The organism is Yoonia sp. MH D7, from assembly GCF_054439475.1.
Window position 1 is genome coordinate 57,672 of record NZ_JBTJCF010000002.1, and the last position, 102,810, is coordinate 160,481.

A 102,810-nucleotide genomic window follows, 5' to 3' on the forward strand; every position below is an offset into this window, starting at 1 on the left:
CACATTCTTCGGACAAAGCGACATTGAGACCCGTACTCAAATGCAATTACATCGGCATGCATTTGAGCACAGTTTGTCAGGTCAATCTTTGTTTGCATTGAAAAATGCCACGGTTGCACCAATTAGGGAATCGAGGGTTTCAGTCTCTGCGAAAACATTGAACGAGTGATCCATCTCAGCGGACCAAAGTTGTTCTGGGCCTTCATGTGCAGCAATAAATGCCGCAGCTACCGCAGGCACAACCGTGGTGTCGGCCATTCCTTGAGACACGAAAAGCGGCCCTGAATAGGCTGCAATTTCAACCATTGGATCAAAAGTTTCGATTCCATCAAAGAACGCCCCATTCAGCATTACTTCTGCACCCCATGGCAACGTTGTGGTGACTGTCTGATCCGGCGCAGCGGCTTTGCCCGCGTTTAGCGTTTCAGCACTCAATAGCCCGCCATAAGTGGCATCGGCGTCGCCAACAGCCTGCCAAAGCGCGACGGCGTCGAGATTGCCGCTTCGACCTGCAACAGCCGAAGCTACAAGCCCACCCTGACTCCAGCCGATCACATGGATATCGTCCCCATTGACCTTGTCCGACGCCATAAGGTGTGCCGCAGCCGTCATGGCATCAGCGACTTGGCCCTCAAAGGTTGTCGCTTCATATGTGAAATCTGATGTACTCTCACCTGAGCCACGAAAATCAATACGCAAGCTTGCATAGCCATTTGTCGCAAGGCTGTTGGCTGTGTGAACAAACACTCCCTGCTCAGTGCTTGGAATGGTCAATTCGTCCCTTGATCCGGTGAACCCGTGAAGAAGCAATACAACCGGTGCCGGATCGCCGCTGGGGAGCATCAATGTGCCAACGAAATCTTGCCCTTCAGATTGCAATGTGACGACTTCTTGCGCGTGTTGTGCAGCAGCTATAGCTGGCAGAGTCGCTGCAAACAAAGATATAGAAATATATTTTCGCATGTTATGATGTCTCCGTTGTTTGAGTTATCAGGATATTAGGTCGAAAAATTCTTGGAACAACGAAAGAATTTCAGATTTCGGACAAATATCGTAACACCGATACTCGAGCTTCCCATCTGATCTGCAGTTCGTTGATGTTGGGCACTATGAGCTCGCAACCGCCGTTAGATCTATCGCAGCATTTCGCCCGTCAACTTCCGCAGCCGCAGTAGGGATGGCCCTTTGCGGACATTAACCGGTGATCTTGATTGCTGCGGCGCGGCCCGTGAGACCGGACATTCGCTGCGCTTGCAAAATCGAGGGGGCGGGATCCGACCTGCTGATCGTACACGGTCACGATGTGCTTTGAGCCTTATTGAACGGGAAGAAGTTTCCCGAGGGCTTGTCGCCGAACAGTCATTTCGTTCAATCGCGCAACACCTGAACCGGTCGCCTTCGACAATCAGCCGAGAGGTTCGCAGAAATGGCGGACGCCTAGCCTATCGCGCGACCCACTCAGACCAGCGCGCTTGGGACTGCGCAACACGGCCCAAGTTGTGTAAGCTCTCATTCAACGATCCTTTGTGCCAGTTGATAGCGCGCAAGCTGCGACGGAAATTGTCACCGCAGCCAAATCGCAGGCTGGCTCAAACGAAGATACCCTGATGAAGAGCAAAATCGCGTGTCACACGAAACGATATATCGCAGCCTTTATGTTCAAACCCGAGGGTTTTTGAAGCAAGAATTGCAGGAATGCTTGCGCAGTCGACGTGCGATACGACGCTCCAGGCATGCCACCCAAAAGGGCCTTGAATTACGTAAAATCAAGAATGCTGTTTTGATCAGCGAACGTCCAGCTGAGGTCGAAAATCGTGCCATTCCGGGCCATTGGGAGGGCGATTTGATTGCGGGCTCGAACAACAGTTACATCGCCACGCTGGTTGAGCGTCATTCCCGTTTTGTGATGCTGGCGAAAGTTGCGAACAAAGACACCCAGAGTGTGACCACAGCCCTGATCAAACAGGCACGAAAGCTTCCCAAGGAGCTCTACAAATCCCTGACGTGGGACCGCGGGTCTGAAATGTCGGGGCATCAAAAGTTCACCATAGCCACAAATATCGATGTCTACTTCTGTGACCCACAATCTCCGTGGCAACGTGGGAGCAATGAAAACACCAACCGCCTTCTCAGGCAGTACTTTCCAAAAGGCACTGATATATCAGGGTTCAGTCAAGCCAAATTTAGCGCAGTCGCACGCCAGCTAAACGAGCTGCCAAGAAAAACCTTGCGATACCAGACACCAGCAGAGAAATTTGAAGCCTGTGTTGCAGCGACCCGTTGAAACCGCACCTCAAACCACACTTTCCCTGCGCAATTTAACAACAATAAAGTCGCGGGCCAAATCGACCTTGGATGTTCCACCTCGCTCACGCGGTATAATTTTGCGCCTGTGGAGACCACTTCGCTGTACTTTGGTCGAAGCAGCAATCCGCGGATGGCATACAAATAGCTGTGTTCGGAGGCACGACAATTCAGATTGATTGCCGTTCTGCGTTTTTTTGTAAAAATTAGTAATTATTTAAATCAAAATTAACGCTTTTTTAGCAATCTTGATCAATACAATTTACAAATATTGACATATATGCCGTTATCAGGTTACTGAAGGTTCAATAACTTGGAGGGTTATATTGGGTATATTCGGAAGGTCTGAGATTGGCGTGGTATCGCTGCGACGGGCTGGAGGAGAGATTTACAAAGCATACCTTCATCCAAGACTGCAAAACGCAAAACCATAGGAAAAAATGATGAACGAATATATCCTGTCCGACGAGACGCGCGACAAATTGCGCAAGGTGTCCACGGCATCTGTGGCCACTGCTCTTTACAAAAGAGGATTGCGCAACCAGTTCGTGCAAGGTGTTACGCCGGTCGAGCGCAAGGCTGTGATCATGGTCGGTCAAGCCTATACACTGCGTTATATTCCGGCGCGCGAAGATCGCAACCCGATCACCGTCTTCCGCAACCGCGATCACAAACAGCGCGTCGCTGTCGAGTCCTGCCCCAAGGGTCACGTTTTGGTGATGGACGCGCGCAAAGACTGCCGAGCCGCAACAGCCGGATCGATCCTTATTACCCGGCTGCAAGAGCGCGGTGTGGAAGGTGTGGTCTCCGATGGCGGTGTAAGAGACGCTGCGGGCATTGGCGCGCTTGACATGCCTGCCTATTTCGCACGTCCATCTGCCCTTACGAACCTGACCTTGCACGAGGCAATCGACATTAATGTGCCGATTTCCTGCGGCGATGCGGCGGTGTTTCCCGGCGATGTCATGCTGGGCGATGGCGATGGCGTTATGGTCATTCCGGCACATCTTGCGGACGAGATCGCGGGGGAGTGCTTGGAAATGGAAGTCTATGAGGACTTCGTGCTCGAGCAGGTCAAAGATGGCGCGGGAATTATTGGTCTCTACCCGGGAACAGATGATGAAAGTATCGTGAAATTCAATACATGGCGCGAAAAGACAGGACGTTAAACATGACTTATACCCCACACGGCGCACATCTGATTGCTGGCAAGCGCGTGAGTGCCGATGCAAAGTTTACTTCTTCTCCTGCTAGCGGGACCGCCTTTGAGTTCTCAGCTGGTTCGCCTGATTTGGTTTCCCAAGCATGCGCCGCAGCGCATGCAGCATTCCCTCGCTTTGCAGCCTCCTCGCGCGAAGAACGCGCGGTGCTGTTGGAAACCATCGCTGATGAGCTCGACGCTCGTGGCGACCAGATCACCGAAATTGGTACATCTGAGACTGGTCTGCCCGGAGCGCGACTTCAGGGCGAGCGTGGCCGTACGACAGGTCAGTTGCGTCTTTTTGCAACACATATTCGTGAGGGAGCTTATCTTGATCGCCGCCACGATACTGCGTTGCCCGACCGCATGCCTTTGCCGCGCCCCGATCTTCGGACGATGCAGCGACCCGTCGGTCCGGTTGCAGTGTTTGGTGCTTCGAACTTCCCGCTCGCCTTTTCCACCGCTGGTGGCGACACTGCCGCGGCGCTCGCGGCTGGCTGTCCGGTTGTGGTCAAAGGTCACGGCGCACACCCTGGCACGGGTGAAATTGTCGGCGATGCCATCGTTGCGTCGCTAGATAAGCTAGGCATGGATGGCGGTATTTTCAGCCTCGTGCAAGGCGGCACCCGTCAGGTCGGCGAAGCGCTCGTCACCGATTCCCGCATCAAGGCGGTCGGCTTCACCGGCAGTCTTGGCGGCGGTCGGGCGCTGTTTGACCTTTGCGCCAAGCGCCCAGAGCCGATCCCGTTCTTTGGCGAACTTGGGAGTGTAAACCCGATGTTCATACTGCCAGAAGCCGCCGCTGCGCGCAGCGCTGATCTTGGCGCAGGTTGGGCCGGAAGCCTGACCATGGGCGTTGGTCAATTCTGCACCAACCCCGGGATCGCCATTATCGTGGACGGGCCCGAGGCAGATGCATTTGTGAATGCCGCCAGCGAAGGTCTTAAAGCGGTTGCCGCACAGACCATGTTGACCGATGGTATGGCTGACGCTTACCGAGACGGTGCGCGACGCGTTTCAGAGGGCGCAGGCGTGAAGTCGTTACTGACCAGCACTTGCGAAGGTCGCTCTGCTGCGCCGTATCTGTTTGACGTTTCCGCCAAGGACTGGATGGCAAACGAAGAGCTGGCGGAGGAAGTATTTGGTCCACTGGGTCTGGTCGTCCGTGTTAAAGACGCAGAGCAGTTGCAGGCCGTTGCTGCAAACTTCAAAGGTCAGTTGACCGCGACGTTACATATGGACGATGGCGACATCGATCTTGCGCGCGCACTTTTGCCCACCCTTGAGCAGATGGCCGGACGTGTATTGGCCAATGGCTTCCCCACCGGTGTCGAAGTGGCTGACACGATGGTCCATGGTGGGCCTTATCCGGCATCGACTAACTTCGGTGCTACGTCGGTCGGAACTCTATCCATTCGGCGGTTCCTGCGACCTGTCTGCTATCAGAACTTGCCCGAGGCGCTGTTGCCTGCCGATCTTCGAGCAAGTTAACGGTTCTATTGCCAAAACAGCCTGCCGTCTCTGAGATGGCGGGCTGATCGTGCCAGTTTCAGGCCGTTAGGTTCACCACTATTGCGGAGCGCGCCGACGGCGCGGCGGCATAACCGCTTTTCTCAAGATGTGTATTATTTAATTACAAATAGTGAGTTTCCCGAGAGATTAAATCATCTTATTAGCTATATTTGAGCTGATTTATAAAATTATTCTGCCTAATGTGATTGAACCTGCATAGACCTTGCCGCGACTGGTCAGCGCCCGTGACGCAATATTTGAGGCGGGAGATGAAGGCCGTATCAGATGCGGCGAAGGCACAACTTACCGCGATTTCAAGCGCAAGGCAGAGCTGGGGTTAGGTGCATATCGCGTACACAACCATTGGTACCTGCGACGAACATGCATCACCAAGCCTGTCTTGGCTGATGGTGCAACCTACCTACGATAACGCGACCAACAATCACAACGTCGAGCCGATAAAATACCACTTTTCGGAATCACTCGGCAAACGGTGGACGCCAGACCTGTCTGGCATACGGCATCTGTATAGGAGGAACAGAAACTATGTTTTATACAAAATTGAACTCCACACTTGGCCTTGCACTTTGCGCGGCTGTCCTTGGGACATCTGTTATCGCGGAGGATTTCCCAACTCGTGACATTCGCCTGATCGTGCCTTGGTTCGCTGGTGGCGGCGCGGACGCAATCTCACGCAAAATCAGCAATATCGCAGAACAAGACCTGCCAAAGTCCATCTATGTGGAAAATATTGCCGGTGCGGTCACCGCGACTGGGCTGATGCAGATATCCAGCGCGCGTCCCGATGGGCACACAGTCGGCGTGCTGACCTATGACAGCGTTATCACCCAAGATGATGCCTGGCTATTCGCTCGACAACATGAAGCTGATAGCGCGCATCACGTCTGAGGCCGATGCGATTGTTGTCTCCAAGATTTCTTGCATCGAAAGCTTCGAAGAGCTGATTGCACTTGCCAAAGAAAACCCGGGTCAAGTACGTGTCGGCGTGGCACCCAAGGGCTCTGGTCCCTACCTGTCCGTGTTGCAGTTGGAAACGCTTCTAGACGTGGCCTTCAACGTCATCACCTACGCGGGCTCGTCTAACGCCGAAGCCGAAGCGCTGCTTTCAGGCGAATTGGATGCGGCAATCTCAAGCCTTGGTGACTTCAGCGGCATTCTGGCCTCGGGCGATGCCAAGGGCGTAGTCGAACTGACCTTTGTACAAAATGCTACCTACACTGACGTCCCTACTTTGCGAACTAAAGGTCACGACCTGCAGACAGGCAGCTTCATCGTGCTCGCGGCTCCGGTCGACACGCCAGACGATGTGGTCGCTACACTAGAGGCCACATTCAAAACGGCTTACGATAGCGCCGAGTTCCAAGACTGGTTAGCCCAAATCGGTGTGACCGCTGATTGGCTCGGGTCTGGTGACGTGGTCGCATGGACCGATGAATTGCAAACCAAGACGTTTGCACTGATGGATGAACTGGACCTGTAATCCGGTTCACATCCGCAATGACTTCGGTCTAAGGCGCCAGCGGCGCAACTCCCGGCGCCGCTGGACTACTACCGGTTTTACGCGATGTATGGTTCAATACGCGGTCATCCGCTGCAACCGACCGCCGCAATTCGTAGCCGCGCCCGATCGCACTCATTCGGCTCAGGAGAAGAAGATGCTCTTAAAATGACAAGTGGTATTTCTGTATGTCACCCTTGCGGTGTCTGGTGGTTATTTAATCACTGCCCTAAATTTGGGTCCCCCGATTGTCGAGAACGGGCTGACGCCAGCCTTCTTTCCAATCCTTGTAGGTGGTGCGGCGATTGTCTTTTGCAGCATCTTGATTGTGCAAGCGCTGCGAGCCCAGCCAAAGGTCGCGCCAGTGGACGAGGGGCGAAGCTATACTCATGTATGGGTGGTGGTTGCGATCTTCGTTTACATCGCAGCATTTAATACGCTGGGCTATTTCCTGTCGTCCGGCCTATTCGTCTTTGTGTTGATTTTGCTGTTTTCAAGGTTCGAAAATCTGGTTCTCAAGGCGATCATCTCGGTCACAATCGTTGAGGTTACCTTCGTCATGTTTCAACAATTGTTCGGGTTCCGACTACCGACGCTGTGGGGTTAAGTCTTGGATTTCATCATCCTCGTTTTAGCAGTTTTTCGCTGCTAGCCGATCCGGTCAACTTCACTTATGTGATCCTCGGGTTCGTGAGAGGCACGCTTTTTGCCGCCATTCCGGGCCTGACTGCGACCTTGGCAATGGCGCTACTTTTACCGCTGACATACTTACTTAGCGTCGAAACCGCGCTGATGGCCTGTGCAAGCATCTATATGGCCGGCATGTGTGGCGGGTCAATCACGGCCACAATGATCAACATTCCTGGCGCACCATCTTCTATGATGACCGCGCTTGAGCTGCAAGGCAAGGGCGCACAGGCGCTTGGTCATGCGGCGATTGACTCTATGTTCGGCGGTGCGTTGGGCGCGCTACTGTTGATTGCGGTCGCATTCCGCAGGCTGGACTTGCCGCCTGTAATGGACTGATGCTGGCCACTATCGGGCTTGACGCAATGGAGCCCATTACTCGCTTCACTTATGGTTATGCCAGCCTGACCGCTGGGATCGACCTGATGCCGGTTATCATCGGCACCTTTGCTATTGCCGAAGTACTGACGCAAGCAAGCACACGCATAGATATTTGCGCCGTTGCCGCTGCTGCCAACAAGGTCAAAATTCGCCGCCGCGACTTCCTGCCGCCGTTGTCTGATATGCGCAAAATCGGCTTTGGCGATTATTTCAAGTCCTGCCTGATCGGCTATTTTGTCGGCACATTGCCGGGCGCGGGCGGCTCGATGGGGTCGTTCCTAGCTTATACTGAAACGGTGCGCACTTCGGACGAGCCCGAAACCTTCGGTAAGGGCAACCCCAAAGGCATCGCCGCTTCTGAAAGTGCCAACAATGCGGTCTGTGGTGGGGCCATGGTCCCAATGCTGACCTTTGGTATTCCCGGAGATCCGATCACCGCGATTATGCTGTGATCGCGCTTTTAGCGGTCGTGGGGAGCTACGTTGCAACCTATTCTACTTTCCAAATGTTCATGACGTTAAGGATGGGAGTTTTTGCCTTCTACTTGCGACGCAACGGCTTTCCCCTGATTACTATGTTGCTAGGCTATATACTTGGGCCAAATCTGGAAGAGTTTATGCGGCGTTCTCTCGCATTGTCGAACGGAGATCCAATGACCTTTTTCACCAATCCCGATAGCCTGTTCTTTGTTGCGCTGAAGCTTGTGTTCGTCTACTTTTTGGTTATCCCCAAACCAGTAAAGACGCCTGTAGCTATCAAAACTAAATAGGTCGCAGCTCTCTGGCCATCCCTTCCTAAAGGGGCGGTTGTACATATTGTAAGCACGCGCGCAACGGCCCTGTCTTTTATTGCCGAATAGGGTCTATAAGGACTTTTACGCGCCCGCTCAGCTCACAAGCAAGGAGATCACATTGTCAGAGACAAAGCGGCCCTTACTGGCAGATCAGGTATACGATCAGCTCCTGACCAAGATCCTTGAAGAAGAATATCCAGTACACAGCCGATTGCCCACTGAAGAAGTTTTGGCTGACAGCTTTGGCGTCTCGCGGCCGATCGTTCGTGGGGCACTTTCGCGGTTACGTAACGATGGCATTGTGCAATCTCGCCAAGGCTCAGGTAGCTATGTGCTACGCCGGCCCGACCGTCAATTGATCAGTTTCGTACCCATTGAATCTGTCTCGGATGTACAGCGTTGCTACGAGTTTCGCGTAGATGTCGAAGGCGCGGCAGCGGCTTGGGCGGCAATGAGGCGCGATGACAACGACCTGGCCGAGATGGATGCAGCCTATCAGTTGATGGAGCAGACTTATCAACAAAACGCCCTTGGGGTCGACGCCGATCAGCGCCTGCACCTGACCGTGGCTCGCGCGGCAAAGAATCCGCTTTTCTCATCGGTGCTAGAATCCCTAAGTACGCAAATTGCCTATGGCGTTAAACTATCGCGCTCGCTGACCCTACTTGATGTGCCCGACCGACAAGAGCTGGTGCTGGCAGAGCACCGCGCTGTGTTGGATGCGATCCGCCAGAAACAACCCGAGGTGGCACAAGCGACGATGCGCCACCATATTACGGCGGCGAAGGACCGGATGTTCTTAGGTACGCAGGATGACTGACGCCAGTGCGCATCGCCTGGTCAATGCAAAAGTGACATTAGTTTTTTGCCAGGCGGATAAAAAATTCACTGCTGATCTTTCGAATGAGTGCTTTCTTAGATGCCGCACAGCACACACAGTTGCGCAGCGGCGGCAACTTTTATGCTGCGAGCGCTCGTAGCACAAAAATCAAATTCACATCTGAGGATGCTTCCATTAATGCAAGTTACTTTTGAATGTTATAGAAATGTGCACGGATGCAGTCATCTGTCAGGCCTGTTGATGTGGCGTTTCAGATGCCGCTGGTAGGTATGGAGATACGCGGTTCAGTTCCAAATAAGAGTGGCGGATTGATTATCCCGCTGTGAATTTCTATTTTTACCAATCCCGATCTTTCCGATCATTTATCCTTAAAGTCAAAGACTTCCTTTTGAGCATTCTTTGGAGCCACGATCCTTCCGAGGCACTGACCTGAGCCCCAAGTCCCCTCCAGCTTTGCGCGGAATCCTTGGGAATACGGACAGTCATATAATGATAACCAGTTCTCGGGTGGTTTGACTCAAACACTGATCGACCGTTCTCTGTGTTGGTGCCGCTTGGGTCACCACTTTGACCGAGGCGGGCGTCAAAATATTGATGGACGGCAGGGCGCACTACTTGGACAACATCTTCATCGAACTGCTGTGGTGGTCACTGAAGCAGGAGGCCGTTTACCTGCATGAAATTAACGATGGTTTCCAAGCAAAACGGATCATTGATAACTGGATCGAGTTCTACAACTCAGAGTGCCCTCACACGGCCCTTGATAAGCGCACGCCCGACACGGCATACTTCACCCAAGCGGACATACGAAAAGCGGCATGAACACAAACCAGATGCATCTTAGCCAAGCCGCAAAACTGTCTTAAAAAGCAGGACCGCTTCAGTATCGCCAGCACGAGATATTTGCGCGTATGGGGGCCGACATTCCCGAAAGCACGCTGGTCGGCTGTTGCAGAAGCGCGATGAGGGCCCTGTTGCCACTTATCGAGCGGATCGAGATCGACGTCACGGCAAGTGATCGACTCCATGCAGATGACACGCCGATCCGGGTGCTGGACCGCTCAAGGCGCGATAAGGGACTTGGCAAGGGGGTCAAGCAAGGCCGGATCTGGGCCTATGTGCGTGATCAGCGGCCCTGGGGGGGCAGCACCACCAGGTGCTGTCTATCGGTTTGCGCCAGACTGGAAGGAGGAGCATGTCCTGAGCCATTTGGCCAATGCTCGTGGCATCCTTCAGGCGGATGGATACAAAGGCTATGCCAACACTATTAGCCTGAACCGGGTGGCGTGCAGCGTTTGCGCGAAGCCGCCTGTTGGGCGCATCTGCGGCGCGACTTCCACGACTTCTGGGCATCAACCAATTCCGAGATCGCCCGCGAGGCGCTCGACGGGATCGGCAAGCTTTACGACATTGAGCACGACATCAATGGTCACCCCCGCTGATGTCCGCCATGCCGCGCGTCAAAAGCTGAGCCAGTCAAAGGTCGAGGCCTTCTTTGTCTGGCCCGAACAGCAGCTGTCGCCATCGACAACAGTCCAGCCGAGCGCGCCTTGCGCCCGATCGGCATCGGAAAAAAACTGGCTGTTTGCTGAGGCGGACACCGGTGCGGACACACTTGCACGCGTCATGACGATCATTGAAACTGCCAAGCTGAACGACCTCGATCCCCAGGCCTATCTCGCTGACATCCTCGACCGCATCCATGACCACAAGATCAACCGCTTGGACGAATTGCTGCCGTGGAATTGGGTACCGATAGTTGCTGCTCACTCAGCGGCTGCCGGATGTCCGCAGTCATCCAAGTCTGCACCATCGACTACGTTGCCAAAATGTTGAATGAGGGTTTCAAGCTTCTCGATGCCATCGTCTACAATAAAGACAACATGTCATACGGAAGCATTATAAGCGTTTACGTCGACCCCGACGAAACGATCACGGCCCTGACCGTCGACGGCATCGAAGAACTAACTGATCTGATCAAAGCCGCCCGCCTCACCACCAATACTTGGCATGAATTCCTTGATAACTTCGTGGACGACACCGAGCTCGCGCTGCGGATCAAGGCGAAATTACCGCGGTAACAATGGAGCGGTTACGTTCTGCCAGCAGCTTCTTCAGCTTTCCATTCTCGTCTTCATGCGCCCGCAATGCGCTTCGCATCAGACGGCTCCATGCCGCCATACTTAGATTTGTATTTGTAGAATGTCGCCGAACCCCCTCTCGGGCATTGCTGCGCAATACCCTGCCGGTCAATGGGTCCCGTGCCGCCGACATACATATGCAGTCTTCTCGCCAGCTTCCTGTTCCTTGATCATCGCTATAATCTGTTCGTCCGTAAATCGTGCCTTCATTTGTCCGTACTTTTGTTGGCAGACTTTACACAAATTTGGAGGAGTTTTAGGGGCTCAGGTCAGTCGTGTCATTTTTGAGTTTATCACCCGTTATTGGAAAGACTCTGGCATGAGCAATTGAGGCAACCACAGAGCGATTTGGGGAAATACAATGATCAGCAACAAGATGAGCAACATCGGCAACAAAATGATCGCCACGTCGCGCATAACCTGCACCACATTCATACCACCTATCGACGCAGATATTAGTAAACATAATCCGTAGGGCGGCGTGACCAATCCGAAAGCCAATGAGACGATCCCAATGATCGCAAACGCGATCGGGTGGATATCTGCCGCTTCCGCAACAGGCATCAAGACCGTGCCCAAAATGATGATTGTCGGAATTGCATCAATGAACAAACCAAAAAACAAGAACAGCCCCGCGATAACCAACGCCGTTCCAAATGGGCCGAACTCCATCGCAGTCATAAAGTCCACGATCAGGCGCGGCACGCTGTAGAAGGCCAACAACCAGCCAAATGCAGTCGCTGTGCCGATGGCAAAAAGCGATATAGATGCAAAACGACCGGTTTCATAAAAGATACTGCCAAGATCACGCACACTCACTGTGCGATAGACAAACATCCCTAAGATAAGCGAATAGAGCGCGGCGATAATAGCACTTTCTGTTGGTGTTACGATGCCCCCAACGATCCCGCCCACCACAAGCACAGGTGTCAGCATTGCAAGTGCGGATCCTTTGAATGCTACCAGCACTTCGCGAAAAGTCGGTGTGCCGATGATCGGATAGTTATACACTTTGGCATAGCCGTAAACTGTCGCCATCAATGCAAGACCGATCATGATGCCGGGGATTGCGCCCGCAAGGAACAACGCGCCCACGGATGTTTGCATCACCCCCCCCCAGACAACCATCAAAATGCTCGGCGGGATAATTACGCCCATAACCGACGAACATGCGGTGATGGCAATGGCGAAACGTCTATCATACCCTTCGTTCACCATAGCGGGGATAAGGATTTTGCCGCAACCTGCCGCGTCTGCCGTCGAAGAACCAGAAATACCGGCGAACAACATGGAAACGGCCACGTTCACATGGCCCAACCCACCGGGCATCCACCCGGTCAGTACCCGCGCGAGGTCAATTAGCTTATCTGTGATTTTACCTGAGTTCATCAGGTTCGCAGCCAGCAAGAAGAACGGCACAGCCAGAAGAATGAACGAGCTATATGACTGGAACATCCGGTCCAGAACGATAAAGGGTGTAAGCCGTAATTCAAGCATCACGAGTGGAATGGTCGCAAGGCCAAGCGCGAAAGCCACAGGCACGCGCAGTATAACAAGTAGGATGAAGCCACCAACGAGGATAGCACAGGCAAGGCCAGTTGTTACAATCATCTCAAAGCACTCCGGGCTGATTGGTATACGACAAAGTCTTCATAAAACCGATAGCCGGAAAACAAGGCCCAGAAGGCTCCGGCGATGGGTACAGAGATAAATGTGACGAGCATGTTGGCACGCATCATCATCGAATTCTGGATGGTGCCGAATTCAGCGTACTCCAGCCCGTACCAAAAGAAGATCAGGCCGAAGCCAAGGATCAGAACATGGACAAGGCCGCTTTGTAGCAAGCGCAAAAGCGGGCTTTGAGCGTCTGGAATGACGCGCACATCGAAATGTTCACCGTCCCAAACCGCCACCATCGAACCGATCATGACAACCCAAACAAAAATAAATCCGGCAAGTTCTTCGGTCCAGAGGTAACCGGGGATAATGCCAGTGTACCGGGCAATAACCTGCATAGTAACAGGTATTGTAAGCGCAGCCACAAGGCAGGCAAGAAGCACCCGGAAAACATTACATATTAAATCTAAAATTCGTTTTACCATTGTCGGCCTCCCAACCCGATGATCCAACCCCGCCGCCATCACTTAACCGCGGCGGAATTGACATTCGCACGCGATCACTTAGCGCGGATCGCCTCAAGAAGTTCAACTGCACCAATTTCGGCTGCATAGGCATCCTGAACCGGAACAACGAGTTCGAGCAACATATCGCGATCTACAAACTCAACGAGGTTGATCTGACCTACATCAGCCATTTGCTTTAGTATGACGCTATCTTGGCTGCTTTCCAGATCACGTCCGAAGGCTGCTGCTTCCTCGCCGGCCTTGAGAACCGCCGCCTGCAAATCTTCAGGTAGATTGCGGAATGTTTTTCCACTCATCACGATAGGACGTACCGTAATTGTATGCTGTGTCAAAGACACATACGGTGCCACTTCGTAAAACTTGAGATTTTCAACACCTGCCGCTTCGTTCTCAAGACCGGAAATCACACCAGTCTGAATAGCATTGTACACTTCGTTATAGGCGATTGCAGCTGGTGACGCTTTAAAAGCAGAAAAGACCTGTGCTTGAATAGGAGCACCCATTACGCGCATTTTGTGGCCTTCAAGATCTGACATGTTCGCGATTGGTTTATCTGATACCAAATTACGTACACCACCACCCGTATAGCCAATAATCTTAATGTCGGCACGTTCCATCAGCTCGTCTTCGAGGGAAGTAAGCGTGTCGCTAGATAGCACCGCGTTCCAGTGATCTAGGTCGCGAAACAGGAATGGCATGTCCATTATTGGTATAGAAGGTGCCATAATTGCCATATTGGAGGGCGCCAGTATTGTATAATCGATCGCTACACCTTGCTGCAAGAATGTAACATAATCCTTCTCGACGCCAAGTTCGCCGTTCAAACGTAAGTCAAAAACAACATCGCCGTCGTAGTATTCTTCAACAAGGCCCTCAAATTCACGAAAGGTTTTGGTGAACGTGTGGTTCTCGTCAAACATGCTCGCGCCACGCAGGGTGATTGTGTCCGCGGCCACCGCACCAATTGTCAGAGATGTCGCACAGATCGCGCCCAAAACCAGTTTGGTTGTCATTGTATAAAATGTCATTTCATTCCTCCCGTGATGGCCCTTACGTATTCAATCTGAATTGCGAAGAGCCGTTTTGATAAAAGATACAACCCATAACAATTCATTTGCTATGCGCTTTCGTTGAAAATTTAGCCCCTAGCTAAAATGTTCAACTAAAAATCCACCACCGTCATAAACGTGATTTCCCGCGTAGATTAAGCTGCAGTGACCGCGGAAAACCTCCCCTCCCCGATCACCCCCTGAGGCCCAGGCGTTAACTAAATAGCATCCCACCGTTTATGTCGAAATTTGCTCCTGTGACGAACGAAGATTGATCGCTTGCAAGAAACCAAACCATGTTAGCCACATCCACAGGTAAGCCCTGCCGCTTAACAGGAGATGCAAACTCTACGTTTTTGCGCACTTCAGGTTTCGTAAAAATATTATGAAAATCTGTATCAATCATACCTGGACATAGCGCATTGACGCGAATATTTGGCCCTAATTCTTTAGCTAATCCTCGTGTCATCGTGATGATCGCACCCTTGGCAGTGGCATAAGCAACAGCACCCGGTCCACCACCATCTCGCCCCGCCTGACTTGCAACGTTCACAATTGCCCCCGATTTCATGTGCTCAAGAACGGCCTTAGTCATCATAAAGGTGCTGGTAACGTTCAGATCCATGACCTCAAGCCAATGTTCAACCTGCATTTCAGAAATAGTTTTGCGTGCAATCAAACCGCCTGAGTTGTTCACAAGAATATCAATTCCACCGAACGCTTTGACCGTGGCCGAAACCAATGCGTCGACGCCCTCGGCGTTGCAAAGATCGCCCTGCACTGCAATTGCTTTACCGCCCGCATTTGAGATCTCGTCAACCGTCGCCTTGGCGCTGTCTGCACTGGCAAAATAGTTTATCGCGACATTCGCTCCCTCACCTGCCAAACGTATGGCACATGCGCGCCCAATGTCTCTTCCACCGCCCGTAACGATTGCTGTTTTGCCTTGTAAATTCAATTGATGTCCCTCCAATTAATCACATGCGCCAATAAAAGGGGGCACATGCTTTTTGATGCTGTTTGCATGTCTACTCCGATCTAGTATACTAGTTTAATATCTGGGATGCTAGATAAATATTTACTGTATAATGAGGAGCTATGACTGAATCTGGTGTTTGGGCGGTTTGAAGGTTGGCGGCGTATCTGGTTGATTTGTTGTTGCGAGGGGCTTTGTTGCACAAATCGGTTGAAGGGATTCACTGTACGAATCCAGCGTGATAGCTGAAGGCATGAGTAGTTGGGCCCCTACGAAGTACAAGACCAAGAATTGGTCGTCTTACAATAACAGCTTGAAGCGGCGCGGATCGTTGTCGATCTGGTTTGATCCAGAGATGGTTTGGACACCGCCACCGAATGGCAAGCGGGGTCGCCAGCGGCAATTCAGTGACGCTGCCATTCAGACGTGTCTGACATTGAAGGTCTTGTTCGGCATGCCGCTTCGCCAGACAACCGGGTTCGTTCAGAGCCTGTTGCAGCTGGTTGGCCTGGACTGGTCTGCCCCGGATTTCAGCACCTTATGTCGGCGTCAGAAAACACTGAACGTGGGCCTGCCTTATCGTGGATCCAAGGGACCACTGAACCTTCTAATAGACAGCACGGGGATCAAAGCCGAAGGTGAAGGCGAGTGGAATGCCCGCAAGCATGGCGGTTCAAAACGCCGTATTTGGCGTAAGATACATTTAGGAATCGACGAGGAAACGCTGGAGGTACGGGCCGTCGAGGTAACCGGCAGCAACATCGGGGATGCTCCCGTGTTGCCAGAGCTTCTGAACCAAATCCCTATTGATCAAGACATCGGTAGTGTCACCGCAGACGGGGCATATGATACGCGTAAATGCTACGAGGCGATTGCCGCCAGAGATGCCCATGCGGTGATCCCGCCACGCAAGAATGCAAAGCCTTGGAAGCCGACGAGCGCCGGAGCAATTGCCCGCAACGATGCCGTCAATGCGCAACGATATCTGGGCCGCACCCTGTGGCGACGGTGGAGCGGATATCACCGCCGAAGCCGCGTCGAAACGAAGATGCATTGTATGAAACTGCTTGGCCAATCGTTGATGGCGAGGGACTTTGAAAGGCAGGTTGCCGAGATCCAAATCCGTATCGCTGTCCTCAACCGCTACACGGCTCTTGGCATACCTATCACTGAGCCCGTAGGATAAGTGCGTCTGGGGTAAAGCGGGAGAACGTCCTACACCCGATTTGTGCAACAAAGCCCCGCGAAGAACTCATGGCATTCTTCGACTTCCCCGCCCAACATTGGCACAGTATCCGCACCAGAAAACCAATTGAACCGGCCTTCGCCACGATCCGACATCGCACCAAGCGCTCAAAGGGCTGCCTGTCGCGCGATGGCATGCTGCACATGATGTTCAAGCTGGGACAATGCGCTGAACAAAACTGGAGGAAGCTACGCGGCTTTGATTACCTGGCCAAAGTCATCACAGGCGTCACGTTCAAAGACGGAATAGAAACCACCAACCACAGCCAGATCGCCGCATGACCGACAACCCTCAAACACATGGTGTGAGTGCGGCGACCGCACTCCAATGGCGGACGAGATCTTGTATATTGACCTTATAGTGTAGCATGAGGAGAACGACCATGAAATATTATGCAGGCCTTGACATGTCTCTGAGAGAGATTTCCGTGTGTGTTATCGACGGTGATGGAAAGATCAAAGCCAAGGGCACCACACCCGCGGATCCCATGGCAGTGGAAAGTTGGTTCAAAAACCGCTCGCTCAAACCAGAAACCATCGTGCACGAAAGCGGTCAGATGTCCATTTGGCTGCAACGTGGCTTTCTCGAACTCGGCCTTCCAGCTGTTTGCATTGATGCCCGACGGGCTCATAAAAGCCTGTCAGCCCGGCTCAATAAGTCAGATGCATCTGATGCCGAAGGGTTGGCTCAACTTGCTCGAACCGGATGGTTCACTCCAGTTTTTGTCCGCAGTGTAGAAGCGGACCGGTTGCGGGCGCTGGTGGGTGCAAGGGAACGAATGATACGATTGCGCAAGGATCTCGAGGGGCACATTCGAGGTGTTTTAAAGACGTTTGGCATTCGCATGACCGGAGTGACCCAGGGGAAGTTGCGCCAACAATTCCGCGATCAGTTGGCCGCTGTGGAAGAAACTGATCCTGTGTTGCGTATCATGGCCGACGCCTTCATCGAGATCCATGTAATGCTTTGTAAAGCTGCCGCTGACCTCGGAAAGGCTCTGAAAACTATGGCCGAAACGCATCCGGTCGCCAAACGACTGATGTCGATCCCAGGCGTTGGTCCCATTGTATCGCTCAGTTTTATTGCCTTGATCGAAGATCCCAACAGGTTCACGAAACCCTCCGATGTGGGTGCCTACCTTGGCCTGACTCCCAAGCGATACCAATCAGGAGAAATTGACTGGTCAGGGCGTATCTCAAAGCGGGGTGATAAGGCCATGCGGTCGTTGCTCGTCGAGTCTGCGTCCACTTTAATCCGAAACGTCAAAAGATTTTCTGCCCTCAAATCGTGGGCAATCCGATTGGCTGGTCGAAAAGGTTTCCGTAAAGCAGCCATCGCGACCGCAAGGAAGATCGCCGTTTTGATGCTCACACTTTGGAAGACTGAAGTGGTCCTGCTTTTTAGGACAGGTTTGGGGTTGAGCTAAGATGTAATCGGGTTGGTGTCATGCGGCTTTTCTTATTTCCGCTTGGGTGAAGTATGCTGTGTCCGGCGTGCGCTTATCAAGGGCGGTGTGAGGGCGCTCGGAGTTGTAGAACCCGATCCAGTTATCGATGATCCGTTTGGCTTGGAACCCGTCCTGTAATTCGTGCAGATAAACGGCCTCCTGTTTGAGTGACCGCCACAACCGTTCGATGAAGATGTTATCGAGATAACGACCTCGACCATCCATTGAGATTTTGACATCTGCCTCGGTCAAGGTGGTGATCCAGGCTGCACCCGTGAACTGCGATCCTTGGACCCCCTTCTAAGTGTCAAGCGGCGATCTGAGCCTGATTGATCTGTTTGTGGCGGCGCGCGATGATGTTAAAGACCTCACGCGCAATGTATCGTTTGACACATCGGATTGCCTCCAGTTTGGAATGCCCCTCTGCTATACGCCGCGCCACATATTCCTGGGTCTTCGGATCAAGGCGCAACCTTCCGATTGCGATGATGTGGAGCGCGCTGTTGGCCGCGCGGTCGCCACCTCTGTTCAATCGGTGGCGCGTTGTTTTGCCTGATGAGGCTGGCACTGGACTAACACCGCATAGGGCAGCAAAACTGGCTTCAGATCTGAGGCGCTCTGGATTATCGCCTGCAGTGAGCAACAACTGTGCGGCGCTGTTCAGGCCCACGCCGTTACGTGCAATCAACTCCGGAGCCAAGTCTGTGACGATAGCTTCGATCATATCATCAAGGTCAGCGACTTCATCATGCAGTTCGAGATAACGACGTGCCAATGATTTGAGCGCAATCTTGTAGGCTTCTTCCACATCCCGATAGCCCGTTAAATCGGGCCGCCAAGCTGCCAAGGTTCGTATCAACTTCATGCGGGTCATGTTGCGCAAAAGGTCACGCAGCCGGTCAGGGGCACAAACAATTGTCGTCTGAATGATCTGCAATGCAATCCTTCGGGCCTGAACGGCAGTTTTGCGGCAAACCTTTAATACACGCAAGGATTCCACCATTCCATCTCGGCTGCGCGGGGTGACCGTGCGCCGCCTCGTAAAGGCAGCATGGGCAGCACTTTGTGCATCGAAGTCATCGTTTTTGCCGCGACGTCTTCTATCCTGCTTGTCCGGCGCGATCACTTCAAGGATCTCTACATTAGCGACCTGCATATATCGCAAAAGACCTGCGCCATAGCTGCCGGTGCATTCAACCCCAATCCGCTGCAAGTCTCTGAATGAGCGCATCCATATCAGCATCAGCTTGTAACCTTGCCGCGTTGTGGCAAAGCTCTGCGTTCCCAGCACCTGATCGTTGTCGTCCACGATTGCGGCTACGTGAAGGTCTTTGTGTGTATCAACCCCGCCAACAACTGGGGTGGTTTGTTTTGATTTGGCCATAGGATCATCCTTTCCGGCAGTGTCAAACTTGCTTTGTCGACAAAAATGCACGGACAGGACAGTCATGAGACCAAATGGTCAGGCCCTTCTTGGGTCACGCGGCATCTTCGAGACAAAGCCTCACCGCAAGGCGTTCCCGGGCGGTCGACAGGTCCAGGGAAAGACACGTGTCAGGTCGATCGGAATGTGGGTCAAACCAAACCGGAAAGCCAAGCGGCACCAACCCAGAGAACGGTCGATCAGTGTTTGAGTCAAACCACCCGAGAACTGGTTACCATTATATGACTGTCCGTATTCATGATCTCGGGCTTGCCGTATTTTGCGATGGCCTCGTTCAAGGCTTCGACACAAAAACTGGCATCCAGCGTGTTCGATAACCGCCACGCCAAGACCTTGCGGGTCGCCCAATCCATGATGGCGACCAGATACAAGAACCCACGCCGCACAGGGATGTAGGTGATGTCACTGCACCAAACGTGGTTCGGTCGCGTGATTGGTAGCTTCCTCAGTAGGTATGGGTAAATCCGGTGCTGTGGGTGCTTCTTGCTGGTGTTTGGGCCTTTGTAGATGGCCTGGAGTCCCATCAAACCCATCAACCTGCGCACACGGTGGCGACCGGCACGAAAACCATTTCTCGGCAAGTAGGCCGCGATCTGGCGGCTGCCGAAGAACGGATACTTCGTGAACACACGGTCGATCTCGTTCATCAATTCCAGCGTCTCAGCATTCACACCAACCGACGTATAATACAGCGACGACCGGCTGATCTTCAGCAGTTTGCATTGGCTGGTCAGGCTCAGATCCGTATGATCCCGATTGATCATCGCTTTGCGTTCGTTCGGGCTCATCGCTTCAGCCCTTGTGACAAAAAATTATTTTCAACCGCCAGTTTGCCAATCTTCGCATGAAGCTCTTTGACTTCGGCTTCGTTATCTTCAGCCTTCCTGACCTTGTCGGAGAACACGCCCGTCAGGCCATCAATTGCCTGCCGTTTCCATGTCGTCACCTGCGTCGGGTGGATCTTGTGTTTGGCTGCAATCTCTTGCGCCGTCTTGTCTCCGCGAAGCGCCTCAAGCGCTACCGTGGCCTTAAACTTATCTGAAAAACTGCGTCTCTTCGTCATTTCTGTATCCTGTCTTCAAGGTTGGATACATGTGTGGATGCCCCGTTTTACGCAAGGAATTTTTGAACACTTCGGAAGGTATGATCGGGTGCAGTCATGTGTTCGGCCTCAGATTGCAGCCTTACATTTGCTGCGGGCCTTTATGGAGATACGCGGGTCAGGTCCAAATCATCTTAACGGGCTTTTTGCGCCGCGTATCCAACTGGTTTTCCTGAGCCTCTCTCGTCGATCGTGTTTCCGTAATGTCTTCTGAACTCCTCACATACCCGTCGTCATCCAAGTCTTGATGGTATTACGCCACCAGGATTGGAATTTCATAGACCTCTTTCTTAACGCACATCGCCCAGAGACGCCGAGCCATTTTGTTCGCTAAGGCTACGGCAACCACCATTGTGGGCTTGCTCTCCAGTAGACCCATAAGCCAAGAGTCTCGGCTCCCCTTTCGGCTGGCCCAGTTTACGATGGACATGGCTCCGATGATCAGAATCCTGCGAATGTCGCGCTGTCCCATTTTGGAAATGCGCCCTAACCGGTCCTTGCCTCCACTCGAGCGTTGGCGCGGAACCAAGCCCAGCCATGCCGCAAAGTCCCGACCACGGGCAAAGTTTTCCAGCGGTGGTGCAAATGCCTGAATGACTGCGGCACTGATCGGACCGATCCCAGGCATGGTTTGCAAGAGTGTTGCCTGACCATCACGGGCGGTCTCACGCCTTAGTGCTATTTTCAACTCAGTAACCTTCTCTGTCAACGCTGCTATTTGCTCAAAATACACCCCACTGATCGACAGAACGGTCTTGGGAAGCCTTGTGCCATGATCAAGAAGCGCTTGTTGAAAAACCTTTACGTTTCTAACCCCGATGGCGACGACAATTCCATATTCGGCCAAATGCCCGCGCAAAGCATTAATTAATTGAGTTCTTTGGCGCACAAAAAGCTCTCATGTGCGAAACAGTAGCCCGAGGGATTGCTGATCGGCACTCTTCACTTCGACAAACCGCATGGTTGGCCGTAGTGCCGCTTCCACAATCGCTTCCGCGTCAGCAGCATCATTCTTTTGCCGCTTAACAAAAGGTTTGACATAAATCGGTGGAATAAGGCGCACCTCATGGCCAGATCCGAGCGCCTCCCGTCCCCAATAATGGGCCGTCGCACAAGCCTCCATTGCAATCAGGCAAGGTGGTTGTTCTGCAAGAAACTTCATAAACTGCGAGCGGGATAATTTCTTGCGAAAGGCGACGTTGCCATCTGGCAACGCGCCATGAACTTGAAAAACCCGCTTTGCAAGGTCTACCCCTATAATGCTAACTTCGGACATGGATGCTTTCTCCTTGTTGTGGCTTTGAACAAAACCACTGTGGCACATTACGATGCCGACAGGAGGGGCATCCAACCCATCATCTTAGCACGTTGTCCGAATTTGCCGGACCACTTCAGACCGAGACCGACTTCCAATGGACCACGGAGGCAAAAGCTTAACCCGAATTTCACTCGTAAAAGAGCGGAAAGCCAAGTCCCAACAGGACGGAGGTTGATTGATCTCGTAAATCTGGTTGAGGCCAAAACCTCGCCAAACACATCTGGTGACGATCTGCCCCCGAAAGCCATCATGAAGCGTCCATGCGACGACTTCGGAGAGAACCATGACCCCGGACGGACACCCAACTTACCCACTTGACACAAGGCGCACTCAGAGAACCAGATTTGACAATAACTCTATAATGAGGTAGCGGATCTGCATCTCGAAGGGCTTAGATGCGGGGTAAATTGCTATTTTAGACAGAAATGTTTAGAGGAAATTACGGAAAGCCAGTCAGTTTACCTTGTTCAGCGCAACCCAGTTTTCAGAAGTGACCCAAGTGCAGAACGCAGCAACAGTTTTTATTCGCTTATTGGCTTTTGGAAGAACGAGGTAAAAACCGGCGATATCCGCATGGGGCATGTCGCTTAAGGCATCCCTGCCGAGCGGTGCAACCAGCCTACCGGATTTGAGATCTTCAATCGCATCGATGCGCGAGATAAGACCAATCCCCAGCCTTGAGATTGTTGCACGCCGCAGTGTCGCGGCATCCTGAAACGCGATTTCGCCTTTGATCTCACCGGACGAGGCACCCAGATGGGAAAGCACACGTTGCCAATGAACGCGGCCTAACACCGGATGAAGCAGGGTATGTTTGGTCAGGTCTTCCGGCCTTTTAACCGTTTCAGCAAGTTCAGGAGCACAGCAGATAACTTTCGGATCCTGCACAAGAAGGGTGACATCTAGGTTTTTCCACTCACCAAATCCCCACTGAATCGAAACATCCACCTCGTCATTGTCAAAATCCGGCAGTTTTACCATCGTCGTCAAACGCAAATCAGCGGTCGGTTCCCGTTCGCGGAAACTTTCCAACCTTTCCATCAAATACCGGGTCGCAAAATATGGGCTGACGTTAATATTGATGCGATTTCGGTACGTGGTATTCGCGACGTGTCGAACGCCGTTCGTGAACTCGTCAAAACCCGCCTGCACAAAATGCGAAAGCAGGATCGCCGATTCCGTCGGTTCGATCATACGACCCTTGCGCAAAAATAGGTCAACCTGAAGCATGTCTTCCAAAAGCTTTATTTGCTGGCTAACTGCTTGCGGTGTCACCAGAAGAACTTCGGAAGCCGCTCGAAAACTTCCGTGTTTCATTACCTCGGAAAACACCCGTAGCGAGTTTAAAGGCGGAAGGCGTATTGAAGGAGTTCTCATAGGGCCGCGTCCTTTACAGATCGTATGTCTAAAACTTTAAACCAATACACAAATTTACAGACGCCTCGCTTTGAAGTTAAACCGTCAGGCGAGTGCATCATCAGGTCCCTCCAAGAGCCGACCTATTTCCGTTTCCCGATCAGGCGGGGAGCTCGTCCTCAACTTCGAAAAAATGCGCATTTCGTGTTTTGATCAGCTCAATGGTGGAATCGAGCCGACTAAGGTGAAGCATCCCTTCAGTAACCGCATTCTCGGCATCGCCAGCCTTGACCAAAGCAGCAATGCGCTCATGATCCTTGATAAGCTCGGGCATCCGGTCCTCTTTGGACAAACTCAAAGCGCAGAGCCGGTCAACCTTTGCCTTCTCACTAGAGATAACTTCAAACGCATAATCGACCCTTCCGATGTTGCACAGTAGTTGGTGAAATTCGTAATCAAGTGGACCGAAATCGCCTGGAGTATGGGTTGTCAGAAGTGCGCGTTGCCGATTCATGCTAGCATCCAGCGCCTCCGCACCCTCATTGTCGCAATGTTCAGCGGCTCTGCGCAGAACTTCCGTCTCGACAGCCATGCGCACAAAACGTGCCTTCTCAATCGCTCTCGCCGAAAACCGCTTTACCTCGGTTGCCTTCTGAGGCCTTATTACCAACAGGTCCAAATTTGAAAGTCGGCTGAATGCTTCGCGTACCGGCTGCCGCGAAACCCCAAAACGCGCTGCAATTTCTACTTCCGACATTTTAGTGCCAGGAAGCAAGCGCAACGAAATTATGTCGTCGTAGAGGCTGTTTGCAACTTCATCGACGCCGGTTCGCCCGTACCACTTTGGTGTAGTTTCTTTCGTATTCATATGTCGAACCCAAATATTTTCAGATCAGCCACCCCCTAAAATGATTAGACGGCATCCAGTGGTAAACAGTATTGATGCAGGTTTCGCGCGAGCTTCGCGTGGCTACGTTTCGGTCAAACAAACGTTTTTTGCAAGCTTTCGCTGAAACGTTATGTTCGATTACCTGCTGATTTATACACTAAATCTAAGTTAATTATGGACATGAAGAATAAAAATGGGAAGCAATATTGCATATCACCGCATGGATGGCAGAAACGTCCAAGCCATTTGGTGGCCTTGCTATCCTTACCAGCAAGCTCCCATAAATCAATTGGTTGGAGGGCAAATGGCGCGAGTTTAAAATTTACATTTCAGAAAATGCACATGGCCAAAACAGGGAGAATTGCACCAACGCAATACATATGAACGTGCGCGTCAATGTCCAGATCGCTAGTATCATTTTGGCAAGATGAAATATCCATCTCATTCTAGCATCCACGATTTCGAAACGTTATATAATACTCAGCACAAAATAATAGCATACATTCCCAAAAATGTCGTGGAATTTGGGTACTCTTTGTATTGGGAGGATTGATGCCACCCCGATACATTATAAAGCTTCTGACTATTTAGCTTTAAGCCACTCATCAAATTTTTTTGGCTTTCGTCTTTGGTGCAAGGATACAGCCCAATGATCGGCGATCCTGCGAGTACCTCCTCCAGAACAAATGCTTCAAACTCTTCCATTCCCGAGCAGACTTCGGCAATTTCTTCAGCCAGATGGGCGGGGATCACCATCATCCCCTGAATTGGTATCAGCGGTGATTTCAGTAAAGACACGACGCACGCGCCGTATCCTTAAAGCCACCCCCGAGCGGGGCAATAGTAAGTTAAAATGTAGATTATTTTGCGACTTCGTCATCTGGATGACCAAGATTAACAAACCAGCCGCCGATGCGATGACTAGCCGGATCCTTGGGGTCCACCGGGTCGCTTTTCGTCTCAAGTGCCGCACGGTAAGGTTCGGAACTGTCCTGCGGGTGAAAGCCGATATGGCTACCATTGCTCATGTTAACCGGCTTGACCTTATTATCGGATATGCCTGCCGTAATCGTAAACCCGAGATGTGGAGCGGTTAAACTTGCAGTGACAAGTCTAATACAATCATCAAATGACAGCCACGACCAAAGCATCCGCCTGTCTGCTGGTTCGGGGAAGGAAGAAAATATGCGCAAACATGCGGACTCAATTCCGAACTTATCCCAATAAAGGCTCGCAAGTCCCTCAACAAAGCATTTTGAGACGCCGTAAAGGCTGTCAGGTCTAGGTTTTGCGTCACAATCGATGCCGTCATTAATGCCGTGATACCCGATGGCGTGAACTGAAGAAGAATAGACCACGCGTTTGACGCCATGTTTTCGCGCGCCTTCATAGATATGATAGGATCCGCGGATGCTGCTATTGAGAATATCCTCCCAAGGGCTTTCTTGGGGGGAACCACCGAGGTGAACGATGGCATCGCAGCCTTTCGTCGCGGCAATGGTCGCAGCCTCGTCAGAGAGATCAAAGATCAGCTGTTCTTCGTACGTGGCCACATTTATGCAGCCAACGCGGTCCGCCAAGACCAGCTTGTCCGCCAAAGGCAAAAGCCCACGACGCATTTCGGTTCCAAGACGTCCGGCTGCGCCGGTAATGAGGATTCTTTTGAATGGTTTTTTCATGCTGTTTCCTTGTCTCAGCGTTTAAGTTTTGCCACTGCGTGGCTAATGCGTGTCACTGCTTCGGTCAGTTCTTCTTCCGACGTGGCCGTCGAGATACGGAAATAGGGCGACGCGCCATAAGCCGAGCCCGGCACTGCCGCAACGTGACCTTCATTCAGTAGATAATTTGCAATTGCAACATCATCATCCAGCCGTACTCCAGCTGGAGTTTCGGCCCCAATCAAGTCCGCGCAACTGATATAAGCATAAAACGCGCCTTCGGGTGCATCAAGGGTCAGACCGTCGACCTTGCGAATGCCATCGACAACAAGGTCACGGCGTTTTTCATAGGCTGCGCAGAAGAGCGGAATGTTGTCCTGAGGCCCTTCGAGAGCAGCCAGTGCAGCATGCTGTGCCGGTGCGCTGACGGACGTGCAGGATTGACTCTGCACGGTGCCCATCGCCTTAATCAGGTTACGCGGCCCTGCGGCGAAACCAACGCGCCAGCCGGTCATAGCGTAGGCTTTGGAAACACCATTTACGATTAGCATGCGCTCTCTAAGCTGCGGGCAGGCTGCCCCAAATGAGATAAATTCCCGTCCGTCAAATATGATATGTTCATAGACTTCATCCGACAGGATCATCACATGCGGGTGGCGATCCAGCACGCCACCTAGTTCTTCAAGTTGTGCGCGGGTGTAAAGTGTACCGGAAGGATTGCCCGGCATGTTCAGGAATAGCCAGCGGGTTTTTGCGGTGATTGCCGCCTCCAGCATTTCGGGCGTCAAACGAAAGGCTGATTCAACCGAGCCTTCCGGTGTTACCGGCACGCCGCCAAATAGCTTTGCCATCTCTGGATAGGAGACGAAATAAGGCGCGGGAAAGATCAGTTCGTCTCCTTGTTCGACCGTCGCAAGCAGCGCATTAAAAATGATCTGCTTGGCACCGTTACCTACCGCGATTTCATCAATTTCGTAATCCAAACCGTTCTCGCGTTTAAACTTTGCACGGATCGCTTCGCGTAATTCCGGCGTGCCCAACGGTGCAGTATAAAGCATCCGCTTGGCGCTCGCCGCTGCAAACGCGGCATCAGTAATATGCGCGGGTGTCGCAAAGTCAGGTTCGCCCTGTCCCAGATCAATTACATCAACACCGGTCGCGGCAAGCTTCTTTGCTGCCTGGCTCGCCAGCATCGATGCCGAGGCTTTTACAGCAGCCATGCGGTTAGCAATATGTGTCATTTCAAACCTCCCGTAACATAACCTTTGAGTTCATCAACCTTGCGCGCTTCAGCTTCGCGGGCTTCTGGTGGACCAAAGCCACCACCGCCCGGCAATTCGAGAATAAGCCTTTTGCCTGCTGGAACATGCTGCCAGCCTTTTGGCCGGAGTTTCGTACCATCGTCCAACATTACAGAACCCAATGCCCCGTCGTTGCCACCGTCACGGCCACGCGCCGCCTGTGTAATACGGTCAAACATCGCGGAAAAGTCAAACTCATGCCCTTCAAGTACGCTGACCTCCATAACTTGGCCAAGGCCTCCGCGGTACTGTCCGTCACCGCCCGATCCGGGGCGCAATTCCTTGCGCCATATAACAACAGGACCAGTGTGCTCTGTCGCTTCAATCGGCATTGTATGCACCCCCGAAGGGAAAGCCGTAGCGGCAAGGCCGTCAAGTCCAGGCCGTGCGCCCATGCCGCCAGAGTTAAACATCAATACTTCTGCGTGTTGACCATCGTGCCCCTTCAGCGGACGGGCGGATATATGGATATTCCAGAGCGCCCCTGCGCCTTCCGCAAGGATCTTTCCCGGCATTGCCTTGGCTAGAGCCCCAAATACTAGATCGGGAATCATATGCCCGATGATGTGGCGTAAAGACACTGGCGCCGGTCGTTCAGCATTCACGATATTGCTAGGCGAAGACACGTCAAAAGCCGCAAGCGATGCTGCGTTGTTTGGAATGTCCGGCGCCACAACACATTTCAGGGCGTATGACGCATAGGCGCGTGTATAAGTCAGCGGTACGTTGATGCCCCACGGACTCATCGCGTCGGTACCGGTAAAATCAACGTTTACTTTGCCTTCTGTAATCTGGACCTCTGCGACCAATTTGATCGGGGAGTCATACCCGTCCGTCAACATATCGTTAGACCAGCTGCCATTTGGGAGGTCCGCAACCCGTGCCATCATCGCATTATGCGTTCGCGACAGGATAAATTCACCCAAAACGTCTAGATTGTCATATCCGGCCTCGTCCATCATCTCCATCAGGCGCATGTGACCCACGTCATTACACGCGGCAAGCGAATAGAAATCACCGATCACCTGATTTGGTTCGCGCACGTTGGCACGGATCAACGCAACCAAAGCCCGGTCCACCTCGCCGCGTTCGGCAAACTTCATGATCGGAATCTGGATGCCTTCTTCGTAAATTGATTTACCATCAGCGCCAAAACCACGTCCGCCAACATCAACCACATGTGCGGTACAGGCGAAAAACCCGACCAATTCATCTCCTTTAAACGAGGGTGAAACCATGGTGATGTCATGCAGATGGCCAGTGCCTTTCCATGGGTCGTTGGTGACATAAGTGTCGCCTGGATACATCTGGTCACGCGGAATTTCATTTGCGAAGTGCTTTACCGCTTCGGCCATGCTGTTCACGTGACCTGGAGTACCAGTTACAGCCTGTGCAAGCATCCGGCATTGTGGATCAAACACACCAGCGGACAAATCCCCGGCCTCGCGAACCGAAGTCGAAAACGCAGTGCGCAACAACGTCAGCGCCTGTTCTTCCACGATCGAAATGAGGCGATTCCATGCAACCTGCATGCGAATTTCAACAATCTGGCTCATGATAATTTTCCTTTTCTCACGAGGAGGATTGTTCCGTCCCCTTGGATTACGGCGTCGAAAGGTGATGTCACGATCGTCGACGTTTCGGGTTCAGAAATCACCACGGGACCAACAACGCGATCCCCTGGTGCCAAATCATCCCGCGCAACCATTCCTGTCACCAGATCCGTTCCGGTGGTCGGATCAAAAACATGGCGGGTTGTTGCAATGTCACGCACCACACCATCAGTTTGAAGATTGACACCTTCGGGTGCTTCCATGACGTCCTGCGCCTTGACCGAGAATGTCACAAATTCAATTTCCGGACCGACAACAGCGCGACCAAAAAAGTGCGAATATCGCTCTTTGAATGTCGCTTCTATTTCGTTTCGGTCCGCGTTTGTAAAATCACGGTCAGGTAGGATAACCGGAATTTCCCATCCCTGTCCTGCATAACGCATAAAGGCAGTCACCTCGCGCTCCATTTTGTTTTTGGTTCCGGCACGGACAAAGCTTTCGGCGGTATGTTTCAGGTCACCCAACAAAGCGTTGAGCGTGGCGTGGTCAAATTTCCTAAGCGGCATAATTTTTGATGCAAGCGCCTCATAGCCGAACGGAGCCCTGAGAAAGCCGATAGCAGAGCCAACCCCTGCTCCTCTCGGGATCAGACACTGTTGCACACCCAGCTTTTCGCAAAGGCGTGCGGCATGCAGCGGTGCAGCACCGCCAAACGCGATCATCACATTGTTATTAATGTTCTTCCCGTTCTCCACTGCATGCACGCGTGCGGCATTCGCCATGTTCTCGTCGACAACTTCTACAACGCCAAACGCCGCAGCTTGTGCGTCAATCTTGAGCTTATCTCCCACATCACGTGCAATCGCCGCGACGGCGTTGTCGATAGATAGTTTGATCTTGCCGTTCGCGAAATTATCCGGATCTAATTTGCCCAATACAAGGTCGGCATCCGTAACTGTAGGTCGTGTGCCGCCGTTTTGATAACATGCCGGTCCCGGCTCTGAACCGGCGCTTTCGGGTCCCGTTTCGATACGACCCATCGCGTCCACCCATGCAATTGAGCCCCCGCCCGCTCCAATCTCAATCATCTCGATCACGGGGATCGAGATCGGCATACCTGAACCTTTGGAAAAACGGTAGGTGCGTGCTACCTCAAAGCTGCGCGCGGTCTGTGGCTGATAGTCATCAATCAAACAAATTTTAGCGGTAGTGCCGCCCATGTCATAACTTATCACGTGTTCAAGGTTAAACCGTTTTGCGACATCCGCCGCAAATATCGCACCGCCAGCAGGGCCGGATTCAATCAGACGCACTGGAAACTCAGCCGCTGTCTCGACAGAAATCAAACCACCGCCGGAATGGATAATAAACACAGAGCAGGTCACGCCTAAATCTCGCAAGCGACCCTCAAGGCGGCTCAAATAATTCGACATTTGCGGACGGACATAAGCGTTTGCGCATACCGTATTGAAGCGCTCGAACTCGCGCATCTGGGGCGAAACCTCGGCAGAAATCGATATCGGCACATCCAGCTTGCGCGAAATGATTTCCCGCGCCCGTTCTTCATGTGACGGATTCAGGTAGGAATGAATAAAGCCGATCGCTACCGCCTCAAAACCTTTGTCCACCAGCGTGTCCGCTAGGGCTTCCAATGCTTGTTCATCGAGCGGTTGCAACTCCTCGCCTTTAGCGCTTATGCGCCCTTTGACGGTATAGCGGTCTTCTCGCGGAATTAGCGGCAATGGAAGTTTCAGGTTGAGATCATATTGTTCGAACCGGTTTTCTGTTCGCATCTCAATGACGTCACGAAACCCGTCAGTTGTTACCAGCGCTGTGCGCGCACCGCGCCGTTCGATCAAGGCGTTGGTAGCAAGCGTGGTGCCATGAATAACAATGCCAATTTCGCTTACGTCAATCCCGGCGTCTTTGGCCACAATTTTCATCCCGTCGAGAATGGATTGCTCTGGATTGGTATAATTCGTCAACAACTTGGTTGAATAAATGGTCTTGCCGACCTCCAGCGCAATGTCGGTAAAAGTACCACCAATGTCGGCGCCGAGGCGAATATCGGATCTAGTCATGTGGGTTTCCTCCCAGCGAATAATGCAGCGTCAAATGTGTACTTACCGGTACTTCGTTTGATCTGATGTAGACTGTTTTCATCGTCAGTTCCCTTTTTCCCGTTAACAGTCAACCTGAACGCTGAATGGTCATAAAGAAATCAAGAAAATGTGAATAATAGCAAGTTTTACTTGTCTACTGAAGTCTAGAAGTTTCAAATCAAGAATGTAACAATGACACAGAAACCCCCTTATATTTTCCAATGGAGCAGACTTATGAAACTATATTACGCCAACACAACCGTAGCAATATCCGTCGTTATTGCTTTAAAAGAGACAGATTTACTTTACGATCTCATCAACATCGACTTTGGCTTAAATATGCAAACAACACCCGAATATATGGAAATAAATCCAAAAGGTAGGGTGCCTGCGTTGGTAACTGACCAAGGTATTCTTACTGAAACAGGTGCGCTACTGGATTACATTCACGCGCTTGCGCCCGAGGCAAGCCTCGTGCCGGACGATCCGTTTGAGGCCGGAAAAATGCGCGAAATGATGTATTATCTTGCTTCCACTTGGCATGTGAACCACGCACATAAAGTACATGGTGAACGCTGGGCAAACAATAAGGATAGCCATAAGGATATGCGCCTCAAAGCTCCAGAAACTATGAAAGCATGTTGCACCTACATTGAGGCCAACCTCCTTAAGGGGCCGTTCTTATTGGGTGAAAGTTTTAGTCTGGCGGATGCGTATCTTTATGTCGTGAGCGGATGGCTGAAAGGTGACGGCGTTGATGTTTCCAATTATCCAAAGCTGTCTGAATTCCGACGTTGCATGGAAAAACGACCTTCGGTTCAGGCCGTCCTTGATGCTGGTATGATGTAGAATAAATCGCGCGCATGAGGGCGATCCTCCATGCGCGCGACGTGGTCAGGCGAGAGCGGCAGGCAAAATATTTGCGGGAGAACTCTGATAACAGACCGGCCACAAAAAATGCCTGATCGAGATCGTGCCAATAGAGGTTGCACCGAAATTTGTTGAGGCAGAGTAAGGGCCACCTTGGATCATGATGTCCGCACCCTCAACCCCTGTAGGGAATCGATTGACCAAAAGACGCACAGCCTTACGCTTCAAGATCGACGGCAAGCGGCGCGCCTGTTCACTATCATTTTCGTCCACGTGGATAGCAGAGGTCAGTTCAACCTTTGAATCCATTCACCAGTACTTCCATCTCATTTTCGCTCTCGACTTAGACGATCATCCCGATAAGACCTTTACCAAAACCATGATCCTGTAGGTAATTCGCTGCGACCGTCGCACTAGATTAGGGGACGCCGCGCGAGCTTCATCAGTATTCGGCAACAGTGGCCGAACGGCATTGCGTCCATTAAAGTGGGCCTTGCCATCATGATAGGCGATTGCGGTCCAGTGGCCGCCAGACCTTCTTTGGTCGCTTCAACAAAGGCATCGCCTTCCGGTCCTCCTGCAACGACCGCAATAGCGGGTGGGCTCAACAGGTCGACGCAACACTTTAATCTTTAGTAAAAGATGGAGTGTTAAAAATGAAGTATCGCCGCCGCATTTACTATTCATCCGAACAGCGTGCTGAGATTTGGGATCGTTGGCAACGCGGAGAATCGATGGGTTCGATTGGTCGAGTGTTTGAGCGACAATCGTCCTCATGGAAACAAGCCGTGAGGAGAACGACCATGACTTATTATGCAGGATTAGACGTTTCGCTCAAAGAAGTTTCGATTTGTGTCATCGATGACGATGGGCAGGTTGTGACGCAGGGCACCGCACCAGCCGATCCCGAAGGGGCCGCTGGCTGGTTCATGAACAGATCTTTGACCCCAAAGCGGATAGTGCATGAAAGCGGGCAGCTTTCGATCTGGTTGCAACGCGGAATGGTCCAACTGGGTTTACCTGCGATCTGCATTGATGCCCGTAAGGCCCATAAAAGCCTGTCTGCGCGGTTGAACAAATCCGATAGCGCCGACGCAGAAGGTCTGGCCCAGCTCGCACGGATGAACTGGTTCACCCCGGTTCACATCCGCAGCGAAGAGTCGGATCGGTTGCGAGTATTGGTCGGAGGGAGAGAGCGTATGATCCGTTTGCGCAAGGATCTGGAAGGCCACATTCGTGGCGTTCTGAAGGCCTTTGGTATCCGCATGACGGGGGTAGGTCAGGCGCAGCAAAGGCAAGGGTTCCGTGGTCAACTGGCCGCAGCTGGCTAGACCGATCCAGTGCTGCGCACTATCGCAGACGGGTTCATCGCCGCCCACATCACGCTGTGTAAGGCGACCGCCGACTTTGATGCCGCATTGAGAGCGAAGTCGAAACGCAATCCCATCACGCGCCGGTTGATGACCATTCCTGGTGTTGGGCCCATCGTCTCACTCAGTTTTGTCGCACTTGTCGATGATCCAAATCGGTTCAGTAAAACCTCGGACGTGGGTGCGTTTCTCGGTATGACGCCGAGGCGGCACCAATCGGGTGAAATGGATTGGTCAGGTCGTGTCTCAAAGTGTGGGGATGCTGCAATGCGCGGGCTTCTATTTGAAGCGGCGTCCTGCGTCATCAGGCAAGTGAAGCGCTTCTCGGCGTTGAAGTCTTGGGCCGTTCGACTAGCTGGGCGACGAGGCTTCCGCAAGGCTGCAGTTGCCACCGCGCGTAAGATTGCGGTGTTGATGCTGACCCTCTGGAAATCAGGAGCCGACTATCAATGGACACAGGAAGACCGCCTAAACTGAATTCTCGCCCGACGGGCGGGAAGCGAAGTCCCGACGGGACGGAGGTTGATCGATCTCGTAAAAACGGTTGGAACGCGGCAAATGCCACGGAATCCGCAAACGACATTGGAGACGATCCACCACCGAAAACCATCATAAGGCGCATCGCGACCTCGGAGAGAACCATGACCCCGGATGGACATATCGCTAACCCGCTTGACAAGGCCGCAAACAGAGAACCAGATTTGACAATAACTCGTCACAATCGGCCGTAGTGATACCGCTTTAGGAGCATTCTATCGACGTTTAGCTGCAAGGGCAGGTAAAGCAAAAGCTGTCACAGCCACCGCCCGTAAGATCGCCGTCTTGTTCTACAACACCTTACGATATGGCATGACCTACAAGGACCCCGGCGCGTCACACTATGAGGAACGATATCGCAACCGCGTCCTCGGTAATCTCAAGCGCCGCGCCAAGTCACTGGGCTATGATTTACAAGAGCTGCCTACGGAGGCCGACATGGCTGTTTCTTAGGAAGCGCACTAATGTCCCTGCTCCGGGTAAAAAGCCATGGAAGGAAACCGGACACACCGCCCGAACTGACTTCTGATTATATCAAGTTCACGTGACAAGCGCCGTGAACACCTCTATATTGACGGTATTCTGTTTGTGGTATTAATAAAATTTAAGGTTAATTTATGATCGAGAGCTGGCGTTGGTACGGAAACCTTGACCCCATAAGCTTGTCAGATATTGCCCAGACTGGGGCGTCTGGAATCGTTACTGCGCTACACGATATTCCCTATGGCGAAATTTGGTCGCCCGATGCTATCACCACGCGAAAGGCACAGGTTTCATCGGCAGGGTTTTCTTGGGTAGCAGTCGAAAGCCTGCCTGTTCACGAGCGCATCAAGAAAGCTGAAGGTGACCTGTCGGAGTTGTTTGCCAATTATCGGCAATCGATGGCCAATCTGGCAGAGCAGGGCATCACCACAATCTGTTACAATTTCATGCCGTTGCTGGACTGGACTCGTACTGATCTTACTGCCCCCGTGATGGGCGGCGCCACGTGTTTACGATTCGAAGCCGTGCGAATGGCCGCGTTTGAAATTCACATGCTCGGCCGACAAGCAGCGGAAGATGACTACCCCGAAGTAGTCATCCAAAAAGCTGCCGCGTGGTTTCAACAAGCGAGCGAGACTGATCGTGACGCCCTTTTTGCTGCAGTTATGGCAGGTATGCCCGGGGCTTTTGACCGCTATGACATGGATGGTCTGCGCGTTGCTTTGAAGGGATACGAGGACATTCACCGCAATGAGTTGCGTGCCAATTATAAACGGTTTCTGGACGAAGTCGTCCCTACCGCCGAGGATCTTGGTGTTCGGCTTTGTGTGCATCCGGATGATCCGCCGCGTGATATTTTAGGTCTACCTCGCATTGTTTCGTCGGGCAGTGACTTGGCTTGGCTGCTGGCTGCGCATGACAGTTCGGCCAACGGGGTTACTTTTTGTTCCGGCTCGTTAGGAGCAAATCCGACCAATGACGTACCCGCAATCGCCGCGCAAGTTGCTGACCGCATCCACTTTGCTCATTTGCGCAATGTTAGAAAAGACCCCGATGGGTCATTTGAAGAAGCGCCGCATCTGGAGGGTGACACCGACATGGTGGCGATCATTCGCGTTTTGTTGAATGAAGAGAACCGTCGCCTCGAGACAGGTCGGGTTGATCATACGATCCCGTTCCGCCCTGATCACGGGCACCATATGCTTTCTGATCTCGGGCGCGAACTGATTCCCGGCTATCCATTGATCGGGCGTCTCAGGGGCTTGGCCGAACTCCGTGGCGTAATCCGCGGTGTTTCTCATATCAGCCCCTAGGATTAATTAAGGTCAATCAGCGCGCCACGGCCTGCAATCACCTTTCCTGCAACTCGGTTTCCGCTAACGATGGCCGCGTCAATATCATCTCCGTTCTGCCATGCCGTCAGGAAACCCGCATTAAAGCTGTCGCCTGCAGCAGTTGAATCAATCACCTGAACTGCCGGTGGCGCAGGCACTTCGCTCATTTTTCCGTTATGAGCCCAGTATACTTTACCACCACTGTTTTTGATCACGACTGTCCGCACGCCAGCGGCCAGATACCGGTCGCGCGTCGCATGTGGCGACGTGTCGCCAAAATACGCCGCTTCGTCATCATACGAAGGCAACACCACGTCAGCCACCGCTGCCGCAGCCATTACTCCAGCGCGCATCGCTTCAATATCGGCCCAAAGACGAGGACGCAAATTGGTGTCAAAGACGATTTTGTGGCCAATAGCACGCGCGCGCGCAAGAGCATCCAGCAGGATTTGCTTCCCATCACCCTCCAGAATGGCCAATGTAATTGCGGAAAAGTAGATCATTTTGGCCTCTTTCATGCCTGCGTCTAATAGCATGCGGTCTTGCGCCAGTTGCCTTGCCGCAGACTCGCCGCGCCAATAACTGAAATGTCTTTCGCCATCGATCAGGTCAATCAGATACAGCCCCACCGACCTTTGTGCGTCACGCGCCACATGCGCAGTGCCGATCCCCGCGTCATCTATAAACGCAAGCATTCGATCCGATACCGCGTCCTGTCCGATCCGCGTCATATAATCGACCCGCCAGTCAGGGCGCATCTTGCGAACATACCAAGCGGTATTCAGGGTATCACCTGCGAATGCCATTTGAAGTGTTCCAGTCTGCGCCAGCGGGGCCAGTTCAACCATACATTCACCAATGGCAAGGAAATCGGATGTCATTCTATGTTTATCTCCTGCATTCCGCCCCTCAGTTTGAGGGTACTTGAACTGGCATACTAGATTTATAAAGCACTGCAAGGGCCACGCCAATGACAAAGCGCAATCAGGTTGAAGTATCATAGGACTTTAGTGCAAACTAAACTAACAAAAACACACTAGAGGACGCCATGACCGAATTTCCAATTGTTGATGCTGGGCCCAACATAACCCGACAAGTGCTGGCGGATCACCCTGAATTAATGGTCGTCAAGGTCGATTTTACTAAGGCCGGAGCATTTGGTACGCTACACAGTCACCTACATGTACAGTCTATTTTGGTGCAATCGGGTCGATTTAAATTCAGCGTTGACGGGCAAGCAAAAGAGGTCGGACAAGGCGACTGCTTTGTCGTTCCTTCGAATACTGAACATGGTTGTATCTGTCTTGAGGCGGGAACTTTAATTGATGTCTTCACCCCCCGCCGTGACGATTTTCTTTAAGGAGGACGCTTTGCGATGAATCCATTTTCTTTGAATGGCAAAACAGCGTTGGTGACAGGTGCCAATACCGGTATTGGGCAAGCGATTGCCGTGGCGTTGGGCTACGCAGGGGCACATGTAATTTGTGCCGGACGGTCCAACTGTGACGCAACAGTGGACATGATTGCCAGCGCCGAGAGTTTTGCTCTCGATTTCGCCGATCCAGTAGCCGCGCGGGACGTCTTCGCTGACAGATCGGTTGATATTCTGGTGAATAACGCCGGAATCATCCGACGTTCCGATAGTGTGGAATTTTCGGAGACTGATTGGAATGACGTGATCGACGTCAATCTCAAGGCCGTATTCTTTACCTGTCAGGCCTTTGGCCGTGCCGTGTTTGAACGCAAGGCGCTTGGGCGTATCGTCAACATTGCATCGCTGCTTTCGCATCAGGGTGGTGTGCGCGTGCCTGCTTATACAGCGTCTAAACACGGGGTTGCCGGTTTGACCAAATCGCTGGCAAACGAATGGGCCGCCAAGGGAATTAACGTCAACGCTATCGCGCCGGGCTATATCAGAACGAACAACACCGAAGCGCTGCGCGCTGATCCCGACCGCTGCCGCGCGATCATGGAGCGGATACCGGCTGGACGCTGGGGCGAGCCAGGCGACATAGCACAAGCAGCGGTGTTTCTGTCGGCACCTGCGTCGGGTTATATTCATGGCACGGTTCTGGATGTCGATGGTGGTTGGCTGGCGCGCTAGGTCGGTGTAAAAACGGCACGGATTGCCGCTGACAGCTTGGCCGACCACCGAGCATGGGCCAATGCCTTGCAATATTGATTTAGAATTCGTGGCGATCCGTTAGTGTGGAGTCCCCCATCGGGTGGTCCAGTTTGAATGTTAATGCATTGTCGGCATCTGGTCTATCGGCATCATGCTTTCTGGCGCGAGCGGACGATAGCGCAGCGCGCTATGCGGTCTGACTGTGTTGAAGTGACACCACCAACGCTCGATAAGGATCTGAGCTTCGAGCAACGTAATAGAGAGGTGGTCCTAGTATTTCGACCAGTCTGCAGCCAACTTAAGGTGGATCAGGGTTTGATTTAGGCTGCTGATCTCATTGGTTCCATTTTCCAATCATAGGCTTCATCTGTAGTCACTATTCCGTGCGTGGAATGTGGCCGTTCTGCGTTGTAGTAGGTCATCCATTTTCCAATCCCAGCGCGTTTTTCTGAACCGGTTTCAAATGCATTGAGGTAGATGCATTCATATTTCAGGGAGCGCAAAGTCGTTCGATCATCCGGTTGTTGATCCAGCGACCTTTACCGTCCATGGATATCTTTACGTCCGCATCCTTCAGCGCATTTATCCACTCAAAGCCAGTGAACTGACTGCCCTGACCGCTGTTCATTATCGCTGGTTTCCCATATTTTACTATGGCTTCAATGCAAAAGCCAGCCTCATTCGACCATTGTCCTCGGACCAATGGCGGACAAGGTCTCATTGTTTGACAAACGCCAACTGAGAACTTTACGACTGTACCAATCCATGATCGCGACCAGATGCAAAAATCCGCGCCGCATAGGGATGTAGGTAATATCAACGCACCAGACCTGATTTGGCCGATCAATCGTCAGTCCCCCGAGCAGGTAAGGGTAAATCTTATGCAGGGAGTGTTTCTTGCTCATGTTTGGCGTCTGGTAAATAGGAACCAAACGCATAAGACGCATTCGGCGGCGAATACGATGGCGACCGCATTTGTGACCATGACGCTGCATGTGTCGTGCCATTTGCCGAGATCCATACCATGGTGCTTCCAAGAACTGCGTATTGATCAATTCCATGAACCGCAGGTTCTCGGCACTCTCGCCTTTTGGAGCGTAATACAAATTTGAACGTGCCAGCGACAACATCTGGCATTGCCGCCGCACGCTGACCTTCGGATGGTTCCGTTCAATGCACGTCTGCCTGCGATCCTTGCTCAATGATCCCAGGCGCGTTTAAAAAAATCGCGCTCCACCCCAGCTGACCGATCTTGGAATGAAGCTTGTCTATTGTAGCATCGTCGACCTGTGCAGGATCGCTGCCTCGCTTGGAAAATCCTGCGGCCATATTCTTAATTGCGGATCGTTTCCAAGTCCCAATCTGCGTGGGATGCACGCCATACTTCTTCGATAACTCCGCCAGTGTCATTTCTTCACGGATCGCTTCAAACGCAACTTTGGCCTTGAAATCAGGCGAATGGTTCTTTCGTTTCGTCATTTTGGATCATCTCTCTCGCAAGTTGATCCACCTTAACTACTGGTCCGAATCCCGCGACCAACTCTGCGGCGTCAGGCTCATCACACATGGACGCCTCGGAGAGGCTTGCGTGATGCAAAGGCCTGACAAAAAATAACATTTTTGAAGAAATATCAATCTCGCCAAAGCATCTGATCTTTTCGGGCATAGGAGCTATGCGCCTGTATGCCTTGTTAGTGTTACCATGATATCCTATCTCCGCACTGCAGCGGCAAAGAAGGAGCGATTATGATCGCATACAGACAAACCGAAGCGTCAATACTCATTTGGACAGTAGTTTTGTCTAGTTCCACCAAAATTTTGACGAGGCGAAACACACTTTGATCCGAGGCAATAATTATCACAAGAAGTTTGACGAAATATAACCAACTATATTCTAGATGATTTGGGCATTTCGCAAATAATATTAACATATTGGCACTGGAGACTACTCATGGCTACTAATATTCAAACCCGAATAACTGGCGACAAAAATACGGTCGGTGTTCCAGAATGGATCGTTGCATCAGCGAAATTCCTGCAACGTACTGGCTCCAGCTTTATGCGCGGATTGAGCCGCTACATTTATGCTGTTCAGGTCTCTCAGACGCAAAGGGCACTATCCCGGATGAGTGACGCCCAACTGACAACGATTGGTATCAAACGGTACGCCATACCCCGGCACGCCGCGTCTTTGATTGTGGATGACGCTCAGGTGAACGCATAAGACCAACTGGCCAAAGCTGCTTAATTTTATGACCGAGCGTTTGTTCGACTGAGTTTGTGAAGATTCATTTTCCCCCGAAGGATTCCGTGTGCGTGGCGCCGACAGGCCTTCGGGGGTATACGCAACGGGTGCTCTACTTCACCCTCGCTCATTTTCTAAAAGTGCGATCCAAACTAATAAACCTGTTCGCCAGCAACCATGAACTGTCTCAGCGTTTAGAAACACCCGAGGTGGTTCTGAGAGGGTCTTGCTGATTTTACCGTTTTACACTTATGGAGCTTTGAACTTAAAGGGAATTCTCATTTGATTTTACGCTGAAGTGGACCGGCGCCAAGCTGGTACGCTTTATCTTTTTGGCGCAAAGTAAATCAACCCAGCGGTGGTAAAAACTCCAGTAATGAGAGCCAATATGAATGATAGAGCCGGTCCAAACGGCTCCAACAGAACAGCAAGCACAAACGTGAAAGCAACTGGGCTAATCACCCCTAGAATGACACTCCGCAAAGTCATTATTACCATATCCGCACCCGAGCGTTGATGTATCGTCATCGAAATCACGGTAAGACCTATTGGATATGAAATAAGCAACCCTGCCCAGACAGGTCCCAGCTTCCACGAGGCTGCAGTGACCCCTGCTACCAACAGACCTGCGGCCAAGCCTCGTATAATCAGCAAGACTAAAGTCCCTGTTGCGCGGCCTGGCGCAAAGGGTCTTACGAAACGTTGCGAACAGATATGGACAGCAATCATTGTTGGTAAGAAAATCAACAATCCGGTCCACGGAGACGGCGGAACCCATGAAAGAATCCAGGCGCACATCACCCAAGCCAGAGTAGCTGTTATAATTGCCCCCCGCGACTTTGCTGCGAAAGCTATATATCCAAATAGAAATGCCTGTGTCGCAGTAAGAGATATCAGGGAGGCGGCAGCTGTATTGGCACTGAATACGACACTCTGATCTCGCACTATAAAGAAAAAAGCAGGCCCGATGACGATGGGCAAGCCTGCCAGTGCGCCGCCGATTTTCGGACCAAGTCGCTCAACCGCCAGCGTTACGCCTATAACGATACCAGCTGTCGAAAGAACACGAACCAAAAGTTCGATGGCTAGGTCAGAAGACATTTTGTCAAATCCTCGTTGGGAAGCGTGGGGCTTGTCACATTCTAGAAACTTTAGTTGCGGACAAACTCTTTGGCCGGCAGTAGAATCATCTTCGGACCCACACTTAGATTTTCTTTGCTCAAACGAGATATCGACCACCTCAGCTCAAGTCTCTGGTTAATCGGTCTCATTAAGATAGCGATCATTGTTTGTCGTGCCAGGCTAAGGTCCATCATCGATTGCTCTAACCTTATTTCGTGACTGACTGACAATAATTATAATACCGGCCGAGATTAACAACCCAGCACCGTAGTAGGTGCGAACCGCTGGATAATCGCCGAAAAGTAGAATGCCGATGATGCTCGCCCATATCATTTGTGAATAAAGAAAGGGTGAAACCATAGATGCTTCCGCGAAGCGCATCGCCATGATCAGCGAAAAATGACCCGCCGCACCCAATGTACCAAGTGCGACAAAAAGCCAAATGTCTCTTATCTCGATCGGCGCCCAGAAAAAAGGCAAAAGCAATGTACTGACGACTGCGCCTACGGAAGCACTATATAACAGCGAGGTCAACGCTGGATCATTGCGTCCATAGTGTCTCGTGGCGATCTGATACATTGCAAAACAAACCGCCATGCCTGCGGGCAGAAGTAGAGCAGAATCCGACGCAATTTGTTGCGGCCCTAGGGCGATCAATACGCCGGTAAAGCCGATGCAAATGGCTAATGCCCGTGTGCCGCTAATTCTTTCTCCAAGCAATGGTATTGCAAGTAGCGTAACAATAAGTGGTGAGGTGAAATTGATGACGTAGACCTGCACAAGCGGCAATTTAGTCACTGCAAAATAGCCAAAAATGGTACTTAAGAATAGTAACAACCCCCGCAAGATTTGCCCAAATGGTGCGCTGCTTACCAGGTATAATCGCCCCGCCTTTCCCATCGCAGCGACATACGTCAATATGAGGAGCATATGCACACCATAACGTGCCCACACCAGCTGCGGCACGGCATAGGTCTCTCCGAGAAACTTGGCTAAGGAGTCCATGGCGACAAATAAGAATGCGGCGAGGAGCATACAGCAGATACCCGCGATCGGCCAATCGACGGCGGCATTCCCGGTTTTTTCGGCCGCATTCACACCGTTGTCTCGTGGGTCAGGTATTGCCCAAAGACACTCCCAAATCGACGTCGCAAAAAGGATTTACCCGAAAGCGAGATTTTGCACTGCGATGGCCGCAGTAGACCAGATTTAAGAGCGCTAAATACGGTTACTTCCAAAATGAACTCCAACGTCAGTTATCTAATAGTTGCCATTTACGTTTCAGAAAGTTGTTTAAGTTCCACAAGAAGTTCTTTTGAGATTAAAAGACCATCTTTGTTCGAACGCTGTTTTGCTGTACGCCTACGTTGCGATGGCAAGCGAGCACCTTGGGCAACGATCTCTTGGAAAAGGCCCTCGGCGGCTTCAAAAGAGACTCCGAAGTGGTCAGGATCAATGGCGATAATCAGTTCGCCATGGACGATACCCTTATTTTCGGTGTTGTTCACTGGTCCTGTTTGATAGCTTAATAGATCACCGATCAGAGGACCGGCCAGTAGTTCTACCATGATCGAAATCGCCGACCCCTTGTGTTTACCGAACGGTAGCAACGCCCCTGACATGGCAATTTCGGCATCTGTTGTCGGCTGACCTTCATTGTCGATTGCCCATTCGGATGGCAGGATCTCTCCTCTTCGGCGCCGGATTTCGACTTCGCCGCGAGCCGCGGCGCTGGTGGCAAAATCGAAGGTATAAGGATCATTGCCTGGACGCGGCCATGCGAAGGCTATCGGATTGGTGCCCAGCAACGGTTTGGTGCCGCCGTAAGGCGCAACGAAAGGCATCGTTGGGGACATTGCTATCGCGACCAAACCCAATTTCGAAATCAGTTCAACCTCCCACCAAAGCGCCGAATAATGAAAGGTGTTATTTATCGCGAGTGCTGCAATGCCAGTTGCTTTGGCTTTTTGCGAAAGCAACTGCAACCCATTTTTAAGGGCCAGCAGGGAGTTTCCCCCGCACGCATCAACTTTGACCACACTCGCAGCATGATCTGTCACGATTGGGTCCGCGGTAAGGTTAACCATGCCAGCGTTCGCGACGTTTGTACAATCAATCAGGCGATACAGGCCGTGAGAGTGGCACTCCTGGGCCTGTGCTTCGACCATATTTTCTATCATGCTTGAGGCGTGTGCAGCGGAGTATCCGGCCTTGGCCAGAATTTTGGTCGCTAACTTTACACCGCGCGCGTGCGAGATGCGCTCATAACTTTTCTCTTCCATTAAATGGCCCTCTAATTTTATCATATTTTGCGATCCAGGCTTTCATTTCATGCACCCGGAACGCGTCAGTCGTGTCATTTTTGAGTTTATCACCCGTTATTGGAAAGACTCTGGCATGAGCAATTGAGGCAACCACAGAGCGATTTGGGGAAATACAATGATCAGCAACAAGATGAGCAACATCGGCAACAAAATGATCGCCACGTCGCGCATAACCTGCACCACATTCATACCACCTATCGACGCAGATATTAGTAAACATAATCCGTAGGGCGGCGTGACCAATCCGAAAGCCAATGAGACGATCCCAATGATCGCAAACGCGATCGGGTGGATATCTGCCGCTTCCGCAACAGGCATCAAGACCGTGCCCAAAATGATGATTGTCGGAATTGCATCAATGAACAAACCAAAAAACAAGAACAGCCCCGCGATAACCAACGCCGTTCCAAATGGGCCGAACTCCATCGCAGTCATAAAGTCCACGATCAGGCGCGGCACGCTGTAGAAGGCCAACAACCAGCCAAATGCAGTCGCTGTGCCGATGGCAAAAAGCGATATAGATGCAAAACGACCGGTTTCATAAAAGATACTGCCAAGATCACGCACACTCACTGTGCGATAGACAAACATCCCTAAGATAAGCGAATAGAGCGCGGCGATAATAGCACTTTCTGTTGGTGTTACGATGCCCCCAACGATCCCGCCCACCACAAGCACAGGTGTCAGCATTGCAAGTGCGGATCCTTTGAATGCTACCAGCACTTCGCGAAAAGTCGGTGTGCCGATGATCGGATAGTTATACACTTTGGCATAGCCGTAAACTGTCGCCATCAATGCAAGACCGATCATGATGCCGGGGATTGCGCCCGCAAGGAACAACGCGCCCACGGATGTTTGCATCACCCCCCCCCAGACAACCATCAAAATGCTCGGCGGGATAATTACGCCCATAACCGACGAACATGCGGTGATGGCAATGGCGAAACGTCTATCATACCCTTCGTTCACCATAGCGGGGATAAGGATTTTGCCGCAACCTGCCGCGTCTGCCGTCGAAGAACCAGAAATACCGGCGAACAACATGGAAACGGCCACGTTCACATGGCCCAACCCACCGGGCATCCACCCGGTCAGTACCCGCGCGAGGTCAATTAGCTTATCTGTGATTTTACCTGAGTTCATCAGGTTCGCAGCCAGCAAGAAGAACGGCACAGCCAGAAGAATGAACGAGCTATATGACTGGAACATCCGGTCCAGAACGATAAAGGGTGTAAGCCGTAATTCAAGCATCACGAGTGGAATGGTCGCAAGGCCAAGCGCGAAAGCCACAGGCACGCGCAGTATAACAAGTAGGATGAAGCCACCAACGAGGATAGCACAGGCAAGGCCAGTTGTTACAATCATCTCAAAGCACTCCGGGCTGATTGGTATACGACAAAGTCTTCATAAAACCGATAGCCGGAAAACAAGGCCCAGAAGGCTCCGGCGATGGGTACAGAGATAAATGTGACGAGCATGTTGGCACGCATCATCATCGAATTCTGGATGGTGCCGAATTCAGCGTACTCCAGCCCGTACCAAAAGAAGATCAGGCCGAAGCCAAGGATCAGAACATGGACAAGGCCGCTTTGTAGCAAGCGCAAAAGCGGGCTTTGAGCGTCTGGAATGACGCGCACATCGAAATGTTCACCGTCCCAAACCGCCACCATCGAACCGATCATGACAACCCAAACAAAAATAAATCCGGCAAGTTCTTCGGTCCAGAGGTAACCGGGGATAATGCCAGTGTACCGGGCAATAACCTGCATAGTAACAGGTATTGTAAGCGCAGCCACAAGGCAGGCAAGAAGCACCCGGAAAACATTACATATTAAATCTAAAATTCGTTTTACCATTGTCGGCCTCCCAACCCGATGATCCAACCCCGCCGCCATCACTTAACCGCGGCGGAATTGACATTCGCACGCGATCACTTAGCGCGGATCGCCTCAAGAAGTTCAACTGCACCAATTTCGGCTGCATAGGCATCCTGAACCGGAACAACGAGTTCGAGCAACATATCGCGATCTACAAACTCAACGAGGTTGATCTGACCTACATCAGCCATTTGCTTTAGTATGACGCTATCTTGGCTGCTTTCCAGATCACGTCCGAAGGCTGCTGCTTCCTCGCCGGCCTTGAGAACCGCCGCCTGCAAATCTTCAGGTAGATTGCGGAATGTTTTTCCACTCATCACGATAGGACGTACCGTAATTGTATGCTGTGTCAAAGACACATACGGTGCCACTTCGTAAAACTTGAGATTTTCAACACCTGCCGCTTCGTTCTCAAGACCGGAAATCACACCAGTCTGAATAGCATTGTACACTTCGTTATAGGCGATTGCAGCTGGTGACGCTTTAAAAGCAGAAAAGACCTGTGCTTGAATAGGAGCACCCATTACGCGCATTTTGTGGCCTTCAAGATCTGACATGTTCGCGATTGGTTTATCTGATACCAAATTACGTACACCACCACCCGTATAGCCAATAATCTTAATGTCGGCACGTTCCATCAGCTCGTCTTCGAGGGAAGTAAGCGTGTCGCTAGATAGCACCGCGTTCCAGTGATCTAGGTCGCGAAACAGGAATGGCATGTCCATTATTGGTATAGAAGGTGCCATAATTGCCATATTGGAGGGCGCCAGTATTGTATAATCGATCGCTACACCTTGCTGCAAGAATGTAACATAATCCTTCTCGACGCCAAGTTCGCCGTTCAAACGTAAGTCAAAAACAACATCGCCGTCGTAGTATTCTTCAACAAGGCCCTCAAATTCACGAAAGGTTTTGGTGAACGTGTGGTTCTCGTCAAACATGCTCGCGCCACGCAGGGTGATTGTGTCCGCGGCCACCGCACCAATTGTCAGAGATGTCGCACAGATCGCGCCCAAAACCAGTTTGGTTGTCATTGTATAAAATGTCATTTCATTCCTCCCGTGATGGCCCTTACGTATTCAATCTGAATTGCGAAGAGCCGTTTTGATAAAAGATACAACCCATAACAATTCATTTGCTATGCGCTTTCGTTGAAAATTTAGCCCCTAGCTAAAATGTTCAACTAAAAATCCACCACCGTCATAAACGTGATTTCCCGCGTAGATTAAGCTGCAGTGACCGCGGAAAACCTCCCCTCCCCGATCACCCCCTGAGGCCCAGGCGTTAACTAAATAGCATCCCACCGTTTATGTCGAAATTTGCTCCTGTGACGAACGAAGATTGATCGCTTGCAAGAAACCAAACCATGTTAGCCACATCCACAGGTAAGCCCTGCCGCTTAACAGGAGATGCAAACTCTACGTTTTTTATGTTCTTTCTATTTTCTACAGAATTCACCCGTGCGGCGTTGGTCATATTTTCATTAATCGTTTCCACAACGCCGAACGCAGAAGCCTGCTCCTCGGCGTAATTTTTTGGCATCAGCATATGCCATCAGACCCGCAACTCCCTGTTAAAATCAGAATGTACTTGGCATGGGAGTAAGAAAATCAACAAATTATGAATATAGGTAAGTTTTACTTGTCATTCATCATGTGATTCTCAACTGATAGACAGAGTTGGTCGCGGGACTTCGGACCAGTAATTGAGGTGGATCAACTTGCGAGAGAGATGATCCAAAATGACGAAACGAAAGAACCATTCGCCTGATTTCAAGGCCAAAGTTGCGCTTGAAGCGATCCGTGAAGAAATGACACTGGCGGAGTTATCGAAGAAGTATGGCGTGCATCCCACGCAGATTGGGACTTGGAAACGATCCGCAATTAAGAATATGGCCGCAGGATTTTCCAAGCGAGGCAGCGATCCTGCACAGGTCGACGAATAACCTCAACAAAAGTGGGGCCACCACATTTGGCAACCGTTTTATTGACCCATTTAGAAACCAGCGATTGATTTGCTCTTATTTCGTGCGCGATATCCGTAGCTTTTCGACCTGCAGCTATTTCCTCGAGCGCTTTTACCTTGATCGCTTCTGGCCATCTATTTCGGCCTGATGGAGAGGTTGGGATGGGTATTCCTCAAACCTCAATCGGTTTATATCTGTGTTCATTCGGCATTATCATCTCCTCATTTCTGGTGATGTCAATATCGCAAATCCCTTGTTTTATTGAAACATGGGGTCTTTGCAACGCTTACAATGCATCTATCTCAATGCATTTGAAACCGGTTCAGAAATACGCGCTGGGATTGGAAAATGGAACCAATGAGATCAGCAACCTAAATCAAACCCTGATCTACCTTAAGTTGGCTGCAGACTGGTCGAAATACTAGGACCACCTCTATGGCCGTTCGCATTGATGGTTTGATCCACATTTATTTTAATTTGGCCCAAAACGATGTTTTACGATCATGAGCCTTGCGAAGCGTTTCAAAATAGTCGGCGTGGGATTGGAATGTGCCATAGTCCTGGATGGCATCTTCAAGGGATGAACAGTCCATCAGATGATCCGCCGCATGACCGTAGCGTGACGAACGTCCCTCACCTAAGGCATAGTCGATCATCGCACGCCACAACAGAACCGCAGATAGCGGGTGGCGTTCTCGCAGAGCTTCGGCAGCAGGCGTCAATATATCATAGCGATTACCGTCTATCTCATCCGATCGGCTTTCAATCAGTTGGGCAGCAGACAGTAGGTCGGGCCATTCTAGAAAAAAGGACAATGCTGTGGAAAAACTCGAATAGCCCAGAACGTGTGCTGTTGCCTTTTCTTCTGCCTCAACATCCTCAAAGTCGGGAAGACCTTTAATATAGATACGCAAATGAAGTTGATCGAGCGTCTTTATAAAGCAAGACCAGCGGTATGCTTGCGCATCTTTGGTACGCCCCAATGCTTCGAGAGTGGCGAGGTAACTGTGGTTCCACGCCTCTTGCAAGAAGTCCCGCCCGTCTTGTTCCACATCACCCAAAAGCGCCAATGCGTCATCAGTGCGGCCCTCTTTAATAAATAGCAGTGCGACCTCGGCAGCGATATCTTTGCGTTTTAAATCCTCTGGCGTGTATTGCGCGACGTAGGCGTGCGTATCGCCTGCCGCCGCTGCGATTTCCTGAAGGCAGGATTGAACGAACCGTTCTTTACGCTCAGCGGAATAATCAGTATGCCCCCGCGCAACTCCCGCAAGAACAAGATTGAATCGTGCTGTTCCGCTTCAACATCAATTGGCCGAGCCGCGAAATCTTCGACGTGCTGCCTTAGCTGATCTAAGCCGCTTACCCCAAGCGTGTCCGAGAGAATCCCAATGATCCCGTCCCACTCCCCGTACCCGTTGTCTTGGATGACATTCCAAACCTTCGCAGCCAGAGCATCAACGCTCAACAACGCCAAAGGGGCGATAGCTTCAAAATGCAAGATAGCGGATTGAAAAACATCGCCAACATCGCCCCGGCTATCATCGACGCGCTCATAGATAGATGGGGCAATCTCGATAAATTGCCAAAGCAACTCAAACGCAGAGGACGGGTCCTCTGGCGCAATTTTTCCTACGATCATTATGACTTGTGTATCAATATCTTTGATCAGAGCTTTACGTTTGCGCCAGCCTACAAAACTGTTCGATTTTCGCAATGTCACAAGGCGTTTCCGAATTGCATGTACAAGCTCTGACGCACCCAGATTGTGGCTTAATTCTAATCGCAGACGACGTTTGATGTCCGCACTACCAGTGCTCACCTCAATCAAGAGGTCCGCCAATTTTTTCGCACCAAGAGCTTCAAGGTTATCTGTGTTCAAAGTCTTTTTTGACATGGTTTGAACTTGGCAGTTTGAGTGAGCGAAAGAAAGTACCCTTCAGAACGTTTTAATGGTCACGTTACTTTGCAGACGCGGCGAAAGTCTGGTCTAACGGGACGCACCGCAGCATGCCCAACGACTGGACTTGTCACAGTTTAGTTCCGGTCTCTTTCGAGCAATGTTTGCTATGAAGGAGATAGAGAATGGCAAAGAGATACACAGACGAGTTTCGGCGTGATGCGGTGCGCATGGCGATGAGCAGTGGCCTAACGCGGCCTCAACTTTCATCGGATTTAGGGGTTGGGCTTTCGACGCTGAACAAATGGGTTCAGCAACATCAGCATGACGATCTGATGTCAGGACCGCATGAAGACGTCGAAAAGGAGAACACGCGGCTTCGCAAAGAAGTCCGCCTACTGCGTGAGGAGAGGGAAGTGCTAAAAAAGGCGGCAATCTTCTTTGCAGGCCAAAGCCGGTGAGATTTGCTTTCATCGACGCCTGGAAAGAAGTTTGGTCCGTGGAATTTCTCTGCCGTATCATGCAGGTCACATCGCGTGGGTTCCGTGCTTGGCGGGTGCGTCCGATGAGCCAGAGCCAGCGGGATGATATGGTATTTCTGGCCCATATCCGCGAACAACATCGGTTAAGCCTAGAAAGCTATGGGCGACCCCGCATGACTGAAGAATTGCAGGAGCTAGGGCTGAAGATCGGACACCGGCGCGTAGGGCGTTTGATGCGTGAGAATGGCATCAAGATCATAAGAACCCAGAAATACAAGGCGACGACGGACAGTAACCACACGTTCAACATCGCACCCAATCTGTTGGGTCAAGATTTCTCAGCGACTGGCCCCAACCAAAAATGGGCAGGTGACATCAGTTACATATGGACCAGTGAAGGGTGGCTGTATCTCGCCGTCATCCTTTATCTGTATTCTCGCCGTGTCATCGGTTGGGCTGTCAGCAACCGCATGAAGAAGGATCTAGCGATCCGGGCGTTAGATATGGCCGTTGCTTTGCGACAACCGCCGAAAGACTGCATTCACCATACGGATCGCGTGTCGCAATATTGTTCAAACGAGTATCAGAGGCGCCTGAAGCTGCACGGCTTCAAGGTCTCAATGAGCAGCAAAGGTAACTGCTACGACAATTCCATGGTTGAAACGTTCTTCAAATCCATCAAGGCTGAGCTGATCTGGCGCAACAAATGGGACACACGCCGTCAGGCAGAAGGTGCGATCTTCCAGTATATCAATGGTTTTTACAATCCACGCCGCCGTCACTCATCGCTGGGTGGCAAAAGCCCCTTGGCCTTCGAACGAAAGGCTGCATAAATGAGTTAGGAGACCGGAACGTAAGCGGGACAAGACCAGATGCTGACATGCCATCGTTCGGTCCGTCCAAACGGTTGGATATTGAGCTGGAATTGGGCGCAATCGTCGGCACATCGTCCGAACTCGGCGCGCCAATCACCGTGGATCAGGCCGATGCGATGATTTTTGGTTATGTGTTGCTTAACGACTGGTCCGCGCGCGATATTCAGGGCTGGGAATATCAGCCGCTTGGCCCATTTCAAGGTAAGGCATTCGGCACATCGATTTCCCCATGGATCGTCACCACGGCAGCGTTGGAACCTTTCCGCACAGCCACACCTGTGCGCGAAAAGGAATTGCTGCTGTATCTCGACAGCACAGTTGAAGGGTTGTTCGACATCCAACTCGAGGTGTTGATGCAACCCGAGGGCGCGGCCAAGGCCACGTCACTTTCCAAAACGAATTACAGTCGCATGTATTATTCCGCCGGCGAACAGCTGTGCCATCACGCGAGCGGTGGCTGCGGCATGAACTCTGGTGATTTGCTTGGGTCAGGGACGATTTCAGGACCAAACAAATCCGAATATGGCTCCCTAATGGAGCTGAGCTGGGCAGGGCGCGAACCCTTCACGCTCGACACTGGTGAAACCCGCACATTTATCGAAGACGGCGACACGCTGATCCTGCGCGGCGCAGCTGTTGGCGACGGTTATCAAATCGGGTTTGGAACGTGTGTTGGCACCATCCTTCCCGCAGTGAAGTTCCCAGTATGAAGGACCAAGACATGGCATATAGTCTGGCAGACTATACGCGTATTCCTGAAATATGAGCCTTTGCGCAGCCAAACCCGACGTAAGCCCAATCCACTCACTTGGCAGAACGACTATCGCTATCAACCAATGGTCGTTCTACCCAGATGTCGCGGTCAATTTCCCTTAGAACATACCATTAGAATTCCCGGCGGGAATATTGGGAGCCATCCATGCTGCCGCGTCTTCGCTACCCCCAACGATTTGCAAAGCATCCCAGTGTTCAATCGGGGTGCCGTCTTCTGCAATTCTAAAGATGTCTACACCGGCGATACCTGCATCATCTGGGTCATTGTTGAGCATGTTAATGAAATTGACGTGCATCCAGACGTAATCATCAAAGGCGATGACGCGGTGAACGACGACACGAAAATCTTTTTGCTGGGTCGTAATCGCATCAAATGTAAGGCCGAGCGCAATCGCGCCGTCAGGAATTGCGGGGCTGTGCTGAATATAATCTGACGTTAGATACCTATTGGTCGCTTCAATTGCGTCTTTTTGGTTGATCATCATTTCATAAAGACCAAGCACATTGTTGATATTGCGTACAATCTGGCTGTCTGTTGTATCGGCAATCACAACCATAGGATCGGAGGGATCATTGGTCGAAAGAGCCTCAATCTTTAGATTGGTGTCCGTGCTCTCAGCCTGTGCCGCGAGAGCAATAAAGCCTGTCGCAACTGCTGCAAGTGTGGTGTTCGCAATTTTTCCAATTACATAGTTCATAGCGTTTTCCTTTAGATGGAAGATGTTTTCTCTACCGTTAATGTCGATTTTTGACGTGTTAGCCCCGAGCAACTTTTGTCGCATTGGCCCACCAAACGATATCGTCCAGAAGCGCAGTTGCGCCGTTTTTCAGGTGATCTTCGATGGTCGCCATCTCGCCGTTTGACCCCAACGGATGAACCGCCATAAAATCGCCACCGGCGATATGCACTGCGCCATGCACAGGCACCATTTTCAGCTCTACCGCGATGTTGCGCAGGTGTTCGACTGCACGTGCAGCGCCAACTCCGCCATAACCGATGGCACCCATCGGCTTGCGGTTCCACTCGTTGTACGCTTGATCCAGCGCATTTTTTAGTGCGCCGGTGATAGAGTGGTTGTATTCCGCCGTCACGAAAATATACCCGTCAAATTCGCCGATCTTTTCTTGCCATGCTACAGCTTTAGGGTCGCTTGACGGCATCCACATGTTCGACGCCGGTTCATCAAACAACGGCAAATCGAAATCGCGCAAATCGACCAGCTCGACAGACATGTCATCGCGCGCTTTGGCTTGCTCTAGCATCCATTGGGCTGGTTTGTCGGCAAAACGGGTTGCGCGTGTTGATCCGATGATAATTGCGATTTTTGGCTTGTTGGACATGATATCTCTCCTGAGAATTTAAGTATTGTTTGTTGAGGTTTAGCTTAATTTTAGTTTCGAAAACTACGCGCTTTCCGTATGGTGGATCGCACCGAACTTACCGCTGCGAAAATCACGCATCGCATCTTTGATTTCGGCTTCTGTGTTCATCACGAATGGCCCTTTTGTCACCACTGGCTCATCGATTGGAACGCCGCTCAGAACCAACAGTTTCGCGTCAGCTTGGGCTTTGACACTCACGCCGCCGCCTTCGCGACCAAGTAAAACCGTTTGCGCTGCGCGGGCGACCTCTTGTCCGTTCACTTCAACCGTACCCGACAGCACCAGCACCGAAAGTGTATGCCCTTCGGGAACATCGAGGTTCACGGTTTTGTTTTGCGTAATTCGCACATCCCAGATGTTCATCGGAGTGAACGTGCGCGCAGGGCCACTGTCATTGCCGAATTCACCTGCAATGATCCGCACAGAGCCAGCGCCATTTGGCAAAGCGACTTCAGGGATGTCCGCATCGTGAAGTTTCTGGTAACCGGGCCTAGCGAATTTATCTTTTGCGGGAAGATTCACCCAGAGTTGCACCATCTCGAACTCACCGCCTTTGGCGGCAAATTCGTGCGAGTGATACTCCTCATGCAGAATGCCCGATGCAGCGGTCATCCATTGCACGTCGCCGGGGCCGATCACGCCACCCGCTCCGGTCGAGTCACGATGTTCCACTTCGCCTTTATAAACGATCGTTACGGTCTCGAACCCTTTGTGTGGGTGCACGCCAACACCGCGACGCTTATCAGTTGGCGTAAAACGTCTGGGGCCAGCGTGATCAAGCAAAATGAACGGGCTAACATGCTGCCCCTGATCGTGGTGCGACAACATCGTGCGAACGGGAAATCCATCGCCAACCCACTTTTGATCAGGCGCGCTGTAAATTCCGAGTATCTGTCTCATTGCGTTGACTCCTTTGGAGGACCAGTCGTTCCAATCCTGTTGCAACCGAAGATATCAACGATACAATAAAGCGGTAGGCGGCAAATATTGTTCACTCCGTCCTATATATGGGACGATGGAATATGCAGGACCTCAACGATCTCTATTACTTTGTGCAGGTGGTGGACCACGGCAGCTATGCGGAAGCGGCGCGCTCGCTTGGCATTCCAAAGTCCAAGCTAAGCCGCCGCGTTATCGCTTTGGAAGAACGCCTTGGTGTGAGGTTGATGCAGCGTTCCACACGGAAGCTGACGATAACCGAAATCGGTCAAAAATATTATCATCATTGCGTTGCGATGTTGGTAGAAGCCAGATCTGCACAGGAAGCCATCGATCTGACGCGATCCGAGCCACAGGGTCTGATCCGGATCAGCGCGCCGCCTGCTCTCGTATGTTATGAGGTTGGGCCGATGATCGCGCGTTACATGATGGCCAATCCACTGGTAACGGTTGAACTCGACTCAACAGCCCGCCGCGTTGACGTCATCGGCGAAGGCATCGATGTGGCCCTGCGCGTGCGCTTTCCGCCACTCGAAGATTCTGATCTTGCCCTGCGCGTTCTGGGCGACCGCGAACAACGCATTGTCGCAAGTCCGGGTTTGATCGAAAATATATCGCGCCCGATTAGCCCCGCAGATCTATCTGTTCTGCCAAGCCTCGATATGGGGCCCGCAAGCAAAGGGCATTTTTGGGATTTGATCGGACCCGGCGAGGGCAATGTGCGTATCCCGCATAACCCGCGCCTTGTAACAGATGACATGTCGCAGTTGCTTCACGCAGCAATCGAGGGCGTCGGCGTAGTACAGCTACCAAGCATGGTTGTTGATGACATGCTGTCTGCCGGAAAGATTGTGGATTTGCTCCCCAGATGGACTGCTGCAGCTGGACAGGTCCACGCGATCTTTGCGTCGCGACGCGGCCTTCTGCCGTCCGTCCGCAGCTTTATCGATTTTATGGTCGCAGAGTACCAAGCAGAACAATCGGCTTCGAAAATTTTGCGCGGACAGACGTGATCAAATCAAGGTACTTTTCTTCCCATTACATCACCGATGACTAATTGCTGAACTTCAATCGCGCCGCCTAGTAACTATCGATCACTCCAACGAGTCACCATACCTGTCGCGGTTTGGTTCTGCTCCTTTGAAAGCAAAATATGCCGAGAATTCTGCTTATCCAAACAATAACCTCCTGGACGCTTTAGCTAATGCCAGCCAAGCGATGATATCAGGTCCACTAGCATGTGCATTGGTATCAGATTAGCGGTGGCTTGCCAAAGCAGCTGTTGCGCTGTGGCAGCGACCCGTTGAAACCGCAACTTTAATCAGTTGAAGATGATACTGGCAAATACCCTCGCGTGCGGCGTCGGCACCGTGCTTAAGCTTGCGCCCTGAGCCCCCCCTACCCTGTTTTCCCTGTGGCCTGATGCGTTGAAATCCGTCTCTATGAGCCAAATTGAAACGCGGTCACATGGTCTATCAGGGCAGCGCGCCTTCGCCCTACGGGTAACAGTCACTTTTGCAATTGGGTCAGTTGATGACGCAAAGGTCAAAGTCGTGTGACGTGGCACACATAGGAAGGCGTCAGCTATCGGCAGTTGCTTTTGCCTTCCAGACCCCTACTTCGCCCTCGAACAAAGGGACTTCTGGCAGGTGAATGCCCAAATCAATTGCTAGTGCAGTCAAACCCACGATTGTCGATATGGTCTTTTGTTCAAGAGTTCGCCAAGTGACGACTTGGGATTTGTGAACCTCTGTGCCGTCCAGTGGTGTAATGACGTCAAAGGACCATTCACCTCGCATGACGGTTCCTATCTTCGCAGCAGATTCCAAACAGCTAACTTCAAGCCAACTACCCTCCGCGATCAATAGTTTTACTTTGCCCAGAACGGTCACAGGTCTAAGTTTCTTCTCCATGGGCGCTCCGCTATTTAAAGTTGCCAAGCATTAGCAACCTATTGGAAATCGCGCCACCATGTCAGTACTAATAAGTAATAAATGACATTATAAAACCTCTAACGACTTCATTAAGTGCTTCGCAAGGAAAGTAAACTACGCGGCGGCCGCTTTCCCTACATCTTCAAGCAGCAGGATATGTGACTCTACGACTGATTCCGGCACACACCAAATCACAGTCTTATCTCCACCAGCGCCAATCCAGCGCCGCCCCGCAAGCTGTTTGGAAGAGTCAACTTCGATCCAGACAAGTGCATCGAGAACAGCGCCTTTCTGTTCATTCAATTTGTCCTGCCCGAAACTCTCAGGTTCATTCGCGTTGGTCGGGTTCAGGGTAGTCGGTTCCGCGTGCATCACAATTCAGTCCTTACCTTGCTCTAAAATGGTCTGGCCCTCCGCTTTCGCGGCTCAAGCTCAACTTATAGTTGCACTAGGACTAATCGTTAATGCACGATAGACTACGCAAGATAACGAAACGAAGTGAAACGGAAGCGCACAAACCCATGATTAAGAATGGAAAACTTTTTGTCGCGCCACCGGATGATGGAAGCGATATTAAGCAGATTTTCGCTCATCTGGCCGCAGTAGGGGCAGGCCGTCAGGTTGATAAAGATGGCTATTCGGCTGGTCCCTGGACACCTGAGCTTCTTACGAATGCTGTCTCTAATGTAGAGGGCAATAACGACGGGATCGACCTAAGAACCGTACAGCTTTGGTTTCAAGAAAATGAAAATGGTGTCAGCACGACCAATATTCGATGGCTGGCTAGGGTCTTTGGGTGCGACGATGTGGCAGCAACAAGCGCTTGGCAAAAAGAGCTTAGCGCTGCGCAATCACGACTGACCGCCAAGAGGCGAAACCGTAAAAAAGTGAACAACCGGGATGCTATGGCGCTTGAGGATGACGCCGTTGAAGACACTGACCCGCCCACGCTACGTTCCAGTTTAGCGCAAAGATCGGAAGCGCTTTTTAGTCGGGGCTCTCCTTTGGATTTACCTGCCGTTGTATTCGCGGGTGCCGTCGCTCTCGGATTTGCATCGTTTCTCATTGGGATTCACAGCGCGACTTACGAACGAGTAGATGGGATAGTCAAGCAAGTCGGGTTCATTTGGGCACCTAATTGGACAGTGCTATTCATGGTGTTCATGCCTTTGTTTTTTGCCTTTGTAGTAGAGTTAGTAGTTTTCTGGAAGGATCAGAGACGAACCATACTCAATGCAGAGGACGATGAAGGTTGGAACCGATGTGTTTTATCTTCCTCATATACATATTGGGCAGTCTTAATCATCTGCGTGCCGATTGCGGGTCTGTTTCAATGGTTCAGTGTGAGCTTGATGCCGTTGATCGAGGGAGTTCGTCGTACCGCGACAGACTGGGGTTCATTGGCAATTTTGCACCCCGAAATTGTATCCGTACCGGAAGCGATCGTGTTCACAGGCATCGCTTATCTATATATGTGTCTATGCTTTTATCTTTTCTTTGTTGGTCTCATCCTGCTTTACACTTTGGCCCATGACCTTTGCGAGATTGGGAAGAGATCACAGAACGACTTGGAAACGGAAAATCGACGAAAACTTAATGCCGCCGGACTTCGCGTGATGCAGGGAATATTTCGATGCACCATTCTTGGGGTTTTGATCGCTGTTTGCACGAAGGTTCAGAGCTTATATCTGACATCGAGCGCTACGAATGTTTGGTCTTGGTTGCTCATAGATGCGTCTTCATTTTTTCAGGGCTTAAGCGGTGGCAGTGACGGCATAACCTACGGTATGCCCACACATTATAGCAGTCTTATAATCGCATTCGCGACATGTGTTGTCTTTATGTATGGTTCCGTCCGTTTAGGATTTAGAAGCTCGTTTCACTTGTCTCTAAGTGCAATGACGGCGGTATTGTTAGCGCTTGTGTCCGGCTACTTGTTTATCGGCTCATTTACTGGATTTTCGTTGTTTCTAGGCGTTGGGTGTGTGTTCGGGATCTATGGCCTGTTCGATCCGACTTTTGGGGCTAAGCAAGCAGATAATCTTAAGGAAGATCAAAATGTATCATAGGTGGCTCGACCGAAGGGATGAACAGCACGCAAATCGTGGGGATCAACCCAAACGAAAAGCAGATTTTGCGCTTGGCGCTGATCTAGCGTTTTCAAATGCAGGCAAGGTTTCGGGTATCGCTGATTTCTGTCGCCTTGCTGAGAAGGCCGCGAATGATCCCTCTTTCTATGATGATCCAAACGAAACCTTGGCTGGCATTGAAGTGGCCGATGGATGGATCAAATTTTCTTCTGGCATTGTCACTGATTGCGAAAAGAACAACGTCGTCTGGGCTAAGATCACCGAAAGCGGCTCTCTTGATCACGCGCTAGTGGTTTTCCATCACTGGAACGCAACCAAGCGCAATCGTCAGATAGCTAGTTTTTTTTCTAAACGCGGCATAACTGTCGTTGAGATAGCACTTCCATATCACTTTGAACGAAGTCGTCCTGGCTCAATGCACGCCGACTTCATGCTTAGCTCAAATCTAGGGTGTACCATCCAGTCCACTCGGCAAGCGGTCTGGGATGCCCGAAAGCTCATTCATTGGTTGAAAAGTGAAGGATATGGTCAAATTTCCGTTCTCGGCATGAGTTTAGGATCATGGGTGGCTGGATTGGTTGCAGCACACGAGCCAGCCGTTTCAAAGGCATCCTTATTTCTAACTGCTGGAAGCCTCGCGGATATGGTATGGACCGGTCGCGCGACACTCTTGATACGCGAAAGCCTGGAACCATACATCGAGTTGACCGATCTGAATCGGGCATGGCACGTTCTGAACTTAGAAACCTATGCTGAGAAGCTATCGCGGCCTGACCTCGATCTTCAAATAGTTTTAGCTAAAAGAGATACGGTGGTGCTGCCAGAGCTGTCGGAACGGCTATTGGGAAGCTTGAAAAAAGCTGGGGCAAAACCGGATATTTTGAACCTGAATTGCGGACATTACTCCCTGTCATTACCGCCCCACATCATCTTCGCGGGCTGGCGGTTGAAGCGCTTATTGGGTCGATGACCCAGCGCTTTTGTAGCTGTCTGCCCAATAACGTGGTCATGACAAAGCCAGCAAATACCCACCTACCGCTGTCGTTAAATATCTAACAACATCAAAAAACACTTGCCACTGGCGTCTAACCCGTGTTTTTAGGGGCGAGAAGCAATTGGAGTTAGATCATGCGCTATGTTCAAACAATCAAAACCGCAGCCGCCGCTGTCTGCACAGTAGTTGCGTCTACTTCAATGCCTACAGTTGCAAAAGCATATCAGGTAGACTGCGCCATTTTGCTTTGTCTATCTGGTGGATGGCCTGCTTCAGTCGAGTGCGCCCACGCACGCACTGTATTTATCAGGCGGATCACGCCTTGGCCCGTTGAACCTCCACTTCAAATTTGGCGCTGTCCAATGGGCATTGCCGCTGGCGACGTATCCTCACCATCACAACGACTGCTGGATTTTGCGTTTCAGGGCGCGCCCCCCATTAGTCAAAGCTATCCCGACGATGACTATTATTTTGATACAGCCGGCCAAAACCGTTTTAACAATCCGCAGGACGCTTCTGCCTCCGTTGACGCTTCCATAACGCAATTACTGATGGCGGATATTCGCACCGAAAGCGACCAAATTGACGCCCTAAACTTCTTGCACCCTGCACAAGTTGAGAGCTCCGATATTGATATTAGCGGTGCTGAATTTGACGTCATTCGTTCCATTCGAGTCTTTGACGTTCACATTGACGATGATCGCGATCCTTCGTCTGAAGGGGGCAGTTGTAGTCGTTACCACAGGATCCGCGAGGGGAGCTATGGAACCCAAGGTGACTTTGGATGGCAGAGCGCTGGCCGCGACGATGTTCCGCATGCTTTCGGCCCAACAACAAGCGGCTGTCGCCTTCAAGCACGAGCCGTTTTCGTTGAATGGAGAGACTATGAGGGCCATTACGGCTTTGAGCGTGTCGGTTACTAAAGTTGTGTCGCTAGAGCGGCAAAATACAAATTTTCCTATCCCGACTATGACTTACTTTACGGTAAAAGTGATCATTAAAGGATCATAAAGAGGAGCAGACACGACCCCACGAAAAGCGAAACCCCCGCAAGGTGTAAACCTAAACGGGGGGCTTTAGAAACAAGGATTGGTGTCCTTGAAGAAACTCTAATCAAGTTCTTTTCTACGGCCTCCCTTACATGCAATCAAGCAAAAACCGCATTTGTGCGTATAAAGTTTTTTTGCCTAAACACCTTGCCTCAGATTTTAGAGGCCATCATGACTAGTAAAGAACAAACCAAAACCAAACTACCAACACCATCAACCGCACAGTTCGCCAAATTCATTCATACGGTCGCCAAACCAGCACTCTTCAAAGCGTATGGCCGCGAGTATGCCAATCAGCTCATAAATCTGATCCACTATCTTGAACATAAGCGTTATGATTTCAGCAAGGATCGCGCCTACCAGACGCGCCCGCTGTGCATCAACGAGTTGGCCGAATACTGGGGCGTGTCACATCGCAGCGTACAACGCTGGCTTGCTGCCCTCGAAAGCCATGGCATCCTTGAACGCGAGTATCGCAAAGACCCCCAAAGCCGTTTTCGTAACAAGTTCAGCCGTATCGCCTTCCCCGCATTCAAGAAATGGTTTTGCACTGTCCTAAAAGCTGCCCATGACGCACTGCGTCACCCTCCTGAGAAAGCTATCTTAGATAGCAATCTTAGCACTGAAAATTGTAGAGAGAAAAAAGAAGCCCCTGAAGCCTTTCCTGACAGCGGCGGCGTAAAATACAGCCCCTATTGGCTAAAACTCGCTATGGAAAACTTGCCCGGCGGTTCAAAACGTCCTTGTTCGACAATGGTTGCAGAACGGTTCAGGGCAAATCTAAAGCAGTATGAAGTTTCACTGAGCCATCCAAGTCTGACCGCCCGATGGATTTCTTTCTGTAAGCGCGCAAAACCCGCTTTTTGATGAGAGGCCGAGATAGGTTTTGAGCGAACAGGGTCGATCCCAACCTGAGCTGCTTCCCGATCGGTCGCTTTTGCGACGAATCGATCCCAGCATTAACATGCGGCGGTTTTATTACATGACAATCCAACCCACTCTTCTTGGTGGTGTTGATATAATATTTGAGTGGGGCCGTTTAGGATCACCGGGGAAAATCTTGCCCTTACCCCATGCTGATGAAGGACAGGCAATTGACGCGCTTAAAACTATTTCTGCCACCCAAGTCTTTTTGACTTATATGTCAGTGACGCTTAACTATCTGGCTCCTGCCCGCCCGTTGGGCGTGTCACCGCGCACTAGTGTTAAGCCGGCGCTGCGCTGCGGCTGAACACCAGACGTCGCGATCATGGTCGAACTGCGTCAATGGTCGCTCTGGCGTCTCTCCGAGCCACCACACTCCCTTTCCACATGCCCGCCCAGGATCACGCCGATCTGCCCTTTGGGTAACGATCGCTGGTGCGCCCTTGGGGTTCGGAAAATCCGAACGCCACTGCGAGTAGAAAGATAGGGGCCTGTTCCTGCCCCCATTTTCGCAAAAAATAGACAAGTCCGAGTTGTCGGCTGCGCCTCCTGCCCGCACCAACCTTGTCGATTTTCCGCTCCAATTTCCCCGACCCTGTTCGCCACATGGCAAGTTTTAGAGACGAGCGCCCTTTCAGGGCTTCGCTCAAAACCAGACCAATTAAGGGGCAAAAAGCCTCAGAGGTCGCACCACAAAGGAACCGAAGATATGAACCAAGTTTTATATTTGTCAGATGATGAACAAGCGGCGCGTGACCGTAACATTTTGATCGCAAAACAGAACGACCGTTTCCGTTCGACATGGGGCGCAGATTTTACTGTGGCAGGTCAGATCGTAATGACCCGCAGCGTTGCGGAAATGCCCCCGTCAACACAAGCCCAAATCATGACAGCGGTGCAGGGTTTCGACACCTTCAATGAAGATAACGACCCGTATCTTGACCATACTTTTGGGACGTTTGAAGTCACCAAAGAAGGCGAAGAAATCAAGTTGATTTGGAAAATCGACCTTTACGACACCGCCTACGTTTACGGAAGCGAAGAACCCGAAAACCCCGAAGTTACCCGCCGCGTTCTGACCATCTTGCAACCGTCAGAATACTAATCAGCCCCGCCCCACGAAGGGGCGGGCTACTCAAATCAATCACCACAAATCAAGGAATTACCCAATGACCAAAGAAACAAAAATCACCGCTTCGTTCCAGCAAGTTAACTTTTCCGATACCTATGTATCCAAGTTGAATCCGCGCAAAGTTATAAATGATGAAAGCATTGCGGCGCTGGCTGGAAATATTCGTGAGGTTGGCTTAATCCACCCGCTTTCTGGATTGGCGGACACGGACAGCCGTGTTGGCATTGTTGCAGGTGGACGACGCCACCGCGCCCTTGCATTGTTGCAAGACGATCCGAGGTTTCAAACAATCCCCGTTCACATGGCACCCGACGAGTTTACTGCACGTGCATGGGCCGCGAGCGAGAACAATGTTCGGGAGGACTTGACCCCAGCCGATGAAATTCGGGCGTTTGGTGATATGCACGAACACTGCATCCCTATCCCTTCCATTGCTGTGGCGTTTGGGGTGACGGAGGCCCACGTTTATCGCCGCTTGGCATTGGCAAATCTACCCGCCGCCGTGCTGGACGCCTTGCAGGCGGGTCAGATCAATATCGGCCACGCCAAGGCGTTTACCGTCAGCGACGACGAGGCTTTGACCCTTGAGGTTTTGCAGATTGCTATTGAGCAGAACGAGCGCGGTTACGGCATGAGCGATCACAATATCAAAAGCCGTTTGAAGCCAGACAGCGTGAGCAGCACAGACCGTCGCGCCGTGTTTGTGACATTGGGCACCTACAAAGAGGCAGGTGGCAACGTCAGCAGCGATCTTTTTGCGGACCACAGTCTTTTAAATGACCCCGCCTTGCTGGACACACTTTTCGCGGAAAAGCTGGAACTTGTCCGCCAAGGGTATGCAGCCCAAAACGGCTGGAAATGGGCCGACGCGGTTCAGGACACCCATATTCCGTGGGACTACACCGACAACGCCAATATGGGCCGCATCTACCCTGTTGAGGGCGTATTGTCCGAGGCCGAAGCGGAGCGTTACGACGAACTGGCAGACCTCGCGAATGGTGACGTGCTGGACGACGAAGGCCAAGCCGAACTGGACGCATTGGAGGCCAGACAGGAAGGCGATTACACGCAGGAGCAGCGCGCCCTTGCAGGTGTGATCTTGACCGTAGACCGTGAGGGCCAGCTACAGGAAAGCAACGGCATGGTGCGCGGCGATGATCGCGCAGAGGCGGAGGCCGCAGGGATCATTGCGCCGAACCATCACCAGCCAGCTGATAAGGCACCAAAGGCCGCTATTTCCGAAAAACTACGGATGAACTTGCGCCGCATCGAAACGGGCGCACGGCAGAACGCCATGCTAGACGATCCAAAACTTGTGCTTCACCTTCTGGCCTTCCAACTTTGCGGCAAGATGGGCTACGACAGCGCCTATGGAATTCGCATGGACGATGTGCCGAATGTTCCAGAAACTGAAACTGGCTACACGCTCGACAAGCGGTTGACTACACCGGAGCGTGACGACCGCAACCCGTTTGATCGTGACCACGCCGCCGACTTCGCCAAATTCCGCAAGCGCGGCGATGCAAGGATCATGGACGTGTTGAACCGCTTTCTGGTCAGCCAGCTTTCAGTAGGAGACGCCGACCTTGGCGCGATGATCGACAAGATTACGAGCAAGCAAACCCGCGAAACATTCACGCCGACCGCTGAAAACTTTTTCGGGCGCGTGGCTGGCCCCTACCTTGTCACCCTTTGGGGCGACTTTCTGGGGCTTGCCATGGATCACCCGACCGTCACCAGCTTTGAAAAGCTGAAAAAGGGCGATAAGGCTGAAAAGTTGGAAAGTCTGTTTGCCGACGAAGCCACCCGCAGCGCACTTGGACTGACCGACGATCAATGCGCCCATATCGCGGCATGGTTGCCCGAAGGCATGGCCTAGAAAACGTGGCAGGGCGCTTAATCGCCCAGCCCTTTCTTGTCCCAAATATAGCTTTCTTACAATCGACACGCGTTTGGTTTTTGCAGTAAACTAATCGCGTGTCAGTCAGTCGTTTTGAAAAGGCGCAGCACTATGAATTTTATCTACCATCGCGTTTATCTTGCTGGGCCCCACGGCTGGATAATGCCAAAAAAGTTTAAACGCGTGATTGCCGGTTCGGAATTTCATCGGGCTTGGTTTTTGGGTCGCGCTGGTTTTTTTGAACAAGATGGAATCAAATATGGCCTCGCAAGCCCTTATGATTTGCCACAGGCTTAAATAGGCTGAGACACAAGGTTTTGGTCTCTCTTTTTCCAATTTCCTTATGGTGAGGATGATACCTGGCCGCCGCTTCGGCGGAGTCTTTTTTGTCTGATGTTGAGAGGGCAGTTATGATCGAGCATGGAGGGACTTCGCCCTGCCCTGCCCGATCCGGCACTATTCGCGCGAACCCGCATGTCATTGCCATTCCAGCGGGGGCATTATTGACCAAACGACGTATCTACTGTTCATTTGAAGTATGTGTAATCTTTATTCCAACACCACTGCTAATCAGGCAATGCGTCAATTATTTGACGTTGAGGCAAAGAATGATCATTTGGGGAACGCCGAACCGCTCGACGCAATTTGGCCGAAATATCCGGGCCACGTTGTTCGGTGTAACGATGAAGGCGAGCGCGAGTTGGTCAGCTTGTCGTGGGGGTTTCGCACGACTAAGACCAGCAAGAAAACTGGCAAAACACTTCAACCTACCGCGTGGAACAATGCCAGAGACGATAGCCTTCAAAATTCTGGGCTTTGGAAAAGCAGCTTTCACAAACGAAGGTGCTTGATCCCCGCCACTTCATTTTGCGAGGCCAAAGGTCGCCGACCCGCGACCTATTACTGGTTTGGCCTCAAGGGCGAAGATGAGCGGCCACCGTTTGCTTTTGCAGGGATATGGACCGTTTCATACTTTGAGGGGCCAGACGGCAAAGAGGACTGTCCTGCCTACACAATGATAACAACTACCTCTAACGAGATTGTGCGGCCGATCCATCCAGAACGTATGCCCCTGATCTTAGCACCAGAAACCTATGACCAATGGCTGACAGGTTCAGTCGATGATGCCACACATCTCTTAAGCCCATATCCGGCCGAGAAAATGCAGATTTTCAAGTTTGGCGAACATGAAAGGTCAGATGCAGTGCAACGCTAGTCGTTATGCAAATGTTGCGAGGCCATCAGATAGTCGTGGGCCGACCATAAATCACCATCTTCAGATTCAATATTCCACTCATCTTGTTGCCGAGGCCGAAAGCACTGTCGGCTATCCGTGACATATCGTTCTGGTCGAAGCCGTGACGAGTCTGCACTGTCGGGAGCTGTCAAAGCCGTTCCTCAAATCCCATCATTTTCGAATTTCCCACGGTTTAGATGGGTAAAGTATAGTCCGCCAAAGAAGTCCGTTCCTCTTTCTTGTGTTTCTGAGTGATGAACATAGCGAACGGGTTCTGTGAGACACTGCGCTTCAAACACTACTTTCCCCTGACCTTCGGCCATTCCGCTCGAACAAAGTAGCATTTGACACACGCCACCCGTTCACTTCGGCATGTCCATCGAAACACCCAAAAAGGAACGGAACAATGGCTAACCAAACACTTAAACTCCGCGTCAAAACCGAAGGCAAAGACGGCAAAAACTACTGGGATAACTGCGGCGTCCTTTTCATCAACACCGACGACAGCGGCGCGATCACGTCAATCACCGTCAAACACAATATGTTCCCCACCGTCGAAATGGCCGCTTTCCCGCCTCGCGACAAAGATGAAGAAGGCTCATAAGCCTTCGGCGGGCCTTATGGCCCGCCACAACCTCGATTTAACGGTATCGTCTGGCGGGTGCTGATTCAACAAAGACAGCTAGTTTGGTCGGGTTTGTAAGGGTTTTAAGATGGCTTACTTCAAGGCCCCTGCCCCGCCCGTTGGGCGTGTCACCGCGCACTAGTGTTAAGCTGGCGCTGCGCTGCGGCTGAACACCAGAACGTCTCGATCATGGACGAGCTGCGTCAATGGTCGCTCTGGCGTCTCTCCGAGCCACCACACTCCCTTTCCACAAGCTCGCCCACGATCACGCCGATCTGCCCTTTGGGTAACGATCACTGGTGCACCCTTGGGGTTCGGTAAACCGAACGCCGCTGCGAGTAGAAAGATAGGGGCCTGTTCCTGCCCCCATTTTCGAAAAAAATAGTCAGGTCCGAGTTGTCGGCTGCGCCTCCTGCCCGCACCAACCTTGTCGATTTTCCACTCCAATTTCCCCGACCCTGTTCGCCACATGGCAAGTTTTAGAGACGGACGCCCTTTCAGGGCTTCGCTCAAAACCAGACCAATTAAGGGGCAAAAAGCCTCATAGGTCACGCCACAAAGGAACCGAAGATATGGGAACGACCATTTTTACCACTGACAAGGCACGTCAAGAAGTGATTGCACGAGAATTTGCGCCCTTGGAAATTGTTGCAACATCGTTTGGCGATACGTCAGCAGTTGCCGCTGTTCGCATTCCGTTGAACGACGAGAACACCGAACAGTTGCGGCGTGTATATGAGTTGGCCGAGAGTGATGAAACCGTAGTGGTCGCTATTGTTATCAAACACGAAGGCACCTTGAACGGCACTGGTCGCCGCAATGTTTCTTGGAAAGATATGCCCGAAGATATGAACCCCTACTACTCGGGCGGCGCGACCAAATCCCTGCTAAATGCGCTAACACCCCTTTTTCCATGTCCTCCAGACGGCAATACTGGCGCGCTTCCTTTGCATTGGGCGCACGACTGGCGCACCGCAGCGGAGGCAGCAACATGAGCGCCGACGCCCAAAAACTGGCAATTTTGGCGAAGTCGGAAGGCTTTGCTCAAGTCGAAGATTTTCTCAATCGCTGGGAAATGCTCGATAGCCTCGTTCCCGCAATTTGCATGAATGAAGACTGCAATTTGTTCGAAGAATATGAGCCGGATCAAACGCTGGGTTTTTGCCATGACTGCGGCACCAAAAGCATGAAATCCGCCCTCGTTCTTGCTGGCATGATCTAAGGAAAAAACAATGACACTTGAAGCAGCACAGGCGACAGCCGAGAAGATCAGCACAGATCGTTTAATCAACGTCACGGCCTTGGGTCAGGGAGGCGGTTATATTGCCCGTTTCCAGACTGACCAAGGCTTGCGCGGTTTTGGTCAGGTCTTGATCACTCATGGTAACAATTCTTTTGGCCTGTTGATCCTTGAGGATGGCAGCATCCCGCGAGAACGCGAGGCTCGCACCGTCTTGCAGCCACACCTTGCCGAGCGCGAGGAAGTTGTTGCGACCGTCCAACTTACCTTTGATTGCCCGCGAGAACCAAAATTGTCGGATCAAGCCCATATGATCAACACCGACCTTTTGCGGTTGTTGGATGAAGACAGCACCATAGACGTTTCTTGTGTCACAATTTCCATCCACCACCTTTCCCCTGAAGCTGAAACCTACGGGAATGTGGAACCGTCGAACGTGGCCGCGATCCAAGCCGACGCAATGGGCGAAGCACTTGCCGCTCAATACCCAGATATTGAATTGAATGGTGAAAAACTACGCGCCGCCCTTTGCGATCTGCGCCATTTTGCAGACGCGCCCGGGCTTGATTTTTCCCGATGGGACAAATCCGCACTGCAGCATTATCAGGCGGAGGCGGATCAATGAAAACGCTTCGTTTAGTGCCTTACAGATCTCATATGGAATACACGCACGTTGATAATATTGACGGCATGGCAATGACCACAGGCGCCTATGAACGGCGGTGGCCCCGCTATGACCGTTTCTCGACAACAGCGCGGGGTTGCGCGACACGCGCCGCCAGCATGATTAGAGCCGGTTTCGTGATGCACGATCCTTTCGACAGCTGTTTCAAAATGGGCCACGGTTACGAAGTGATGGCCTTGCTCATCAATGACGCTTTTGGCGACGACAAGCTGCGCGAGGCATGGACCCCGTGCAAATATTATTTGGGAACCTTCGAAGACGCTTACACCGATTATCGTAAGCGATTGGGCCAGCCTGTTTCTCCGAACTGGCAGATGAAGATGGCCCTTTAATCAACGGTTAATGGCCTTTTTTTCCTTAGAGAAAGACACATGAAATGCTAGGATTGTCACAAACAAACCAACAACAGAAAGCCCGGTCCATGACCCTGCCTGTCTCATCAATTCGTAAAGTTTGGAAATCGGCCGAGCTGCTGATTGTCCGTCGTCAGGGTTTTTGGCACCAAAGGCGGCCTAGACTAAGAGAGAGTTCGGCTCATCTGGTTGGTTGCATTATGCGGCGTGTTGTCTGTGATGCAAGCGTCGCGTTTCGAGCGTCTTACGTTTGATCCTTTCCCGTTGCTGTAGAATGGCTTTGTCGCGTCCGAAGTATACGTCGGCGGGTGTAACGTTGTTCAGGCTCTCGTGGTAACGCTGGTGATTGTAGTGGTCTACGAAGGCTTCGATCTGAGCCTCAAGATCGCCGGGTAGGAAGTAGTTTTCCAGCAGGATGCGGTTCTTCAAGGTCTGATGCCACCGCTCGATCTTGCCCTGCGTTTGAGGATGATAGGGCGCGCCACGGCTGTGCTTCATATCCTTGTCTTTCAACCATTCCGCCAGCTCCCCCGAGACGTAGCTGGAGCCGTTATCACTCAGCAGGCGAGGTTTGTGGACGACATGAACTTGGTCACATCCCGACGCTGCCAAAGCCAAGTCCAATGTGTCCGTCACGTCTTGGGTTCTCATGTTGGTGCAAAGTTTCCACGAGATTATATATCGGCTGTAGTCATCGAGGATCGTGCTGAGATAAAACCAGCCCCATCCGATGATCTTCAGATATGTGAAGTCCGTCTGCCACAACTGATTGATGCCCGTGGTTTTGTCTTTGAACTCGCTCGCCGCCTTTATAACGATAAACGCTGGGCTGGTGATCAGATCGTGCGCCTTCAAAATCCGATACGTCGAAGCCTCTGATACGAAATAGCTTTCTCGATCCGTGAACGTCACGGCCAGTTCACGTGGCGACAACTCGGTTTCTTTCAGCGCCAACTTCACGACCTTGCGCCGCACCTCGTCAGGAATGCGGTTCCAGACGTGTTTGGGCTTCGGCGATTGATCCTGCAGTCCAACTTCGCCACGCCGCAAATATCGATCATACCAACGGTAGAATGTGGTGCGGGGAATGCCCAGCTTTGCCAACGTGAGCCGTGCTGACAGGTGGCTTTCCTCGACCAGCCGGATGATCTCCAGTTTCTCAGATGCAGGATATCTCATTCGTGGTTGCCCCCATCGCCCAGCATGCTTTTTTTAAGCAAACGGAGTTCGAGCGTTTGTTCCGCCACAACTTCCTTGAGATCATGGGCCTCACGGCGCAGATCCTTCACCTCGTCAGTGTTCGCCGCACGTGCCGTATCGCCCGCAAGGCGCCGCTTTCCGGCTTCCATGAAGTCCTTGGACCATTTGTAGTAAATGCCCTGAGAGATACCCTCACGGCGGCACAGCTCTGCAATGCTGTCTTCACCACGCAGACCATCCAGAACGATCCTGATCTTCTCTTCGGATGAGTAATGCTTGCGCGTGGCGCGTTTGATGTCTTTGACGATCTTCTCGCCAGGGCTCGTCGTTGTTTGTCTCATCTTCCACTCCTCAGTGGTGACGATGAGCCAGAAACACTCTCTTATCAAATAACGCTATTTGGTCCCATAGGCGCTGACGTCAGACACTTCCTTGATTCTCAAAAACGACGAAGATTGGAAAAAGAATGGCATCTGTCCGGAATGAGGCCAAGAGATCGGGCTGCCCACAAGCGAGCAATTAAAAACATCGTCCGTAAACCAAAAAAATATAATCTTGAACGTGCCAAACTCACAAAAGGTGATCTGGTGCTTCTCCTTCGCGGCCGTAGATCATCTGACCTTCTGGATCATATGTACCCACAAAGGAATATACCTGGAAAATGGCTAAAGTTCGAAGAGCGAGCTGCCAACAGCAGCGGACAGCCATCAGAAATTGATCTTCGGTCTTTCAGCTTCTTGGATTCGCCAGAGAATTGCTTGACCGGTTTGGTCCGAATTGCCGCTTACGAGGCAACTAAGTCCGCTGTCCGCATAAATTTCAAAGATAAATATTGTCTGGATGTCGTACCCTACATGCTTCTCACAGAATTTTGGAGCGAGTTGCTTCCAGTTTTCAAAGGCGGGGAGATGGATATTCCCTTACAAAAAGTGCTCGCAGCCATCGGTATTGAGGAAGACCTTAAAGTCGGCTTCAGGGGAATAGAGGACTTTGACGATGTTTGGGCATTTCCACTTACTCGTAGGCGTAAAACTGGAGATAGTCGTTCAAGAAGTATTTATTTTGATGTCCCAAGCCGTGACCATGCGTCGGATCGTTTTTGTGACGCGCTAGACGAATGGCTTACCCGACCAGAAATACAGCTTGAACTAACCCAAAGTGGTAGAGGTAACATAAAGGAGCTTTTGGGAGAGCTTTTAGAAAATGCCGAGCGTCACTCTGACGGCAACCGTCGGGACGGAGCTTGGACTGTAGCCGGATTCTTGGCAAAACGTGACGTTGAGGGAAGCTCTAGATTCATTGCACATATAGGAATTGTGTCGGTGGGAGACACATTCGCAAAAAGCTTAGAGAGAGCAACGGACGAACAGCAGGCAGATCTGGAAGGCTACACAACCAAGATGAAAAGCCTCAACGCGCCTCAATCAGTTGAAACGCTTAAAACGCTTGCGGCAATGCAAGATGGTGTAACGTGTGTTCCTGAGGCTGACAAAGACGGACGGGGCGGCTATGGACTTATGCAAATGTTGCAACTTACGAACGTATTGGGAGCGACGGACAACGCTAAATTGACGCCCGAGATCACGATCATATCAGGCCGTTCTTGCATTCAGCTAAAAAGTCCATATTTTAGCTGTCATAACATAGGAGCGGAGACAGCTCGTGTGCAATGGTGCAATCCCGATAACTCTGCTATGGTAATCCCCGATGAAAACCACGTATTCGACTTGCAAAAAGGCCTTCCTGGCACAGCCATTAGTATTCGGTTCACACTTGACCCGCAATATCTGCAAAAAATCATGGATGGAATGAGAGATGATTGAACTTAACATTGATTCGTTCTTGCACGGTAAATCTGTAAGGAATCTGTCTGGTCATGAGCGGGGTGTGGTTGCTCGGGAGTTCTATGGTCTGGATGAGTTGGATGAGGCAGAAGAGGGTGTGTTGTTCGTCATTCCGTCCGAAGTTGACGCAATTGCAAATTCCTTCTTTCAAGGAATGTTTTCAAAGAGCGTTCGCGGCTTCAATTCTGATGAAGAATTCTTAAAACACTACAGTTTTCAGGCAAACCCAACCGTTTTTCGCCAGATAGAACAAGGGTTACGGCGCATTCGGACGAAGCGGGGCTCCGCCTTTGCGTACTGAATCTTGCTGATATTCTCCTAATGGGTTGGGCCTGACGCTTGGAAACTTGGAAGATACTAACCATTGGGCTGACCTCTGTGTCTTTGCTTTGGAATGTCGCAAACACTTTTTACACGGCTAATTCAAACCAAAAGAACACAAGAAGGCTGGTGAACCTGGAGGAATTCAGGTCTAGGGTCCGTGATCCATTGGAGGATGCGCTAAGGCGATCCGAAGCTGTTGTTCGGGAGTTGTATCAGGTTTCTACGCAACCTAGCTTTCCGGCCGAAACTGAAGAACAATTGCTTACGAAAAACCGCGTATTAATGGGTCTGATGTCCGAAATTCAAGATCGTCTAATGGATGCCGATGAAAGCAAGTTCTCTTCTGACTTCGACTGGTTGGACATGTTTGATCCAGCTGAGGATCAAATCATGAGTCTCATGAATGATGTTCTTGACGACGACAGTGACCCTGACAAAAGAGTGGGTAGCATGAGGCGTTGTAGATCTGAGTTTCGGAAGTTTAAAAAGGCAACGACAAGCAAAATTGAACTACAAGTTTCAAATCTCGCTTCTTAACAACCACTCTGTGCGCCTATCTTTAATGAATTCATTTTGTTGACGATTTATGACATCTGATCGAGTTGCCAATCTAAAGAGGTCTGCGCAAAAAAATGTACGTCCACTTTGGTGATGCAGCAAGGTAAGACAAGATCAACGGGTAAACGTCCGGTTTGGGCCGGCTCGATCAAAAGAGCTTCCCACCTTTGCCAGCCGTGAATGCCCCAATCAGGTCGACGTCGGAACGATTGCTGCCTCCGCCTGACGCGAATGAGTAGCCTTGGCGACCGAGGCCCATGATCTCTCGAAGCACTTCGTCTGCTGATCTCACCACATGACCCGCACCAGTGCCGATTAGGCGGATGTTCTCAAAGAGATCATCGCAGGCCATCCCGTCGGCGAATTGCGCGATCTCCATCGGTATGCTTCCAATCTCCGAAAGGAAACCAGGTGAGGGCAGGCAGATACGCACTCTTGCCTTGCCCATGATCGAACCCTTTGACGAGTTAATCGAAACGAAGGCGCGAAATTCGTCGTCTGGAGACCGCACGATTAGTCTGTCGATACTCAGGTGCGGTAGATCATCGTCGGCCAAACCGTTCTGTTTCAATGCACGTGTCAGCTTGCCGTTAGCGTTTGCGACGAAATCGAACTCACTATCGAAAATGCTCTTGGCCTCGTTCTTGATGAAGCTGCTGAGCATAAAAGGCTCGCTCATGTCGAGGTGCCCGTCGGCTATCATTTGCTGGAAAACGCGAGCATGGAATACCAGCTCCACCAAGTAACGCGTTAACGTCATTGCGTTGATATCGCGCACTTCCTGAAACCCGTAGATGCGAAACAACGGTAGGTTTGCCTGATTGCAAATCGAATTCTTCTTCTCGTCGTTGGACGTACTGTGTCCTGGCCCATCAAATTCGATGGCGACGACGGCATGTTGGTTTGCGTCGACCAAAACAAAATCGAAATGGGACTGCAACGCGTATGTGCCTAGCTCGCGTCGATCTAGCATGTCGATATTTACGATGTCTGCGACACGCACCTTTTCATGCAGTTCAGCGCCGTGACGCCCTATCACTGCGCGGATTTGCTGTTGAATGCGATCTTCACTGAAGTTTCTGAATTTGCGTAGCATTACTCATCTCTAGCACGGGAGCGGCCTGAACGGTAGCAAAGTCCCGCGAACTGTGAATTCAATTTTGCCTAGTTTCGCGGTTGCGGCGAATGACGGCAATGCGGGCTGCGATCGCAGCATTGCCTAGGGTAGGCCAACGGCTGCTTCTCTAATTGGGCGTTTGGGTCAAGCTCATTTTCCTTCTTTCTTTCTTCCGGGTCTTTGTCACTCATCCGGGTCACGCTTCTCTTCGCAGTCTGGTTGATGCCGTGATGGCACCGCTGCACGCATATGTCGGATCGGACGTGGAGAGCCTTGCTTTGGGACGCGCTTCACGTTGCGCAGCAGACATTTTCGGCTTCTTCCACGAACCTCGTCCGGTGAGGGACGACCCCGTTAGGATTGGTGTTTGGGCTTTAGGTCATGCCTTGCCCCCCACTTGGTCCTGACGGAATTCTGTGCCATCTATCCACATCCGGTGGAGCAAGACGGCGAGTTTACGTGCGACAGCTACAACGGCGCGACGACGACCCTTGGTGCGCATTAGCCGCATACCCCAAGATTTGATCTGCGATCCGGCCATCGTCCGCATCAGCAAAGCGTTTGCAGCTGCATACAAAGTTGCGCGAACGTCTCTGTCCCCCGCTTTCGATATACGACCAGGATTGTCGTGCTCACCTGACTGATATCGTCGCGGTGTTAGCCCAAAATGCGCGCCTACAGTTCGTGACCGTTTGAAGCGCGTAGGATCGTCCACAGCGGCTTTGAAGGTCAATGATGCAATCGGTCCAACACCCGGAACGGTCATCATTCGCATACAAACCTCATCCTGGCTGGCGGCGCGTTTGACACGCCGATCCAGTTCCAGAAAGTGCTGATACAACACAACACGTGCATCTAATAGTGGCACCAAGGCATGGGCCAGAACGTCATCCATCTCGATCATCGGTCGGACAACACCATCGAAACTGCCGTGCTGCACAGTCTTGGGCAGACGAATGCCAAATATCTTTAATAAACCGCGCACTTCATTGGCTAGATCCATTGTCTTCTTTAGCAATGCCTTGCGCGTGCTAAGCAAGGCACGGACGCCATGGGCCTCTCGGCTCTTCATATGTACCGGGCTGAACCAGCCCGTGCGTAGCACTTGAGCTATCCCGCGAGCATCATTCTTGTCAGTTTTATTCCGCATTGCTGATAGCGCCGCATTGACCTGTCGCGCCTCCATGCAAACCACATCGAAGCCTTCTGCTGTCAAACCGAAGTACAGGTGCTGGCTCATCGTGCCCGCTTCAAAGCCCACCCGTTCAATCGGATGTGCGAACTCAGCAAGGTACTTAGTGATATCGCTGATCTCGCAGGGCAGCTCTCGTTCAAGAAGCACTTTTCCTCTGCCATCAACAATGCAAAGCGCACAGGATCGAAGCGATACGTCTATTCCGGCAAAATATTCCATCTTCTTTCTCCCTTGTTCACAGTCATCCTGTGATCTTATCGGGAGCTCGACCTCAGAACAGAGGGTAGCCCAATTACGCATGCTATGGGCCGTAGTTGCTTTAACTGTCACCTATTTAGACAACTCTATTCGCAAATGTTCTCGTCGATGAAGCAATTCGAACCGATGCAGCCGTCCCAACCCTCGTTTTTAACGGATTGTGACCTCTCGCCAAACGTACCTTCAGCGGTTTTTACCGATTGTATTTTGTCAAAACGAAAAATACGTTCGGACTCGTAGTCTCGCCCATTCGTGCATCCACGGGTTTGCCAACCATGCAAGTATAGCCGTCCGTTGTTACCAATTGCGACTTGGTGAACGTCTATCAGTCTTGGCAAGCAATCCTTGCTGGCATCTTCATGATACACGAGTTCGACAACACCCCCTGTCTTTGCCGCTTCACACAGCTGGGATTCGAAAGCCGATTGCGCGTGCGCTGGCAGAGAACAGGTAGCGGCAGCTAGTGTTGCTGCTAATTTAGTCACTCTCTTCACGCGTAGCCTCCCAATTGAATTCGAAATGAACAATAGCTTCGTCAGTCATGACATAACAATCAAGAGATTAGTCAAAGTCCGCCTGAGGGTGCCACACTGGGGTCTGATGGTTGAACATACCGCGACCGATCAAATGGTCGCAGAGAGCCCCCTTTACCGAATTTCTGCAGCGCAGTTGATATCTGCTATCAAGACAGGTGGTTTGGCCTCAGCCTTCACGTTCAGCCTTTTTACGTGCGAGTTTACGCTGACGGCTAATGGCTTCTTTTTTCTCGCGCGCCTTCTGAACTGACGGCTTCTCGAAATGTTCTTTGAGCCTCATTTCGCGGAATACACCTTCACGCTGTAGCTTTTTTTGAGCGCCCGAAGCGCCTGATCCACGTTGTTATCACGAACACTTACTTGCATTTTAGTTCCGCTATTTTTCCAAGAATAATTAAATACGACTTGCCATCAAATATTGGCATTATCAAACAAAAAATATTCTCATTGAAAACCAGGTTGTCGTGACCCGCTACGCTTTTTGCTCGGCATATTCCTCAGCAGAAAAATCATAACGCGGTCCAGAGAGCATTTCGTTTTTTCTCGGGCCGTGTCCCATGCCCGCTATCGGTAAGCTGTGCTGGAGCGTCGCTAACCTCGCCCAAAGTCTGCATTGGGCCGTCCTTACTAGGAGTGGCGGAAAACCAAATGGTAAAAATGCTGCGACCGATCTAACGGCGGCTGGGAACCCTGAGGTGGAGCAACCACTTTCCTGTCATGCATCCTATGAAAGCGCATCTGGGATTTTGTCAGCTTCTCATTCATTTCCGAACCCTGTATTGAACTCTGCTATTACGGCCATGGTCGCAAACAATCGGATTTCTTTAAAGCCGACTGCTTATTTACCGAACAACAGGGAGATCCAATAGCCGTGTGGTGTATCGTGGGCTGCGATGACCCGCACGAAGTTGCCAAGGCCGCTTCATGCCCTCACTTGCCAGCACCATTGTCTTTTTCCCGAACCTGTCATTGATTTGATCGAGCGCTTTCATAGCTGCGCTTTCCTTACCGCGTGGCGCATCAAAGAGTGTTCGAGGCTGATCTTCTGTCGGCAGAAGATCATCAAGCATCACCCCCGCTTTGGTGAACCCGAAATTTGCCGCCTGTCCTTTCGGCCAGGCGGCTTCAGCACATCGCCGCGCCGCCTGTACCAGCTCGAAAGTGTTTGAGGACATAGGCATAATCCGCGTTGAGCGAGAACCGGCATATTGCGGCCTGTCTTTTCTGTGGCGGTTGGTGTGGAAAAACACAGTTAGCGTTCCCGCGACAAGCCCGTGTTGACGCAGTTTTTCCGCTGCGCGGGTCACATGCGCCGACACCGCCTGAAACACAGTGTCAAAGTCCATCATCGGCTGGCCCGCCGATCGTGTGACAGCCATGCCCTTGCGTTGCGGTTCAACGTCATCGAAGGCTAGGCACGGTTCACCCTGTAATTCCAATACTGTTCTTTCTAGAACAACCGTGCCTACAGCCCTCGCTTGTTTCGTGGGCATGGCCCGAAGGTCCGCAGCCGTGATAATGCCAAGCCTTTTCAGCTTGGCATCTGTCTTGCGGCCAATGCCCCAAATATCGCCAACTGGCAACATCGGTAAAAGCCAATCGGCCAGCGTGTCGTCCATCATATCCATGACGCCGCCAAATATCGGATTTTTCTTGGCTATGTCGTTTGCGCATTTTGCCAGCGTTTTTGTCGGCCCGATCCCGACGCGCACAGGCACTCCGATCCTATGCAGGACTTCGCGCCGCATAGTCCGAGCGTGCGCGTCTCTGTCTTTGAACCCGCCGAAGTCCAAGAAACACTCATCTATAGAATAAATTTCCACATTTGGCGTGAAATCCTCGTAAACCTCGACAATGCGACGGCTTATGTCGCCGTAAAGCGTGTAATTCGATGAAAACACGCGTACGCCATGCGCTTTAATTTTATCGCGCAAGAGATGCAATGGTGCCCCCATCGGGATTCCGAGCGCCTTAGCTTCGTCGGAACGGGCGACGGCGCAACCATCATTATTCGACAAGACAATGACTGGGACGTTCTTCAATGTGGGGTCAAATATCCGTTCTGCAGACACATAGAAATTTGCGCTATCGGAAATCGCGATAGGCCGCTTCATTCCAGATCGTAACGCCGCACAATTCCCGCGATTACACCCCAAATTTCGCTGTCCTCTGTCAGCTCAATATCAGGGAAATGTTCGTTAGAATTTGCAGGGGCCAGAAAATATCTCCCATCCCGCTTGCGCAGAATTTTGGCGGTTACTGCCCCCTCAACAACAGCGAGAACGGCGCGACCGATTCGGCGCTTGCCAGCGCGATCTACTGCGATCAAATCCCCGTCGCGGATTCCTGCGTCCCAAAGGCAATCGCCCTCGACACGCCACCAAAACGTAGAGGTCGGATGCCGCACAACCCATGAAATCGGATCAATCTCGTCTTCAAGATCATCGCCTGCTGGGGAGAGAAAGCCAGCACTCGCAGGACTTCCCACCAATCTTAGGGGCATACCATTGGCGACGACTGGCGTTTCTACCGGAAAAACAGGCATCCAAACCTCTCCTATGTTCTTGTAATGTTCTAAATCTGCGATTTAGTGTCCAAGTGTCAAGTGGAGTTCGCAATACTAAGGAGATTTACGTCTTACCCCGCCTTTGCTGCCATGGCTAAGGTAACTGCGATAGTGAACATACTGAGGGCCATTAGTGTCGATACGCCCCAAACAAATGCTGTTTTCCCCCAACCTTGTAGGTTCGGAAAGACCAACATTGCAAATCTCACAATACCGATAATCATCTGCCATGCGCCTATGCTGAAAAGCTATAAACTTGCGGTTACAACAACTGTCGCAAAGAACGCTCCAAACTTGGCGGGGGCGATTGTGAGTGCGATCTCATCTTTTGGGATATTTTCAGTCTTCAGATGTAAATTACCCACAAAGCAAATATGGTTAGGCCCCTGCCCCGCCCGACGTGGGCGTGTCACCGCGCTCTAGTGTAAAGCCGGCGCTGCGCTGCGGCTGAACACCAGACGTCGTGATCATGTACGAGCTGCGTCAATGGTCGCTCTGGCGTCTCTCTGAGCCACCACACTCCCTTTCCACATGCCCGCCCAGGATCACGCCAATCTGCCCTATGGGTAACGATCACTGGTGCGTCCCTTGGGGTTCGGTAAACCGAACGCCGCTTCGGGCAGAAAGATAGGGTGGAGGCGCGGCCTCCCCCCTCGGACAAGACAAACAGACAGGGCCGTGTCCTCGCTGCGCTGCGGGCCGCACCAACCCTGTCGGTTTATCTTGTCTCGCCCCCCACCGCGTTCGCCACGTGTCAAGTTTTAGAGCCGACGCCGTAAAGGGCTTTGGTCGAAAACCCGCACAATTAAGGGGCGCAAAGCCTCAAATGTGCCACCACAAAGGAACGTCGGATCATGGCTAAGATTGATATTCACCAGCACGTCACGGACACCATTATCGCCCAGATCGAAGCAGGGACACCACCTTGGCGCAAGCCGTGGACAGGTGACAAAGGGGGGGCATCTTTCCCGTTGCGTCACAACGGCGAAGCCTACAACGGGATCAACATTTTGATGTTGTGGGCGACAGCCGCAGACCGTGGCTATAATTCAGCTCACTGGATGACTTTCAATCAGGCGGCAGAGCTTGGCGGGAAAGTTAAGAAAGGCGAAAAATGCGCCCGTAGTGTTTTCTATGGCAGCTTTGAAAAAGAAGGCGAGCAGACCGAAGGTAACAGCGAAGGCGAGGGCAAAACCCGCATTGCATACGCAAAGACAAACAATGTCTTCAACGCTGATCAGATCGAAGACCTACCCGCAGAATACTATGTCACACCAGCACCAGCCGAAAACCTTGGAACCGAGGCAAACCCGCGCCTTGATGCTTTCTTTGCAGCGACAGGCGCGGACATTATCAGCAGCGATGAACCCCGCGCATATTACAGCCCCGCGAAAGATCAAATTCACATGCCCCCAATTGGCACTTTCTTCGATGTGAACGGGTTTTTTTCTACCCTTGCCCACGAAACTTGCCATTGGACAGGTCACAGAAACCGCCTTGATCGTTTTGAAAAGTTTCAGGACCGCGCAGCTTATGCGTTTGAAGAACTCGTGGCTGAATTGGGGAACGCTATGCTTTGTCTTCACATCGGCGTCACACCTGATTTTGAGCAAACCGCGGCCTATATCGAAGGATGGTTGAAAGCGTTAAAAGACGACAAAAACTTGATTTTCAAAGCCGCTTCCCAAGCACAAAAGGCAGTGGATTTTATTCTTGCCGCAGCCGAGGCAGAACAGCAAGGAGAGGCCGCATGAACACTTTTTTACATGGGCGTCAGATCACCCAACTTTTTGCATATTCTCTTGATAACAACCCAGACCCAGAAAAAGACCTTTTGGGGCTACTTGCCACGGACGAAAAGCTGCGGGCGGTTTATCGTGTCCCAAACGACATTCCAGGTTACGGATCAGCAAGCGCATTTCGGGATCATCTGGATTCTATGCGCTTCACTTGTGATCGTGTTGCGACGGGGGATTCTTTAGGGTTTGCCGTTAGAATGAGTGACGGGGAAATTATCGCACTGACACCAGAATACGAAAACGAAATTACTGACTAGCAAGGAATTTTCTGTTAGTGTCGGAACACTCCCTGTTGGTCAATTAGACCGCATTGCCCTCGCTTAGCTAGCGGGGGCTTTTATTTATCTAGGGTTTTGGTGACGCGGCAGGAGACGAGCTGCGCCCGCCCCCTGCCCCGCCTTGCGCTTCGCGCTAAGTCAGCCTGACGGACCGCAATCACGCCTTCAACGCCAATCTCGGCAAAGCCGCGAGCCAGAATCACAAGTCCCTGCAAGCCATCATCCCTTGGGGCCCTAAAGACGCCGCATAAACCCTGTTCTTAGTCGGCCCTTAGGGTTGGCCAAGAGCATTAAAGGTCAACTATTTCGATTAAGCCGTGTCAGTAATCAAAGAGAATCGGTCCGCGATAATTTTGCGATGCGCACTGTTAGGCGAGTCTTGTTTTCACTCACGCGAAGTATTTGAAACTCAAGTTCGTGCAATAGTCCGAAGCTGAACACTGCTCGTCTGCAAGGGCGCAACGTTTTAAGTATCCACTCTACCGTAGTGACTAACGCCGTCAATTTGACAGCCGTGCAGACCTAGAATTAACGTTTGTATATAAACAGTTAAGTCATTTGGCCTTGGCGAAATTTGGCGCGCAGAGCGTGCCAGTCCAACAGCTGAGGCGAAAAATTGCGCCACTGAGTTGGGGTACCACAAGATGTGGGGCTCCCGCCGAAAATCTAAAGGCATAATTACCTTTGTGGAAAACATGTTGCCCGACTCGCCGTTCCACGTTAATGACACTTACATAAGAGAAATCGCGCTAAAAGCGATATTTGATGAGAGCGGGCGGTGACTATGAAGGAATTTGAGAACAACGGGGCCACTATACCCTTCGACGAGATCATTCTTCAACAGGGGGAATTGATTTCTGACAGACTCAATATGTTGCGCATGGAGCAGTATCCTCCCGACGCTCAGAAGGGTCTACGCCAGTTCAGCTTGGCCGAAGTGGCGTACTTTCTCGGGGTAACCCAATCCAACATCAAGAAATTGCATCTTGAGGGCAAAGGCCCTGAGCCAACAACTTCATCCTCAGGGCGGCGTAGTTATTCAGGGGAGCAGATGCTGGAGCTAAGGGCCTACCTTGATAAGCACGGTCGTTCTGGGAAGAAGCGATATGTGCCGCATCGGCAAGAAGGTGAAGACCTCCACGTCATATCGGTTGTGAACTTCAAGGGTGGCTCGGGAAAGACGACAACCGCAGCCCACCTCGCCCAGCACCTTGCGCTGCGCGGTCATAGAGTTCTCGCGATCGACTTGGACCCACAAGCATCGCTAACAGCGCTTCATGGAATTCAGCCAGAGTTGGATGAGGTGCCCTCCCTATACGAGACATTGCGTTACGATGAAGAACGGAAATCTATAACTGAAGTAATCCGTAAGACGAACATTCCAAACCTCGATATCATTCCTGCAAGTCTGGATCTTCAAGAGTACGAGTACGATACGCCGGTCGCCTTAACGAGCAAGGATCCGCAGGCTGGCCGCGCGTTCTTTACACGCATCTCAGAGGCGTTGAAAGAGGTCGACGATCGCTACGATATCGTTGTAATCGATTGCCCCCCGCAACTCGGATATTTGACCTTAACAGCGCTTACAGCGTCGAGTTCAGTCCTGATCACCGTGCACCCCCAGATGTTGGACGTAATGTCGATGAGCCAGTTTCTTCTCATGTTGGGCGGCATAATGAAGACAATCCGCGATGCGGGTGCTCAGATGAACCTTAAATGGTTTCGCTATCTTGTGACCCGCTTTGAGCCAACAGATAGCCCGCAAAAGCAAATGGTAGGCTTCATGCAAGCCATGTTCCCCGGCCAAATGCTGCAATCTCATATGGTCAAATCCACGGCAATTTCTGATGCAGGCATTACAAAGCAAACATTGTATGAAGTCGAGCGCGCCCAATTTGTCCGCGCCACCTATGACCGTGCAATGGACTCACTTAACGCCGTGAACGATGAAATTACTGACCTCATTCATGAAGCTTGGGGACGCTGAATATGACAGTTTTTGACAGCCGTGCAGATTTAGAAGTTAGGACTAAGAAAATCCACGTCGCAGCTCGTTTGGAGGACCATCATGGCACGTAAAGACCTCTTGAAAAGCGTGATGGCACCAGCCGCCGATAAGGCATCTGATGGTGGGCGAACAAACTACGCAATGCGCGGCGCATCTAAGTCCATGAAGGTTTCTATCGACAGCCTTGCCGAAGATGCACGCCGCATGATGGACGGCGAAACGGTTGTTGAAATATCACCAGACCTTATCGACAGCTCCTTTGTCAGCGACAGGCTCGGGCTAGATGACGACGCGTTTCAAGAGCTCAAGACCTCAATCGAAACCGGGCAACAAGATACACCGGTATTGTTGCGACCTCACCCTGAAACATCTGGGCGCTTCATGGTGGTTTTTGGACATAGGCGTGTGCGTGTAGCCGCCGAGTTGGGGCGTATGGTTCGCGCCGTCGTTAAATCCATGGACGACGTTGCTCATATTCTTGCACAGGGTCATGAGAACACAGCGCGAGCTGACCTGTCGTTTATTGAGAAAGCGGTCTTTGCGAGAAATCTCGCAGACATTGGGCAGCCTAAAGATGTCATCATGTCTGCGCTCACAGTGGATGGAACACTTCTGTCGCGGATGCTGTCGGTCGCACAACAAGTTCCACGCGACATCATTGACGCTGTCGGTCCCGCGAAACAAATTGGCCGGGATCGCTGGGAAGGCTTCAAGAAGCTGATGACGGTACCAGCAAACGTAAAGTTGGCGCAGCAATTGGCGACTGACCAAAGCTTTGCGGATCTGCGAAGTGACGCAAGATTCGAGCTGCTTCTGAGCAAGCTTTCTGAAAAGGGCAGGGCGCTTCGTAAGAAGACGAAACGTGCGACCCCAGAAAAGCGCACTTGGACCGCCAATGGCGGACGGATCAAAGGTGTTGTTGGGAAGTCTGGCAAAGCGTTCAGCGTCTCACTGACATCAACAGACGCCTCGGAGTTCGGTAACTATCTCGCCGAGAACCTTGATGGCCTCTATGAAGCATTTCTCTCGTCAAAGCAGGAGAAGACCAAGTGAATTAACGGCAAAAGAAAAGCCCCCAAACCAAGCGGCCTGAGAGCTGATCTAATCAATCTGAACACCTGATAGATACCTCTCCCGCGAATCGCTGTCAACAAAGCAACACCGATTTGGTGAACGGATTTCTTTTGCCTCCACATAAAACGGAGGTGGAATACAGGCATGAAACAATCAGGTTGGCGCAAGCCGACACCGGGTCTTGGCATTGCTGAACAGCTTGCCCAAGCCGGTGAAAGATTAACTATACCCAAAAATAAGGCACTTCTTGCCTGCAAACGCGTGGCCGCGCACATCGGGCTTAAGGCCAGCGATATGATGCTGCTCGATACATTTGGGGCATTTACCCAGCCACAGGACTGGGAAGAGGGCAGGCGGCCCATCGTCTGGGCTTCTAACGCCTATTTGATGGAACAGACGGGGTTTTCCCTCTCAGCGCTCAAACGGCACGCCAGGCGGCTCGTTGACGCCGGTGTTATTGCGTTCAAGGACAGCCCTAATGGTAAGCGTTGGGGTCACAGGGACGCTGAAGGACATATCATCGAGGCCTATGGTTATGATTTGGCCCCATTGGCTGCGCGCGCCGAAGAATTCGAGATCCTGTTTGGGCATCTGAAAGCTGAGCGACAACTCTGCGCGCGTGCAAAGCGTCAGATTACGATCACACGCCGCACCATCCGCGCAAAGATCGAGATCGCTATGGAGCTAGCTCTTAGCGGCCCCTGGGCTGCCTTCACAGATGCCTTCCAGTCGTTGTTAGACCGTCTCCCAAAGCGCTCGGCCAATTCTGACTGGCTGTTCGGGCTTCTTGAACGCTTCATTGCCTTGAAAGACAAGATCGACTCTCTGTTTGCGGATCGCGACGAAGTTGTTGAAATTCCTGTGGAAAACATAGAGACTATCGCAGCCCAGTCTTCCAAGAATACTAAAGAAATGAACCCCAAGGGGTCCAATTATGAACCTCATATACAATATACAAATCAACTTAATCCTGTAATTAGTAATTCCTCTGAAGAAGAGAAAGAAACGGATGTGGCGCCCAGAGAGGCAACCGAACCGCGTGTTGAAACGAAGCAGGATAATTGGAGCACAATCGCCAAGAAACCACGGGGTACGGTGTTGGATTTGGGAACGGTGATGCAGGCATGCCCTGGATTTACCCAAATGGCCCATGATCTGGGCGGCTACATCGAAAACTGGAGTGAAATGCACCGTGTTGCGGGGCAAGTCCGACCGATGGTCGGTGTGTCGGAACACGCTTGGGCCGTCGCGCAAGAACGATTGGGCCCGCAGGCGGCCGCTGCGGCCATGGCGCTTATTTTTGAGAAGTTCAGCGATGGCGAAGTGGCTTCACCAGGCGGATATCTGCGAGGCATGGTCGAGAAAGCCGGGGCAGGGGAGTTGCATCTGGAACGGAGTTTCTACGGACGTTTGAGCGGGAAGGCGGCGTGATGCGTCTTGCGCAATCACAACTCGGCAATTTTGGTCAAATTCACGCGGAACCTATTTCTGCGGAGGTGTGGCCGAGTTGTTTCTGGATGAAACGCTCATCGACCTCAGCGCTAGAGACAAGGCTAGCCCGCAGGGAATGACCGGAGAACTACGCAAGACGCTTGCCTTTTCTGGCAGGTTGCTCCGAACGCCTGCGCCGCTAACTAGCTGTCATAAAAGCAAGAAATACCAAGTTTGACTTAAGTATCTGCAAGTGGGGCACAACGACACCTGCCTTGCGCTTCGCGCAAAACCCTTCGGGCCAGATCAACTTACATCTTTTTATGTTTTTTCAGATGTTCAGTAAGGAGTTTGCTAATTTCGCGATCATAGGCGTTCATAAAGTCGAGCAAGATTTTTGTTGGGCTTGCCACGTCCATTCCTGCGAGGTGATTGATCCGATCAACCTCACCCGTCACCCTTTCAAACATTTCGGAGTCGCGATTTAGGGAGAAGCGAACCTGCGGAAATCGCTTTTTTGACGGTTCTTGCACAACAATTTCGGAATTTGTTGGAGCTGTCTCTTTCGCAACTTCTGGTTTGGGAGCGCCTTTCAATGCGGCGCTTACCTGTCGTGCTGCGCCAGGATCAATTTTTCTAGGCATTGATTATCTCCGTCAAGTTACCTGTAAGTTGGTCGATCAACTCTTTTGAACGCTCAGCCTGCTTGATCGACATACCAAGCTGTTTCTTGTCCGACTTACTGTCGAACATCGCCATGAGTTGGTTTGGGGTGACACCCGTTTTCATCCAATCTGCTAACACTGGATTTCGCGGAAGTCCCGCCCTTACGAAAAACGTCTCCGCCAAAGTCTGCAGTGCGACAGTGCGTTCGTTGCTGATAAACGAATTCTCTTTGACGTAGAGCAAGCAGAAATTGTTGAAGCCCTCTTGCTCGGCGTTCATGGACTCTAGCCCCGCCAAAAGCAATGCATGGGTCCGGTGCACGCCCCTGATATCTGGATCAGTGAGCATGAACGGAATGAATACGACGTCGCTTGTGATCAGCGCTGCGGTTAGTCCTGTCGTGGCGTTGCCGGGGGTATCGGCAATGACAAAATCAACGTCTTTGCATTGCTCTAGGATCGCGTCATGCGCATCCGTCAATTCCATGTCTTTCAGGTCGAGATACCTGACGGAGAGTTGATCGTTTTTTTCAGCAGCGGCCATGGCCCAGCTTTCCGCCGTACCTTGTTCGTCAAGTTCAAGGATCAAAACCGATTTGCCTTGTTCAAGTAAGCCGGCCGCCAGCGCTGCTGCATGCGTGCTTTTCGTAGCCCCACCTTTGAGATTGGCAAACGTTATGAGTTTCGTCTCCATCTTTCACCGCCCCTTTCTTTTTTCACTCTACCCAACCCTTTCTAGGATTCGGGACCGTGGATAACGGATTGATCCATTAGGATTAAGGGTTAAGGATTTTGACTTATGGTTAAAGGATTCAGGATGCAGGATCAAGTCACACGGATTATGGATTAATCCTCAATCCTTATGGCTTTTACCTTTGGGATAGAGGATCAAGGATTTATCCACTTGGATTGAAGCTGGTGGATTAAGGATCAATCCTCGTTATTGGAGCTTCGTTTTGATTTGGCCCCTTGTAAGCGCTTGGAGAGGGCCTTTGAGGGCCGCAGGGGCACGCAGCGGCCACGGAAGCGATCAACGCGCTGTAGCCCTCCTCTGGGGCGCTGCTAAGAATATTGAAGGTCGCATGGGCGACCCATTCTTCAATACCTTACGCCCTCAGCTCTGCGATCTTCGGGAAGAAAATTGACAAACGCTCCTCTATTCGAGGTGGCCGTTCCTTTTCGACGCTTGCAGCATCGACGTATTGCGAAAGAGGGCACCTCGGAGTACCGTTTGAGTTGTAGGATATGTGTAATGTATACCAAACTTGCATTTTGGAGACATGTTTGAGCGCTTTTGAACGTAATAATCAGATTAAAACCCTCCTTTCGCAGGGCGTTTCCGCTGCGCGGATCGCCGAAGAGGTTGGCGTAGCGCACTCCACGGTTCATCGGATTAAGAACAAATTCGGGCCCAGAAAAGGGAACCGCGCGGCTTACAAGACGGTCAGTGCCAAGCTCACAGACCAAGAATGTGCTGTGCTGGATGGTCTGGTTAAGGCGGGAATTGCGGCTAATCGGTCGGCATTGCTACGGAAAATGACAAGAGCGATAGCTGGTTTTTACGATCCATCGCCTGATGAAGAACAATTTCTGCGCAAGGCGGATCGCGACTTATCGGGTTTGAGTACAAATTTTAACCAATTAACCACCGCGCTAAACACATCGGTCAAGCGTATGGGGCATGCAAGTCCCACCCCAGCCCAGATCGAAAGGGTTAGGGAAGCCAACGACGACGTGAAGCAGATCAGAAAAGTGATCGGCATGATGTTGAATAATATGCAGGTGAAAAGCGCATCGTTGAAAGACAGGATTGCGACGAAACAGGACGAGGACGCCGACGATGAGTAGGCAAAATAGTGCGATTGATCGGTTAATAGGGCGGATTTTTGATCGTGGCCCGGACGAGCAGAAGGGTGGGTCGATTGCCGGACGAAAGGGCAGGGGGGCCCGAGCAAGCGCGTCGAAGGTGTCGACAAGCCGCATGTCGCGTGTTGGCGCAAGGCACGGGCAGGCCATTTTCAAGCTCATCACAAGTGGCGGAACGACCTCGCGGAGCGGATTGAAAGGTCAATTAAACTACATCTGTCGCGACGATAAGGCCGCGCGAATAATTGATCCAAGCGACAATATTCAATCAAGCGCGTTGGTTACAAACAAGCAGTTGGACCGCATCACCAAAGATTGGGAGTTGGATTGGTGGAAAGGTACGCGAAACGGGCAAACGTCCCACATGATCCTTAGCTTTCCGCGTGGTATATCTATTGATGACGTCACAAGTATTACCCGCGACCTGTGCGAAGAAAAATTCAACAGCGGTGATGCCCGTTTTAAGTATCTAGCGGCAGTACACGATGATCAAGAAAACCACCCCCATGCCCATATCGTGGTGAACCGTCGCGCCAGTGATAACAGCCTTTTTCACATGCGGCCAAACACCGAGCATAGCTACGAAGGGTTCCGTGAGGCGATGGCTGCGCACGCCGGGCGAAGAGGTATACACCTTGATCCCACATCGCGATTTGAGCGTGGCATTACCGATAAACAGCCAACCCGTACAGAGCAGCGCGTCGCGCAGAAAGAGGGCCGTGCCCCGCAACAGCGCGCCCGAACTGGAGCGGATTTACAGTTTGCCAAAGATCAGATCAGCCTCGCGAGGGTTGGTTATGAGGCAATGGCGGTTGTGGCTGTGAACGCAGACTGCGCGCGCCTTGAACGCGCATTTACCGAAATAGCGCGCACTCTTGAAACCTACAAAGGAGACTTTGAAATGCCCGAATTAAGTGCGGACGAATTAGAAAAATTTGACCAATATACGTCGTTATTGAACGACTCTCTGCATAAAACTCAGGCATTGCTTGAAACGAAGTCGCCCGCTGAGCGTGTGCCGCTGGAAGTCCGCCTGACCAAAACAATGGCGGCTTTCACAGCTCTGAACCCCAACGCTAACTATGCCAAAACCCTGCACGATGAACCCAAAGCCAATTCCATCTACATGCACGCATTTGCTGGCGATGGTGTGCGATGGGATCACGCGCAGAACAACATCGAGACGCTCTGCAATGAGTATGGTTTGGACGCTAAGGCCGTCGTGGCACGCTTAGAGACAGGGGCTAATAGCCAGTATCTTGAGCATATGTGGATACAGGATGATTTGCGGCGTGTTGCGAAAGCGACCGATCTCAATCTTGAAAACCCATCCGAGCGCCATGAAGCCGTAAGTCACCTTACGAATGCTTATCAAGACATAAGGCAAGACCTTGTTGCGCGACACGTATTGCGACCCGTTCCGGAGCTGGAACCCGACTACTTTGATGGAACCGGTCAGCCCCAGGTCACACAAGCTGAGCGAAACGAGATTGAAGACAGTTTCCGTAGGGTGGACTTCAACTACGGATATGCCGACGATAGTGCTGCGCGCGAAGCAGGCAAACAGTCGGTTCAGGACGCTGGGGAACGCTTCACGGAGTTTGCCAGTCGATCCCACGGCCACACGGTTTTTGTATCGGAATTGTGGGACAAATCTACCGACGTTATGCGACCACCAGTAGGTTACTTGCCAGTTGGCGCGCGTGAGAGAGAGCAGCCCAAGGAGTTGGAACGGGCAGGGGGCGACCTTGCAGCGTGGGAGGATCGTAGCGCTGATGCCTATAGCCTGACTGTCGGTTTCGACGAACACCAAGACATCATTCGGCTACTCAAGCAGACCATGACCGACCAGCAGTACAATCGTTTCCGTGAGGGAGACCTGTCGGCTATAGAACACGTCACCGACAATAAGGTATTTGCGCGTCAGCTCATGGCCGAGGTCGAAGTGAACGATCGCGCGCACGGCTACGAAATGACAGCTGAAGCCGAACTGCGTATGATCGAAAACCGGGAGGTTTTGGCCGCGAACTTTGAGAGCGACCATAACCGCGACCGTGGAAATGAGAGGTAATGACGATGCCGAGACAACTCTCATCAGGAATGTTCTTCGCACTTGGCGGCCTCACCGTGGCCTACATATTCGCAACGCGATGGCTCGACTATCAGCTCTTTGCAACGATCGGATATGACTATCTTGTAACCCACCTGTTTGAACTGCAACGCCTTAATGGAGAGCTCTTCACCCAAGTTTGTATGATATTTCTCGTTATGGCACTCGGCGGCTTTGCGTTTGGAGCCAACTCTGCGTCCGAAGGCTTGACCAAAGAAGGCAAGTCAAGTTGGCAGTCGAAAACCCAAATGCGGCGAAACAAACTCCTGGGGACGCCGGGAACCGGCTTTATCCTCGCAAAAACGTCGTCACCGCGTAAATCCGGGCGCTTCATCACATCTGACAAACACCCAAACTGTCTTATCGTCGCCCCGACAGGCGCAGGTAAGGGTATTGGTTTTGTGTATCCCAATTTGCTGACTTTTGAGGGGTCGACGGTCACGCTCGATATCAAAGGTGAAAACTATGAAACCACCGCGCGATGGAGAGCGGCGATGGGCGATAAGGTGTTCAAGTTTGCACCCGCACAATTTGGCGAATGTTCGCACCGCTACAATCCGCTAGAACGTATTGGAAAGCTGAACGACTACGCACAAATCAATTTTGAACTCCGTAAAATCGCCAAGCTTTTTCTTCAGGCCGACGGGGCAGGGGAGTGGTTAAATGGTGCAATTCAGCTGTTCGTCGCAATGGGCGGGATCGCTTACGAACGGAACACTTTTACGCTTGGCGGAATTTATAGCGTTTTGGCCGAAGGCGACAAAGATCTACCTACCCACATTGCAGACTTACAAAAGAACGCCAAGCAACCCGCTTTGCAAAAAGAACTTGCTGCACTCGCCAAACTAGAAGCGCGCACACTCTCATCCTACCTGTCCGTTTTGAGCAATGCCGGTTTTGATGAATGGTCGAACTCCCATATTGCCGACATGACCTCTAAAAGCGACTTCAGCTTTGCCGATATTCGCCGAAAGAAAATATCGATCTATTTTGTCGTAGCCGATGGCGATCTTGGCCCAATGGCTGGTTTGGTTCGGCTGTTTTTCAACGAGTTGGTGGCAACGATCCAATCACATAAGCCGGGCAAGGATGAACCTTACCCCGTGATGATCATTCTTGATGAATTTCACCTGCTTGGTAAAATGTCGAAGGTCGCGGATGCAATGACCACCATTCGCGGTTTCAACGGTCGCATCGCGATAATTACGCAAACCATACCGAAGCTGGACGCGATCTATTCTTATGAAGAACGGTTATCTATTCAAGGTGGCGCGGGTCTGAAGCTCTACATGACACCTGTCTGACGTCAGCGCCTATGGGACCAAATAGCGTTATTTGATAAGAGAGTGTTTCTGGCTCATCGTCACCACTGAGGAGTGGAAGATGAGACAAACAACGACGAGCCCTGGCGAGAAGATCGTCAAAGACATCAAACGCGCCACGCGCAAGCATTACTCATCCGAAGAGAAGATCAGGATCGTTCTGGATGGTCTGCGTGGTGAAGACAGCATTGCAGAGCTGTGCCGCCGTGAGGGTATCTCTCAGGGCATTTACTACAAATGGTCCAAGGACTTCATGGAAGCCGGAAAGCGGCGCCTTGCGGGCGATACGGCACGTGCGGCGAACACTGACGAGGTGAAGGATCTGCGCCGTGAGGCCCGTGATCTCAAGGAAGTTGTGGCGGAACAAACACTGGAACTCCGTTTGCTTAAAAAAAGCATGCTGGGCGATGGGGGCAACCACGAATGAGATATCCTGCATCTGAGAAACTGGAGATCATCCGGCTGGTCGAGGAAAGCCACCTGTCAGCACGGCTCACGTTGGCAAAGCTGGGCATTCCCCGCACCACATTCTACCGTTGGTATGATCGATATTTGCGGCGTGGCGAAGTTGGACTGCAGGATCAATCGCCGAAGCCCAAACACGTCTGGAACCGCATTCCTGACGAGGTGCGGCGCAAGGTCGTGAAGTTGGCGCTGAAAGAAACCGAGTTGTCGCCACGTGAACTGGCCGTGACGTTCACGGATCGAGAAAGCTATTTCGTATCAGAGGCTTCGACGTATCGGATTTTGAAGGCGCACGATCTGATCACCAGCCCAGCGTTTATCGTTATAAAGGCGGCGAGCGAGTTCAAAGACAAAACCACGGGCATCAATCAGTTGTGGCAGACGGACTTCACATATCTGAAGATCATCGGATGGGGCTGGTTTTATCTCAGCACGATCCTCGATGACTACAGCCGATATATAATCTCGTGGAAACTTTGCACCAACATGAGAACCCAAGACGTGACGGACACATTGGACTTGGCTTTGGCAGCGTCGGGATGTGACCAAGTTCATGTCGTCCACAAACCTCGCCTGCTGAGTGATAACGGCTCCAGCTACGTCTCGGGGGAGCTGGCGGAATGGTTGAAAGACAAGGATATGAAGCACAGCCGTGGCGCGCCCTATCATCCTCAAACGCAGGGCAAGATCGAGCGGTGGCATCAGACCTTGAAGAACCGCATCCTGCTGGAAAACTACTTCCTACCCGGCGATCTTGAGGCTCAGATCGAAGCCTTCGTAGACCACTACAATCACCAGCGTTACCACGAGAGCCTGAACAACGTTACACCCGCCGACGTATACTTCGGACGCGACAAAGCCATTCTACAGCAACGGGAAAGGATCAAACGTAAGACGCTCGAAACGCGACGCTTGCATCACAGACAACACGCCGCATAATGCAACCAACCAGATGAGCCGAACTCTCTCTTAGTCTAGGCCGCCTTTGGTGCCAAAAACCCTGACGACGGACAATGACACCATCAGAAGAAATGACCATTGAAGACCTATCTAACGCTTGTGGCATGACGACTAAACGGACGATCACTAAGACGCGGGCTACTGGCCTCGGCGAACGCACATCAATATCCGAAAAAACTGATGAACGACCTTTATTGCCACCAGACGAAGCGCGCCGGCTACCGGAGGATGTGAGCATTATCATCGTCAAAGGGGCGCAGCCTTTGAAGGTGAAAACAATCCATCATTTTGAGGACGCCCATTTCAAAGAGATACTTGCCAAACAGGCTCTTTTGAGCTGGGATTTGGTCGACGGTTCCGATCAACGTCGCCGCCTCAATGAACTTGAAAACATCGTAACCAAAGCAAGTAAAATCACGGCGCGGCGCGAGGGGCGTACAGACGTTGATCTAACCTCGATCCGGAAGATGGCGGCAGACCTTATGGCGATAGACGACCAAGCGCGAAAACTGGCTGATGCGCAAGAGGTCATGCCTAAGACGAAAGTGAAGAAGAAATCGATAAATCCCGCACAGAAGAAACTTGATTTGGGGGAGCAACTCATTCCGCCTAACGACGAAGCTGCGTGAGGGGGTCGTTTGCGGTAAGGGCGAAATGACATCCTAAGGAAACAGGGGCCGTTTGTGGGAGAGTTTAAAATCCTGCGTTAGCGTAGCGGCCGTTCGTGCAGCGCGCGGCGAACGACGCGAAGGAGCCCAGAGTCTCCGATGCTGCGGCACTCTCAAACGTCCGTTTTGGAATCCCATCAAAAATGACTTCGAAATTTTGGCCCTGACTGGTCGTTCGCCATACGAGCCGGCGCTGCGGTGCGGCTTCCCCAAAACCTGACGTTCGTTCAGAGCGCAACGTGTTGTCCGGCTGAAAAGTCAGTCAGCCGGACAAGGCCGTGTTTTTGCCACCGCAAACAAGGATTGCGCGAACCTATACCGAGCTTATAGGTCGTGGATCGCAGGCAAAGACCACGGACCTAAAAGGGAAGCGACAATTGCACGGGTTTGAACCGCATCACATGTGTTGCCGCTAATCTGGGCGATGTCATTTGTGCCCTCAGCACGACCATGGCTGCTGCGCGGGCGTCTTCACCTGCGTCGTGGTGATGGAAATCGAGGTTCAGCACCTGTTTCAGGTTGGCAAGACCGTGGCCGCCGTTGCCTTTTAGCTCGGGCCATGCCGCCCGCGCGATTGTCACGCTGTCGTGCCACGTCAGGCGTGGGCGCAACAGGCCGTGCGCTTTGCATGCGGCATTGATTGCCTTTTCATCAAACCTGCTGTGCTGCACCATTGGGTGACGGGACAGCAGCGGCAGCATGTCGGGCCAGATCTGCGCAAAGTTAGCCGCGTTTCGCACGGTCTCAGGACCGATCCCGTGTAGATCGATGTTAAACGGCGCAAAGGGCATTTGCGGATCAACATATGTAGACCACGTGCGAATGCTCTCATCATACCCGACACAGGCAATCCCGATCTGGCAGATGCTCGCGCTGTCACCACATGCGGTTTCGACATCCAGTGCGATGAACTGGAACTCTCCATCTGGCAGGGGCAACGTCACTGCGGTGACCCGCGCAAACGGTTTTTCAAAATCGTGATGAGCATGTCAGAGACTGCGCGCAACTCCGCAACGTCCCCTGTCAGTCGTGAATAGGACCAGAGGCCCTGCACCGTGATCATGGTGTAGTGTGCAAGGTCGCCAATTTCGTCTTGGGTGAGCAGGCCATGTCCACCGTTTTCATGGGTCAGCACCTTATGAAAGCCAGCAGTAAGACGGTCGCAATGGGCGCGCAGCTTTTGTCGGGTCTCCAGCGCATCTTCGGGGATCTGGGTTAGCGTGTTTCCCACGAGACATCCCCTTCCCAAACCACCCATATCTTCGAAGCGCATCAATAGACTATTCAGGTAGCCCTCAATGCCTTCGATTCCCGCGGCCTCTGCCTCGACTGGGGCAAAGGCAGGGGTCACGACAATCTCTTGATACCTGTCGAGACAGGCATGGAACAGATCTTCCTTGCCGTCAAAATCGCTATAAATTCCTGCGCGGCTGACGCCTGTTTCACGCACCAGATCACCCATGGAAACAACATGATACCCGATCTTCCAAAAGGTATTGAGGGCAGCGTCCAACAGGTTTTCGCGGGAATGGGATTTCGCTCTGGGCATTTTAGACCTTGTTTAAGAATGATCGTTCTCATACACCTAACGCGACTCAATCACAAGCCCAAGGTGCCCAACATGACGACGTCTTTCCGCGACAAAAAGAAATTTGCCACCGTCCATGGCAAGCAGATGGCCTATATCGAGGAAGGCACTGGCGACCCTATTGTGTTCCTGCACGGCAACCCGACATCGTCCTATCTATGGCGCAATATAATGCCGTATCTGGCGGGGAAAGGGCGGCTCATCGCGCCCGACCTGATCGGCATGGGCGATAGTGACAAACTCGATAATTCCGGCCCTGACAGCTATACCTATGTGGAACAGCGTAAATACTTGTTCTCGCTGTTGGAGCAACTGGGAGTCACCAAAAACGTGACACTGGTCATCCACGACTGGGGTTCTGGCCTTGGCTTTCACTGGGCGCATACGCACGCCGACGCAGTCAAAGGCATTGCATTCATGGAGGCCATTGTCGCCCCTGTGCCAAGCATGGACAGCTTTCCCGAAAAAAGCCGTGCGGTGTTTGAAGGGCTGCGGTCACCTGCGGGCGACGAGATGGTTTTGCAGAACAACATGTTTGTGGAAAACATTCTGCCCGCGTCGATCCTGCGTGATCTGAGCGAAGAAGAGATGAACGAATACCGCCGCCCCTTTGCCAATGCCGGTGAGGATCGTCGTCCGACCCTGACATGGCCACGCCAGATCCCGATTGGCGGGGACCCCGCAGATGTGGTTGAAATCGTCGGTGCCTATTCGGAATGGCTGACGCAGACGCCCATCCCCAAGCTGTTCGTCAATGCAGAACCCGGCGTGATGATCGCGGGCCCCGTGCGCGACTACGTTCGCAGCTGGCCGAACCTGACCGAGGTGACTGTGCCAGGGCTACACTTCATGCAAGAAGACTCGCCCGATGAAATCGGCGCGGCAGTGCGTGACTGGCATGCGCAGCTGTAGATAGCGAGGACCCCTAATGGCGACTAAAATAGCGGCGTTTGAGCCGGTTCCAGACATGCCGGGCCTATACACGGCCATCAAGAACAACCTGCGCTGCACGGCTATCGTCTTGCAGAGCGGGGAGGTCTGCCTGTTCAGTCCGGTTTCAGGTTTGAGCGACTTGGCCAGAGCCAGCCTTGCGGAAATTGGTAAGGTAGCCTTTCTCCTCGCGCCGAACGGTTATCACAATGGCGGTATGGCCGAGTATGCAACGGCCTTTCCTGATGCTGCAATTGTCGCATCGCCCGACATGCACGAACGGCTTCACGACCGTACCGGGCTGACATTTGCTGGGCTGGAGACACTGCGTGCCGCATTGCCCGATGGAACGCGCTTGGAATGTCCGGCAGGGCTCAAGAACGGTGAGACATGGCTGATTGCGCAAAGCGGCGAACGTTGCCTTTGGCATGTGGTTGATGCCTTCGGTGCGCAGAAAAATAGTGAGGGAAGGATTGGTAACAAGATCCGCGCAGTCAAAGTCTTTCCCAGTTTTGCGATCAAAGACCGCGCGGAGTATCTCGTCAGCCTGAAAGCGCTTATCGCGTCTGACCCACCGGACATTTTGCTACCCTGTCACGGAGCGATAGCGATCGCTGCAAATCTGCCAGAGCAGATGCAGGGTATTTACCCCGAACTAAGTGAAAAATAGGAATAGAAGAATGTTGAAGAAATTCGTCGTAGTCACAGCGCTCCTCAACTTTCTTTTTGCGCCGATGGTCATCGTGCAGGCCGTCCAGACTCCTGATCCTGCGAACTTTGTATTTTCGTTCACAATCGCAGGTTTTTTCCTAATGGCGGCCTCGCTCTTGATTTGGGCATCCCGCGACCTGACCGCCCGCGCGCCCGTTCTGTTTTGGAGCGCGGTGTCTCGGCTGATCGCAATCACGACAGTTGTTTATGCGGTACCTGTTGGGCTGGCGGATCCGTCGCAATATGCATTTGTTGTGTTCGATGGCTTTATCGCAGTGGTCTACATCCTTGGTGCATTGCGCGTCACCGGGCGGTCGTTTCTGGATTTCCTGTTGTGGCGCGTTGCGTAGGGCCGTTGGATTTTAGACGAGGCAGCGCCAACTCTTGACGATTGTCTGCGCCACTTTGCGCAGGCCCTCTGAGGCAGAAACATCACCTTGGTCACGATTGATCAACGCCGATGCCATCATCATGCCTTTGACAAATTCACCTGCGTCTTTGGCATCCACATCTGCGCGGACCTCACCTTTCGCCTTAGCGCGCTCAGACGGCTACCTATCCGCAGCGAACGGAGCTTCCCGCCCTTGATGTTTTTCGCTGCGTTAGCATCCGTACGAAAGCAGTCGTTGGCTTCGGAAGGGTCAAGGTCGGCTTGGTCCTGCACTCTGTGAGTCCAGAGATGGTGCAGCGAAGGTCTCCATTGACGACAGCTTCAAATGAGACTTCATCACAGCATGTTCAATTGCTGTATAAATGCGCGTCGACACTCGGCCCATTGCTGCCGTTCGCGAGGGTACTCGAATGCCGCGCCAGCAACCCGTATTGCGGACATTCGTGCAGGGCGCAGCATTTCAGTCGACTTGAACTCACAGCGTGCGGGACAAAGTGTGCTTTCGCTGCGGTTGCGCCAATGGCTGGCTTCAGCGCTTACAGCGAATCGCTATTTGTGCTAAAATTGGTAAGGTCGAAAATGATATTTGCCAAAACATTGTATTTGAAAGTGAACATGAACATGAAATTTTCCCTGAAGACCCTATTACTTTTTGGTTTTGTCGCGTCCCTCAGCGCTTGTGAAATGCCTGCCCAAGAAGAAAGCCAGAGTGCGGCGGCTGAGGCGGCGGCTGGAGCAGTTTGCGCCAACTGCTAATGACGTAAACGGCAATGCGAATGTTTGGCAGGCAAGGAACTGCATATTTGCATGTTAACTATGAATGGCACCGGCGATCAAAGCCGGCTTTGGCCGCGATGCAGGAAATGTGCAGAAAGGCTTATTAAGTCAATTTTGGCGCGAAGTGGTCAGATTTCAACAACCTCAAGTGGGGCATAATAGAAGGAGCAACCGTTGTGTTGCCTAGTCAATAAATAGATGTTTTCAAAAAACCTTATACGGACAACGATCACAATTCTTAGCATTTCATCGACAGCTTTCGCTGACCAGCCTGCATCACTCTGCGGGGTCACAGATACAGCGGCTCTTGACTTGTACGCAGAACTTTTAGAGGGGCAGTGGACATCGCATTTCCAGGCCGGTTACGTTATGCTCGGAGGTATGGCAATGACACATGGCGAGGCGCCATCGCCAGAAACTGGACGGTTCGAGGTTCAAGGGGGCCGCTTGACGATCATCCCTGATAGTTCGGAGGGTATGAACATTAGTTTTGACTGGGAAACAGGAGTTGATTGGAGTTTTGACAACCAACCTTCAATACCTGAATTTGCCCCTGGAAGCGTGCCTCCGATGGGGATCAGCGACAGTCAGCTTGGTGCTTATGCCGGGTGTGACGTGAACGATTTGCCACGTTTGGTTGGCGCTGCGTCAATTCCCATTGAAGGCGGACAGATGACATTTATACTCAGGCTTATAGTTGTGAATTCTGAAATGATCTATGGATTTCAACAAGTCCATGGGCTGGTGAACGGGCAGTCTATGGTGGAGCGTCGTCCATTCTTAATGACCAGATAAACCAACCTCCTGTTTAGCCTTTGATATATATTTCGGCGAGCACGTTACTCTGAGCCGAATGCCTTTGAAATACCTGATCCCTTCGAAACAAAAGCATAGATTTAGGACTATTTTTTATGTCAAATAAAAATCAACTTAGTGCCGGCACAACGACACTTATTGCTTTCGTAGTTGGGCTGGTTTTTATAGCAGTCGGTGCTAGTATGACTTACTCTTCGTATACGTTCACACGCACTGCCATAACAACAAATGGTACGGTGACCTATGTAAAGGAAAGTCGGTCTTCAAATAGTAACGGCTCCATAAAAGATAACTATATGCCCACAATATCTTTTTTTGATGATCAGGGCAGGCCTCAAAGTGCTCAAACGCCAGTTTCTAATCAGGACTACAATTTTCCTCTCGGGACGGAATTGAGCATTCTCTATAGTCGAGACAACCCAAGCCAAATCAAGTTAAACAAGTGGTTTGAACTTTGGGGTTTCGGCACGGTTTTTCTGGCAACGGGCTTCGGTATCCTCGCGTACATCATTTTTGCCTGGCAAGAGAGCAAAAAGCCGAGCGTTGCGCAAAAAAAACAAGAAAATTCAATTGACGATCTTAATGAGGCGGTCAAGCATCTACGCATGATGGGGCGTGATGCAGAAGCGGATGAAGTTGTCAAAAGAATGCAGTCTACCAATGTGGGTACCAGCGATCTAGACTAATAAATCCAAGCCTATCCACGGTCACGGTAAGGCGACATTGATGCTCTGTGCAGCATGGGGGACTCTGGGCTCACTGCCGCCATTAGATCGGTCGCAGCATTTTCGCATCAAGGGCGTACCGTCACCGACAAGGACGGCCCAAAGCCGCCGTCCGTGACATGGTTAACATGCTGCGGCGCGGCCCTCTAAACCGGCCATTCGCTGCAACAGCAATATCTGCTCTGCTAGCGCGAGCCGCTTTGCTGGCTGGCAGGGCGTCCCCTGCTTTATTTTGTATTACACTAGAAGAAAAGGAGGCGCACTCTCTGGATTGTTGCTGATAGCTTGCTGCGTTAAGGTATTTCTGCACCCGATAAACAAGACCATGTGGAGCGCGTAAGCTTGGGCAAAAGCAATAAGAGACCTTCAATTTCAGGACGGGCTGTAAATGCTACCGGGCGTTCAACGCTATTCTTGACTAAGTTAGTTGGAAAAGCAGGCTGGGCAATTGCCAAACCCGTGGGAAGGCAGACAGGAAAATTAGCTGCAAAAGGGGGTAAGGCCGTCAAGGATCATGCGGTTGTAAAATATGCAGAGTATGAATTGAGGCATGCTGAATATACTCAGAAAAACTTTTACGAAAAAGGTGCGACCGCTTTAGAAGACCTCGTCGATGCATTGTTAATCGAGAAACGCGGAACTTCGGCAAGGATCGTCAGAGCAGTTTCTGTAAAGCTCGCTGCCGCAGGAACAACAGCAGGGTTATTCTCTATCGCATCCATCCTTGGGACGGCCAGTACAGGAACCGCGATCTCGTCACTCTCTGGCGCAGCCTTTAACAGCGCCGCGCTGGCCTGGATCGGTGGAGGCGTTGTGACTGGTGGGTGGATTGTTCTGGGTGCAGCCGCCGCCGGGGGAGCGGTGGCATACTTTGGGTCTCGCACACTAATCAGCAAATGGACAGGGAAACGACGCAGGAAAAAGTCCTTGGATCCTCAAGAAATGCAATTTGTTGAAACCTGTTTGATGTTGGCAACCGCCTTTCGGGAACGTGTCGGTCAGAGCGCCGTTTTGGATCCCATCACCGCTGAAGCATTACAGCAAAACCTAGAGAACGATCTCCTCAAACAGCTGGATGTCTGCATCGCCAAAGTTACAGACTGGCCAGATATTCCGCTCATGCGGCTTGAAGATCGCAAGGTGGATCTAGAGGGTTTATTTAACTCCCTACCAACGATTCACTGTCGACAATCGCCAATCAGAAAGAAATTATCAGCGGCAGCGCCCGTAGTTACTGGTGTCGTGTCTGCGACGATATTGAAATTGATGTCGGAAAGCCTGCCTTCGTTTACTGACGATGAGGAATTGGTTCTTCAAGCGCTACGTCGGTCGAACAATGACCTTACCGATGCCAGTGAACTCGAACTATCAGAATACGTACAATCACTGTCCATTGAGCAAATTGCAGGGCTCAAAAACAACGTGAAGGGCATCTACCATGAACTAGCCTTTCAGCAACGAGAGAACCTTGACGGTGACGAATACATCGTTGAGCTCTTCGGCGACACGAACCATGCTGGGGCAGATGTCAGAATTATCAATATTGAAACCGGCGACGTTTCAGAGATTCAGCTCAAGGCGACAAATTACGCATCCTATGTCCGCGAACACAACGAAAAATACGAAAATATCGAAGTCCTGACGACCAGTGAAGTTGCGGAAAACTCTCCGGACTGGGCTTCTTCGGATTTCAGCAACGTAGGCCTCACAGAGGACACGACTTTAGCTCTACAAAAGCTGGGCCACGGTGCCGACGCTGAAATTATCGACAGTATGGGTGTTGCCGCGATGGTGACACTTGCGGCCAATGCTAAGTCTATGTTGAAGGGCGAAGCTCTTTCTACTGAGGCAAAACAGAAAATTGTCCAAAATGGAGTTGTTACGGCAAGCGTTGCTGGCTTGGTGCAGCTAATTATCTAGAAGCAAAATGCTCTGTGTATTAACTATACAATAGAAACCGAATGCCCTTAGCGGCAGCTGCGCGACGATCGAGCCAAAACAAGGGCGGTGGTGAGCTCAACTGATCGGCGGACCAACGGCCCTTTGCGGACATTAACCGGTGATCTGGATTGCTGCGGTGCGACCCGTGAGACCGGACATTCGCTGCGCTTGCAATATCGAGGGGCGAACTCACAGAATGCGGAAGAAGCAGCTCTTCGGTGCACCAATTAAAGAGGAAATTCGGCTTTCACGACCAAGCCAGTTTCTTCCCAGTGAAGCTCAATTGAGCCGTTAGCAGCCGCAATCAAATTCTGGATGAGTTTGGAACCGCTACTTCGTTTTGGCGTGAAAACTTTTGGGCCACCCGTTTCAGACCACTGGAAAATAAACTTGCTACTATCGTCTGTTTTTCTAATCTCCCAACCGACATTGATCAGGCCCTTCTCGGCACCTAGTGAACCATGCTTTACTGAATTAGTGGCTAATTCGTGCAGACTAAGGGCAACACAAGAAAGCAAATGACCGGGAAGAACAAAGTCGAGTCCGTTGAGGTGAAACTGTTGTGTACCTTTCGGTGCATAAGCGGCCAAGATCGTTTGTGCTAGTTTCTCGAAAGTCAGGTTCTGGCCTTCTGACCCACCGATCGTCTCAAAATGTGCATCACTTAACGCTCTGAGCCGTTCATCCACGATCGCAGCAAGTGCTTTGGCATCACCTTCCTCACGCGCCGTCATGCGGATGACAACACTCATCACATTAACAATATTGCGCAGCCTGTGGATAAGCTCGTCATCAGCAAGCTTGCGAGCCTTACGTTCCGCATTCCGCTTTTCTGTAACGTCGAGTTGGGAACCGAAGTAGAACACCAATTTGCCGTCGTTATCAAGAATTGGGCCGATTTGAAGAGCGTTTATAAAGCTGGTTCCGTCTTTTCGATAATTGATTATTTCTACCGTTTCGACCCGTTGTTCGTTGATTGCTGACCGTACTGCGTTGACGCTGTCTACTGTCGTTTCTGGCCCTTGCAATATCCTGCAATTCTTGCCTACAACTTCTTTTTCCGAATAGCCCACCAAATCAAGAAAAGCGGCATTAACGAAGACGATAGGGTTATCAGGGACATTAGGGTCCGAAATGCAAAGAGGGATTCGGGCGTGTCTGACTGCCTCTGTCATCGCTTTGTCATCGGTGAGGTCCCAACGCGAACGGCCTTTTGCTACATTCAAGTTGCGCTCCAATTTCTCAGTAAAGTCCAAGTCAACAGTATCCCAAACTTAATCGCCCCAATTCGAGATGTCACGTTAGCTTTACCAAGAGCTAACCTGTGAGGATGGCGACCTGATAGTAACTATGGGCTCACTGCCGCCATTAGATCGGGCACAGCATTTTCTCATCAGTTGCCTTGGCCCCCAGTAGGGACGGCCCAAAGCATGCGTAATTGGGCTACCCTCTGTTCTGAGGTCGAGCTCCCGATAAGATCACAGGATGACTGTGAACAAGGGAGAAGGAAGATGGAATATTTTGCCGGAATAGACGTATCGCTTCGATCCTGTGCGCTTTGCATTGTTGATGGCAGAGGAAAAGTGCTTCTTGAACGAGAGCTGCCCTGCGAGATCAGCGATATCACTAAGTACCTTGCTGAGTTCGCACATCCGATTGAACGGGTGGGCTTTGAAGCGGGCACGATGAGCCAGCACCTGTACTTCGGTTTGACAGCAGAAGGCTTCGATGTGGTTTGCATGGAGGCGCGACAGGTCAATGCGGCGCTATCAGCAATGCGGAATAAAACTGACAAGAATGATGCTCGCGGGATAGCTCAAGTGCTACGCACGGGCTGGTTCAGCCCGGTACATATGAAGAGCCGAGAGGCCCATGGCGTCCGTGCCTTGCTTAGCACGCGCAAGGCATTGCTAAAGAAGACAATGGATCTAGCCAATGAAGTGCGCGGTTTATTAAAGATATTTGGCATTCGTCTGCCCAAGACTGTGCAGCACGGCAGTTTCGATGGTGTTGTCCGACCGATGATCGAGATGGATGACGTTCTGGCCCATGCCTTGGTGCCACTATTAGATGCACGTGTTGTGTTGTATCAGCACTTTCTGGAACTGGATCGGCGTGTCAAACGCGCCGCCAGCCAGGATGAGGTTTGTATGCGAATGATGACCGTTCCGGGTGTTGGACCGATTGCATCATTGACCTTCAAAGCCGCTGTGGACGATCCTACGCGCTTCAAACGGTCACGAACTGTAGGCGCGCATTTTGGGCTAACACCGCGACGATATCAGTCAGGTGAGCACGACAATCCTGGTCGTATATCGAAAGCGGGGGACAGAGACGTTCGCGCAACTTTGTATGCAGCTGCAAACGCTTTGCTGATGCGGACGATGGCCGGATCGCAGATCAAATCTTGGGGTATGCGGCTAATGCGCACCAAGGGTCGTCGTCGCGCCGTTGTAGCTGTCGCACGTAAACTCGCCGTCTTGCTCCACCGGATGTGGATAGATGGCACAGAATTCCGTCAGGACCAAGTGGGGGGCAAGGCATGACCTAAAGCCCAAACACCAATCCTAACGGGGTCGTCCCTCACCGGACGAGGTTCGTGGAAGAAGCCGAAAATGTCTGCTGCGCAACGTGAAGCGCGTCCCAAAGCAAGGCTCTCCACGTCCGATCCGACATATGCGTGCAGCGGTGCCATCACGGCATCAACCAGACTGCGAAGAGAAGCGTGACCCGGATGAGTGACAAAGACCCGGAAGAAAGAAAGAAGGAAAATGAGCTTGACCCAAACGCCCAATTAGAGAAGGCGACTTTAAGCGGCCCACAACTATGCTGCGGTGCGGCCCATGGAAGGAGACATTCGCTGCGCCTGCTAAACTAGGTGATCAGCAAATTCACACTGTGTGGACTTAGCCGACAATTGCAGCACGTGCGTTAATGTCGGGTTAGTCGGGCCG

General features: G+C 51.6%; 98 protein-coding genes and 14 pseudogenes. 62 read left to right on the forward strand and 50 right to left on the reverse strand.

What is annotated here, in order from left to right; all coding sequences use genetic code 11:
• Positions 1 to 81: 81 nt before the first annotated feature.
• Positions 82 to 963 carry an alpha/beta hydrolase family protein gene (locus ACXLHR_RS16575; protein WP_458792607.1) on the reverse strand — a complete coding sequence of 294 codons (882 nt, stop codon included), beginning with the start codon at positions 961 to 963 and terminating at the stop codon, positions 82 to 84.
• 168 nt (positions 964 to 1,131) lie between these two features.
• On the opposite strand from ACXLHR_RS16575, the pseudogene ACXLHR_RS16580 reads away from it, so the two are divergent.
• The 12 genes and pseudogenes from ACXLHR_RS16580 (at position 1,132) to ACXLHR_RS16635 (ending at position 11,319) form a co-directional block, all read left to right on the forward strand.
• A pseudogene (locus ACXLHR_RS16580) lies at positions 1,132 to 2,284 on the forward strand (IS30 family transposase).
• 463 nt (positions 2,285 to 2,747) lie between these two features.
• Positions 2,748 to 3,473, forward strand: coding sequence for a ribonuclease activity regulator RraA (locus tag ACXLHR_RS16585; protein WP_458792696.1), 726 nt, complete (start codon positions 2,748 to 2,750; stop codon positions 3,471 to 3,473).
• Positions 3,474 to 3,475: 2 nt separating this feature from the next.
• Entirely contained in the window at positions 3,476 to 4,996 is a 1,521-nt protein-coding gene (locus ACXLHR_RS16590) for an aldehyde dehydrogenase (NADP(+)) (protein ID WP_458792608.1), read from the forward strand.
• Positions 4,997 to 5,563: 567 nt separating this feature from the next.
• Complete coding sequence (locus ACXLHR_RS16595) at positions 5,564 to 5,926, forward strand: hypothetical protein (protein ID WP_458792609.1); 363 nt, start codon at positions 5,564 to 5,566, stop codon at positions 5,924 to 5,926.
• Positions 5,871 to 6,518 carry a Bug family tripartite tricarboxylate transporter substrate binding protein gene (locus tag ACXLHR_RS16600; RefSeq protein WP_458792610.1) on the forward strand — a complete coding sequence of 216 codons (648 nt, stop codon included), beginning with the start codon at positions 5,871 to 5,873 and terminating at the stop codon, positions 6,516 to 6,518. The genes ACXLHR_RS16595 and ACXLHR_RS16600 overlap by 56 nt, the downstream gene beginning before the upstream one ends.
• A 220-nt stretch (positions 6,519 to 6,738) precedes the next feature.
• Complete coding sequence (locus ACXLHR_RS16605) at positions 6,739 to 7,143, forward strand: tripartite tricarboxylate transporter TctB family protein (RefSeq protein WP_458792697.1); 405 nt, start codon at positions 6,739 to 6,741, stop codon at positions 7,141 to 7,143.
• A gap of 83 nt (positions 7,144 to 7,226) precedes the next feature.
• Positions 7,227 to 8,056: pseudogene (locus ACXLHR_RS16610) on the forward strand (tripartite tricarboxylate transporter permease).
• Positions 8,053 to 8,373, forward strand: a complete 321-nt coding sequence (locus ACXLHR_RS16615; RefSeq protein WP_458792611.1) for a hypothetical protein — start codon at positions 8,053 to 8,055, stop codon at positions 8,371 to 8,373. The pseudogene ACXLHR_RS16610 and the gene ACXLHR_RS16615 overlap by 4 nt, the downstream one beginning before the upstream one ends.
• 142 nt (positions 8,374 to 8,515) lie before the next feature.
• Positions 8,516 to 9,217: a FadR/GntR family transcriptional regulator gene (locus tag ACXLHR_RS16620; protein ID WP_458792612.1), complete on the forward strand. Its 702-nt coding sequence runs from the start codon at positions 8,516 to 8,518 to the stop codon at positions 9,215 to 9,217.
• A 588-nt stretch (positions 9,218 to 9,805) separates the two neighbouring features.
• Complete coding sequence (locus ACXLHR_RS16625; RefSeq protein WP_458792613.1) at positions 9,806 to 10,060, forward strand: integrase core domain-containing protein; 255 nt, start codon at positions 9,806 to 9,808, stop codon at positions 10,058 to 10,060.
• Positions 10,061 to 10,122: 62 nt separating this feature from the next.
• Positions 10,123 to 11,074, forward strand: a pseudogene (locus ACXLHR_RS16630) (IS66 family transposase); the annotation flags it as partial.
• Positions 11,075 to 11,121: 47 nt separating this feature from the next.
• The gene (locus ACXLHR_RS16635) at positions 11,122 to 11,319 is read left to right on the forward strand and encodes a hypothetical protein (RefSeq protein ID WP_458792614.1); all 198 of its coding nucleotides are present in this window, start codon (positions 11,122 to 11,124) and stop codon (positions 11,317 to 11,319) included.
• A 16-nt stretch (positions 11,320 to 11,335) separates the two neighbouring features.
• On the opposite strand, the pseudogene ACXLHR_RS16640 reads toward ACXLHR_RS16635, so the two are convergent.
• The 5 genes and pseudogenes from ACXLHR_RS16640 to ACXLHR_RS16660 all read right to left on the reverse strand — a co-directional run.
• Positions 11,336 to 11,589: pseudogene (locus ACXLHR_RS16640) on the reverse strand (transposase); the annotation flags it as partial.
• Positions 11,590 to 11,679: 90 nt separating this feature from the next.
• Complete coding sequence (locus ACXLHR_RS16645; protein ID WP_458792615.1) at positions 11,680 to 12,990, reverse strand: TRAP transporter large permease; 1,311 nt, start codon at positions 12,988 to 12,990, stop codon at positions 11,680 to 11,682.
• The gene (locus tag ACXLHR_RS16650) at positions 12,987 to 13,481 is read right to left on the reverse strand and encodes a TRAP transporter small permease (RefSeq protein WP_458792616.1); all 495 of its coding nucleotides are present in this window, start codon (positions 13,479 to 13,481) and stop codon (positions 12,987 to 12,989) included. Before ACXLHR_RS16650 ends, ACXLHR_RS16645 begins: the two co-directional genes overlap by 4 nt.
• A gap of 74 nt (positions 13,482 to 13,555) precedes the next feature.
• Positions 13,556 to 14,551, reverse strand: coding sequence for a TRAP transporter substrate-binding protein (locus ACXLHR_RS16655; protein WP_458792617.1), 996 nt, complete (start codon positions 14,549 to 14,551; stop codon positions 13,556 to 13,558).
• Positions 14,552 to 14,786: 235 nt separating this feature from the next.
• A complete protein-coding gene (locus ACXLHR_RS16660; RefSeq protein ID WP_458792618.1) occupies positions 14,787 to 15,530 on the reverse strand; it encodes an SDR family NAD(P)-dependent oxidoreductase in 744 nt (247 codons plus the stop codon).
• Positions 15,531 to 15,801: 271 nt separating this feature from the next.
• Here ACXLHR_RS16660 and ACXLHR_RS16665 point away from each other — a divergent pair, with 271 nt between their 5' ends.
• The 3 genes and pseudogenes from ACXLHR_RS16665 to ACXLHR_RS16675 all read left to right on the forward strand — a co-directional run bounded on the left by ACXLHR_RS16665 (position 15,802) and on the right by ACXLHR_RS16675 (position 18,220).
• Positions 15,802 to 16,734 (forward strand): IS5 family transposase, encoded by a 933-nt coding sequence (locus ACXLHR_RS16665; RefSeq protein ID WP_458792619.1) that lies wholly within the window; start codon positions 15,802 to 15,804, stop codon positions 16,732 to 16,734.
• Between the two features lie 38 nt (positions 16,735 to 16,772).
• Positions 16,773 to 17,075: pseudogene (locus ACXLHR_RS16670) on the forward strand (IS256 family transposase); the annotation flags it as partial.
• Between the two features lie 101 nt (positions 17,076 to 17,176).
• On the forward strand, positions 17,177 to 18,220 hold the full coding sequence (locus ACXLHR_RS16675; protein WP_458792620.1) for an IS110 family RNA-guided transposase: 1,044 nt from the start codon (positions 17,177 to 17,179) through the stop codon (positions 18,218 to 18,220).
• 18 nt (positions 18,221 to 18,238) lie between these two features.
• On the opposite strand, the gene ACXLHR_RS16680 is transcribed toward ACXLHR_RS16675, so the two are convergent.
• From ACXLHR_RS16680 to ACXLHR_RS16735, 12 genes and pseudogenes are all read right to left on the reverse strand, one after another.
• Positions 18,239 to 18,493: an integrase core domain-containing protein gene (locus tag ACXLHR_RS16680; protein WP_458792621.1), complete on the reverse strand. Its 255-nt coding sequence runs from the start codon at positions 18,491 to 18,493 to the stop codon at positions 18,239 to 18,241.
• Between the two features lie 55 nt (positions 18,494 to 18,548).
• A complete protein-coding gene (locus ACXLHR_RS16685) occupies positions 18,549 to 19,625 on the reverse strand; it encodes an IS110 family RNA-guided transposase (RefSeq protein ID WP_458792622.1) in 1,077 nt (358 codons plus the stop codon).
• A gap of 251 nt (positions 19,626 to 19,876) precedes the next feature.
• A complete protein-coding gene (locus ACXLHR_RS16690; RefSeq protein WP_458792623.1) occupies positions 19,877 to 20,473 on the reverse strand; it encodes an IS3 family transposase in 597 nt (198 codons plus the stop codon).
• Entirely contained in the window at positions 20,470 to 20,748 is a 279-nt protein-coding gene (locus tag ACXLHR_RS16695; RefSeq protein WP_458792624.1) for a transposase, read from the reverse strand. Before ACXLHR_RS16695 ends, ACXLHR_RS16690 begins: the two co-directional genes overlap by 4 nt.
• A gap of 292 nt (positions 20,749 to 21,040) precedes the next feature.
• Positions 21,041 to 22,063: pseudogene (locus ACXLHR_RS16700) on the reverse strand (IS110 family RNA-guided transposase).
• A gap of 495 nt (positions 22,064 to 22,558) precedes the next feature.
• Entirely contained in the window at positions 22,559 to 23,482 is a 924-nt protein-coding gene (locus ACXLHR_RS16705) for a LysR substrate-binding domain-containing protein (protein ID WP_458792625.1), read from the reverse strand.
• A gap of 139 nt (positions 23,483 to 23,621) precedes the next feature.
• Complete coding sequence (locus ACXLHR_RS16710; RefSeq protein WP_458792626.1) at positions 23,622 to 24,329, reverse strand: GntR family transcriptional regulator; 708 nt, start codon at positions 24,327 to 24,329, stop codon at positions 23,622 to 23,624.
• Positions 24,330 to 24,830: 501 nt separating this feature from the next.
• Entirely contained in the window at positions 24,831 to 25,148 is a 318-nt protein-coding gene (locus ACXLHR_RS16715; RefSeq protein WP_458792627.1) for a hypothetical protein, read from the reverse strand.
• A gap of 62 nt (positions 25,149 to 25,210) precedes the next feature.
• Positions 25,211 to 26,029, reverse strand: coding sequence for an NAD-dependent epimerase/dehydratase family protein (locus ACXLHR_RS16720; RefSeq protein WP_458792628.1), 819 nt, complete (start codon positions 26,027 to 26,029; stop codon positions 25,211 to 25,213).
• Positions 26,030 to 26,043: 14 nt separating this feature from the next.
• Entirely contained in the window at positions 26,044 to 27,249 is a 1,206-nt protein-coding gene (locus tag ACXLHR_RS16725; RefSeq protein WP_458792629.1) for a pyridoxal phosphate-dependent aminotransferase, read from the reverse strand.
• Positions 27,246 to 28,865: a hydantoinase B/oxoprolinase family protein gene (locus ACXLHR_RS16730; RefSeq protein WP_458792630.1), complete on the reverse strand. Its 1,620-nt coding sequence runs from the start codon at positions 28,863 to 28,865 to the stop codon at positions 27,246 to 27,248. Before ACXLHR_RS16730 ends, ACXLHR_RS16725 begins: the two co-directional genes overlap by 4 nt.
• Positions 28,862 to 30,943, reverse strand: coding sequence for a hydantoinase/oxoprolinase family protein (locus tag ACXLHR_RS16735; protein ID WP_458792631.1), 2,082 nt, complete (start codon positions 30,941 to 30,943; stop codon positions 28,862 to 28,864). Before ACXLHR_RS16735 ends, ACXLHR_RS16730 begins: the two co-directional genes overlap by 4 nt.
• A gap of 255 nt (positions 30,944 to 31,198) precedes the next feature.
• Between ACXLHR_RS16735 and ACXLHR_RS16740 the strand changes: the two genes are divergently transcribed.
• Positions 31,199 to 31,813 (forward strand): glutathione S-transferase family protein, encoded by a 615-nt coding sequence (locus ACXLHR_RS16740; RefSeq protein ID WP_458792632.1) that lies wholly within the window; start codon positions 31,199 to 31,201, stop codon positions 31,811 to 31,813.
• Between the two features lie 45 nt (positions 31,814 to 31,858).
• Here ACXLHR_RS16740 and ACXLHR_RS16745 read toward each other — a convergent pair whose 3' ends face one another.
• Positions 31,859 to 32,143 carry a hypothetical protein gene (locus ACXLHR_RS16745; protein WP_458792633.1) on the reverse strand — a complete coding sequence of 95 codons (285 nt, stop codon included), beginning with the start codon at positions 32,141 to 32,143 and terminating at the stop codon, positions 31,859 to 31,861.
• Positions 32,144 to 32,490: 347 nt separating this feature from the next.
• Here ACXLHR_RS16745 and ACXLHR_RS16750 point away from each other — a divergent pair.
• The 3 genes and pseudogenes from ACXLHR_RS16750 to uxuA form a co-directional block, all read left to right on the forward strand.
• Positions 32,491 to 32,610 (forward strand): annotated as a pseudogene (locus tag ACXLHR_RS16750) (IS30 family transposase); the annotation flags it as partial.
• A gap of 27 nt (positions 32,611 to 32,637) precedes the next feature.
• Positions 32,638 to 33,681 (forward strand): annotated as a pseudogene (locus tag ACXLHR_RS16755) (IS110 family RNA-guided transposase).
• Positions 33,682 to 34,358: 677 nt separating this feature from the next.
• The gene (gene uxuA / locus ACXLHR_RS16760; RefSeq protein WP_458792634.1) at positions 34,359 to 35,537 is read left to right on the forward strand and encodes a mannonate dehydratase; all 1,179 of its coding nucleotides are present in this window, start codon (positions 34,359 to 34,361) and stop codon (positions 35,535 to 35,537) included.
• Positions 35,538 to 35,539: 2 nt separating this feature from the next.
• Here uxuA and ACXLHR_RS16765 read toward each other — a convergent pair whose 3' ends face one another.
• Positions 35,540 to 36,439: a sugar kinase gene (locus ACXLHR_RS16765; protein ID WP_458792635.1), complete on the reverse strand. Its 900-nt coding sequence runs from the start codon at positions 36,437 to 36,439 to the stop codon at positions 35,540 to 35,542.
• Between the two features lie 167 nt (positions 36,440 to 36,606).
• Between ACXLHR_RS16765 and ACXLHR_RS16770 the strand changes: the two genes are divergently transcribed.
• The gene (locus tag ACXLHR_RS16770) at positions 36,607 to 36,918 is read left to right on the forward strand and encodes a cupin domain-containing protein (RefSeq protein ID WP_458792636.1); all 312 of its coding nucleotides are present in this window, start codon (positions 36,607 to 36,609) and stop codon (positions 36,916 to 36,918) included.
• 15 nt (positions 36,919 to 36,933) lie between these two features.
• Positions 36,934 to 37,662 (forward strand): 2-dehydro-3-deoxy-D-gluconate 5-dehydrogenase KduD, encoded by a 729-nt coding sequence (gene kduD / locus ACXLHR_RS16775; RefSeq protein ID WP_458792637.1) that lies wholly within the window; start codon positions 36,934 to 36,936, stop codon positions 37,660 to 37,662.
• Between the two features lie 138 nt (positions 37,663 to 37,800).
• Here kduD and ACXLHR_RS16780 read toward each other — a convergent pair.
• Positions 37,801 to 37,938: pseudogene (locus ACXLHR_RS16780) on the reverse strand (integrase core domain-containing protein); the annotation flags it as partial.
• 65 nt (positions 37,939 to 38,003) lie between these two features.
• Positions 38,004 to 39,162: pseudogene (locus ACXLHR_RS16785) on the reverse strand (IS3 family transposase).
• Between the two features lie 472 nt (positions 39,163 to 39,634).
• Here ACXLHR_RS16785 and ACXLHR_RS16790 point away from each other — a divergent pair.
• Positions 39,635 to 39,907: a DUF1127 domain-containing protein gene (locus tag ACXLHR_RS16790; RefSeq protein WP_458792638.1), complete on the forward strand. Its 273-nt coding sequence runs from the start codon at positions 39,635 to 39,637 to the stop codon at positions 39,905 to 39,907.
• A 345-nt stretch (positions 39,908 to 40,252) separates the two neighbouring features.
• On the opposite strand, the gene ACXLHR_RS16795 is transcribed toward ACXLHR_RS16790, so the two are convergent.
• The 7 genes from ACXLHR_RS16795 to ACXLHR_RS16825 all read right to left on the reverse strand — a co-directional run bounded on the left by ACXLHR_RS16795 (position 40,253) and on the right by ACXLHR_RS16825 (position 46,799).
• Positions 40,253 to 41,029, reverse strand: a complete 777-nt coding sequence (locus ACXLHR_RS16795) for a hypothetical protein (RefSeq protein ID WP_458792639.1) — start codon at positions 41,027 to 41,029, stop codon at positions 40,253 to 40,255.
• Positions 41,030 to 41,230: 201 nt separating this feature from the next.
• The gene (locus ACXLHR_RS16800) at positions 41,231 to 42,148 is read right to left on the reverse strand and encodes a DMT family transporter (protein ID WP_458792640.1); all 918 of its coding nucleotides are present in this window, start codon (positions 42,146 to 42,148) and stop codon (positions 41,231 to 41,233) included.
• Between the two features lie 176 nt (positions 42,149 to 42,324).
• Positions 42,325 to 43,356, reverse strand: coding sequence for an Ldh family oxidoreductase (locus tag ACXLHR_RS16805; protein ID WP_458792641.1), 1,032 nt, complete (start codon positions 43,354 to 43,356; stop codon positions 42,325 to 42,327).
• Positions 43,357 to 43,428: 72 nt separating this feature from the next.
• Positions 43,429 to 44,739 (reverse strand): TRAP transporter large permease, encoded by a 1,311-nt coding sequence (locus ACXLHR_RS16810; RefSeq protein WP_458792615.1) that lies wholly within the window; start codon positions 44,737 to 44,739, stop codon positions 43,429 to 43,431.
• On the reverse strand, positions 44,736 to 45,230 hold the full coding sequence (locus tag ACXLHR_RS16815) for a TRAP transporter small permease (protein ID WP_458792616.1): 495 nt from the start codon (positions 45,228 to 45,230) through the stop codon (positions 44,736 to 44,738). Before ACXLHR_RS16815 ends, ACXLHR_RS16810 begins: the two co-directional genes overlap by 4 nt.
• Positions 45,231 to 45,304: 74 nt before the next feature.
• The gene (locus ACXLHR_RS16820) at positions 45,305 to 46,300 is read right to left on the reverse strand and encodes a TRAP transporter substrate-binding protein (protein ID WP_458792617.1); all 996 of its coding nucleotides are present in this window, start codon (positions 46,298 to 46,300) and stop codon (positions 45,305 to 45,307) included.
• A gap of 235 nt (positions 46,301 to 46,535) precedes the next feature.
• On the reverse strand, positions 46,536 to 46,799 hold the full coding sequence (locus tag ACXLHR_RS16825; protein ID WP_458792642.1) for an SDR family oxidoreductase: 264 nt from the start codon (positions 46,797 to 46,799) through the stop codon (positions 46,536 to 46,538).
• A gap of 193 nt (positions 46,800 to 46,992) precedes the next feature.
• Between ACXLHR_RS16825 and ACXLHR_RS16830 the strand changes: the two are divergent.
• Both ACXLHR_RS16830 and ACXLHR_RS16835 read left to right on the forward strand, forming a co-directional pair.
• A pseudogene (locus tag ACXLHR_RS16830) lies at positions 46,993 to 47,178 on the forward strand (transposase); the annotation flags it as partial.
• 200 nt (positions 47,179 to 47,378) lie between these two features.
• Entirely contained in the window at positions 47,379 to 47,642 is a 264-nt protein-coding gene (locus ACXLHR_RS16835) for a hypothetical protein (RefSeq protein WP_458792643.1), read from the forward strand.
• 42 nt (positions 47,643 to 47,684) lie between these two features.
• Here the strand turns inward: ACXLHR_RS16835 and ACXLHR_RS16840 are convergent, their stop codons facing one another.
• Both ACXLHR_RS16840 and ACXLHR_RS16845 read right to left on the reverse strand, forming a co-directional pair.
• Positions 47,685 to 48,413, reverse strand: a complete 729-nt coding sequence (locus ACXLHR_RS16840; RefSeq protein WP_458792698.1) for a DUF6880 family protein — start codon at positions 48,411 to 48,413, stop codon at positions 47,685 to 47,687.
• Positions 48,353 to 49,114, reverse strand: coding sequence for a DUF6880 family protein (locus ACXLHR_RS16845; protein ID WP_458792644.1), 762 nt, complete (start codon positions 49,112 to 49,114; stop codon positions 48,353 to 48,355). Before ACXLHR_RS16845 ends, ACXLHR_RS16840 begins: the two co-directional genes overlap by 61 nt.
• Before the next feature lie 188 nt (positions 49,115 to 49,302).
• On the opposite strand from ACXLHR_RS16845, the gene ACXLHR_RS16850 reads away from it, so the two are divergent.
• Positions 49,303 to 50,432, forward strand: a protein-coding gene (locus ACXLHR_RS16850) for an IS3 family transposase (protein WP_458792645.1) whose coding sequence is annotated in 2 segments (ribosomal slippage) — positions 49,303 to 49,537 and positions 49,537 to 50,432 — 1,131 coding nt in all. Because the reading frame shifts where the segments join, the coding sequence is not laid out codon by codon here.
• A 35-nt stretch (positions 50,433 to 50,467) separates the two neighbouring features.
• Positions 50,468 to 51,184: pseudogene (locus ACXLHR_RS16855) on the forward strand (fumarylacetoacetate hydrolase family protein); the annotation flags it as partial.
• Between the two features lie 162 nt (positions 51,185 to 51,346).
• Here the strand turns inward: ACXLHR_RS16855 and ACXLHR_RS16860 are convergent.
• From ACXLHR_RS16860 to ACXLHR_RS16870, 3 genes are all read right to left on the reverse strand, one after another.
• The gene (locus tag ACXLHR_RS16860; protein WP_458792646.1) at positions 51,347 to 51,946 is read right to left on the reverse strand and encodes a nuclear transport factor 2 family protein; all 600 of its coding nucleotides are present in this window, start codon (positions 51,944 to 51,946) and stop codon (positions 51,347 to 51,349) included.
• A gap of 58 nt (positions 51,947 to 52,004) precedes the next feature.
• A complete protein-coding gene (locus ACXLHR_RS16865) occupies positions 52,005 to 52,589 on the reverse strand; it encodes an NADPH-dependent FMN reductase (RefSeq protein ID WP_458792647.1) in 585 nt (194 codons plus the stop codon).
• A 63-nt stretch (positions 52,590 to 52,652) separates the two neighbouring features.
• Entirely contained in the window at positions 52,653 to 53,531 is an 879-nt protein-coding gene (locus tag ACXLHR_RS16870; protein ID WP_458792648.1) for a pirin family protein, read from the reverse strand.
• Between the two features lie 122 nt (positions 53,532 to 53,653).
• Here ACXLHR_RS16870 and ACXLHR_RS16875 point away from each other — a divergent pair, with 122 nt between their 5' ends.
• Positions 53,654 to 54,583 carry a LysR substrate-binding domain-containing protein gene (locus ACXLHR_RS16875; RefSeq protein WP_458792649.1) on the forward strand — a complete coding sequence of 310 codons (930 nt, stop codon included), beginning with the start codon at positions 53,654 to 53,656 and terminating at the stop codon, positions 54,581 to 54,583.
• Between the two features lie 567 nt (positions 54,584 to 55,150).
• On the opposite strand, the gene ACXLHR_RS16880 is transcribed toward ACXLHR_RS16875, so the two are convergent.
• Positions 55,151 to 55,483: a hypothetical protein gene (locus ACXLHR_RS16880; RefSeq protein WP_458792650.1), complete on the reverse strand. Its 333-nt coding sequence runs from the start codon at positions 55,481 to 55,483 to the stop codon at positions 55,151 to 55,153.
• Between the two features lie 135 nt (positions 55,484 to 55,618).
• The gene (locus ACXLHR_RS16885; protein WP_458792651.1) at positions 55,619 to 55,879 is read right to left on the reverse strand and encodes a hypothetical protein; all 261 of its coding nucleotides are present in this window, start codon (positions 55,877 to 55,879) and stop codon (positions 55,619 to 55,621) included.
• A 146-nt stretch (positions 55,880 to 56,025) separates the two neighbouring features.
• Between ACXLHR_RS16885 and ACXLHR_RS16890 the strand changes: the two genes are divergently transcribed.
• The 14 genes from ACXLHR_RS16890 (at position 56,026) to ACXLHR_RS16955 (ending at position 67,712) form a co-directional block, all read left to right on the forward strand.
• Entirely contained in the window at positions 56,026 to 57,573 is a 1,548-nt protein-coding gene (locus ACXLHR_RS16890; RefSeq protein ID WP_458792652.1) for an RcgA family putative transporter, read from the forward strand.
• Entirely contained in the window at positions 57,563 to 58,564 is a 1,002-nt protein-coding gene (locus ACXLHR_RS16895) for an alpha/beta hydrolase (protein WP_458792653.1), read from the forward strand. The genes ACXLHR_RS16890 and ACXLHR_RS16895 overlap by 11 nt, the downstream gene beginning before the upstream one ends.
• Positions 58,565 to 58,788: 224 nt before the next feature.
• Positions 58,789 to 59,511, forward strand: a complete 723-nt coding sequence (locus ACXLHR_RS16900; RefSeq protein WP_458792699.1) for a hypothetical protein — start codon at positions 58,789 to 58,791, stop codon at positions 59,509 to 59,511.
• Positions 59,512 to 59,808: 297 nt separating this feature from the next.
• Complete coding sequence (locus ACXLHR_RS16905) at positions 59,809 to 60,504, forward strand: hypothetical protein (RefSeq protein ID WP_458792654.1); 696 nt, start codon at positions 59,809 to 59,811, stop codon at positions 60,502 to 60,504.
• A gap of 70 nt (positions 60,505 to 60,574) precedes the next feature.
• Positions 60,575 to 60,868 carry a WGR domain-containing protein gene (locus tag ACXLHR_RS16910; protein WP_458792655.1) on the forward strand — a complete coding sequence of 98 codons (294 nt, stop codon included), beginning with the start codon at positions 60,575 to 60,577 and terminating at the stop codon, positions 60,866 to 60,868.
• Positions 60,869 to 61,270: 402 nt separating this feature from the next.
• Positions 61,271 to 61,666, forward strand: a complete 396-nt coding sequence (locus ACXLHR_RS16915) for a DUF3768 domain-containing protein (RefSeq protein ID WP_458792656.1) — start codon at positions 61,271 to 61,273, stop codon at positions 61,664 to 61,666.
• Between the two features lie 64 nt (positions 61,667 to 61,730).
• Positions 61,731 to 63,572, forward strand: a complete 1,842-nt coding sequence (locus ACXLHR_RS16920; protein WP_458792657.1) for a ParB/RepB/Spo0J family partition protein — start codon at positions 61,731 to 61,733, stop codon at positions 63,570 to 63,572.
• A 132-nt stretch (positions 63,573 to 63,704) separates the two neighbouring features.
• Positions 63,705 to 63,890, forward strand: coding sequence for a hypothetical protein (locus tag ACXLHR_RS16925; RefSeq protein WP_458792658.1), 186 nt, complete (start codon positions 63,705 to 63,707; stop codon positions 63,888 to 63,890).
• 241 nt (positions 63,891 to 64,131) lie between these two features.
• Positions 64,132 to 64,809: an SOS response-associated peptidase gene (locus tag ACXLHR_RS16930; protein ID WP_458792659.1), complete on the forward strand. Its 678-nt coding sequence runs from the start codon at positions 64,132 to 64,134 to the stop codon at positions 64,807 to 64,809.
• Positions 64,810 to 65,236: 427 nt separating this feature from the next.
• A complete protein-coding gene (locus ACXLHR_RS16935; RefSeq protein WP_458792660.1) occupies positions 65,237 to 65,434 on the forward strand; it encodes a hypothetical protein in 198 nt (65 codons plus the stop codon).
• 593 nt (positions 65,435 to 66,027) lie between these two features.
• On the forward strand, positions 66,028 to 66,450 hold the full coding sequence (locus ACXLHR_RS16940; protein WP_458792661.1) for a hypothetical protein: 423 nt from the start codon (positions 66,028 to 66,030) through the stop codon (positions 66,448 to 66,450).
• Complete coding sequence (locus ACXLHR_RS16945) at positions 66,447 to 66,677, forward strand: hypothetical protein (RefSeq protein ID WP_458792662.1); 231 nt, start codon at positions 66,447 to 66,449, stop codon at positions 66,675 to 66,677. The genes ACXLHR_RS16940 and ACXLHR_RS16945 overlap by 4 nt, the downstream gene beginning before the upstream one ends.
• Positions 66,678 to 66,687: 10 nt before the next feature.
• A complete protein-coding gene (locus ACXLHR_RS16950; protein ID WP_458792663.1) occupies positions 66,688 to 67,320 on the forward strand; it encodes a hypothetical protein in 633 nt (210 codons plus the stop codon).
• Between the two features lie 32 nt (positions 67,321 to 67,352).
• Positions 67,353 to 67,712 carry a hypothetical protein gene (locus ACXLHR_RS16955; protein ID WP_458792664.1) on the forward strand — a complete coding sequence of 120 codons (360 nt, stop codon included), beginning with the start codon at positions 67,353 to 67,355 and terminating at the stop codon, positions 67,710 to 67,712.
• 219 nt (positions 67,713 to 67,931) lie between these two features.
• On the opposite strand, the gene ACXLHR_RS16960 is transcribed toward ACXLHR_RS16955, so the two are convergent.
• Positions 67,932 to 69,274 (reverse strand): IS3 family transposase gene (locus tag ACXLHR_RS16960; protein ID WP_458789593.1). Its coding sequence is split into 2 segments (ribosomal slippage): positions 67,932 to 68,947 and positions 68,947 to 69,274, totalling 1,344 coding nucleotides; the frame shifts between segments, so codons are not numbered across the junction.
• A 114-nt stretch (positions 69,275 to 69,388) separates the two neighbouring features.
• On the opposite strand from ACXLHR_RS16960, the gene ACXLHR_RS16965 reads away from it, so the two are divergent.
• From ACXLHR_RS16965 to ACXLHR_RS16975, 3 genes are read left to right on the forward strand one after another with little or no spacing between them, the layout of a single operon-like run.
• The gene (locus ACXLHR_RS16965; protein WP_458792665.1) at positions 69,389 to 70,756 is read left to right on the forward strand and encodes a hypothetical protein; all 1,368 of its coding nucleotides are present in this window, start codon (positions 69,389 to 69,391) and stop codon (positions 70,754 to 70,756) included.
• Positions 70,749 to 71,078: a hypothetical protein gene (locus ACXLHR_RS16970; RefSeq protein WP_458792666.1), complete on the forward strand. Its 330-nt coding sequence runs from the start codon at positions 70,749 to 70,751 to the stop codon at positions 71,076 to 71,078. Before ACXLHR_RS16965 ends, ACXLHR_RS16970 begins: the two co-directional genes overlap by 8 nt.
• A 38-nt stretch (positions 71,079 to 71,116) precedes the next feature.
• Positions 71,117 to 71,638 (forward strand): hypothetical protein, encoded by a 522-nt coding sequence (locus ACXLHR_RS16975; protein ID WP_458792667.1) that lies wholly within the window; start codon positions 71,117 to 71,119, stop codon positions 71,636 to 71,638.
• A 169-nt stretch (positions 71,639 to 71,807) separates the two neighbouring features.
• On the opposite strand, the gene ACXLHR_RS16980 is transcribed toward ACXLHR_RS16975, so the two are convergent.
• The 6 genes and pseudogenes from ACXLHR_RS16980 to ACXLHR_RS17005 form a co-directional block, all read right to left on the reverse strand.
• A complete protein-coding gene (locus ACXLHR_RS16980; protein WP_458792668.1) occupies positions 71,808 to 72,755 on the reverse strand; it encodes a DUF2726 domain-containing protein in 948 nt (315 codons plus the stop codon).
• A 400-nt stretch (positions 72,756 to 73,155) separates the two neighbouring features.
• On the reverse strand, positions 73,156 to 74,190 hold the full coding sequence (locus tag ACXLHR_RS16985) for an IS110 family RNA-guided transposase (RefSeq protein ID WP_458790674.1): 1,035 nt from the start codon (positions 74,188 to 74,190) through the stop codon (positions 73,156 to 73,158).
• 125 nt (positions 74,191 to 74,315) lie between these two features.
• A complete protein-coding gene (locus tag ACXLHR_RS16990; RefSeq protein ID WP_458792669.1) occupies positions 74,316 to 74,723 on the reverse strand; it encodes a WYL domain-containing protein in 408 nt (135 codons plus the stop codon).
• Between the two features lie 208 nt (positions 74,724 to 74,931).
• Positions 74,932 to 75,131 (reverse strand): annotated as a pseudogene (rpsU, locus tag ACXLHR_RS16995) (30S ribosomal protein S21).
• 476 nt (positions 75,132 to 75,607) lie between these two features.
• Entirely contained in the window at positions 75,608 to 76,879 is a 1,272-nt protein-coding gene (locus ACXLHR_RS17000) for a Y-family DNA polymerase (protein ID WP_458792670.1), read from the reverse strand.
• Positions 76,876 to 77,310, reverse strand: coding sequence for a LexA family protein (locus ACXLHR_RS17005; protein ID WP_458792671.1), 435 nt, complete (start codon positions 77,308 to 77,310; stop codon positions 76,876 to 76,878). Before ACXLHR_RS17005 ends, ACXLHR_RS17000 begins: the two co-directional genes overlap by 4 nt.
• An 875-nt stretch (positions 77,311 to 78,185) precedes the next feature.
• Here ACXLHR_RS17005 and ACXLHR_RS17010 point away from each other — a divergent pair.
• The 5 genes from ACXLHR_RS17010 (at position 78,186) to repC (ending at position 83,921) form a co-directional block, all read left to right on the forward strand.
• Positions 78,186 to 79,085, forward strand: a complete 900-nt coding sequence (locus ACXLHR_RS17010) for an ArdC family protein (RefSeq protein ID WP_458792672.1) — start codon at positions 78,186 to 78,188, stop codon at positions 79,083 to 79,085.
• Positions 79,082 to 79,387 (forward strand): hypothetical protein, encoded by a 306-nt coding sequence (locus tag ACXLHR_RS17015; protein WP_458792673.1) that lies wholly within the window; start codon positions 79,082 to 79,084, stop codon positions 79,385 to 79,387. The genes ACXLHR_RS17010 and ACXLHR_RS17015 overlap by 4 nt, the downstream gene beginning before the upstream one ends.
• Positions 79,388 to 80,192: 805 nt before the next feature.
• Positions 80,193 to 81,395 (forward strand): plasmid partitioning protein RepA, encoded by a 1,203-nt coding sequence (gene repA / locus ACXLHR_RS17020; RefSeq protein WP_458792674.1) that lies wholly within the window; start codon positions 80,193 to 80,195, stop codon positions 81,393 to 81,395.
• 81 nt (positions 81,396 to 81,476) lie between these two features.
• Positions 81,477 to 82,469, forward strand: a complete 993-nt coding sequence (gene repB, locus ACXLHR_RS17025) for a plasmid partitioning protein RepB (protein ID WP_458792675.1) — start codon at positions 81,477 to 81,479, stop codon at positions 82,467 to 82,469.
• 165 nt (positions 82,470 to 82,634) lie between these two features.
• A complete protein-coding gene (repC, locus tag ACXLHR_RS17030; RefSeq protein WP_458792676.1) occupies positions 82,635 to 83,921 on the forward strand; it encodes a plasmid replication protein RepC in 1,287 nt (428 codons plus the stop codon).
• Positions 83,922 to 83,935: 14 nt separating this feature from the next.
• Here the strand turns inward: repC and ACXLHR_RS17035 are convergent.
• The 3 genes and pseudogenes from ACXLHR_RS17035 to ACXLHR_RS17045 all read right to left on the reverse strand — a co-directional run.
• Positions 83,936 to 84,125 (reverse strand): annotated as a pseudogene (locus ACXLHR_RS17035) (integrase); the annotation flags it as partial.
• 107 nt (positions 84,126 to 84,232) lie between these two features.
• The gene (locus ACXLHR_RS17040; RefSeq protein ID WP_458792677.1) at positions 84,233 to 84,565 is read right to left on the reverse strand and encodes a hypothetical protein; all 333 of its coding nucleotides are present in this window, start codon (positions 84,563 to 84,565) and stop codon (positions 84,233 to 84,235) included.
• Entirely contained in the window at positions 84,558 to 85,280 is a 723-nt protein-coding gene (locus ACXLHR_RS17045; RefSeq protein ID WP_458792678.1) for an AAA family ATPase, read from the reverse strand. Before ACXLHR_RS17045 ends, ACXLHR_RS17040 begins: the two co-directional genes overlap by 8 nt.
• Positions 85,281 to 85,870: 590 nt before the next feature.
• On the opposite strand from ACXLHR_RS17045, the gene ACXLHR_RS17050 reads away from it, so the two are divergent.
• From ACXLHR_RS17050 to ACXLHR_RS17070, 5 genes are all read left to right on the forward strand, one after another.
• Positions 85,871 to 86,434 (forward strand): helix-turn-helix domain-containing protein, encoded by a 564-nt coding sequence (locus ACXLHR_RS17050; RefSeq protein WP_458792679.1) that lies wholly within the window; start codon positions 85,871 to 85,873, stop codon positions 86,432 to 86,434.
• The gene (locus ACXLHR_RS17055) at positions 86,427 to 88,523 is read left to right on the forward strand and encodes a relaxase/mobilization nuclease domain-containing protein (protein WP_458792680.1); all 2,097 of its coding nucleotides are present in this window, start codon (positions 86,427 to 86,429) and stop codon (positions 88,521 to 88,523) included. Before ACXLHR_RS17050 ends, ACXLHR_RS17055 begins: the two co-directional genes overlap by 8 nt.
• Positions 88,523 to 89,866 carry a type IV secretory system conjugative DNA transfer family protein gene (locus tag ACXLHR_RS17060; RefSeq protein WP_458792681.1) on the forward strand — a complete coding sequence of 448 codons (1,344 nt, stop codon included), beginning with the start codon at positions 88,523 to 88,525 and terminating at the stop codon, positions 89,864 to 89,866. The genes ACXLHR_RS17055 and ACXLHR_RS17060 overlap by 1 nt, the downstream gene beginning before the upstream one ends.
• 79 nt (positions 89,867 to 89,945) lie before the next feature.
• Positions 89,946 to 91,288, forward strand: a protein-coding gene (locus ACXLHR_RS17065; RefSeq protein WP_458790740.1) for an IS3 family transposase whose coding sequence is annotated in 2 segments (ribosomal slippage) — positions 89,946 to 90,273 and positions 90,273 to 91,288 — 1,344 coding nt in all. Because the reading frame shifts where the segments join, the coding sequence is not laid out codon by codon here.
• Between the two features lie 74 nt (positions 91,289 to 91,362).
• On the forward strand, positions 91,363 to 91,938 hold the full coding sequence (locus tag ACXLHR_RS17070) for a type IV secretory system conjugative DNA transfer family protein (RefSeq protein ID WP_458792682.1): 576 nt from the start codon (positions 91,363 to 91,365) through the stop codon (positions 91,936 to 91,938).
• A gap of 398 nt (positions 91,939 to 92,336) precedes the next feature.
• Here ACXLHR_RS17070 and ACXLHR_RS17075 read toward each other — a convergent pair whose 3' ends face one another.
• Together ACXLHR_RS17075 and ACXLHR_RS17080 are read right to left on the reverse strand one after the other, a co-directional pair.
• Positions 92,337 to 92,921, reverse strand: coding sequence for a 3'-5' exonuclease (locus ACXLHR_RS17075; RefSeq protein ID WP_458792683.1), 585 nt, complete (start codon positions 92,919 to 92,921; stop codon positions 92,337 to 92,339).
• Positions 92,918 to 93,526 (reverse strand): TetR/AcrR family transcriptional regulator, encoded by a 609-nt coding sequence (locus ACXLHR_RS17080; protein WP_458792684.1) that lies wholly within the window; start codon positions 93,524 to 93,526, stop codon positions 92,918 to 92,920. Before ACXLHR_RS17080 ends, ACXLHR_RS17075 begins: the two co-directional genes overlap by 4 nt.
• 72 nt (positions 93,527 to 93,598) lie before the next feature.
• On the opposite strand from ACXLHR_RS17080, the gene ACXLHR_RS17085 reads away from it, so the two are divergent.
• From ACXLHR_RS17085 to ACXLHR_RS17095, 3 genes are read left to right on the forward strand one after another with little or no spacing between them, the layout of a single operon-like run.
• Positions 93,599 to 94,477: a haloalkane dehalogenase gene (locus tag ACXLHR_RS17085; protein ID WP_458792685.1), complete on the forward strand. Its 879-nt coding sequence runs from the start codon at positions 93,599 to 93,601 to the stop codon at positions 94,475 to 94,477.
• Positions 94,478 to 94,493: 16 nt separating this feature from the next.
• Positions 94,494 to 95,165 (forward strand): hypothetical protein, encoded by a 672-nt coding sequence (locus tag ACXLHR_RS17090; protein ID WP_458792686.1) that lies wholly within the window; start codon positions 94,494 to 94,496, stop codon positions 95,163 to 95,165.
• Positions 95,166 to 95,175: 10 nt separating this feature from the next.
• Positions 95,176 to 95,556, forward strand: coding sequence for a hypothetical protein (locus ACXLHR_RS17095; RefSeq protein WP_458792687.1), 381 nt, complete (start codon positions 95,176 to 95,178; stop codon positions 95,554 to 95,556).
• A 12-nt stretch (positions 95,557 to 95,568) separates the two neighbouring features.
• On the opposite strand, the gene ACXLHR_RS17100 is transcribed toward ACXLHR_RS17095, so the two are convergent.
• The gene (locus ACXLHR_RS17100; protein WP_458792688.1) at positions 95,569 to 95,715 is read right to left on the reverse strand and encodes a hypothetical protein; all 147 of its coding nucleotides are present in this window, start codon (positions 95,713 to 95,715) and stop codon (positions 95,569 to 95,571) included.
• A 461-nt stretch (positions 95,716 to 96,176) separates the two neighbouring features.
• Between ACXLHR_RS17100 and ACXLHR_RS17105 the strand changes: the two genes are divergently transcribed.
• The 4 genes from ACXLHR_RS17105 to ACXLHR_RS17120 all read left to right on the forward strand — a co-directional run bounded on the left by ACXLHR_RS17105 (position 96,177) and on the right by ACXLHR_RS17120 (position 99,835).
• A complete protein-coding gene (locus tag ACXLHR_RS17105; RefSeq protein WP_458792689.1) occupies positions 96,177 to 96,353 on the forward strand; it encodes a hypothetical protein in 177 nt (58 codons plus the stop codon).
• Between the two features lie 468 nt (positions 96,354 to 96,821).
• Positions 96,822 to 97,169 carry a hypothetical protein gene (locus tag ACXLHR_RS17110; protein WP_458792690.1) on the forward strand — a complete coding sequence of 116 codons (348 nt, stop codon included), beginning with the start codon at positions 96,822 to 96,824 and terminating at the stop codon, positions 97,167 to 97,169.
• 116 nt (positions 97,170 to 97,285) lie between these two features.
• Positions 97,286 to 97,876, forward strand: coding sequence for a DUF3592 domain-containing protein (locus tag ACXLHR_RS17115; protein WP_458792691.1), 591 nt, complete (start codon positions 97,286 to 97,288; stop codon positions 97,874 to 97,876).
• A 453-nt stretch (positions 97,877 to 98,329) separates the two neighbouring features.
• Positions 98,330 to 99,835 (forward strand): hypothetical protein, encoded by a 1,506-nt coding sequence (locus ACXLHR_RS17120; RefSeq protein ID WP_458792692.1) that lies wholly within the window; start codon positions 98,330 to 98,332, stop codon positions 99,833 to 99,835.
• Positions 99,836 to 100,083: 248 nt separating this feature from the next.
• Here the strand turns inward: ACXLHR_RS17120 and ACXLHR_RS17125 are convergent, their stop codons facing one another.
• Positions 100,084 to 101,112 carry a PAS domain-containing protein gene (locus ACXLHR_RS17125; RefSeq protein WP_458792693.1) on the reverse strand — a complete coding sequence of 343 codons (1,029 nt, stop codon included), beginning with the start codon at positions 101,110 to 101,112 and terminating at the stop codon, positions 100,084 to 100,086.
• A 255-nt stretch (positions 101,113 to 101,367) separates the two neighbouring features.
• Between ACXLHR_RS17125 and ACXLHR_RS17130 the strand changes: the two genes are divergently transcribed.
• Positions 101,368 to 102,402, forward strand: a complete 1,035-nt coding sequence (locus ACXLHR_RS17130; RefSeq protein ID WP_458790674.1) for an IS110 family RNA-guided transposase — start codon at positions 101,368 to 101,370, stop codon at positions 102,400 to 102,402.
• Positions 102,403 to 102,810 lie beyond the last annotated feature (408 nt).

Coding starts and splice junctions, on each gene's coding strand:
- ACXLHR_RS16865 (WP_458792647.1), bottom strand. CDS start 52,589: ATGTCCAACAAGCCAAAAATCGCAATTATCATCGGATCAACACGCGCA.
- ACXLHR_RS16635 (WP_458792614.1), top strand. CDS start 11,122: ATGTCATACGGAAGCATTATAAGCGTTTACGTCGACCCCGACGAAACG.
- ACXLHR_RS16890 (WP_458792652.1), top strand. CDS start 56,026: ATGATTAAGAATGGAAAACTTTTTGTCGCGCCACCGGATGATGGAAGC.
- ACXLHR_RS16950 (WP_458792663.1), top strand. CDS start 66,688: ATGACACTTGAAGCAGCACAGGCGACAGCCGAGAAGATCAGCACAGAT.
- ACXLHR_RS16895 (WP_458792653.1), top strand. CDS start 57,563: ATGTATCATAGGTGGCTCGACCGAAGGGATGAACAGCACGCAAATCGT.
- ACXLHR_RS17010 (WP_458792672.1), top strand. CDS start 78,186: ATGGCTAAGATTGATATTCACCAGCACGTCACGGACACCATTATCGCC.
- ACXLHR_RS16705 (WP_458792625.1), bottom strand. CDS start 23,482: ATGAGAACTCCTTCAATACGCCTTCCGCCTTTAAACTCGCTACGGGTG.
- ACXLHR_RS16875 (WP_458792649.1), top strand. CDS start 53,654: ATGCAGGACCTCAACGATCTCTATTACTTTGTGCAGGTGGTGGACCAC.
- ACXLHR_RS16815 (WP_458792616.1), bottom strand. CDS start 45,230: ATGGTAAAACGAATTTTAGATTTAATATGTAATGTTTTCCGGGTGCTT.
- ACXLHR_RS16595 (WP_458792609.1), top strand. CDS start 5,564: ATGTTTTATACAAAATTGAACTCCACACTTGGCCTTGCACTTTGCGCG.
- repA (WP_458792674.1), top strand. CDS start 80,193: ATGAAGGAATTTGAGAACAACGGGGCCACTATACCCTTCGACGAGATC.
- ACXLHR_RS16735 (WP_458792631.1), bottom strand. CDS start 30,943: ATGACTAGATCCGATATTCGCCTCGGCGCCGACATTGGTGGTACTTTT.
- ACXLHR_RS16790 (WP_458792638.1), top strand. CDS start 39,635: ATGGCTACTAATATTCAAACCCGAATAACTGGCGACAAAAATACGGTC.
- ACXLHR_RS16740 (WP_458792632.1), top strand. CDS start 31,199: ATGAAACTATATTACGCCAACACAACCGTAGCAATATCCGTCGTTATT.
- ACXLHR_RS16575 (WP_458792607.1), bottom strand. CDS start 963: ATGCGAAAATATATTTCTATATCTTTGTTTGCAGCGACTCTGCCAGCT.
- ACXLHR_RS16730 (WP_458792630.1), bottom strand. CDS start 28,865: ATGAGCCAGATTGTTGAAATTCGCATGCAGGTTGCATGGAATCGCCTC.
- ACXLHR_RS16720 (WP_458792628.1), bottom strand. CDS start 26,029: ATGAAAAAACCATTCAAAAGAATCCTCATTACCGGCGCAGCCGGACGT.
- uxuA (WP_458792634.1), top strand. CDS start 34,359: ATGATCGAGAGCTGGCGTTGGTACGGAAACCTTGACCCCATAAGCTTG.
- ACXLHR_RS16590 (WP_458792608.1), top strand. CDS start 3,476: ATGACTTATACCCCACACGGCGCACATCTGATTGCTGGCAAGCGCGTG.
- ACXLHR_RS16900 (WP_458792699.1), top strand. CDS start 58,789: ATGCCTACAGTTGCAAAAGCATATCAGGTAGACTGCGCCATTTTGCTT.
- ACXLHR_RS16685 (WP_458792622.1), bottom strand. CDS start 19,625: ATGGCCAAATCAAAACAAACCACCCCAGTTGTTGGCGGGGTTGATACA.
- ACXLHR_RS17080 (WP_458792684.1), bottom strand. CDS start 93,526: ATGCCCAGAGCGAAATCCCATTCCCGCGAAAACCTGTTGGACGCTGCC.
- ACXLHR_RS16905 (WP_458792654.1), top strand. CDS start 59,809: ATGACTAGTAAAGAACAAACCAAAACCAAACTACCAACACCATCAACC.
- ACXLHR_RS17005 (WP_458792671.1), bottom strand. CDS start 77,310: ATGCCTGTTTTTCCGGTAGAAACGCCAGTCGTCGCCAATGGTATGCCC.
- ACXLHR_RS16835 (WP_458792643.1), top strand. CDS start 47,379: ATGGGTATTCCTCAAACCTCAATCGGTTTATATCTGTGTTCATTCGGC.
- ACXLHR_RS17105 (WP_458792689.1), top strand. CDS start 96,177: ATGATATTTGCCAAAACATTGTATTTGAAAGTGAACATGAACATGAAA.
- ACXLHR_RS16770 (WP_458792636.1), top strand. CDS start 36,607: ATGACCGAATTTCCAATTGTTGATGCTGGGCCCAACATAACCCGACAA.
- ACXLHR_RS16820 (WP_458792617.1), bottom strand. CDS start 46,300: ATGACATTTTATACAATGACAACCAAACTGGTTTTGGGCGCGATCTGT.
- ACXLHR_RS16765 (WP_458792635.1), bottom strand. CDS start 36,439: ATGACATCCGATTTCCTTGCCATTGGTGAATGTATGGTTGAACTGGCC.
- ACXLHR_RS17115 (WP_458792691.1), top strand. CDS start 97,286: ATGTCAAATAAAAATCAACTTAGTGCCGGCACAACGACACTTATTGCT.
- ACXLHR_RS16970 (WP_458792666.1), top strand. CDS start 70,749: ATGATTGAACTTAACATTGATTCGTTCTTGCACGGTAAATCTGTAAGG.
- kduD (WP_458792637.1), top strand. CDS start 36,934: ATGAATCCATTTTCTTTGAATGGCAAAACAGCGTTGGTGACAGGTGCC.
- ACXLHR_RS16935 (WP_458792660.1), top strand. CDS start 65,237: ATGGCTAACCAAACACTTAAACTCCGCGTCAAAACCGAAGGCAAAGAC.
- ACXLHR_RS16675 (WP_458792620.1), top strand. CDS start 17,177: ATGAAATATTATGCAGGCCTTGACATGTCTCTGAGAGAGATTTCCGTG.
- ACXLHR_RS16940 (WP_458792661.1), top strand. CDS start 66,028: ATGGGAACGACCATTTTTACCACTGACAAGGCACGTCAAGAAGTGATT.
- ACXLHR_RS16655 (WP_458792617.1), bottom strand. CDS start 14,551: ATGACATTTTATACAATGACAACCAAACTGGTTTTGGGCGCGATCTGT.
- ACXLHR_RS17045 (WP_458792678.1), bottom strand. CDS start 85,280: ATGGAGACGAAACTCATAACGTTTGCCAATCTCAAAGGTGGGGCTACG.
- ACXLHR_RS16980 (WP_458792668.1), bottom strand. CDS start 72,755: ATGCTACGCAAATTCAGAAACTTCAGTGAAGATCGCATTCAACAGCAA.
- ACXLHR_RS16585 (WP_458792696.1), top strand. CDS start 2,748: ATGAACGAATATATCCTGTCCGACGAGACGCGCGACAAATTGCGCAAG.
- ACXLHR_RS16805 (WP_458792641.1), bottom strand. CDS start 43,356: ATGATAAAATTAGAGGGCCATTTAATGGAAGAGAAAAGTTATGAGCGC.
- ACXLHR_RS17000 (WP_458792670.1), bottom strand. CDS start 76,879: ATGAAGCGGCCTATCGCGATTTCCGATAGCGCAAATTTCTATGTGTCT.
- ACXLHR_RS16860 (WP_458792646.1), bottom strand. CDS start 51,946: ATGAACTATGTAATTGGAAAAATTGCGAACACCACACTTGCAGCAGTT.
- ACXLHR_RS16915 (WP_458792656.1), top strand. CDS start 61,271: ATGAACCAAGTTTTATATTTGTCAGATGATGAACAAGCGGCGCGTGAC.
- ACXLHR_RS16985 (WP_458790674.1), bottom strand. CDS start 74,190: ATGGAATATTTTGCCGGAATAGACGTATCGCTTCGATCCTGTGCGCTT.
- ACXLHR_RS17060 (WP_458792681.1), top strand. CDS start 88,523: ATGACGATGCCGAGACAACTCTCATCAGGAATGTTCTTCGCACTTGGC.
- ACXLHR_RS16600 (WP_458792610.1), top strand. CDS start 5,871: ATGATGCCTGGCTATTCGCTCGACAACATGAAGCTGATAGCGCGCATC.
- ACXLHR_RS17130 (WP_458790674.1), top strand. CDS start 101,368: ATGGAATATTTTGCCGGAATAGACGTATCGCTTCGATCCTGTGCGCTT.
- ACXLHR_RS16870 (WP_458792648.1), bottom strand. CDS start 53,531: ATGAGACAGATACTCGGAATTTACAGCGCGCCTGATCAAAAGTGGGTT.
- ACXLHR_RS17055 (WP_458792680.1), top strand. CDS start 86,427: ATGAGTAGGCAAAATAGTGCGATTGATCGGTTAATAGGGCGGATTTTT.
- ACXLHR_RS16690 (WP_458792623.1), bottom strand. CDS start 20,473: ATGAGCCCGAACGAACGCAAAGCGATGATCAATCGGGATCATACGGAT.
- ACXLHR_RS17015 (WP_458792673.1), top strand. CDS start 79,082: ATGAACACTTTTTTACATGGGCGTCAGATCACCCAACTTTTTGCATAT.
- ACXLHR_RS16920 (WP_458792657.1), top strand. CDS start 61,731: ATGACCAAAGAAACAAAAATCACCGCTTCGTTCCAGCAAGTTAACTTT.
- ACXLHR_RS16665 (WP_458792619.1), top strand. CDS start 15,802: ATGAGTAGTTGGGCCCCTACGAAGTACAAGACCAAGAATTGGTCGTCT.
- ACXLHR_RS16925 (WP_458792658.1), top strand. CDS start 63,705: ATGAATTTTATCTACCATCGCGTTTATCTTGCTGGGCCCCACGGCTGG.
- ACXLHR_RS16930 (WP_458792659.1), top strand. CDS start 64,132: ATGTGTAATCTTTATTCCAACACCACTGCTAATCAGGCAATGCGTCAA.
- ACXLHR_RS16810 (WP_458792615.1), bottom strand. CDS start 44,739: ATGATTGTAACAACTGGCCTTGCCTGTGCTATCCTCGTTGGTGGCTTC.
- ACXLHR_RS16695 (WP_458792624.1), bottom strand. CDS start 20,748: ATGACGAAGAGACGCAGTTTTTCAGATAAGTTTAAGGCCACGGTAGCG.
- ACXLHR_RS16650 (WP_458792616.1), bottom strand. CDS start 13,481: ATGGTAAAACGAATTTTAGATTTAATATGTAATGTTTTCCGGGTGCTT.
- ACXLHR_RS16945 (WP_458792662.1), top strand. CDS start 66,447: ATGAGCGCCGACGCCCAAAAACTGGCAATTTTGGCGAAGTCGGAAGGC.
- ACXLHR_RS17040 (WP_458792677.1), bottom strand. CDS start 84,565: ATGCCTAGAAAAATTGATCCTGGCGCAGCACGACAGGTAAGCGCCGCA.
- ACXLHR_RS16845 (WP_458792644.1), bottom strand. CDS start 49,114: ATGTCAAAAAAGACTTTGAACACAGATAACCTTGAAGCTCTTGGTGCG.
- ACXLHR_RS16710 (WP_458792626.1), bottom strand. CDS start 24,329: ATGAATACGAAAGAAACTACACCAAAGTGGTACGGGCGAACCGGCGTC.
- ACXLHR_RS16880 (WP_458792650.1), bottom strand. CDS start 55,483: ATGGAGAAGAAACTTAGACCTGTGACCGTTCTGGGCAAAGTAAAACTA.
- ACXLHR_RS16795 (WP_458792639.1), bottom strand. CDS start 41,029: ATGTCTTCTGACCTAGCCATCGAACTTTTGGTTCGTGTTCTTTCGACA.
- ACXLHR_RS16825 (WP_458792642.1), bottom strand. CDS start 46,799: ATGCTGATGCCAAAAAATTACGCCGAGGAGCAGGCTTCTGCGTTCGGC.
- ACXLHR_RS17085 (WP_458792685.1), top strand. CDS start 93,599: ATGACGACGTCTTTCCGCGACAAAAAGAAATTTGCCACCGTCCATGGC.
- ACXLHR_RS16725 (WP_458792629.1), bottom strand. CDS start 27,249: ATGACACATATTGCTAACCGCATGGCTGCTGTAAAAGCCTCGGCATCG.
- ACXLHR_RS17095 (WP_458792687.1), top strand. CDS start 95,176: ATGTTGAAGAAATTCGTCGTAGTCACAGCGCTCCTCAACTTTCTTTTT.
- ACXLHR_RS16645 (WP_458792615.1), bottom strand. CDS start 12,990: ATGATTGTAACAACTGGCCTTGCCTGTGCTATCCTCGTTGGTGGCTTC.
- ACXLHR_RS16955 (WP_458792664.1), top strand. CDS start 67,353: ATGGAATACACGCACGTTGATAATATTGACGGCATGGCAATGACCACA.
- ACXLHR_RS16745 (WP_458792633.1), bottom strand. CDS start 32,143: ATGGATTCAAAGGTTGAACTGACCTCTGCTATCCACGTGGACGAAAAT.
- ACXLHR_RS17090 (WP_458792686.1), top strand. CDS start 94,494: ATGGCGACTAAAATAGCGGCGTTTGAGCCGGTTCCAGACATGCCGGGC.
- ACXLHR_RS17070 (WP_458792682.1), top strand. CDS start 91,363: ATGACACCATCAGAAGAAATGACCATTGAAGACCTATCTAACGCTTGT.
- repC (WP_458792676.1), top strand. CDS start 82,635: ATGAAACAATCAGGTTGGCGCAAGCCGACACCGGGTCTTGGCATTGCT.
- repB (WP_458792675.1), top strand. CDS start 81,477: ATGGCACGTAAAGACCTCTTGAAAAGCGTGATGGCACCAGCCGCCGAT.